The 111,827-nt window shown below is 67.7% G+C and carries 105 protein-coding genes (2 of these 105 only partly in view); 57 read left to right on the top strand and 48 right to left on the bottom strand.

Features of this window, described 5'->3' with window-relative positions:
• Positions 1-378 carry the 3' portion of a TerC family protein gene (locus J0J10_RS02785; RefSeq protein WP_291639208.1) on the top strand. Its footprint begins 366 nt before the window's first position, so the window shows 378 of its 744 coding nt (coding positions 367-744); the start codon falls outside the window, past its left edge; the stop codon is at positions 376-378.
• Positions 379-385: 7 nt separating this feature from the next.
• On the opposite strand, the gene J0J10_RS02790 is transcribed toward J0J10_RS02785, so the two are convergent.
• Entirely contained in the window at positions 386-994 is a 609-nt protein-coding gene (locus J0J10_RS02790) for a 4'-phosphopantetheinyl transferase family protein (protein ID WP_291645080.1), read from the bottom strand.
• Between the two features lie 131 nt (positions 995-1,125).
• Between J0J10_RS02790 and J0J10_RS02795 the strand changes: the two genes are divergently transcribed.
• The 4 genes from J0J10_RS02795 to J0J10_RS02810 all read left to right on the top strand — a co-directional run bounded on the left by J0J10_RS02795 (position 1,126) and on the right by J0J10_RS02810 (position 4,204).
• A complete protein-coding gene (locus J0J10_RS02795; RefSeq protein ID WP_291645082.1) occupies positions 1,126-1,857 on the top strand; it encodes an AzlC family ABC transporter permease in 732 nt (243 codons plus the stop codon).
• Positions 1,844-2,161 carry an AzlD family protein gene (locus J0J10_RS02800; RefSeq protein ID WP_291639214.1) on the top strand — a complete coding sequence of 106 codons (318 nt, stop codon included), beginning with the start codon at positions 1,844-1,846 and terminating at the stop codon, positions 2,159-2,161. The genes J0J10_RS02795 and J0J10_RS02800 overlap by 14 nt, the downstream gene beginning before the upstream one ends.
• Before the next feature lie 184 nt (positions 2,162-2,345).
• Positions 2,346-3,206, top strand: a complete 861-nt coding sequence (locus tag J0J10_RS02805) for a branched-chain amino acid aminotransferase (protein WP_291645084.1) — start codon at positions 2,346-2,348, stop codon at positions 3,204-3,206.
• A gap of 14 nt (positions 3,207-3,220) precedes the next feature.
• Entirely contained in the window at positions 3,221-4,204 is a 984-nt protein-coding gene (locus J0J10_RS02810; RefSeq protein WP_291645086.1) for an NAD(P)H-dependent flavin oxidoreductase, read from the top strand.
• 6 nt (positions 4,205-4,210) lie between these two features.
• Here J0J10_RS02810 and murJ read toward each other — a convergent pair whose 3' ends face one another.
• On the bottom strand, positions 4,211-5,737 hold the full coding sequence (gene murJ / locus J0J10_RS02815; RefSeq protein WP_291645088.1) for a murein biosynthesis integral membrane protein MurJ: 1,527 nt from the start codon (positions 5,735-5,737) through the stop codon (positions 4,211-4,213).
• A gap of 111 nt (positions 5,738-5,848) precedes the next feature.
• Entirely contained in the window at positions 5,849-6,883 is a 1,035-nt protein-coding gene (locus J0J10_RS02820) for a glycosyltransferase family 2 protein (protein ID WP_291645090.1), read from the bottom strand.
• Between the two features lie 122 nt (positions 6,884-7,005).
• Between J0J10_RS02820 and J0J10_RS02825 the strand changes: the two genes are divergently transcribed.
• Both J0J10_RS02825 and J0J10_RS02830 read left to right on the top strand, forming a co-directional pair.
• Positions 7,006-7,836 (top strand): ChbG/HpnK family deacetylase, encoded by an 831-nt coding sequence (locus J0J10_RS02825; RefSeq protein WP_291645092.1) that lies wholly within the window; start codon positions 7,006-7,008, stop codon positions 7,834-7,836.
• 146 nt (positions 7,837-7,982) lie between these two features.
• Positions 7,983-9,695 (top strand): methyl-accepting chemotaxis protein, encoded by a 1,713-nt coding sequence (locus tag J0J10_RS02830; protein ID WP_291645094.1) that lies wholly within the window; start codon positions 7,983-7,985, stop codon positions 9,693-9,695.
• Positions 9,696-9,758: 63 nt separating this feature from the next.
• On the opposite strand, the gene J0J10_RS02835 is transcribed toward J0J10_RS02830, so the two are convergent.
• The gene (locus J0J10_RS02835) at positions 9,759-10,358 is read right to left on the bottom strand and encodes a superoxide dismutase (RefSeq protein WP_291639227.1); all 600 of its coding nucleotides are present in this window, start codon (positions 10,356-10,358) and stop codon (positions 9,759-9,761) included.
• Between the two features lie 290 nt (positions 10,359-10,648).
• On the opposite strand from J0J10_RS02835, the gene J0J10_RS02840 reads away from it, so the two are divergent.
• A complete protein-coding gene (locus J0J10_RS02840) occupies positions 10,649-12,145 on the top strand; it encodes a hypothetical protein (RefSeq protein WP_291645096.1) in 1,497 nt (498 codons plus the stop codon).
• 39 nt (positions 12,146-12,184) lie between these two features.
• Here J0J10_RS02840 and J0J10_RS02845 read toward each other — a convergent pair whose 3' ends face one another.
• Positions 12,185-14,308 (bottom strand): S9 family peptidase, encoded by a 2,124-nt coding sequence (locus tag J0J10_RS02845; protein WP_291645098.1) that lies wholly within the window; start codon positions 14,306-14,308, stop codon positions 12,185-12,187.
• 397 nt (positions 14,309-14,705) lie between these two features.
• Between J0J10_RS02845 and J0J10_RS02850 the strand changes: the two genes are divergently transcribed.
• From J0J10_RS02850 to J0J10_RS02860, 3 genes are all read left to right on the top strand, one after another.
• A complete protein-coding gene (locus J0J10_RS02850) occupies positions 14,706-15,122 on the top strand; it encodes a Ros/MucR family transcriptional regulator (protein ID WP_291639233.1) in 417 nt (138 codons plus the stop codon).
• 226 nt (positions 15,123-15,348) lie between these two features.
• Positions 15,349-15,708, top strand: a complete 360-nt coding sequence (locus J0J10_RS02855) for a helix-turn-helix domain-containing protein (RefSeq protein WP_291645100.1) — start codon at positions 15,349-15,351, stop codon at positions 15,706-15,708.
• Positions 15,705-16,490, top strand: a complete 786-nt coding sequence (locus tag J0J10_RS02860) for a DUF6456 domain-containing protein (RefSeq protein ID WP_291645101.1) — start codon at positions 15,705-15,707, stop codon at positions 16,488-16,490. Before J0J10_RS02855 ends, J0J10_RS02860 begins: the two co-directional genes overlap by 4 nt.
• Before the next feature lie 6 nt (positions 16,491-16,496).
• On the opposite strand, the gene J0J10_RS02865 is transcribed toward J0J10_RS02860, so the two are convergent.
• Entirely contained in the window at positions 16,497-16,922 is a 426-nt protein-coding gene (locus tag J0J10_RS02865; protein ID WP_291639238.1) for a SufE family protein, read from the bottom strand.
• A gap of 84 nt (positions 16,923-17,006) precedes the next feature.
• Positions 17,007-17,291, bottom strand: coding sequence for a hypothetical protein (locus J0J10_RS02870; RefSeq protein WP_291639241.1), 285 nt, complete (start codon positions 17,289-17,291; stop codon positions 17,007-17,009).
• A gap of 332 nt (positions 17,292-17,623) precedes the next feature.
• On the opposite strand from J0J10_RS02870, the gene J0J10_RS02875 reads away from it, so the two are divergent.
• From J0J10_RS02875 to J0J10_RS02885, 3 genes are read left to right on the top strand one after another with little or no spacing between them, the layout of a single operon-like run.
• Positions 17,624-19,432, top strand: coding sequence for a sensor histidine kinase (locus J0J10_RS02875; RefSeq protein WP_291639243.1), 1,809 nt, complete (start codon positions 17,624-17,626; stop codon positions 19,430-19,432).
• 15 nt (positions 19,433-19,447) lie between these two features.
• The gene (locus J0J10_RS02880; protein WP_291645103.1) at positions 19,448-20,011 is read left to right on the top strand and encodes a hypothetical protein; all 564 of its coding nucleotides are present in this window, start codon (positions 19,448-19,450) and stop codon (positions 20,009-20,011) included.
• A gap of 39 nt (positions 20,012-20,050) precedes the next feature.
• A complete protein-coding gene (locus tag J0J10_RS02885) occupies positions 20,051-20,383 on the top strand; it encodes a DUF1491 family protein (protein ID WP_291645105.1) in 333 nt (110 codons plus the stop codon).
• Positions 20,384-20,563: 180 nt separating this feature from the next.
• Here the strand turns inward: J0J10_RS02885 and J0J10_RS02890 are convergent, their stop codons facing one another.
• Positions 20,564-21,688, bottom strand: coding sequence for a DUF2336 domain-containing protein (locus J0J10_RS02890; protein ID WP_291645106.1), 1,125 nt, complete (start codon positions 21,686-21,688; stop codon positions 20,564-20,566).
• A gap of 251 nt (positions 21,689-21,939) precedes the next feature.
• Here J0J10_RS02890 and J0J10_RS02895 point away from each other — a divergent pair, with 251 nt between their 5' ends.
• Together J0J10_RS02895 and J0J10_RS02900 are read left to right on the top strand one after the other, a co-directional pair.
• Positions 21,940-22,140 carry a hypothetical protein gene (locus J0J10_RS02895; protein ID WP_291639252.1) on the top strand — a complete coding sequence of 67 codons (201 nt, stop codon included), beginning with the start codon at positions 21,940-21,942 and terminating at the stop codon, positions 22,138-22,140.
• Complete coding sequence (locus J0J10_RS02900) at positions 22,137-22,898, top strand: hypothetical protein (RefSeq protein WP_291645108.1); 762 nt, start codon at positions 22,137-22,139, stop codon at positions 22,896-22,898. The genes J0J10_RS02895 and J0J10_RS02900 overlap by 4 nt, the downstream gene beginning before the upstream one ends.
• 99 nt (positions 22,899-22,997) lie before the next feature.
• Here the strand turns inward: J0J10_RS02900 and J0J10_RS02905 are convergent, their stop codons facing one another.
• The 7 genes from J0J10_RS02905 to J0J10_RS02935 all read right to left on the bottom strand — a co-directional run bounded on the left by J0J10_RS02905 (position 22,998) and on the right by J0J10_RS02935 (position 30,588).
• Positions 22,998-23,639, bottom strand: a complete 642-nt coding sequence (locus J0J10_RS02905) for a DUF1254 domain-containing protein (protein ID WP_291645110.1) — start codon at positions 23,637-23,639, stop codon at positions 22,998-23,000.
• Positions 23,636-24,211 carry a DUF1214 domain-containing protein gene (locus J0J10_RS02910; RefSeq protein WP_291645112.1) on the bottom strand — a complete coding sequence of 192 codons (576 nt, stop codon included), beginning with the start codon at positions 24,209-24,211 and terminating at the stop codon, positions 23,636-23,638. Before J0J10_RS02910 ends, J0J10_RS02905 begins: the two co-directional genes overlap by 4 nt.
• Positions 24,212-24,315: 104 nt before the next feature.
• The gene (locus J0J10_RS02915) at positions 24,316-26,538 is read right to left on the bottom strand and encodes a transglycosylase domain-containing protein (RefSeq protein ID WP_291645114.1); all 2,223 of its coding nucleotides are present in this window, start codon (positions 26,536-26,538) and stop codon (positions 24,316-24,318) included.
• 208 nt (positions 26,539-26,746) lie between these two features.
• Positions 26,747-27,529 (bottom strand): class I SAM-dependent methyltransferase, encoded by a 783-nt coding sequence (locus tag J0J10_RS02920; RefSeq protein WP_291645116.1) that lies wholly within the window; start codon positions 27,527-27,529, stop codon positions 26,747-26,749.
• A gap of 46 nt (positions 27,530-27,575) precedes the next feature.
• Positions 27,576-28,364, bottom strand: coding sequence for an ABC transporter ATP-binding protein (locus J0J10_RS02925; protein WP_465247151.1), 789 nt, complete (start codon positions 28,362-28,364; stop codon positions 27,576-27,578).
• The gene (locus tag J0J10_RS02930; protein WP_465247152.1) at positions 28,361-29,431 is read right to left on the bottom strand and encodes a FecCD family ABC transporter permease; all 1,071 of its coding nucleotides are present in this window, start codon (positions 29,429-29,431) and stop codon (positions 28,361-28,363) included. Before J0J10_RS02930 ends, J0J10_RS02925 begins: the two co-directional genes overlap by 4 nt.
• A 14-nt stretch (positions 29,432-29,445) precedes the next feature.
• The gene (locus J0J10_RS02935; protein WP_291645120.1) at positions 29,446-30,588 is read right to left on the bottom strand and encodes an ABC transporter substrate-binding protein; all 1,143 of its coding nucleotides are present in this window, start codon (positions 30,586-30,588) and stop codon (positions 29,446-29,448) included.
• Between the two features lie 195 nt (positions 30,589-30,783).
• Between J0J10_RS02935 and J0J10_RS02940 the strand changes: the two genes are divergently transcribed.
• The 7 genes from J0J10_RS02940 (at position 30,784) to J0J10_RS02970 (ending at position 37,794) form a co-directional block, all read left to right on the top strand.
• Complete coding sequence (locus J0J10_RS02940) at positions 30,784-31,278, top strand: YcgN family cysteine cluster protein (protein ID WP_291645122.1); 495 nt, start codon at positions 30,784-30,786, stop codon at positions 31,276-31,278.
• A 202-nt stretch (positions 31,279-31,480) separates the two neighbouring features.
• The gene (gene ppdK, locus J0J10_RS02945) at positions 31,481-34,165 is read left to right on the top strand and encodes a pyruvate, phosphate dikinase (RefSeq protein ID WP_291645124.1); all 2,685 of its coding nucleotides are present in this window, start codon (positions 31,481-31,483) and stop codon (positions 34,163-34,165) included.
• A gap of 101 nt (positions 34,166-34,266) precedes the next feature.
• Positions 34,267-34,968: an HAD family hydrolase gene (locus tag J0J10_RS02950; protein WP_291639273.1), complete on the top strand. Its 702-nt coding sequence runs from the start codon at positions 34,267-34,269 to the stop codon at positions 34,966-34,968.
• 297 nt (positions 34,969-35,265) lie between these two features.
• Complete coding sequence (locus J0J10_RS02955; RefSeq protein WP_110488019.1) at positions 35,266-35,475, top strand: cold-shock protein; 210 nt, start codon at positions 35,266-35,268, stop codon at positions 35,473-35,475.
• 200 nt (positions 35,476-35,675) lie between these two features.
• The gene (locus tag J0J10_RS02960) at positions 35,676-37,166 is read left to right on the top strand and encodes a DEAD/DEAH box helicase (protein ID WP_291645128.1); all 1,491 of its coding nucleotides are present in this window, start codon (positions 35,676-35,678) and stop codon (positions 37,164-37,166) included.
• An 81-nt stretch (positions 37,167-37,247) separates the two neighbouring features.
• A complete protein-coding gene (gene infA / locus J0J10_RS02965; RefSeq protein ID WP_291639077.1) occupies positions 37,248-37,517 on the top strand; it encodes a translation initiation factor IF-1 in 270 nt (89 codons plus the stop codon).
• Positions 37,518-37,524: 7 nt separating this feature from the next.
• On the top strand, positions 37,525-37,794 hold the full coding sequence (locus J0J10_RS02970) for a hypothetical protein (RefSeq protein WP_291639078.1): 270 nt from the start codon (positions 37,525-37,527) through the stop codon (positions 37,792-37,794).
• A gap of 252 nt (positions 37,795-38,046) precedes the next feature.
• Here J0J10_RS02970 and J0J10_RS02975 read toward each other — a convergent pair whose 3' ends face one another.
• Positions 38,047-38,640, bottom strand: a complete 594-nt coding sequence (locus J0J10_RS02975) for a hypothetical protein (RefSeq protein ID WP_291645130.1) — start codon at positions 38,638-38,640, stop codon at positions 38,047-38,049.
• A gap of 515 nt (positions 38,641-39,155) precedes the next feature.
• On the opposite strand from J0J10_RS02975, the gene J0J10_RS02980 reads away from it, so the two are divergent.
• The gene (locus tag J0J10_RS02980) at positions 39,156-39,635 is read left to right on the top strand and encodes a DNA adenine methylase (protein ID WP_291645132.1); all 480 of its coding nucleotides are present in this window, start codon (positions 39,156-39,158) and stop codon (positions 39,633-39,635) included.
• Positions 39,632-40,273: a hypothetical protein gene (locus tag J0J10_RS02985; RefSeq protein ID WP_291645134.1), complete on the top strand. Its 642-nt coding sequence runs from the start codon at positions 39,632-39,634 to the stop codon at positions 40,271-40,273. Before J0J10_RS02980 ends, J0J10_RS02985 begins: the two co-directional genes overlap by 4 nt.
• A 113-nt stretch (positions 40,274-40,386) precedes the next feature.
• Here J0J10_RS02985 and J0J10_RS02990 read toward each other — a convergent pair whose 3' ends face one another.
• Positions 40,387-41,688, bottom strand: a complete 1,302-nt coding sequence (locus tag J0J10_RS02990; protein ID WP_291645136.1) for a cell wall hydrolase — start codon at positions 41,686-41,688, stop codon at positions 40,387-40,389.
• A gap of 311 nt (positions 41,689-41,999) precedes the next feature.
• Between J0J10_RS02990 and J0J10_RS02995 the strand changes: the two genes are divergently transcribed.
• Positions 42,000-43,235, top strand: coding sequence for an MFS transporter (locus J0J10_RS02995; RefSeq protein ID WP_291638918.1), 1,236 nt, complete (start codon positions 42,000-42,002; stop codon positions 43,233-43,235).
• 210 nt (positions 43,236-43,445) lie between these two features.
• Complete coding sequence (acuI, locus tag J0J10_RS03000; RefSeq protein ID WP_291638917.1) at positions 43,446-44,432, top strand: acrylyl-CoA reductase (NADPH); 987 nt, start codon at positions 43,446-43,448, stop codon at positions 44,430-44,432.
• A gap of 45 nt (positions 44,433-44,477) precedes the next feature.
• Here the strand turns inward: acuI and J0J10_RS03005 are convergent, their stop codons facing one another.
• From J0J10_RS03005 to J0J10_RS03015, 3 genes are read right to left on the bottom strand one after another with little or no spacing between them, the layout of a single operon-like run.
• Positions 44,478-45,452, bottom strand: a complete 975-nt coding sequence (locus tag J0J10_RS03005; protein WP_291645138.1) for a Bug family tripartite tricarboxylate transporter substrate binding protein — start codon at positions 45,450-45,452, stop codon at positions 44,478-44,480.
• Between the two features lie 48 nt (positions 45,453-45,500).
• A complete protein-coding gene (locus tag J0J10_RS03010) occupies positions 45,501-46,856 on the bottom strand; it encodes a hypothetical protein (RefSeq protein WP_291645140.1) in 1,356 nt (451 codons plus the stop codon).
• Positions 46,857-46,888: 32 nt separating this feature from the next.
• Positions 46,889-47,608 (bottom strand): GntR family transcriptional regulator, encoded by a 720-nt coding sequence (locus tag J0J10_RS03015; protein ID WP_291645142.1) that lies wholly within the window; start codon positions 47,606-47,608, stop codon positions 46,889-46,891.
• Between the two features lie 288 nt (positions 47,609-47,896).
• On the opposite strand from J0J10_RS03015, the gene J0J10_RS03020 reads away from it, so the two are divergent.
• Positions 47,897-49,039, top strand: coding sequence for a glycoside hydrolase family 19 protein (locus J0J10_RS03020; RefSeq protein WP_291645144.1), 1,143 nt, complete (start codon positions 47,897-47,899; stop codon positions 49,037-49,039).
• Between the two features lie 17 nt (positions 49,040-49,056).
• Here the strand turns inward: J0J10_RS03020 and J0J10_RS03025 are convergent, their stop codons facing one another.
• Both J0J10_RS03025 and J0J10_RS03030 read right to left on the bottom strand, forming a co-directional pair.
• The gene (locus J0J10_RS03025; protein ID WP_291638912.1) at positions 49,057-49,956 is read right to left on the bottom strand and encodes a LysR family transcriptional regulator; all 900 of its coding nucleotides are present in this window, start codon (positions 49,954-49,956) and stop codon (positions 49,057-49,059) included.
• Between the two features lie 102 nt (positions 49,957-50,058).
• Positions 50,059-51,039, bottom strand: coding sequence for an L-threonylcarbamoyladenylate synthase (locus tag J0J10_RS03030; RefSeq protein WP_291645146.1), 981 nt, complete (start codon positions 51,037-51,039; stop codon positions 50,059-50,061).
• Between the two features lie 168 nt (positions 51,040-51,207).
• Between J0J10_RS03030 and J0J10_RS03035 the strand changes: the two genes are divergently transcribed.
• The gene (locus J0J10_RS03035; RefSeq protein WP_291645148.1) at positions 51,208-52,983 is read left to right on the top strand and encodes an acyl-CoA dehydrogenase; all 1,776 of its coding nucleotides are present in this window, start codon (positions 51,208-51,210) and stop codon (positions 52,981-52,983) included.
• A 17-nt stretch (positions 52,984-53,000) separates the two neighbouring features.
• Here the strand turns inward: J0J10_RS03035 and J0J10_RS03040 are convergent, their stop codons facing one another.
• Entirely contained in the window at positions 53,001-53,798 is a 798-nt protein-coding gene (locus J0J10_RS03040) for a class I SAM-dependent methyltransferase (protein ID WP_291645150.1), read from the bottom strand.
• Positions 53,799-54,052: 254 nt separating this feature from the next.
• Between J0J10_RS03040 and J0J10_RS03045 the strand changes: the two genes are divergently transcribed.
• From J0J10_RS03045 to J0J10_RS03065, 5 genes are all read left to right on the top strand, one after another.
• Positions 54,053-54,898 (top strand): SDR family NAD(P)-dependent oxidoreductase, encoded by an 846-nt coding sequence (locus tag J0J10_RS03045; RefSeq protein ID WP_291645152.1) that lies wholly within the window; start codon positions 54,053-54,055, stop codon positions 54,896-54,898.
• A gap of 17 nt (positions 54,899-54,915) precedes the next feature.
• Positions 54,916-55,776 carry an SDR family oxidoreductase gene (locus tag J0J10_RS03050; RefSeq protein ID WP_291645154.1) on the top strand — a complete coding sequence of 287 codons (861 nt, stop codon included), beginning with the start codon at positions 54,916-54,918 and terminating at the stop codon, positions 55,774-55,776.
• A gap of 92 nt (positions 55,777-55,868) precedes the next feature.
• Positions 55,869-56,858: a magnesium transporter CorA family protein gene (locus tag J0J10_RS03055; protein ID WP_291645155.1), complete on the top strand. Its 990-nt coding sequence runs from the start codon at positions 55,869-55,871 to the stop codon at positions 56,856-56,858.
• 72 nt (positions 56,859-56,930) lie between these two features.
• Complete coding sequence (locus J0J10_RS03060) at positions 56,931-58,709, top strand: SLC13 family permease (RefSeq protein WP_291645156.1); 1,779 nt, start codon at positions 56,931-56,933, stop codon at positions 58,707-58,709.
• Positions 58,710-58,907: 198 nt separating this feature from the next.
• A complete protein-coding gene (locus J0J10_RS03065; protein ID WP_465247153.1) occupies positions 58,908-60,266 on the top strand; it encodes a dicarboxylate/amino acid:cation symporter in 1,359 nt (452 codons plus the stop codon).
• A 27-nt stretch (positions 60,267-60,293) separates the two neighbouring features.
• Here the strand turns inward: J0J10_RS03065 and J0J10_RS03070 are convergent, their stop codons facing one another.
• Both J0J10_RS03070 and J0J10_RS03075 read right to left on the bottom strand, forming a co-directional pair.
• Complete coding sequence (locus J0J10_RS03070; protein WP_291645160.1) at positions 60,294-60,866, bottom strand: hypothetical protein; 573 nt, start codon at positions 60,864-60,866, stop codon at positions 60,294-60,296.
• 4 nt (positions 60,867-60,870) lie between these two features.
• Complete coding sequence (locus J0J10_RS03075; RefSeq protein WP_291645163.1) at positions 60,871-61,914, bottom strand: cysteine synthase A; 1,044 nt, start codon at positions 61,912-61,914, stop codon at positions 60,871-60,873.
• 185 nt (positions 61,915-62,099) lie between these two features.
• Here J0J10_RS03075 and J0J10_RS03080 point away from each other — a divergent pair, with 185 nt between their 5' ends.
• Together J0J10_RS03080 and J0J10_RS03085 are read left to right on the top strand one after the other, a co-directional pair.
• On the top strand, positions 62,100-63,356 hold the full coding sequence (locus J0J10_RS03080) for a class I SAM-dependent RNA methyltransferase (protein WP_291645164.1): 1,257 nt from the start codon (positions 62,100-62,102) through the stop codon (positions 63,354-63,356).
• Positions 63,357-63,375: 19 nt separating this feature from the next.
• Positions 63,376-64,782: an FAD-binding oxidoreductase gene (locus J0J10_RS03085; RefSeq protein WP_291645166.1), complete on the top strand. Its 1,407-nt coding sequence runs from the start codon at positions 63,376-63,378 to the stop codon at positions 64,780-64,782.
• 154 nt (positions 64,783-64,936) lie between these two features.
• On the opposite strand, the gene J0J10_RS03090 is transcribed toward J0J10_RS03085, so the two are convergent.
• The 3 genes from J0J10_RS03090 to J0J10_RS03100 form a co-directional block, all read right to left on the bottom strand.
• A complete protein-coding gene (locus J0J10_RS03090) occupies positions 64,937-66,082 on the bottom strand; it encodes an AGE family epimerase/isomerase (RefSeq protein WP_291645168.1) in 1,146 nt (381 codons plus the stop codon).
• Positions 66,083-66,223: 141 nt separating this feature from the next.
• Positions 66,224-67,831, bottom strand: coding sequence for a gamma-glutamyltransferase family protein (locus J0J10_RS03095; RefSeq protein ID WP_291645170.1), 1,608 nt, complete (start codon positions 67,829-67,831; stop codon positions 66,224-66,226).
• 63 nt (positions 67,832-67,894) lie between these two features.
• On the bottom strand, positions 67,895-68,656 hold the full coding sequence (locus J0J10_RS03100) for an SOS response-associated peptidase (RefSeq protein WP_291645172.1): 762 nt from the start codon (positions 68,654-68,656) through the stop codon (positions 67,895-67,897).
• 155 nt (positions 68,657-68,811) lie between these two features.
• On the opposite strand from J0J10_RS03100, the gene J0J10_RS03105 reads away from it, so the two are divergent.
• Complete coding sequence (locus J0J10_RS03105) at positions 68,812-69,246, top strand: hypothetical protein (protein WP_291645174.1); 435 nt, start codon at positions 68,812-68,814, stop codon at positions 69,244-69,246.
• A gap of 3 nt (positions 69,247-69,249) precedes the next feature.
• Here J0J10_RS03105 and J0J10_RS03110 read toward each other — a convergent pair whose 3' ends face one another.
• A complete protein-coding gene (locus J0J10_RS03110) occupies positions 69,250-69,990 on the bottom strand; it encodes a TlyA family RNA methyltransferase (protein WP_291645176.1) in 741 nt (246 codons plus the stop codon).
• Positions 69,991-69,994: 4 nt separating this feature from the next.
• Positions 69,995-71,905: a 1-deoxy-D-xylulose-5-phosphate synthase gene (dxs, locus tag J0J10_RS03115; protein WP_291645178.1), complete on the bottom strand. Its 1,911-nt coding sequence runs from the start codon at positions 71,903-71,905 to the stop codon at positions 69,995-69,997.
• Positions 71,906-72,062: 157 nt separating this feature from the next.
• On the opposite strand from dxs, the gene J0J10_RS03120 reads away from it, so the two are divergent.
• Entirely contained in the window at positions 72,063-73,289 is a 1,227-nt protein-coding gene (locus tag J0J10_RS03120; RefSeq protein WP_291645180.1) for an MFS transporter, read from the top strand.
• Here J0J10_RS03120 and J0J10_RS03125 read toward each other — a convergent pair.
• From J0J10_RS03125 to J0J10_RS03140, 4 genes are read right to left on the bottom strand one after another with little or no spacing between them, the layout of a single operon-like run.
• Entirely contained in the window at positions 73,276-73,755 is a 480-nt protein-coding gene (locus J0J10_RS03125; protein ID WP_291645182.1) for a DUF2269 family protein, read from the bottom strand. The genes J0J10_RS03120 and J0J10_RS03125 overlap by 14 nt on opposite strands.
• On the bottom strand, positions 73,755-75,050 hold the full coding sequence (locus tag J0J10_RS03130) for an SDR family oxidoreductase (RefSeq protein ID WP_291645184.1): 1,296 nt from the start codon (positions 75,048-75,050) through the stop codon (positions 73,755-73,757). The genes J0J10_RS03125 and J0J10_RS03130 overlap by 1 nt, the downstream gene beginning before the upstream one ends.
• A gap of 13 nt (positions 75,051-75,063) precedes the next feature.
• Complete coding sequence (locus J0J10_RS03135) at positions 75,064-75,984, bottom strand: DMT family transporter (RefSeq protein ID WP_291645186.1); 921 nt, start codon at positions 75,982-75,984, stop codon at positions 75,064-75,066.
• A 46-nt stretch (positions 75,985-76,030) separates the two neighbouring features.
• On the bottom strand, positions 76,031-76,951 hold the full coding sequence (locus tag J0J10_RS03140; protein ID WP_291645188.1) for a pirin family protein: 921 nt from the start codon (positions 76,949-76,951) through the stop codon (positions 76,031-76,033).
• 127 nt (positions 76,952-77,078) lie between these two features.
• Here J0J10_RS03140 and J0J10_RS03145 point away from each other — a divergent pair, with 127 nt between their 5' ends.
• Positions 77,079-77,747, top strand: coding sequence for a GntR family transcriptional regulator (locus tag J0J10_RS03145; RefSeq protein WP_291645190.1), 669 nt, complete (start codon positions 77,079-77,081; stop codon positions 77,745-77,747).
• 93 nt (positions 77,748-77,840) lie between these two features.
• Positions 77,841-78,428, top strand: a complete 588-nt coding sequence (locus J0J10_RS03150; RefSeq protein WP_291645192.1) for a biotin transporter BioY — start codon at positions 77,841-77,843, stop codon at positions 78,426-78,428.
• A gap of 280 nt (positions 78,429-78,708) precedes the next feature.
• Here J0J10_RS03150 and J0J10_RS03155 read toward each other — a convergent pair whose 3' ends face one another.
• The 3 genes from J0J10_RS03155 to J0J10_RS03165 form a co-directional block, all read right to left on the bottom strand.
• The gene (locus tag J0J10_RS03155) at positions 78,709-78,966 is read right to left on the bottom strand and encodes an exodeoxyribonuclease VII small subunit (RefSeq protein WP_291638889.1); all 258 of its coding nucleotides are present in this window, start codon (positions 78,964-78,966) and stop codon (positions 78,709-78,711) included.
• A gap of 65 nt (positions 78,967-79,031) precedes the next feature.
• Positions 79,032-79,496: an Lrp/AsnC family transcriptional regulator gene (locus J0J10_RS03160; protein WP_291638888.1), complete on the bottom strand. Its 465-nt coding sequence runs from the start codon at positions 79,494-79,496 to the stop codon at positions 79,032-79,034.
• Between the two features lie 173 nt (positions 79,497-79,669).
• Positions 79,670-80,182: a tyrosine phosphatase family protein gene (locus J0J10_RS03165; protein ID WP_291645194.1), complete on the bottom strand. Its 513-nt coding sequence runs from the start codon at positions 80,180-80,182 to the stop codon at positions 79,670-79,672.
• A 121-nt stretch (positions 80,183-80,303) separates the two neighbouring features.
• On the opposite strand from J0J10_RS03165, the gene J0J10_RS03170 reads away from it, so the two are divergent.
• Entirely contained in the window at positions 80,304-80,888 is a 585-nt protein-coding gene (locus tag J0J10_RS03170) for a thioesterase family protein (RefSeq protein WP_291645195.1), read from the top strand.
• A gap of 100 nt (positions 80,889-80,988) precedes the next feature.
• On the opposite strand, the gene J0J10_RS03175 is transcribed toward J0J10_RS03170, so the two are convergent.
• Positions 80,989-84,561, bottom strand: a complete 3,573-nt coding sequence (locus J0J10_RS03175) for a PAS domain-containing hybrid sensor histidine kinase/response regulator (RefSeq protein WP_291645197.1) — start codon at positions 84,559-84,561, stop codon at positions 80,989-80,991.
• Between the two features lie 324 nt (positions 84,562-84,885).
• Here J0J10_RS03175 and mscL point away from each other — a divergent pair, with 324 nt between their 5' ends.
• From mscL to J0J10_RS03190, 3 genes are all read left to right on the top strand, one after another.
• Positions 84,886-85,305, top strand: a complete 420-nt coding sequence (mscL, locus tag J0J10_RS03180; protein ID WP_291645199.1) for a large conductance mechanosensitive channel protein MscL — start codon at positions 84,886-84,888, stop codon at positions 85,303-85,305.
• 141 nt (positions 85,306-85,446) lie between these two features.
• On the top strand, positions 85,447-86,637 hold the full coding sequence (locus tag J0J10_RS03185; RefSeq protein WP_291645201.1) for a pyridoxal phosphate-dependent aminotransferase: 1,191 nt from the start codon (positions 85,447-85,449) through the stop codon (positions 86,635-86,637).
• 99 nt (positions 86,638-86,736) lie between these two features.
• Positions 86,737-87,816 carry an AbrB family transcriptional regulator gene (locus tag J0J10_RS03190; protein ID WP_291645202.1) on the top strand — a complete coding sequence of 360 codons (1,080 nt, stop codon included), beginning with the start codon at positions 86,737-86,739 and terminating at the stop codon, positions 87,814-87,816.
• A gap of 159 nt (positions 87,817-87,975) precedes the next feature.
• Here the strand turns inward: J0J10_RS03190 and J0J10_RS03195 are convergent, their stop codons facing one another.
• The 3 genes from J0J10_RS03195 to J0J10_RS03205 form a co-directional block, all read right to left on the bottom strand.
• The gene (locus J0J10_RS03195; protein WP_291645204.1) at positions 87,976-88,902 is read right to left on the bottom strand and encodes an SMP-30/gluconolactonase/LRE family protein; all 927 of its coding nucleotides are present in this window, start codon (positions 88,900-88,902) and stop codon (positions 87,976-87,978) included.
• A 65-nt stretch (positions 88,903-88,967) separates the two neighbouring features.
• Positions 88,968-90,050, bottom strand: coding sequence for a hypothetical protein (locus J0J10_RS03200; RefSeq protein ID WP_291645207.1), 1,083 nt, complete (start codon positions 90,048-90,050; stop codon positions 88,968-88,970).
• A 99-nt stretch (positions 90,051-90,149) separates the two neighbouring features.
• Positions 90,150-91,055, bottom strand: coding sequence for a LysR family transcriptional regulator (locus tag J0J10_RS03205; RefSeq protein ID WP_291645208.1), 906 nt, complete (start codon positions 91,053-91,055; stop codon positions 90,150-90,152).
• Between the two features lie 164 nt (positions 91,056-91,219).
• On the opposite strand from J0J10_RS03205, the gene J0J10_RS03210 reads away from it, so the two are divergent.
• From J0J10_RS03210 to J0J10_RS03245, 8 genes are all read left to right on the top strand, one after another.
• The gene (locus J0J10_RS03210; protein WP_291645210.1) at positions 91,220-92,656 is read left to right on the top strand and encodes an FAD-linked oxidase C-terminal domain-containing protein; all 1,437 of its coding nucleotides are present in this window, start codon (positions 91,220-91,222) and stop codon (positions 92,654-92,656) included.
• Between the two features lie 58 nt (positions 92,657-92,714).
• Positions 92,715-92,999 (top strand): GIY-YIG nuclease family protein, encoded by a 285-nt coding sequence (locus J0J10_RS03215; protein ID WP_291645212.1) that lies wholly within the window; start codon positions 92,715-92,717, stop codon positions 92,997-92,999.
• 69 nt (positions 93,000-93,068) lie between these two features.
• A complete protein-coding gene (locus tag J0J10_RS03220; RefSeq protein WP_291645214.1) occupies positions 93,069-94,256 on the top strand; it encodes an FAD-binding protein in 1,188 nt (395 codons plus the stop codon).
• Positions 94,257-94,379: 123 nt separating this feature from the next.
• Positions 94,380-95,750: a glycolate oxidase subunit GlcF gene (glcF, locus tag J0J10_RS03225; RefSeq protein WP_291645284.1), complete on the top strand. Its 1,371-nt coding sequence runs from the start codon at positions 94,380-94,382 to the stop codon at positions 95,748-95,750.
• Between the two features lie 247 nt (positions 95,751-95,997).
• Positions 95,998-97,632, top strand: coding sequence for a histidine--tRNA ligase (gene hisS, locus J0J10_RS03230; protein WP_291645216.1), 1,635 nt, complete (start codon positions 95,998-96,000; stop codon positions 97,630-97,632).
• Positions 97,633-97,847: 215 nt separating this feature from the next.
• On the top strand, positions 97,848-98,960 hold the full coding sequence (locus tag J0J10_RS03235) for an ATP phosphoribosyltransferase regulatory subunit (protein WP_291645218.1): 1,113 nt from the start codon (positions 97,848-97,850) through the stop codon (positions 98,958-98,960).
• Positions 98,961-99,001: 41 nt separating this feature from the next.
• On the top strand, positions 99,002-99,976 hold the full coding sequence (gene hisG / locus J0J10_RS03240) for an ATP phosphoribosyltransferase (protein WP_291645220.1): 975 nt from the start codon (positions 99,002-99,004) through the stop codon (positions 99,974-99,976).
• Positions 99,977-100,270: 294 nt separating this feature from the next.
• The gene (locus J0J10_RS03245; protein WP_291642477.1) at positions 100,271-100,744 is read left to right on the top strand and encodes an META domain-containing protein; all 474 of its coding nucleotides are present in this window, start codon (positions 100,271-100,273) and stop codon (positions 100,742-100,744) included.
• Positions 100,745-101,108: 364 nt separating this feature from the next.
• Here J0J10_RS03245 and J0J10_RS03250 read toward each other — a convergent pair whose 3' ends face one another.
• The 4 genes from J0J10_RS03250 to groES all read right to left on the bottom strand — a co-directional run bounded on the left by J0J10_RS03250 (position 101,109) and on the right by groES (position 106,103).
• Positions 101,109-103,208 (bottom strand): ABC transporter ATP-binding protein/permease, encoded by a 2,100-nt coding sequence (locus J0J10_RS03250; RefSeq protein ID WP_291634000.1) that lies wholly within the window; start codon positions 103,206-103,208, stop codon positions 101,109-101,111.
• 334 nt (positions 103,209-103,542) lie between these two features.
• Positions 103,543-103,812 carry a DoxX family protein gene (locus J0J10_RS03255; RefSeq protein ID WP_291645222.1) on the bottom strand — a complete coding sequence of 90 codons (270 nt, stop codon included), beginning with the start codon at positions 103,810-103,812 and terminating at the stop codon, positions 103,543-103,545.
• A 318-nt stretch (positions 103,813-104,130) separates the two neighbouring features.
• A complete protein-coding gene (gene groL, locus J0J10_RS03260) occupies positions 104,131-105,768 on the bottom strand; it encodes a chaperonin GroEL (protein WP_291634005.1) in 1,638 nt (545 codons plus the stop codon).
• 47 nt (positions 105,769-105,815) lie between these two features.
• Positions 105,816-106,103 carry a co-chaperone GroES gene (gene groES / locus J0J10_RS03265; RefSeq protein WP_291634008.1) on the bottom strand — a complete coding sequence of 96 codons (288 nt, stop codon included), beginning with the start codon at positions 106,101-106,103 and terminating at the stop codon, positions 105,816-105,818.
• 310 nt (positions 106,104-106,413) lie between these two features.
• On the opposite strand from groES, the gene J0J10_RS03270 reads away from it, so the two are divergent.
• Both J0J10_RS03270 and J0J10_RS03275 read left to right on the top strand, forming a co-directional pair.
• Complete coding sequence (locus J0J10_RS03270) at positions 106,414-106,869, top strand: MarR family winged helix-turn-helix transcriptional regulator (RefSeq protein ID WP_291645224.1); 456 nt, start codon at positions 106,414-106,416, stop codon at positions 106,867-106,869.
• 97 nt (positions 106,870-106,966) lie between these two features.
• The gene (locus J0J10_RS03275) at positions 106,967-107,452 is read left to right on the top strand and encodes a PaaI family thioesterase (protein ID WP_291645226.1); all 486 of its coding nucleotides are present in this window, start codon (positions 106,967-106,969) and stop codon (positions 107,450-107,452) included.
• 36 nt (positions 107,453-107,488) lie between these two features.
• On the opposite strand, the gene J0J10_RS03280 is transcribed toward J0J10_RS03275, so the two are convergent.
• From J0J10_RS03280 to J0J10_RS03290, 3 genes are all read right to left on the bottom strand, one after another.
• Entirely contained in the window at positions 107,489-108,331 is an 843-nt protein-coding gene (locus tag J0J10_RS03280; RefSeq protein ID WP_291645228.1) for a DMT family transporter, read from the bottom strand.
• Entirely contained in the window at positions 108,328-108,825 is a 498-nt protein-coding gene (locus J0J10_RS03285; RefSeq protein ID WP_291645230.1) for a GNAT family N-acetyltransferase, read from the bottom strand. Before J0J10_RS03285 ends, J0J10_RS03280 begins: the two co-directional genes overlap by 4 nt.
• 66 nt (positions 108,826-108,891) lie before the next feature.
• Positions 108,892-109,656: a sulfite exporter TauE/SafE family protein gene (locus J0J10_RS03290; protein WP_291645232.1), complete on the bottom strand. Its 765-nt coding sequence runs from the start codon at positions 109,654-109,656 to the stop codon at positions 108,892-108,894.
• Positions 109,657-109,850: 194 nt separating this feature from the next.
• Here J0J10_RS03290 and J0J10_RS03295 point away from each other — a divergent pair, with 194 nt between their 5' ends.
• On the top strand, positions 109,851-111,305 hold the full coding sequence (locus J0J10_RS03295; RefSeq protein WP_291645234.1) for a lipopolysaccharide biosynthesis protein: 1,455 nt from the start codon (positions 109,851-109,853) through the stop codon (positions 111,303-111,305).
• Positions 111,306-111,395: 90 nt separating this feature from the next.
• Positions 111,396-111,827: a T6SS effector amidase Tae4 family protein gene (locus J0J10_RS03300; RefSeq protein ID WP_291634022.1), complete on the top strand. Its 432-nt coding sequence runs from the start codon at positions 111,396-111,398 to the stop codon at positions 111,825-111,827.
• Positions 111,824-111,827, top strand: the start of a protein-coding gene (locus tag J0J10_RS03305) for a hypothetical protein (RefSeq protein ID WP_291645236.1). 416 nt of this gene lie beyond the right edge of the window; the window shows 4 of its 420 coding nt (coding positions 1-4); its start codon is at positions 111,824-111,826; its stop codon lies beyond the right edge, outside the window. The genes J0J10_RS03300 and J0J10_RS03305 overlap by 4 nt, the downstream gene beginning before the upstream one ends.

Consider the following 111,827-nt stretch of genomic DNA (forward strand, 5'->3'; position numbering starts at 1 on the left):
AACGTGCTCGCGATCGCCGCGGCGGCGCGCGGCCATTTCGAGCTCTTCATCTTCGGCCTGCTGCTCACCATTCCGCTGATCATCTTCGGCGCGCGGATGCTGTCGACGATCCTCGAGCGCTATCCGATCCTGATCTGGCTCGGTGCGGCCCTGCTCGGCTGGATCGCCGGCGAGATGCTGCTCTCCGACATCGCCGTGCTGCAGTGGCTGCAGACCAGCATTCCGAGCTGGGTGGTGAGCGTGCCGGTCTCCGAGACCAATCCGGCCGGCCTCGCCCCCGCCAAGCTGCCCTTCTATTCGGCGGCGGTCGTCGGTGCGGCCTTCGTCGTCGCGGTCGGCTATCTCCTGAAGAAGAAGCCGGTCGATCAGCCCGGCTGAAACAGGCTCAAATGAGCTGAATGAAGGCGGCGGCCATGGTTTCATGGCCGCCGTTTCTTATGGTTCGGCTGAAGCCGCAGGCGCTCCCCGGCCGCTGCGGATCCTCGACCAGGAAGCGGTCCTGATCTGCGAACCTCACCAGGAAACTCTCGGGGGGCCGCAGGAAGCCTGTGCCGAGGGCTTTCACATAGGCTTCCTTGGCGCTCCACAATCGCGCGAAGGCGAGCGGCCGGTCCGGTGGCGGCAGGGCCCGAAGCATGGCCTGCTCGCAGGGATGCAGCGCCGCGAAGGGTGGTTGCCGATCAGGCTCGACCTGCTCGACATCGACGCCGACCCGGGCGTGGGCGAGGGCCAGTGCCACCAGGCCGGCACGCGTCGCCAGCGAGATATGCAAGCCGTCGCCGTCGGGCGCCGCGATCAGCGGCCGTCCGCCGGGCTCGTGGTCGATCCTGACGCTCTCGGGCTCCAGGCCGAGCTGCTTGGCGAGGATAGTGCGCGCTAGGCCGCGCCGCAGCGCCGAGCGTTCCGTCAGCGTAGCGGGGCGGTGATCGGTCGCGACCAGCCAGACGGCCGGCAGGGCCGTGGCGCATTGGTCGGGGGAGGAGAGCCAGAACATGCGCCGTTCTAGACGCGATCCGCCGCGCTGTCGTGGCGGCGGCGCCGTTTGCGGCCCGCCTTGCGCTGCATTCATGCGCCGGCCGCGTCGCCACCATTGACGGCGGCCCGCCGACCCGCTTCGAAAAGCCCATGTCCCATCCGGAAACCTCCTCCACTTCCGCCGGCCCGGCACAGCTGACGCTCGCCGGCCTGGCGCTCGGCCTGCGCCGGGTTTCCGTGCTGCTGCCCGGCATCGTCGTCTTCGCGGTGGCCTTCGGCGCAGCAGCCGCGGCCAAGGGGCTGAGCCTGTTCGAGGCGATCCTGATGAGCGCGCTGGTCTATGCCGGCGTCGCTCAGCTTGTGGCCATGGAGATCTGGCGCCCCGAATGGAGCTGGGGCGCGATCGCCGGACTCGCCTTCGTCACGGCGACGGTCAATGCCCGCTCGATCCTGCAGGGGGCGTCGCTGCAACCCTGGTTCGCCCGCTATCCGCGCCGGGTCAACGCCTTCCAGCTCTTCGTCTTCACCGATGCGAACTGGCTGATCGGCACGCGCTACCGCGCCGAGGGTGGGACCGATCTTGGCGTGGTGCTTGGCGCCGGCCTCTGCCTGTGGACCGTCTGGGTTCTCGCCACCATTCCGGGCTATCTGCTCGGCTCGCTCGTCGCCGATCCCCGCCAATACGGCATCGACCTCGTCATGCCGATCTTCTTCGCGGCGATGATCGTGCCGCTCTGGCGTGGCCGCCGGGCGGCCTTGCCCTGGGTGATCGCCGGCGTGGTTGCGCTCGTCGCTTCCAAGCTGATCGACGGCTACGCCTTCATCATCATCGGTGCGCTTTCGGGCGCCCTTGCCGGGGCCTTCCTCGATGACGCTGCCTGATCCCGGCGCCTGGGGGCCCTATCTCGCCATCCTGGCGATGGCACTGGCGACCTATCTTTGCCGCATCTCCGGCGTGGTGCTGATGGGCTTCGTGCCGCTGACGCCGCGCGTCCGGCGCGGGCTCGCGGCACTTCCAGGATCGATCGTCTTCGCCACCGTGCTGCCGCTGGTCGAGCGCCTTGGCCTGGCCGCGGGGCTCGCCCTGGTCGCCGCGATCCTCAGCATGGTGCTGCGGCGTAGCGAGCTGCTGGCGCTCCTCGTCGGCATGGCCACGGTCTCGCTGGCGCGCGCTTTCGGGCTCTGAATGGCGGCCCGTCGGAGATCGTGCCGAGCGGGCTGCGCGGATTTTCACCTCACATCGCGACCCATCACCGGTTACGATCGGAGCCATCACATCATTCGTTTGCCGCTCCCCGGGCCGCGTGTTGACGGGGCGGGGGCAGGGGCAGACGGTGCGGGTCGACAAGACTGACAGATCGGAGCGCCTTATGGCCTGGTATTCGCAAACCTGGAGCTGGTTCGAAGGAGAGTGGCACGAAGGCAACCCCGGCATCATGGGGCCGCGCTCCCATGCGAGCTGGCTGTCTTCGACCGTCTTCGACGGCGCCCGCCATTTCGACGGCGTCACCCCCGACATGGACAAGCATGCCGCGCGCGTGAACCGCTCCGCCGAGACGCTCGGCCTGAAGGCGACGGTCTCGCCCGAGGAGATCATCGCGCGCACCGCCGAGGGCGTGAAGAGGTTCGCCCCGGGCACCGCGATCTACGTCAAGCCGATGTACTGGGCCGAGGCCGACGGCCTCTCGACCATCATGGGCGACCCGGATTCGACCAGGTTCTGCCTCTGCCTGTTCGAGGCGGCGATGGGCGATCCGGGCAAGGGCTTCTCGGTGACCAAGGGCGCCTATCGCCGCCCGACCATGGAAACCATGCCGACCGATTCCAAGGCCGGCTGCCTCTATCCCAACAATGCCCGCATCCTGCGCGAGGCCAAGGGCCGCGGCTTCGACAATGCGCTGGTGCTCGACATGCTCGGCAATGTCGCCGAGACCGGCACCTCCAACATCTTCCTCGCCAAGGACGGCGTGGTGAAGACGCCGGCCCCGAACGGTACCTTCCTCAACGGCATTACCCGCCAGCGCGTGATCTCGCTGCTGCGCGGCGCCGGCGTGCCGGTCGAGGAGACCAGCTTGAGCTATGCCGATTTCGAGCAGGCCGACGAGATCTTCTCCTCCGGCAACTACTCCAAGGTGATGCCGATCTACCGGATCGACGACCGGCAGGTTCAGCCCGGCCCGATGTTCCGCAAGGCGCGCGAGCTCTACATGGACTTCGCCCACTCGAAGTAACCGGAGTTCCTCGCATGGCCCGTCTCGCCACCCGCCTGACCGAGCGCTTCGGTATCGAGCACCCGATCCTCTCCGCACCGATGGCACTCGCCGCCGGCGGGGCACTGGCGGCGGCGGTGACGCGGGCCGGCGGGCTCGGCCTGATCGGCGGCGGCTATGGCGATGGCGACTGGCTGAGGACGCAATACGCCGCGGCCGGCAATATCCGCACCGGCTGCGGCTTCATCACCTGGTCTCTGGCAAAGCAGCCGGATCTGCTCGGCGAGGTGCTGGCCCATCGCCCGGCAGCGCTGATGCTCTCCTTCGGCGACCCCGCGCCCTTCGCCGCCGAGATCGCGTCAGCAGGCGTGCCGCTGATCTGCCAGTGCCAGAGTATCGCCCATGTCAGGGCGGCGCTGGCCGCCGGTGCCTCCGTCATCGTCGCGCAAGGCACCGAGGCCGGCGGCCATGGTCATGCCCGCGCGACACTGCCCTTCGTTCCCGAGGTCGCCGACCTCCTCGCCCGCGAGAGCCCGGACACTTTGCTGCTGGCGGCCGGCGGCATCGCCGATGGCCGTGGGCTTGCCGCGGCGCTGATGCTCGGCGCCGATGGCGTGCTCGTCGGCACCCGCTTCTGGGCGAGCCGCGAGGCGCTGGTCCACCAGAACCACCAGGCCGCCGCCATCGCCGCGACCGGCGATCAGACCGTGCGCTCTTCGCTCCCAGACATCGCGCGCCGGCTCGACTGGCCAAAACCCTTTGACATCCGCGTCGGCGACAATGCGTTCATGACCAAATGGCGTGGCCGCGATGCCGAATTGCTGGCGGCCGCCGAGAGCGAGGGGCCGGCCTATCGCGAGGCCTTCATGGCCGGCGATCCCGACAAGGCGGCCGCGATCTATGGCGAGGCGGCCGGGCTGATTGCGGATGTGCCGCCGGCCGGCGAGATCGTCGTGCGCATGGTGGCCGAAGCGGCCGAGCAGTTGCGCCGCGGCGCCGGCATCGCCGTCCACGGCTGAGCAGCATCAGCGCAGCAGCCGCAGCAAACCCGCCAGTTTCAGCCCGCCGAGGGCGAGCACGGCATAGAGTGCCGCCGCGAGCAGGCTGAGGGCGCCGAGCGCCAGCAGCTTCGGCTCGAAGGCGAAACCGGCGAGCGCCGTCTGAAGGGGCAGCGCCAGCAGGCGCGCGGCGATGCCGGCGCAGGCGGCGGCGGCCGCGACGATCAGGATCAGGCCCGGCAGCTTGCGCTCCGGCCGGGTCCAGCCGCGGCGCAGGGCTAGCACGAACAGCGCCCCGACATTGATCCAGGCGCCGGCCGCGGTCGCGAGTGCGAGGCCGGGTGCACCGAGATCGCGCCAGAGCAAGAGTTTCAGCCCGACATTGGCGACGATGGCGGAAAGCGAGACGATCATCGGCGTCGTCGTGTCGCCACGCGCCTGGAAGCTCGAGACCTGCGAGCGGATCAGCACGATCGCCGGCAGGCCGACCGCATAGGCGAAGAGCACGGCGCCTGCCGCCTGGCTCGCGGCGGCGTCGAAGCGGCCGCGCTCGAACAGGGCTGCGACGATCAACTCGGGGACGGCGATGAAGGCGGCGGCGAAAGGGGCGGCGGCGAAGATCGTCAGCGCCACCGCCCGGTTCTGGGCCTTGTCGGCCCGGGCCTCGTCGCCGGCGGCAATGGCACGACTCATCGTCGGCAGCAGCACCGTGCCGACGCCGATGGCGATCACGCCGATCGGCAGCTGGTAGAGCCGTTCGGCATAGTAGAGCGCCGCATAGGCGCCGGCGGGCAGCAGCGAGGCGATGATCGTGTCGGCGAAGATCGCGATCTGCACGCCGGCCGAGCCGATCACCGCCGGTCCGAGTGCCTTGAGGAAGCGCTTGACCTCGGCGTCGAGCCGCGGCCGCGTCAGCGCAGCCGAAACGCCTTCCCGTCGGGCGGCGACCCAGAGCAGCAGCCATTCCAGCACGCCGGCGGCGGCGACGCCCCAGGCGGCGGCATGAGCCGCGCTCGGGAACAGGAAGGCGACGGCGAGCGCGCCGATCAGGCTGATATTGAGCAGGATCGGCGCAGCGGCGGCCGCGGCGAAACGGTCGACCGCGTTGAGGTTGGCCGAGAGCAGCGTCACCAGGGTGATGAAGAGGAGATAGGGGAAGGTGATCCGGGTCAGCGCCACCGCGAGGTCGAAGCGCTGGGGATCGCCGACGAAACCGGGGGCGAGCAGGCGCACCAGCTCCGGCATGAACGGCAAGGCGAGCGCGAGGATCACCAGCTGGACGACGAGGTTCAGCGTGAACACCCTGTCCGAGAATTGCTGGGACGCCGCTGCGCCCGATTTCTCCCGGATGCGGGCGAAGGCCGGGATATAGGCCTGGTTGAAGGCGCCTTCGCCGAAGATGGCGCGGAAATGGTTGGGCAGGCGCAGCGCCACCGAGAACGCATCCATCAGCGGCCCGGCACCGAGCACGGCGGCGAGAACGATGTCGCGGGCGAAGCCGCTGACACGCGAGAGCAGCGTGAAGCCGCTGACGGACAGGATTTTTCTCAGCATCGAATGGCGGCTCGTCTCTCCCGCCTCGTCACCCCGGCGCGCCCGCTGAAATGACGTCGACGATCATGCGGCAAGCGATGCCGTCGCCGGCGGCGATTGTCCAGTCCGGGACTAGCGGATCAGCGGTGGCAGGGCGTCGCCGCGCGGGTGGACGCTATCGAGCTTCTCGAAGCCGATGCGCTCGCCGACGAGGTAGAGCGGCCGGCGCTTCACCTCGGCGAAGATGCGCCCGACATATTCGCCGATCAGGCCGAGCGAAATCAGCTGGATGCCCGAGAAGAACATGATCGAGACGATCAGCGAGGGGAAGCCGGGCAGGTCGGTGCCGAAGAGCAGGGTGCGCACCGCGAAGAACAATGCTGACCCGGCGGCGATAATGGCGATGAGGACGCCGAGCCAGGTCGCGATCTTGAGCGGCACGGTCGAGAACGAGGACAGCCCGTCGAAGGCGAAGCTGAACAGCTTGCGGAAGCGGAACTTGGTCTGGCCATGGGCGCGCTCGGCGACTTCGAAGGGCACGCCGGTGGCGGGGAAACCGACCCAGGCATAGAGCCCCTTGGAGAAGCGGGCCCGCTCGGGCAGGGCCCGCAGCGCCTCGACCACCCTGCGGTCGAGCAGGCGGAAATCACCGGCGCCCTCGGGCAGCTCGGTCTCGCCGAAGCTGGCGAAGAGCTTGTAGAAGGCCTTGGCGAAGCCGCGCTTCAGTCGGCCTTCGCCCTCGCGGTCGGTGCGCTGGCCATAGACATTGAGGAAGCCCTCGCGCCATTTCGCCAGGAAGACGGGAATGGTCTCCGGCGGATGCTGCAGATCGGCGTCCATGATCACCACGGCATCGCCGCTGGCATGGTCGAGCCCGGCGGCGATTGCGATCTCCTTGCCGAAATTCCGGCTGAAGGAGATGGCATTGATGCGCGGGTCGGCTTCGTGCAGCAGGCGCAGCACCGAAAGCGTGCCATCCCGGCTGCCATCGTCGACGCAGACGATCTCCCAGGAGGCGACGCAGCCATCGAGCACGCCCTTCAGCCGCTCGACCAGGAGCGGCAGGTTGTCGGCCTCGTCATGGACGGGAACGACGACGGAAAGCTCGGGCCGCCTTGGCTGGGCGGCGGGGTTGGCCGGGGCGGCGAGGGGCGGCGTGGCAGACAAGGCTTTGACGACCTCAGCGCGTGGGATAGGGGTGGATTCGTGATGGCGCGGGCCGGGACGCGCACCGGCTTCGCCGGCGGCTACTTACAGCACGCTCGATGAACGAGGGACAACAGACCGTAATGACCCGCGGTTTCGTGCTCTGCGCCGATGATTTCGCCATGACCCGGGGCGTCAGCCGTTCGATTCTCGAACTGCTCGCGCATGGCAAGCTCTCCGCCACCGGCGCGATGACGAACCGGCCGCATTGGCGCGGATTGGCCGGCGAGCTCGCCGCCTTCTCCGGCAAGGCCGATCTCGGCCTGCATTTCAATCTGACCAGCGGCGCGCCGCTCGCGACGATGCCGAGCCTCGCTCCTGGCGGGCGCCTGCCGAAACTGGGTGGTCTTTCACGGCTGGCGCTGGGGTCGGCCGCGGCGCGTCGCGAGATCGCCGCCGAGCTCGACCGGCAGCTCGATGCCTTCGAGGAGGCGCTCGGGCGCGCGCCCGATTTCGTCGACGGCCATCAGCATGTCCATGTCCTTCCAGGCGTCCGTCGCGCGGTTCTCGACGCGGTGGCGCGGCGCTATCCGCTGGGCTCGGTCTATCTGCGCGACCCAGCCGATTCTGTGTCCGCGATCCGGGCGCGTGGCGTGGCAGTCGGCAAGGCGCTGGTCATTGCCGGTCTCGCCGCGGGCCTGCGCCCGGCCGCGGCACGGCGCGGCATCCCGCTCAATCACGGCTTCTCCGGCGTGTCGCCCTTCGATCCGACACGGGACTTCGCCGCCGATCTGCCGCGCTTCCTGAAACGGCCGGGGCGGGCTCATCTGGTGATGTGCCATCCCGGCTTCATCGACGACGAATTGCGCGCGCTCGACCCGGTCATCGGATCTCGGCCGGTCGAGCATGCCGCGCTCCTGGCCTTCGTGCCGCCGCCTGGTCTGCGCCTCGCCCGGTTTTGCGAGCTCGGTTGAGGCACGGGCTCCTGCACGCGTTGAGTGCATAGCCCCGCGCAAACGTCGCAAGCGAAAATTTACCCTGCCCCGTCATGCTGGCCGCGGGTGTTGCAGGCATCCTCAGGCCGGTCGCGCCATCCATGCCTTTGAAGGATTTTTGCGCGATGACCCGGTTCCAGATTCGGGCAAAGAAATCCCCGGATGCACCTTCCGGAAAGGCACAACTCACGGCAGGCCAGCCCGAGGAGCGCGCGGGCTCGCTCAGCACCCAGATCGCCGGTGCTGCTGTCGCTATCGTCGCGCTCGCCATTGTTTTCGTCGTCCTTGCGGTCGCCCGCTACAATGATGGCAAGACGCGTGCCGATCTCGACCAGAAGATGAACTCGCTGACGACGATGGTGGTCAACGCCGCGCCGGCGCTGATCCTGTCGCGTGACACGACGACGTTGAGCTACATTCTGGAATCGTTGAAGCGGGATCCCGATTTTTCCGCCGGTATCGTCGCCGACGAGGTTGTCGCCCTCGCCACCGCCGGGCGCGACGAGGAGGCGCGTCTACTGCTGACGCCGAACAACCTCGCCTTGGCGCTCGGGCGCGAGCCCTGGGATGCGCTCGCCAGCGAAAGCCCGCTCCAGCTCGAGGACGGTGCCTACATCACCAAGCTCTTGGTGGTGCGCGTCGGCGGCCACCAGAAGCAGATCGGCTATGTCGCGCTGCGTTTCGACAAGCGGCGCCTCGTCGCCCGGGCGGCGCGCGAACATTTCGTGACCATCGCGCTGGGCTTCGGCTTGCTGCTCGTGCTCGGGCCATTGCTCTGGATTTCGCTGTCGCGGACGATGAAGCCGCTGAAGGGCATGACCCAGGCGATCGTCAGCATCTCCGACGGCAAGCTCGACACCCCGATCGACGCGACCGAACGCCGCGACGAGATCGGCGCCATCGCTCGCGCCCTCGGCGTCCTCAAGCTGCGTCTCGGCGAGCGTGCGAGCTTGCAGGAGCAGCAATTCGCGAGCGAGACGGAGCGTCGCGACCGCCAGCAGCGCATCGACGAGGCGATCGCCATGTTCCGCGGCGAGGTCGGCGTCGCGCTCGAAGCCTTCAAGAGCAATGCCGATCGGATGGGCGATGCTTCGAGCGGCCTTGCCCAGGTCGCCGCCGAGTCCTCCGAGCGTGCCGCGCGCGCCGCCCATAATTCCCATGGCGCCTCCGCCAATGTCGAGAGCGCTGCCCAGGCCGCCGAGGAAATGGGCGCGGCGATCCGTGAGGTCGAGTTCCAGGTGCGGCGCGTCCGCACCGAGATCGTCGAGGCCGCGTCCGCCTCGCGCGACACGGCCGAATCCGTCGACGCCCTCGACGCGACGGCCCGCGCCATCGGCGAGGTGGTCAATCTCATTCGCGACATCGCTGCTCAGACCAATCTGCTCGCCCTCAATGCCACGATCGAGGCGGCGCGTGCAGGGGAGGCGGGCCGCGGCTTCGCCGTCGTCGCGGCGGAGGTCAAGAATCTCGCTTCGCAGACGGCCGATGCGACCGACCGTATCGTGGCGCAGGTCAATGCCATTCAGGGCGCGACCGGTGAAGTCGTCGGCGCCATCCAGAACATCGCCAATCGCATGGGTGCGATCGAGAATTTCGCAAACTCGGTCGCCGTCTCGATCGAGCAGCAGGCGATCGCCACCGGCGAGATCGCCAGCGGCGTCGCGATGGCGAGCTCGTCGGCGCTCTCGGTGTCGAGCGATCTGAGCGTGCTCGCCGACAGCGTCGAGGAGACGGGGCGTTCGGCCGAGCAGGTGCGCCAGGCGGCAGGAGAGGTCTCGACCCAGGCGCTGCGTCTCGATTCGACCGTCGACCAGTTTCTCAAGCGCGTCGCCGTCTGAGCGCGGGCACGAAAAAAAACGGGGCCGCATGGGCCCCGTTCCTGTCAGTCCGTGCCGGCCGGCTCAGGCCTTGGCGCCGTCATAGAGCTCGGCGACATAGTCCCAGTTCACCAGGCTCTCGAGGAAAGCCTTGAGATAGTCGGGGCGGCGGTTGCGGTAGTCGATGTAGTAGGAGTGCTCCCAGACGTCGACGCCGAGGATCGGGGTCGCGCCATGGACCAGCGGGCTCTCGCCGTTCGGCGTCTTGCTGACCGCGAGCTTGCCACCCTTGACCTCAAGCCAGGCCCAGCCCGAGCCGAACTGGCCGACGCCGGCGGCGATGAAATCTTCCTTGAATTTGTCGACCGAACCGAAGGAGTCGACGATCGCCTTCTCGAGCGCGCCCGGCAGCTTACCGCCGCCATTCGGCTTCATCCACTTCCAGAAGTGGAGGTGGTTATAGTGCTGGCCGGCATTGTTGAACACGGCCGGGTTCTTGCCATAGGAGGCCTTGACGATCTCCTCGAGCGACTTGCCCTCGAACTCGGTGCCCTTGATGGCGTTGTTGCCGTTGTTCACATAGGCCAGATGATGCTTGTCATGATGGTATTCGAGCGTCTCCTTCGACATGAAGGGCTGCAGAGCATCATGGGCGTAGGGCAGATCGGGCAGGGTAAAGGACATAGGGCCTCTCCTTGGGGCTGTCGAAATCGCGACGTGAGAATGGCTGCAATGATGAAACGCATGGGCCGGCGGCCCGGCGGAACGTCCCGCCATTCCCCCGTTAGTTAAGCCGCGAATGCGGCAGCGGCAACCGCCAAGCGGAGGGAGCCCTGTGCGTCCTGAGAACTCGCCGTCCCGAGTTTCCCCCGCCTTGTCATGAGCGTTCTGTTGGCAAGATGCGGGCGTATCGATAGTTTAACCATGGGGCGGCAAGCTGTCGCAGGACTCTGCCGTCTCGAAGGAGCGAGCGTTTGGTCAAGTTATTCCTGGTTCTTGGGCTCGCCCTGCTGGCCGGCGGTGCCTATGCCATCGTCGATGGCTGGCCCTATCGCGTGCTCGAGAGGGGCTTTACCGAGGTGATCCTCGGCGCGCTCTCTTTCGCTGCGGGCTTGCTGATGTTCGCCTCCGCGGCGATTCTGAGCGAGATCCAGCGCCTGAAGACGCTGGTCGCCGGCGCCATGGCTACGGCGACGCTGGCGTCCGTTCGCCATGACGAGCCGGTAGCGCAGCCGCTGCCGCGGCGCGAGGAAGCCACATTGCCGGAGCCGCAGGCTCCGATGCAGGAGCGGCTCTCCGGGCAGGCTCCCGGCAGTGCCGCAGCGCTCGCGGGTGTCGGAGCGCTCGCGCTCGGTGGGGCATTGGCGGCTTCGTCGCGGACCGAGGAACCTGGCGCGGACAGCGCAGAGACAATGGAGGTTGCCGAGGCCGCGGTTTCCGCCGAAGAGCCTGCCGGGCTTGTCGCCGAGCCGGATATCCCGGAGCTTCCTGCGCGCATTCACGATGACTGGCTGCGCCCGCCCGGACTGTCGACGGAAACGGCGCAGACCGGGCTGGATCCGGTAGCGAAGACCGAGCTCGATTTCTTCGAGGCCGCTCTGCTGCCGACCCGAGCGCCGCAGGTCGCGGTGGAAACTCCGAAAAGTCCGGCGGAAGGCCTCGACGAGCCCGCGCCGGCGATGGAAGACGCTGGCGAGAAGCCGATCGAGGTCGCTCCCCAGCCCGATCTCGACATTGCCGTCATCGAGCCCGAGCCTGAAGCCGAGTCCGAGGCGAAGCGCGAGCCGGAGCAGTTCTGGTGGCCGCAGCTCGACCTCGGCGCCGAGGGCAAGAGCCAGCCCGCCAAGGCCGAGGCCGATTACGATGATTTCAGCGCGCTGCGCGAGCAGTTGAACGACGCGCTGGCGATGCCGGCCGACGTTCCCGAGGTCGAGCCGCCGCAGCGCTCGCTCGAAGCGGTCAGCGACTGGATGGCGCCGCGCCCCTGGCCGCCGGTGACCCAGCCGCGCAGCGGCGATGCGCTGGCGGCGCTCGAAGAGCCGATCACTGCCGAAGAGGTCCCTCCGCTCCCCGAGGACCAAGCCGTCACGCCGCCCGAGCCGGTCCCGGACGAGGCGGAGACGCCGCCGGTCGCGGCCTCGCCGCTGAGCGCGGCGGAGCCGGAAACAGCAGAGCCGATCGCAACGGACATCCTGCCCGAGATCGCGCCGGCTGCGCCCGAAGCGCCGGCCGCATCCGAGACGGCGGCAGCGCCTGTCGCCGAGGCGGTCGTGCCCGAGCCTGCCGCGCCTCCGGCTTCCGACGAAGGCATCGTCGGTGCCTATCAGGTCGGCGAGACGCATTTCACCATCTATGCCGATGGCTCGATCCAGGCGCGCACGCCCGATGGCGATTACGTCTTCGCCTCGATGGACGAGCTCAAGGCCTATCTCGCCAGCGAGAAGAGTCGGCTCGAGGCCGGACCGGGCTGAGCCGGTCCGGGAACGGGGAGGGCAGGGCTGCGATGCGCTTCAGACCTGCCGGCCCCAGCCGCCATGCGCCGCGGTGATCGCAAAGGCGTAGGCCAGGGCCGTTTCCTTCAGCGAGTCGAAGCGGCCGGCCGAGCCGGCATGCCCGGCCTCCATATTGGTGTGCAGCAGCACCGGGCCGCCGCCGGTCATGGTCGCGCGCAGGCGCGCCACCCATTTCGCCGGTTCCCAATAGGTGACGCGCGGGTCGGTCAGCCCGCCCATGGCGAGGATCGGCGGATAGGCCTGGGCCCGGACATTGTCATAGGGCGAATAGGCTCGGATCCAGTGGAAGGCCGCCTCATCGCGGATCGGATCGCCCCATTCCGGCCATTCCATCGGCGTCAGCGGCAGGCTTTCGTCCAGAATGGTGTTGAGCACGTCGACGAAGGGCACCTCGGCGATGATCCCCGCGAACAGTTCCGGCGCGAGGTTGGCGACCGCGCCCATCAGCATGCCGCCGGCGCTGCCGCCCTGGGCCACGATTCTGCCGCGCGAGGTATAGCCCTCGGCTGCGAGCATCTCGCCGGCGGCGATGAAGTCGGTGAAGCTGTTCGGCTTCTTTTCGCGCTTGCCGTCGAGATACCAGCGCCAGCCCTTGTCGGTGCCGCCGCGAATATGGGCGATGGCATAGACGAAGCCGCGGTCGACCAGGCTGAGCGGACGGGTGCGGAACGAGGCTGACATCGCCGAACCATAGGAGCCGTAGCCATAGAGCAGGCAGGGGGCCGAGCCGTCGAGCACGAGGCCGCGCTTGTGCAGCAGCGAGACCGGCACCTTGGCGCCGTCCTTGGCGGTCGCGAAGATCCGGCGCACGACATAGGCCTCCGGATCATGGCCGGACGGCACCTCCTGCCGCTTCAGCAAGGTGCGCTCGCCAGTGCGCATGTCGTAGTCGAAGGTCTCGGTCGGGCGCGCCATCGAGGCGTAGAGAAAGCGGATATGGTCGGTATCGAATTCATAGCCGCCATCCATGCCGAGCCCATAGGCCTCCTCCGCGAAGGCGATCGTGCTTTCCGCCCCGCTGGCGAGTTCGCGGATCACCAGCCGCGGCAGGCCGTCCTCCCGCTCCAGGCGCAGCAGCCGCCCGCGCAGGCAAAGATGGCTGAGGATCAGGCGGCCCGGCCTGTGCGGTACGAGATCGGTCCAGCGCGCCGGTGAAGGATCGTCGAGCGGTGCGCGGACGATCTTGAAGTCCTCGGCGCCGTCGGCATTGGTGAGGATCAGCAGTTCGTCGCCATGATGCTCGATCGAGTATTGCCGCCCGCTCTGGCGCGCGGCGACGAGGCGCGGCTGGCCGTCGGCCGCCGACAGGTCGACGATGCGCACCTCCGAGGTCTCGTGGTCGCCGCTGGCGATCAGCAGGAAACGATGCGATTGCGTCTCGTCGATGTCGACGAACAGGCCGGGATCGCTTTCCTCATAGAGCAGCGCGTCCTCGCTCTGCGCCGTGCCGAGACGGTGGCGCAGCACGCGCGAAGGGCGGTGCTCGGCATCGAGCCCGACATAGACGAAGGCGCTGGCATCCTGCGTCCAGATCATCTCGCCGCTGGTGTCGCGGATCTCGTCGGGCAGATCCTTGCCGGTCGCAAGGTCACGCACGCGGATCAGATAGAGTTCCGAGCCGGCTTCGTCGGCACTCCAGGCCAGCAAGCGATGATCGGGGCTGTGCGCGGCATCGCCGAGGTCGAAGAACTCCTTGCCTTCGGCGAGCGCGTCGGCGTCGAGCATGATCTGCTCGCGGCCGGGCTTGCCGGCGCTCTTACCCTGGCGTGGCTTGCGGCAGATCAGCGGATGTTCGCCGCCGCGCCGGTAGCGCTGATAATAGAGGAAAGGGCCGTCGGGCTGCGGCAATTCGCTGTCGTCTTCCTTGATGCGGCCGCGCATCTCCTTGACGAGCTCGCGCTGCAACGCCCTGGTCGGCTTCATCAGGCGTTCGCACCAGGCGTTCTCCGCCTCGATATAGCTACGAATATCGGCCGGCAGTGCCGCTGGGTCCCGCAGTACATCGCGCCAGTTCTCCGCCTTCAGCCAGGCATAGTCGTCGTTGAGTGCGACGCCGTGCACGGTGCGGTGCTGCGCGCGCGCTTCGGCGCGAGGCGGCGCGAAAGGGGCTTTCTCAGGCATGGCGTGTCTCGAGGCGCGAAGTTGCGGTCATTCGCCGCGGCATTGCGGGTTGTCGTGGCATTGCTGCAGGTTTGCGACTCGTAGAGGCGTGGAAAAAGGCTGGCAAGACAACCATTGCGCGTAGCCATCCGAGCCGCTGCACATTCTGGTTACCATGCCGATCGCAAGATGCACCAATACTGGACACCGATAAACGTATTCGGAGCGATAACTGCCGCTTGCGAAGTCATCTTTCATGGATTAGACGATTGTACGACTGATCCGTTTTGTACGATTCTATATCCGGCAGAATTCGACCTGATGCCGGTGCAGCTTCTGACAGGCCTTCGCGCCACGTAAACAGAGCGGGCACAGTCGCCGAACGCCCGGTCCAAAAAAACAACGGAGCAACGCCGCCATGGCTGATCACGACGGTTCGGACTTTATCGAGCTTACAGCAGATATCGTCTCCGCCTACGTCTCGAACAATTCGGTTCCAGCCTCGGAATTGCCGGCGCTGATCAACGATGTCCATGCCGCGCTGAGCCGCGTCGTCGGTGGTGCCGCGCCGGTGGTTCCGATGGAAGCGCCCAAGCCCGCCATCGCGGTCAAGAAGTCGATCACCGCCGATTTCCTGATCTGCCTGGAAGACGGCAAGAAGTTCAAGTCGCTGAAGCGCCATCTGCGGACGCAGTACAATATGTCCCCGGAGCAGTATCGCGAGAAGTGGGGCCTGCCGCCCGATTATCCGATGGTCGCGCCGAACTATGCGGAGGCGCGCTCGCAGCTCGCCAAGAAGATGGGCCTCGGCCAGCAGCGCCGCAAGCGCCGCTGAGAGAGCCCGACGCGAAACATCGCGCTGAAGCGAATTCCTTCGAGGGATTCGTTTCGAGCCGCCGGCTCCGCCGGCGGCTTCGTCGTTTCGAGTGGTACTGCCAGGGCGTGGCAGGAGGATATCCCCGCCTGTGCTCGCGCTCTTGAAACACTCGAAATAGGAATATAATCATATGTTCGCTATCCCCAATCGCGCCGTGCGATCGGAGTGTAGGAGTGAACATATCATGAACGATGATATCGCCAAGGGCGCCGACCCCTTGTCCCGCAGCGCGAGGGCGCGGCTGGCCGAGGCGGCCGTCTGCGCGGCGCTACGCCTGCCGCCGGCCAGATTGCGGCAAGGCCGGCGCGGCGTGAGTCCCGTCGCCTTCGGCCGCCAGGTCGCGATGTATCTCACCCATGTCGGCTTCGGGCTGAACCTCAGCCAGGTTGGGCTCGCCTTCGGGCGCGACCGGACGACGGTGCGCCATGCCTGCGCGCTGGTCGAGGACAGGCGCAGCGAGCCCGGTTTTGAACTGGCGCTCGCCGCGCTGGAGGCGGCGCTGACGCTGAGGCTGCGGGCGTTCGCGCCGGAGGCAGGGCGATGAGCGCGCCCGGGACGGCCGGCGCTGTCGCCGGGCGCCTGCTGCGGCATTTGCGGCAGGCCGGCGCGTTTGCGGCCGAATCCCCCTTCGGCTGCGGCCGCATCGCGCTCTATCGGACCGTGGACGGGGCGAGCCTCGGGGCAGGCTATGCACCAGCCGAGGAGGCGTTGGCATTGGTCGAGTCTGGTCTCGCGATCTGGCTCGGTAGCGGCAAGGCACGTCGCCTGCAGCTCACCGAGACCCGTCTTGTCGCCGTGACGTCTATGGCGGTCGAGGGGGAGGTGCGGAAAGTCGCCCTGAACGAGCGTGAAAGTCCGCTGCTCTGGCTGCATCGCCGGCCGGGCAAGGATGGCAGACCGCAGATCCCGGCGGCGGAATTCGCGGCCGGTGAGCGTTTCCGGGCGGAGCTGACGCTGGCGCAGATGCTGCCGCGCGTGACCGTGAACTGGGATGCCGGGCTTGCAGCCGGCACGCATGCCGCGTCGCATGGTTCAGCCAGCGCCTCCGATTCCAGCCTGGCGGCCCGCCAGCGGGTCAGACAGGCCTGCAAGCGCCTCGGTCCTGAGCTCTCGGGGCTCGCCATCGATGTCTGCGGCTTCCTGAAGGGGCTCGATGAGGTCGAGCGCGAGCGTGGCTGGCCGGCGCGTTCGGCCAAGGTCGTGCTGCGGCTGGCGCTGGCGGCATTGGCCGAGCATTACGGGCTGGCGGCCCGGGCCACGCCCGACAGGACGCCGCGCGTCTGGCAGGCGGTGGATGCCCGCCCGGCGATCGCGCCGCCGAGCTGAGCCGGTTCAGGCGATGGCGGCGCGCGCGTCGTTCTTGATACGCTCGATCATCGAGCGCACGCCGTTCGAGCGCTGCGGCGTGAGATGGGCGGCGAGGCCGAGCCGCTCATAGATGGCGAAGGCGTCGGTCGCCAGAATCTCGGCGGCACTGTGGCCGGAATGGATCGCCAGCGCCAGTGCGACCAGCCCGCGCACGATATGCGCGTCGCTGTCGCCGCGGAAATGCAGTCGCGTCGTTTGCCCGGGGCCGCCTTCCTGCTTTGTCTCGAGCCAGACCTGGCTGGCGCAGCCGCGGACCTTGTTGGCGTCGCTATAGGCTTCCTGCGGCAGCGGCGCGAGCGTGCGCCCGAGCTCGATCAGGTAGCGATAGCGGTCGTCCCATTCATCCAGGACCTCGAAATTGGCAATGATGTCGTCGAGGGTTTCGCTCATCGGCCGTCGCTCATCTTGCAGGCCGCCGGCGGGGGAGGCGGTCTGGCAGGCTGTCTTCGGCGCGCGGCCCGGCGAGGTCAAGCGTCAGCGCTGCGACGTTTGTGCTTCGCCGGAGCGGCTCGTCGCGGCAGCTGCCGCCAGCGCCAGGACGCGAGCCCGGGTCTCGGGCTCCAGCCCGGCCAGAACCTCGGCTGCTTCGCGCAGGCTGGTAGCGCCCTGCATCACCGCTTTGGGATCGATCTGTCCGAGAACCGCTATGGCGGCCTTGGCGTCGAAGACGGGTGCTTCCGGCGCGGACTTGCCGCCATGGACCGGCGAGTTCAGGGCGATCACCCCAATCAGGGCCATGCTGCGCAATAGATAGGCCATTCTTGTCCCCGTCGCTAGCGCGGGGCGTCCCGTCCCCGGCTTCTGAACCCTAGCGCGGAGGCTGAAACATCGCGTGTCCCCGATAGTCGCAATTTGAATCAAAGCCCGGTTTTGTTCTTCAGTTTCCATTCACCTTGCTGGCAACAAGCGCAATCGCGGGAATTTCTGGCGCTGTCAGGTTAAGTATCTGAAAGTAATAGAATTTCATGGTCTCGAAAGAGGCTGCGGGAGCATCGGTGCGAGGTCGCCTTAAGTCCCGCTTAAATGGCCCGCGCCAGGATCGGCCTCAACAAGGCGAGGCTTTTCGCCGAAGGCCGACAGAGGTTGTGCGTTTGCGTTTCTCCAGCATGATGACGGCGGTCAGGGCGCAGGTTGCGGCGATGGTCCATCCATCGGCGCTGCCGGACTCGCTCGAACGCATGCGGCATGAGCGCTTCATGCTGGCCCGGCTCGCGATCGGCGCGGGCGGGCTCAGCCTGGTGCCGGCCTATATCGCCTGGCGCGGCCGGCTCGATCTGTTCGAGACGCTGGTTCTGATCGCGCTCGGCCTGCCGCTGCTGGCCGTGGTTCTGCTCTCGCGCACCGGTCGTCTTGACCTCGCGCACTGCGTCTCCGGCGCCGCGCTCACGCTCTTCATCATTGCGCTCGCCTGCATGACCGGCGGCACCGGCTCGCCGCTGCTGCTTTGGCTCGCGGCGGTGCCGGCCGAAGCGATGTTCTTCGGCTCGCGAGCCTATGTGGCGCGCGGCAGCGCGCTTGCCGTGGTCGGCCTCGGCGCGGTCGTGGCCTTGCAGAGTGCCGGCGCCGTGGGCGAGCCCGCGGCCTGGGCCGTCGCGGCGATGCCGGTTCTCGTCGCCAGTGCGATTCTTTGCGCCATGCTGCTCGCCGTCTCCTTCCTGCGCCGGCACGAGGACGAATTGCGTGAGCACCGGGCCTCGGATGCCCGCGCCCGCCTGATGCTCGAGCATGTCGGCGATCTCGTGACCTGGCACGATCCCTCCGGCGCCGTCGTCTTCGCCAACGAGGCAGCCTGCCTGCTGACCGGTGCGCAGTCCGCGCAGCTGCATGGCAAGGGCCTCTTCGAGCGCGTCCATATCGCCGACCGCCCGCTTTTTCTGAAAGCGCTCAGCGATGCCGCCCATGGCGCCGGTCATGCCAGCGCCTGCTTCCGCGTACTGTTCCTGGCCGATTCGGCCGGCGTTCCGACCGTGCGCTGGCTCGAGCTCAACGCCCGGAGGATCGATCAGGCCGGCGCGCGCAATGGCGCGGCCGTGGTCTGCGTGGCCCGCGACGTCACCGATCGCCATGCCCGTGACGAGGAGCGCGAGCGCAACCATGCCGCGGCGGTCAAGGCGAGCGATCTCAAGGGCCATTTCCTGGCGACCGTCAGCCATGAGCTGCGCACGCCGCTGAACGCCATCATCGGCTTCTCGGAGATGCTCAGCGGCGACCTCGCAGCCGGCCTCGATGCCGATCGCCGCAAGGAATACGCCGCGATCATCCACGATTCCGGGCATCATCTGCTCGATGTCGTCAACACGCTGCTCGACGTCTCGAAGATCGAGAGCGGTGCGATGACAATCGAGCAGGCGCCGCTCGACATCGCCCGGCTGGCCGAGGATTGCTGTGCCGTCGTCGCCCTCAAGGCGCAGTCCGGCAAGGTCGCGCTCGAGCGCGTCGTCGGGCAGGATCTGCCGCAGCTGGTCGGCGATCGGCGGGCCCTGAAGCAGGTCATGCTCAACCTGCTTTCCAACGCGATCAAGTTCACGCCGCCCGGCGGCCGCGTCACCCTCGCTCTGGTGCGCGATGGCGGCATGATCGACCTTTCGATCTCCGACACCGGCATCGGCATCGCCGCCGCCGACCTGCCGCGGCTGGGCGACCCCTTCTTCCAGGCCAAATCCTCCTATGACCGTGCCCATGACGGCACCGGGCTCGGGCTTTCGGTGGTACGCGGGCTGGTCGGGCTGCATGGCGGCACCCTCAGCATCGAGAGCGCGCCCGGGATCGGCACGCGCGTCGCGGTGCGGCTGCCGGTGGCCGGTATCGCCGCCACCTGCGAACCGGTGCGCATCGCCACCCATGCCCGCGCCCCGCGCCGTGGCTTCGAGACCAAGCAACCTTATCGTCTGACAGCCTGACCGAGAGTCGAGAATATGTCCGCAACGCTCGCCGCCCGCGCCCGCTCCGATGGGACGCTGTCCATGCCGCCGCGCCGCGCCAGCCCCGGCCGGCGCCAGCCTTCGGCCTCGGGCCGGCTGATGCGCTGGCTTGGCCGTCGTCCCGGCAGAGCCCTCGTCATCCTGCTGTTCACTGCGGTCGCGGCGGCGATCACGCTCAACGCATTGCTGTTCCAGAAGGTCCGCCATCCCGCGCCGATGCTGTCGGCGCCCTCGGCCAGCCCGGCGCCAGCGCGGGCGGTCGAGCGCCGTGCCGATCTTCCGCCGGTCCAGTCCGAGGCTCAGCCCACGCCGCAGCCGGTGCCGACCCAGCAGGAGATCCTGCCTCCGGCCCGTCCCGGCAGTCTCTCTCAGGCACAGCGCGAGGCGGCCCCGCGTCCGCCCGCCGCCGTCGCGCCGGCACCCCGCACCGCTCCCCAGCCGGCGACCGCGGCTCGTCCGGCGTCCGTGCGCGACCCGATCGCCGACCTGATCAATGGCGGCGATCTGCGCCCGCCGGCCGAGGTTCGGGCGCCGGCGCCGCGCCGTGTCGTGAACTGAGGCGGTGGCGACCGGAACAGGTCAAAGCGGAGCGAACCCTTGGCGCGGCTGACCAGCGATTTCTGGGTTTCGGCCTATCTCCGGCAGGCGGCGCATGATGGGCTCTTTGCGGTGCTGCGCCGGCGCGGTGCCGGCGAGGCCGGGGCCATCTTCGTCAAGCTCGACCGGCTCGACGGCACCGCCGTGCTCTATGGCCCGGCGCCGCAGGCATTGGTCGAAGACGATGGCGGGCGTCGTTTCCAGCGCCTGCTCGACGCCGATCCGCTGGCGGTGGAGGACCGCGTCGCGCGTGAGATTCGCTTCGATGGCGATCTCTGGCTCGTCGAGATCGAGAACCGCGCCGGCGATCCGCGGCTGCTGCTGGTCGAGTAGGCTGTCTCCGGACGAGGCGGCCACCGCTTAGCCTGAAAAAATACACGCGATCGCCGCGCGTCCGTTCGGACGCGGTCACGGTGATCTATCTCAGTTTATCGCATCGGAGTTTTCCGAAAAGTGGAGTCCACTTTTCGGTCCGATGCCATAGCCCGCTTCACCGCTCCTCGCTTTCGATGTTCAGCCGGTCTTGCCGCCGAGCCTGCGCAGCATGTCCTGCATGCCGCCGCGGCTGGACGGTCGTTCCAGCCCGGGGCGGGCAGGGGTGCCGCTCGGATCCATCGCCGGCTGCAGGGCCGGGCGGGCACCGCCCTGTTCGGAAAGCCCCCCGATCTGCAGGACCAGCCGGCGTGCCGTCGCCGGCGTGAGCAGGCGCATCAGATCGGCCAAAGCGAAGATGCGCTGGACCGAGAAGGCCGTGTCGTCGCCGAGCCCGATCAGGAAGCGGGTGGCCTCCTCGGGGCTGGCGCCGCAGCCGACCAGCGTGAGTGCGGCAAGCTGGCGTGAATGATCGGCGGCAAGGGCCGCGGCGAACTCGGCATCGGCGCCGAACAGGTCGGCCAGCGCCGCAAAGGCGCCTTCGCGGTCGACGAGCGCCGTCGCGACCAGCCCGGAGAACTGCTCGCCGCTGATCGATGGACGGCGCGGCGAGGGCGCGAGCGCCTCATGCGCCGAGACGGCTTCGATCATGGCGAGCCGCTTGTCGAGGCTGGCCTGGAGGAACAGCGGCGCGAGTTCGGCGACCGGCAGATCGTCGCGTGCGAGCAGGCATTGGGCGAGCGCCGGCGTGGCGGTGGCCCGCGCGACGAGCAGGACCAGCGCCGCACGCGGCAGTGTCGCCATGGGATTGGCTGCGAGGGCGAGGTCGATGGCGGGGTCTGCCCGCCCGGCCAGCAGGCTGCTGGCGGCGGCCGTGAGGTCTCGGCGGGCCGCCAGGGCGAGCGTGACGGCGGGGTCGGTCCCCGCCGCGATGTCCTCGATCTCGGCCGGGGTCAGCGGGGTTCCCTTGCGGACCAGCGCCGCCAGGACCTCGCCGCCGCGCGCCCGCAGTGCTGCCAGAACCTCCGGCGGGGTATGGCGCCAGCCGGCGAGCTTGCGCGCCAGGATCAGCGCGGTCGGCTCGTCGATGACCGGGATCAGGGCCGCCGCCATGTCGCGGAAGGCCTCCATATCCTCCGCCGGCGGGTTGGCGGTCGACAGCAGGAGGTCGGCCTTCACGCGCAAGGCGACCTGCCGCAAATCCAGCCCGCCATCGCTGGCAAGGCGCGCGAGCTGCGCGAGATCGGCGGCAATTCGGGAGGGCATTGGCGGGCTCGTGACGAAAATAGTTCGATTCCCGGAAATTTATCCCCGATGCGTTAGCACTGCGTTAACCATGAACAGGCCTGATGTCGGTGACGATGGCGTGCCGATCTCGCGCAGACCGCGCGGCGCGCCTGGGAACGGGCAGCGGGCCGGCAGGTGCCGGCCCTGACATGAATACCGCTTCGAGCTTTCTGGTGAGAGACCGACTGGGTTCGCGATTTCCACGCAGGCGCCAACAAGGGAGGCGCATCATGGCCGACGTCATTCCTTTCGCGCCGCGCAGGCGCTTCGTCAGGTCCGCGGTTGCCGCCGATGCGGCGCCGGCGCAGATCCTGTTCTTCACCGGTGTCCGCTATGAGCGTCAGCCGGAACCTCCCGCTACCAAGCCGCGGCGCAGCGCGCGGACGGCGGAGGCGCGGGAACGCGAAGCCCGGCGCAGGCGGCCGGGGTGAAGCGCCTTGCTGTCCCGGCGATCCTGACCTGCCTCGTCCTCGCCGCTTGTACGACCGGCGATCTCGGCCGGCCCCGCCCGAGCCTCTTCAACGATCAGATCGTTCCGGCGATGGGCGAATGGGCGGCGCGGTTGCGCGGCGAGGCGGCCTCGCATTTCCACCTGACTGATGACGAGCAGCAGTTGCGGGCCCGTGCCTGGCGGCTCGTCATGCCCGCCCATGAGCGCAGCGCCTTCGAAACCCAGCTCGCGAGCCTGGTTCCGGCCCGGATGCTGCCGACCGCTGTCCAATCGGGCTCCGTCTCCGATTACCAGCGCGCGCTGACTTCCGGCTCCTTCGCCTCGCAGGCCTCGCGCTATAATCGCCTCGCCGAGGACGCCAATGCCGACCGGGCCCTGCTCGCCCCGTTCCGCGCCAATGCGATCCGTGTCGTCAATGCCGACCGCGCCCGGCTGCGCACGCTCGAGGCCTCGCCCCGCGTGCCGGCCGAGAGCCAGGAGCCGGCTCAGGCGCGCGTCATCGAGAACGAGGCTCTGGTCCTCTGGGTCTGCGAGCGGCTGCGTTTCCGGCTGGCGAGCTATCGCTACGCCCTCGACAATCTCGTGGTCGAGATGCCCTCGCGCGAGGCGGTCAGGGCAGAGCGCGCGATCATGGGATTGGAGGCGGAAACCGATCTGGTCTGCAAGTTGCCGCTGATCGGCGTGTTCGGTGGCGAGGGCGCGGCACCATCCGATCGCCCGGTCGTCTACAAGGGCTGAACCGTCCTGTCGAATGGCCCGCCCGGAGCCTGCCGGGTTCACCTGGAGGCGCCGGGGCGTCCCGGATGATGCGGTGGTTTTGCGAAAGATCAGTATGCCTCAGTCGGCGCTGCCGCAGGCGACGCTCGTCGCGAGAGCCTCCGCATCGGCGCGGTCGGCCGGGCGGCGCAGCATGACGCGTGCCAGGATCAGCCCCTGCGGCGATGGCGAGACGACACGCAGCTCGCGCGCCGTCTCGCCGTCCTCGTCCTGCGCCAGGCGCTCGTCGAGCTGTTCCTGCGTCATCACCACGAATTCGAGCACGCCGCGGATCGCCGCCCGGTCGGTGATCGCGTAGGCGACGCCGCCGCCATGGCGGTGCAAGGTCAGCCCGAGCGGCAGTGCGCCGGTCTGGGCGACGACGCGTACCGGGCCGCCGGTCAGATCGAAGCCGCAGACGGCGCCGACGCTGTTCGGATCGGGCTCGGCCAGTGCCGGCAGGCCGTCCGGGGCAGGCGTGATCAGTTCGGCGTGTCCGCCGCTGCCGAGTGCGGCATAGACCGAGCTGGCGTCGCGCTCGGCCATGATCGGGATCAGCAACACCGTGAGGATGTGCACGATGCCCGCGAGGACGAGCCCCATCAGAGTGAGCAGGATGATGCGCCGCAGGCTGCGGCCGAGCCGGTCCCGCCAGCCGAAGGCTGGGATCCGGGTCCGCTCCGCCGCGGGGGCGAGCAGGGGAGCCTGATCGAGCATGCTCATCGGCAATCCACCCGGCTGATCCGCGGCAGCGCTTCCGGCCGCAATTCGCCGGCATGGCTGGAGATCGGCGTATCGTAGAGCCGCAGGAGGAACAGGAAGCGACCTGAAGGCGGCAGCGGCAGCCAGTTGCCGGCTTCGGGCGTCGCGGCTGCGATGATCCGCAGGCCGCCGCGCTCGTCGCGAACGATCTCGGCGTGGCTGAAACTCTCCCGTGCGACCGTGAGCTGGAGCGGGCGACGTGCCGGGTCGGCGACGGTCAAAGACCAGCCTCGAGCCGGCGGAACGACCCCGCTGACGCCATAGCGGCAGCGGCCGTCGAGCGGCTGTCCGGCATCGTCGCGCTCGGCGATCAGCAGGAGCCCTTCGCCGGCGCCGAGCGGCAGATGGACGCCGCGCGCCAGATAGGCCCGCATATAGGGATCGCTGTCGCGCGCGCCGCTTTTCGGCCAGGTCGTCCAGGCACCGATCTGCGCCCGGCCGACGACCGGCCGCTCGGCCACGGCGTAATGTGCCGAGGCCAGCCCCAGCCCGGCGCCGAGCGCGATCACATAGGCGAGTTCGAGGACGCGCATGATGCGGGGGGCTGGCTCCCTTCGACGACCCGGGGCGACGCGGAGAGTCTAGAGCGCCGGCCGGCGCGGAAGAAGCGCAATCTGCCGAGGCCCGCCGACACGGCTCAGCGGAAGCGCGTCAGGCTCGGCCCGGCCGGTAATTCGCCGATGCCGGCCTGGATCGAGGTCCGGGCCGCACGCGGCGCCTCGACCGCCTTGAACATCGCCCCGACCGATGACAGCACTTCGAAGGATCTGCGCGGCATATGCCCGGCATTGGCACCGGTGCCGGGCTGGGTCGGGCCGGCATTCTTCGCCACGGTGGCCTTGTCGGCGCCCTGCGGCGCGACGCCCGGGATCGGCTTGATCTCGATGCCCTGATGGGCGAAGGCCATGATCTCCTTCCAGACCATCGCCGGCAGCGAGCCGCCGGTCATGTTGTTGGTTTCGGAGGAATCGTCGTTACCGAACCAGACCGCACCGACGAGATTGCCGGTGTAGCCGACATACCAGGCGTCCTTGTAGCCATTGGTCGTGCCGGTCTTGCCGGCGCTGATCACGCCGTCCAGTGCCGCGCGCCGGCCCGTCCCCGCCGTCGGCACGGTCGAGAGCATCTGGTTCATCTCCTGCGCCACCTGCGCGCTCAGCACCTGGGCCGGCGCCGGCTCGTCGCGATCATGGCGGTAGATTTCCTCGCCGAGCGAATTGCGGATCTCGAAGGCGGCATAGGGCTTGGCCCGCTTGCCGCCATTGGCGAAGACCGAGAAGGCGGCGGCCTGGTCGATCACGGTGACCTCGGCGGCGCCGATCGGCAGCGAGACCGTGTCGGTCAGCGGCGTCGTCAGCCCCATGGCGCGGGCCGTCTCGACGATCTTGTTGCGGCCGATGCGTGCCGCGCGCGCCTCATGCGTCTCGCCGGTCGCCCGGCCGATCGCGATCGACATCTGCACCGGGATCGTGTTGATCGACTTGGCGAGCGCCACCGTCAGCGGCATCGAGCCGGAATAGGAGCGCCCGTAATTGTTCGGGCACCAGTTGCCGATGCAGACCGGCCGGTCGGTGACGATAGTAGTCGGCTTGTAGAGCCCGGCGCTCATCGCCGCCGCATAGACATAGGGTTTGAACGAGGAGCCGGGCTGGCGCAGGCTCGAGGTCGCGCGGTTGAACTGGCTTGCGCCATAGTCGCGCCCGCCGACGATCGCCCGCACGGCGCCGTCAGGGTCCATGATCACCGTCGCGGCCTGCCGGGCCCGGTAGGCCTGGCCGTGCTGGCGCAGGATGCTCTCGACCGCCTCGTCGGCCCGCTTCTGGATCGCCGGGTCGTGCGGGGTCTTCACGGTGAGCACGCGCTCGGGGCCGATCTTGCCGTCTTCGGCGAGCTTGCGGACCTCGTCGAAGGCCCAGTCGAGATAGTAGTCCGGGCTGGCGTCGCGGCGCCGGTCGATCGGCTTGGCCGGGTTGCGCCGGGCGGAATCGATCTGCCCGGCCGTCATGAAGCCGGCATCGACCATCGCGCCGAGCACGTCGTTGGCGCGGGCGCGCGCCGCCGGCAGGTTGACATGCGGGGCGAATTTGGTCGGCGCCTTGAACAGGCCGGCGAGCATGGCGGCCTCGGCGACCGTGACGTCCTTGGCGGATTTGCCGAAATAATATTCCGCAGCCGCCGCGACGCCGAAGGTGCCGCCGCCCATATAGGCGCGGTCGAGATAGAGCTTCAGGATCTCGTTCTTGGTCAGGCGGTATTCGAGCCAGATCGAGAGGAAGGCTTCCTTGATCTTGCGGTCGAGCGAGCGCTCATTGCTGAGGAAGAGGTTCTTGGCGAGCTGCTGGGTGATCGACGAGCCGCCCTGCACGACGCCGGAGGCGCGGGCATTGACGGTGAGTGCCCGGAAGGTGCCGAAGATGTCGATGCCGAAATGGTCGTAGAAGCGCCGGTCCTCGGTGGCGAGCACCGCCTTGATCAGATGGTCCGGCAGCTCCTCGAGCTTCAGCGAATCGTCGTGCCTTGCGCCGCGATGGCCGATCTCGGAGCCATAGCGGTCGAGGAAGGTGACGGCGAAGACCTGGTTCTTCAGCGCGTCCTCGCGGCCCTCGCGGAAGGCCGGGATCGCCAGCAGCAGCATGACGATCGAGCCGGCGATGCCGACATTGAGGCCCTCGCTGACGAGCTCGGTGGCGAGGCGCTTCGGGCCGGAGACGGTGAGCCGGTCGGTCCAGCTGCGGATGCGCTCATAGGCCTCGCCGGCCCTCCGGCCGGCCGCGTAGAGCGAATCGTCGAGCCATGAGTCGGCGGCGAGCGCGGAGCGCTTCAGGCGGGTCGTCCAGCGCGCCTTCCTGAACTCGATCACGGACCGGGCCACCTTCAGAATGCCGCGGGTCAGGCCCGCCGCGTCCCTGGATCGAGGGCGGACGCCCGATCCAGTCTAACGAGATAAGCCTTGCAAGCTCCTGGCGGAAGGGCCTTGCGCGGCCCGCGGCCCCCAGCAGGTTTCAGGCCAGCGCGATCGTCTCGTTTCGGCACAGGATTGGCCCGCGCGTCGTGCGATTACCGGCGTTTCAGGCTTTCGTCGCCACGAGGGCGAAGCGGGTCGAGGAGACCAGCCGCAGCGCGTCGTGCAGGGCGGCGCTGCGCTGTTGCGCCCGCACCACCTGCCGGTAGTCTGCCGGCTCGATCCGGGCGAAGCCGGCCTCGTGCAGCATGGCGCCGAGGCGCTCATAGCTCAGCCCGCCGCGGAAGAAGAAGCGCCGGGTGATCGAGTCGAAGGCCTCCTTGTCGGTCGTATGCACGGTGCCGCCGCTGCGCTCGCGCAGCCAGGTAGCGCCGCGGTTGATCAGGTTCTGGATCCAGGAGCGGTTGATCCAGTCGCCGTCGATCACCAGGAGCCTGCCGCCGGGCTTCAGCACGCGGAACCATTCGGCGAAGGCGGCTTCGGGATCGGTCAGGGTCCAGACCAGATGCCGCGTCACCAGCGCGTCATAGCTCTCGTCGTCGTCGAGCAGGCGCTCGGCGTCGCCGGACAGGATCCTCGCCTTGTCGCCATGCTTGGCGCGGGCGCGGGCGAGCATGTCGTCGGAAAAGTCGATCGCCGTGACCTTGTGGCCGAGCGAGAGCAAAGCGCGGGTGATCTCGCCGGTGCCGCAGGCGAGGTCGAGCACGTCGCGCGACTCTGTACCGAAGGCCTGGCGCAGCAGGCTCTGGAAGGCGGCGAGCTCGGCCTCGGACTTGATCGCATGGCCGACCTGCTGGTCGAAGCTCGCGGCGCGGCTCGACCAGTAGGCGCGGATCTCCTCCTTCAGCGAGTAGTTGGCGCCGGGGCTGGAAGCGTTGGTGTCTTGCATCGGCTTACGTCGCTTGGAAGGATTGGCGGAGATGTGAGCAGCGGCCTCAGAGGGTGGCGAGTTCCGGCATGGCCCGCTGGCTTGCCTTGCGCGCCGAGCCCTGGACCACGACGAAGGGCGCTTCGCCATCGCCGGTCTCGACCCGGGCGACGACACCATAGACCTCTTCCAGCAGCGCCGGGGTGATGATCTCGCGCGGCGGGCCGAGCGCGACGAGGCGCCCCTTCGCCAGCACCATCACCTTGTCGGCGATGCGCAGCGCCTGGTTGAGGTCGTGGATCGCGATCAGTACGCAGATCTTCTTCTCGCGGGCGAGGCGGGCGACGAGACTCAGCACCTCGAACTGGCGGTGCAGGTCGAGCGCGCTGGTCGGCTCGTCGAGCAGCATGATCTCGGGCTGGCGTACCAGCGTCTGGGCGATCGAGACGAGCTGGCGCTGGCCGCCGGAGAGCTCGCCGAGGCCGCGAAAGGCGAGCTCGGCGATGTCGAGATCGTGAAGCGCCTGGTCGATCGCGGCGAGCTCGTCATCTCCGACGCCCCAGGAGCCGCCCTGCTTGCGGGCGAGCAGGATCGACTCGTAGACGGTCAGCACCGCGTTCACCGCGGTGTCCTGCGGCAGATAGCACGGCGCCTTGCCGCTGGGGCTGGCGATTTCGACCGTGCCGGTGCCTGAAGCCATCCCGGCGATGCGTCGGAACAGGCTCGACTTGCCGGCGGCGTTCGGGCCGATCACCGCCACGACCTCGCCGCCGAGCAGATCGGGCGTGGTCACATCGGTGAGGATCTGGCGCCTGCCATAGGCGACACCGACTTCGCTGAGGGCGAGGCGCTTCACCATGAACGCCTCCGGCTGGTCAGGATCAGGCTGAAGAAGAACGGCACGCCGACCAGGGCGGTGACGACGCTGATCGGGAAGATCAGCCCGGGGATCAGCGATTTGCTGACAACCGAGGAGGCCGAGAGCAGGGCGGCCCCCGCCAGCGCCGAGGCCGGCAGGAAGAAGCGCTGATCCTCGCCGATCAGCATTCGCGCGATATGCGGGCCGACCAGGCCGATGAAGCCGATCGTGCCGACGAAGGCGACCGGCACCGAGGCGAGCAGGGCGACCAGCAGCATCGTCTCCAGCCGCAGCCGCTTGACGTCGATGCCGAAGCTCGCGGCCTTCTCGTCGCCGAGGCGCAAAGTCGTCAGCGCCCAGGCGCGGCGGGCGAAGAACGGCAGGCAGAACAGCAGAACGGCGGAGGTGATGGCGAGCTTGTGCCAGCTCGCCTTGGTCAGCGAGCCCATCATCCAGAACACCACCGCGCCCAGCGCCTGCTCGGAGGCAAAAAACTGCAGCAGCGCCAGCAGGGCGTTGAAGGTGAAGACCAGCGCGATCCCGAGCAGCACCACCGTCTCGGTGGTGACGTCGCGGCGCTGGCTCAGCATATGGATCAGCAGCGAGGCGCCCATCGCCATGATGAAGGCATTGAGCGGAACGACATAATCGATGGCGAAGGGCACGATCGCGACGCCGAAGACCAGCGCCAGCGCCGCTCCGAAGCTCGCCGCCCCGGAGATGCCGAGCGTGAACGGGCTCGCCAGCGGGTTGTTGAGTACGGTCTGCATCTGTGCGCCGGCGATGGCGAGCGCCGCGCCCGTGACCACGGCCATCAGCGCGACCGGCAGCCGGATGTCCCAGATCACCACCCTGACCGCGGCCGGCGCGGTCGACGGCGAGAGCAGCGCATCGACGACCTCGCCCATGCTGTAGCGAGCCGGGCCCAGCATCAGGTCGACGAGGAAGCAGAGCAGCAGGGCGGCGGCAAAGCCGGCCAGCAGCAGTTTGCGGCGGAAGGCCAGGGCCCGATAGGCCTCGCGCCCTTCCGCCACCGGCAATTCGGTCGCCGTCTTCTCGGCCAGGATGGGCGCCAGGCTCATTTGACCGCCTCGAGCGAGACCCATAGGCCGGGCTCGTAGGGCAGGGGCAGGAAGCGCTCGTGCAGCGCCTTCATGGTCGCGTCCGGGTCGATGTCCTTGAACAGCTCCGGATGCAGCCATTTCGCGATCTGCTGGATCGCCACGAACTGATAGGGGCTGTTGTAGAACTGGTGCCAGATGCCGTGGACCCGGCCGTTCTTCACCGCCGCCGACTGGACGAAGGCCGGGCGCTTCATCAGATTGGCGAGCTTGCGGCGGGCTTCGGTCATGTCGGCGCCGGCGCCGAGGCCGACCCAGTTGCCCCCGGGGACGTAGCCGTCCCAGCTGCTGCCGGTCACGATCACGATGTCGGGATTGTCGGCGACGATGCGCTCCGGGTTGATCGTGCCGAAGGTGCCGGGGATCAGCGGTGTCGCGAGGTTACGGCCGCCGGCGAACTCGACCATCTTGCCGAAATTCTCGTTGCCGAAGGACATGCAGCAATCGTCGGAATAGCCGCCGGCGCGCTCGACCATGACGAGCGGGCGCTTGAGCTCGCCCGCCTTGGCGAGCCGGTCGGTGACCAGCGCGATCTGCTCGGCGCGGTATTTGATGAAGTCCTCGGCGACCTGCTCCTTACCGAACAGCTTGCCGATCAGCCGCATCGACGGCTCGGTGTGCTCGAACGGCTTTTCGCGGAAGTCGACATAGACGACGGGGATGCCGACGGAAGCCAGCTTCTCGACCAGCTTGGCCTCGTCGCTGGCGACCTTGGCCTCGATGTTGAGGAAGAGCACGTCAGGCTTCAGCGCGATCGCCTGCTCGACGTCGAAGGCGCCTTCCTTCATGCCACCGAAGGTCGGCAGCTTGGCGATCTGCGGATAGCGCGCGAGATAGGCCTTGTAGTTCTCGGGGTCGGCCTTGCCGAGATCGTCGCGCCAGCCGACGACGCGCTTGAACGGCTCGTCCTTGTCGAGCGCGGCGACGAAATACATCTGCCGGCCTTCGCCGAGGATGATCTTGCGCACCGGCGCCTCGACCTCGACCTTGCGCCCGATGATGTCGGTCACGACGATCTTTTCGGCGGCAGCCGGCAGGGCGGCGACCAGAAGCATGCCGGCAGCGGCGAAAGCGCGCAGGACAGTCCGTTTCGTCAGCATCGGGGATCTCTGGTGCGAGGAATTCTTCGGGTCAAATAGAAGGGCATTAGTATTCGGTCAATAACTGTAGATTTTAATCATTCTAAATATAGATTAGAATATATCGAATATAGATCTCGCTGTTGCCGTGTCTGGCGGGCCTTGCGCGCCTCCTGCGCCGCTTTCCTCGGCGTCCGCGAAGGGGCATAAGCGGCCATGGCTGCAGATCCGAACGCGAGCCCGCCTTTCTGGCGGACCAAGACCCTCGAGGAGATGAGCGAAGCGGAGTGGGAATCGCTCTGCGACGGCTGCGGACGCTGCTGCCTGGTCAAGCTCGAGGACGAGGATACCGGCCGCATCCTGGCGACCGATATCGGCTGCCGTCTGTTCGATGCCGGAACCTGCCGCTGCCGCGACTACGAGAATCGCTCGCAGACCGTGCCGGATTGCGTGACGCTGACGCCGGATGAGGTGCACACCCTCTCCTGGCTGCCGCCGACCTGCGCCTATCGTCTGGTCGGGGAGGGCAAGGATCTGCCCTGGTGGCACCCGCTCGTCTCGGGCGATCCGCAGACGGTGGTCGAGGCCGGCGTCTCGGTTCGGGGCAAGGTCTTCGCGAACGAGGACGAAATCGCCGAGGAGGAACTGGTCGAGCGGCTGGTGAACTGGCCGCTGCGCTGGCCGAAGGGCGCGCGCGGGCGCCGGGCCTGATGGCCGCAGGGGCGGCTGCGCGCCGGCGCGCGATCTGCGATGATGGACGAGGCGGGTTGCCGGTCGCGCTCATTGATTGTTCATCCGCTTTTGGGCATGACCACGCCGCGCGGGTGCGCTGCACAAGCAGACCTCGCGATCGCGAAACCATGCGGACGCGTCGGCGTTGATGGCGGCGGCGAATTTGGAAGAGGCGGGGCTTATGGCAGGGCAGAAGTGGGTCTACACTTTCGGCGACGGCAAGGCCGAGGGTGAGGCAGGAATGAAGAACCTGCTCGGCGGCAAGGGCGCGAACCTTGCCGAGATGAGCAATCTGGCCCTGCCGGTCCCACCCGGCTTCACCATCACCACCGAAGTCTGCACCTGGTATTACGACAATGGCAGGAGCTTTCCGGCCGAGCTCGACGGCCAGGTCAAGGCGGCGCTCGCCGGCATGGCCGGGCTGACCGGCAAGACCTTCGGCGATCCGGCCAATCCGCTGCTCGTCTCGGTCCGTTCGGGCGCGCGCGCCTCGATGCCGGGCATGATGGACACGGTGCTCAATCTCGGCCTGAACGACGTCACCGTCGAGGCGGTGGCGCAGGCCTCGGGCGATGCCCGCTTCGCCTGGGACAGCTATCGCCGCTTCATCACCATGTATTCGAACGTGGTGCTCGACGTCGATCACGGCCATTTCGAGGAGGCGCTCGAAGATTACAAGGAACGCAAGGGCTACCAGCTCGACACCGAGCTCTCGGCCGATGACTGGAAGGTACTGGTCGGCAAGTACAAGGAAATCGTCAGGAAGGAACTCGGCGCCGAATTCCCGCAGGAGCCCGAAAAACAGCTCTGGGGCGCGGTCGGTGCGGTCTTTTCGTCCTGGATGAACAACCGCGCCATCAAGTATCGCGAGCTCAACGACATTCCCGCCGCCTGGGGGACTGCGGTCAACGTCCAGTCCATGGTCTTCGGCAATATGGGCGAGACCTCGGCCACCGGCGTCGCCTTCACCCGCAACCCCTCGACCGGCGAAAACGAACTCTATGGCGAGTTCCTGATCAACGCCCAGGGCGAGGACGTCGTCGCCGGCATTCGCACGCCGCAGGACATCACCGAGGCCGCCAGGATCGCTGCCGGCTCCGATAAGCCTTCGATGGAGAAGGCGATGCCGGAAGCCTATGCCGAGCTCTGCCGGATCTACGGCATCCTCGAAAAGCACTATCGCGACATGCAGGACATGGAGTTCACCATCCAGGAGGGCAAGCTCTGGATGCTGCAGACCCGTTCCGGCAAGCGCACCGCGAAGGCGGCGCTGCGCATCGCGGTCGACCTCGCCCGCGAGGGGTTGATCTCCGAGGATCAGGCGGTCGGTCGTGTCGAGCCCGGCGCGCTCGACCAGCTTCTGCACCCAACCATCGACAGCAAGGCCGAGCGCCGCGTCCTGACGACGGGCCTGCCGGCATCGCCCGGCGCTGCCGCCGGTGAGATCGTCTTCACCTCCGAAGCCGCCGAGGCGGCGAAGAAGGCGGGGCATAAATGTATTCTGGTGCGCGTCGAGACCTCGCCTGAGGACATTCACGGCATGCATGCCGCCGAGGGTATCCTGACCACGCGCGGCGGCATGACCTCGCATGCGGCGGTGGTCGCGCGCGGCATGGGCAAGCCCTGCGTCTCCGGCGCCGGCCAGATCCGCGTCGACTATGCCAAGGCGACGATGAGCGTCGGCCCGACCACGCTGAAGGCGGGCGATTTCGTCACCATTGACGGCTCGACCGGGCAGGTCCTGCTCGGCGAGGTCAAGATGCAGCAGCCCGAGTTCTCGGAGGAGTTCAAGACACTGATGGGCTGGGCCGACCGGCTCCGCCGCCTGAAGGTCCGCGCCAATGCCGAGACCCCGCGCGACGCCAGGACGGCCCGCGAATTCGGTGCCGAGGGCATCGGCCTCTGCCGCACCGAGCACATGTTCTTCGATGCCGACCGCATCCTCGCCATGCGTGAGATGATCCTGTCCGAGGATGAGGCGGGGCGGCGTGCCGCGCTGGCCAAGCTGCTGCCGATGCAGCGCCAGGACTTCGTCGAGCTGTTCTCGATCATGCACGGGCTGCCGGTGACGATCCGCCTGCTCGACCCGCCGCTGCACGAGTTCCTGCCGCAGACCGAGGAGGAGATCGCCGAGGTCGCGGCGGCGATGGGGACCAGCGTCGACAGGTTGCGGCGCCGCGCCGCTGAACTGCACGAGTTCAACCCGATGCTCGGCTTCCGGGGCGTGCGCCTCGCCGTCGCCTATCCCGAGATCGCCGAGATGCAGGCGCGCGCCATCTTCGAGGCGGCGGTGCTGGCGGCGAAGGAGACCGGCAAGCCGGTGATGCCGGAGGTGATGGTGCCGCTGGTCATGGGCTCGCCCGAGCTCGATCTGGTCAAGGCCCGCATCGACGCCATGGCGGCGGCGGTGCGCAGCGAAACCGGGGCGAGCCTGGCCTACCAGGTCGGCACCATGATCGAGCTGCCGCGCGCTGCGCTACGCGCCGAGGAGATCGCAAGGACCGCCGAGTTCTTCTCCTTCGGCACCAACGACCTGACTCAGACCACGCTCGGCATCAGCCGCGACGACGCCTCGACCTTCCTCGGCGCCTACACCGCCAGGGGCCTGCTGCCGAACGATCCCTTCGTGACGCTGGACCAGGATGGCGTCGGCGAGCTGGTCCGTCTCGCCGTCGAGCGCGGACGCAAGACTCGGCCGGACATCAAGCTTGGCATCTGCGGCGAGCATGGCGGCGATCCCGCCTCGATCGGTTTCTGCGAAAGCGCCGGGCTCGACTATGTCTCCTGCTCGCCCTTCCGCGTGCCGATCGCCCGGCTCGCCGCCGCGCAGGCGGCTCTGGGCGCGATCAAGGCGAAGGACGCCTGACGCGCTCCTCGTCATTGCGAGGAGCGTGGCGACGAAGCAATCTAGGGGCCGTCGAGCGCGCCGCTGGATTGCTTCGCCTTGCTCGCAATGACGGAAACGCCATGCCCGCGAAACTCACCACCATCGGCTTCGATGCCGATGATACGCTCTGGCAGAACGAGCAGTTCTACCGGCTGACCGAGGAGCGCTTCGTCAGCTTGCTCGGAGCGCATGGCGAGGCGGCCGAGATTTCCGGCCGGCTGCTCGAGGCCGAGAAGCGCAATCTCGGCTTCTACGGCTTCGGCATCAAGGGCTTCACCCTCTCGATGATCGAGACCGCGATCGAGGTCACGCGCGGCGAGGTCTCTCCGGCGGTGATCGCCGAGATCCTCGCCGCCGGGCGCGAAATGGCGGCGCATCCGGTCGAGACCCTGCCGCATGCCGCCGAGACGCTCGCGGCGCTGGCGGGCGCTTACCGCCTGGTGCTGATCACCAAGGGCGATCTCTTCGATCAGGAGCGCAAGCTCGCCCAGTCCGGCCTCGGCGACTATTTCGATGCGGTCGAGATCGTCAGCGACAAGACGGTCGCGACCTATCGCCGTCTGTTCGCGCGCCATGGCGAAGGGCCCGAGCGGGCGATGATGGTCGGCAATTCGCTGAAATCCGACATCGTACCGGCGCTCGTCGCCGGCGGCTGGGCGACCTTCGTCCCGCATGAACTGACCTGGGCATTCGAGCATGCCGAGGAGCCGGTCGGCGAGGCGCGCTTTCGAAAGCTCGTCGATCTCGGCGGCTTGGTCGGGCTCGTCCGCGAGATCGGCTGATCCGGCTTCGAGCCCCTGGCGCAGCCTGTTCCAGCCGGCCGCCCAGGGGCGGATTGGCCCCGAATCCGGCCGGGCCGGCGCAAACCGGGCATCTCTGGACCCGACTTGCAAATTCTGCTAGACGCTCCGATGTAAGACGAGATGCGGCCGGGTTCTGGCCAATCCTCCGCGCGGGTCAACCGGTCGGCGGGCACGATTCAGATCCACCACACATCGCTACAAGACCATGATGAGGCGTCCGCGCGCCGAGCCATGGGTCGCAACGATACGCGGATCTGAAACGTAAGGATTAATGCCATGAACAAGGGCACCGTGAAGTGGTTCAACGCCACCAAGGGCTACGGCTTCATCACTCCTGAGAACGGCGGTCAGGACATCTTCGTCCACATCTCCGCCGTCGAGCGGGCCGGCCTGCGCGAGCTGCGCGAAGGCCAGGTCGTCTCCTACGAGCTGATCGCCGATCGCAAGACCGGCAAGTCCTCGGCCGGCAACCTCGCCGTCGCCTGAGTGACCGATATCGCGGGCGGGTCCTTGGGGCCCGCCTGCTCCCATAGGCGGGCCCGGCCCGCATGACACGATATCCTCCGGCGCAGTGGCTAGCGGTTCGCCGGGCGGAAAGAACTTCATACGTAGACCGAGTATCGCAGGACGCGGCGCTTCCGTTCTCCACGTGCGCCCCTTGCTTGCCGGTCCAGGAAAGACCTGTTTTGACAAAATTCACCGACCTCGGCCTGGCCGAGCCCCTTCTCAAGGCGCTCGCGGCCGAAGGTTATGAGACGCCTACGCCGATCCAGGCGCAGGCGATCCCTGCGATTCGCGACGGCCGTGACCTGCTTGGCGCCGCCCAGACCGGAACCGGCAAGACGGCGGCCTTCTCGCTGCCGATGCTGCACCGGCTGCTCGGCCAGCCGCGGCGCGTGCAGCCGCGCTCGGTGCGCGCGTTGATCCTCTCGCCGACGCGCGAGCTCGCGGCCCAGATCGAGGCCAATATCCGCGGCTACGCCCAGTTCACCAGCATCAAGTCGACCGTGATCTTCGGCGGCGTCCCCGTCGGCAAGCAGATTCGGGCGCTCGCCCAGCAGGTCGACATCCTCGTCGCCACGCCCGGTCGCCTGCTCGACCTGGTCGACCAGCGCGCCGTCTCGCTGCGCGAGATCGAGTTCCTCGTCCTCGACGAGGCCGATCAGATGCTCGATCTCGGCTTCATCCATGCGCTCCGCCGCATCGCGACGCTGATCCCGCAGAAGCGCCAGACGCTGCTGTTCTCGGCCACCATGCCGAAGGCGATCCGCGAGATCGCTTCCGCCTATCTCACCGATCCGGTCGAGGTCGCGGTCACGCCGGTCGCGACCACCGCCGAGAAGATCGACCAGCGCGTCATCTTCACGGAAGCTGGCCAGAAGCCGGCTCTGCTGGCGAAGACCTTGAGCGTTCCCGAGATGGAGCGCGCCATCGTCTTCACCCGCACCAAGCACGGCGCCGACAAGGTCGTGCGCCAGCTCGAGCAGTCCAACATCAAGGCGGCTGCGATCCATGGCAACAAGAGCCAGGGCCAGCGCGAGCGGGCTCTCGGCGCCTTCCGCGACGGCGAGCTGCGCATCCTGGTCGCAACCGACATCGCGGCGCGCGGCATCGATGTCGACGGCATCAGCCATGTCGTCAATTTCGACCTGCCGAACGTGCCGGAGACCTATGTCCACCGCATCGGCCGCACCGCGCGCGCCGGCGCCTCGGGCGTCGCCATCGCCTTCTGCACGCCGGAAGAGCGCGGTGATCTCGCCGGGATCGAGAAGCTGACCAAGGTCGCGCTCACCCCGATCGGCGAGGTGCCGTACTGGGATGGCCGCACGCCGAAGAAGCCGCCGCAGAACCAGGGCCGTGGCAGCCGTGGCCAGCAGGGCGGCGGAGGCCGTGACAATGGCCGGGGCGAGGGACAGCGCCAGCATCAGGGCCAGCGCCAGGGTGCCAAGCCCGGCAATGGCGGCAGCCATAACGGCTCCGGCCGCAATGGTGGCGGCCAGCGCAGCGATGCGCCGCGCCCGAACCAGGCGCGTAACGAGCGCCCGGCACAGCGCAATGATGCGCCGGCAGTGCGAAAAGAAGCGGCTTCGGCCAATGAAGGGCTTGGCGGCGTCGCGTTCTTGCAGCAAAGAACGGAGCAACGACGCACCAATGGCGCAAGGCGGCGCGCGAACTAACGCGCTGAGCGCCCGACGGATCGGATCGCGGCACAAGGCCGCGCCGGTCCCTGCGCCGAAGAGAAGACGAAGGATCAGGGAATGGCGAAGGAAGAACTTCTCGAATTCGACGGCACCGTGGTCGAGGTGCTCCCGGACGGGAACTACCGGGTCAAGCTCGACAACGACCACATCATCCTGGCCTATGCGGCCGGCAAGATGAAGAAGAACCGCATCCGCACCATCGCCGGCGACCGCGTGGTGGTCGAGATGTCGCCCTACGATCTCGATCGGGGCCGCATCAACTTCCGCCAGAAGACCGCGAGCCCCGGCCCGATGCCGCCGCGGCCGCAGAATTTCCGCCGGCGCTGAGCCGCCGATGCGCTTCACCAAGCCCGAGCAGTTCTTCATCGCTGCAGGCGTCGGGCTTGGCGCTGCGGCCTCGCTCGCCGCCAATACCGGCTGGATCGCGAAGGGGGGAACCTTCCCGCCCTTCGTCTATGTGCTGCTCGCCCTCGGCCTGGTCGAGGTCGTGGTCAGCCTGGTGCTGCGCCAGCCACCGGGCTCGCTCTTCACCTTCCCGGCCCGCGTCCTCGCCTTCGCGCTCGGCGTTGGCGTGCTGATGCTGCTGACCGGCGGACTCGCCTGAGCGGCGACGGCCTCGGACACATCCTATCCGTCATTCCGGACAAGCGGCGAAGCCGCGCGGCTCCGTAATCCATCGCAGAGCGCAGGAGCCCTATGATGGATTCCGGCGCTCCGCTGCGCCGCGGCCGGAATGACGCGGGGAGTGGTGGTCCCACCCATCCGTCCCAGGCCACAAAAAAAAGCCCCGGCCGAAGCCGGGGCGTAAGTGGCATTTTCCGTGATGAACAGGACTACGTAGAAAGTTCGGTGAAACTCAGTAGCGGGCCGGGGCCCAGCGCTGCGAGCCGGGGCTGACCAGGACCTGGCGCTGGCGGGTGGCGTATTCGGCCGGCACCGTCTCGTGCACCACCTGCGTGGCGCGGACCATGACGCGGCGGCTGCGCTGGCCGTAGACCGCCGGCACGACATCATAGGCGACCGAGGCCGGAGAGACCTCGACGGTGCGCTGCTGGTAGCCGTATTGCGCGGGGACATCGACCCAGCAGCCGGTGGTCTGGCCATAGGCGTCGCGGCTGACCTCCCAGCGGCGCGTCGCCGGCGCGATCAGCACCTTCTCGGAGACGGTCTGATACTGGGCCGGGATCCGCCTTGCGATGCGGCGCTCCGGCTGGACCATCACCTTCTCGACGACCGTCTCGTATTCGGCCGGAATGATCCGGGAGAAGGTGCGGGCAGGGCGGGTGACAAAGCTCTCCTCGACCGTGCCGTAGACCGGTGGCGTCGTCACCAGCTTGTAGCAGGAGGAGCCGTAGCAGCCGCTACCGGCGGCGGCCGGCGCGGTGAAGCCGAGCGCCCCGACGAGGGCGGTGGCGGCGATGCCGCCAAGCGAGAGAACCCTGGATGCCATGTCTGACCTCTGCCCCGTTGCGCGGCACTGCGGCCGTGTTGTTGGGGAGAGAAAAGCCGGACCGAACTGATGAACGCAAGGTAAACGCTAAAACAAGGTAAAATTAACCATGGTCGGCGCTGGCCGGAAGGTTCAGCTCCGTTGTAATCTTCTTGCCGGAATTGCAGGCATTCGACCGGTCCGGGAAACCGATCATCAGGACTGGCGAACGGGGCGGTGCCGTAGACCTCCCCGCGACAGTCGCTGCGAAAACTGCGCTCTTCAGCGGGCCTAAGGCGCGTTCCGTCGGTTTGGACCGTCATTCCGAATGGAGCGAAGCGGAACGCCGCAACCCATCGCAAGACTCCGGTGCTCTGCGATGGATTCCGGCTCTGCACGCCTTCGGCGCTTGTCCGGAATGCCGACGGCCTTGGCACGAAATCCGCCCTGGCAGAGATGGAGAGGGAGCGGCGCTCCCTCCCACAGGACCGCCCCCTCTCCGCAGGCATCTGGCCTGCGCTCGCCCCGGCTCCCGAGTGCCGTGTGCCGCCCGGCCCATTCCGAAAGGCCGAAAGGCGAACAGCAAGTTCGTACAGGGGGCAGGGCGTCGGGCGCGTTACGTCCGGATTAAGTCGGCGTTACCTTGGGGGAGGGAGGTACCGCTGCTCGAAGCGGCCCACGAGCGCTTCGCCGGCGTCTCGGTCGACTGCCGACCCTGGCAGGAATTCATCCGCCGCTGGCACCGGCCGGGCACGCTATTCTATCTCGACCCGCCCTATTGGGGCACGGAACACTATTATGGCCGTGGACTTTTCGGTCGGGAGCAGTTCGCCGAGCTCAGTGCCGCTTTACAGGGCTTTCAAGGGCGCTTCATCCTATCCCTGAACGATGTGCCCGAGGTGCGCGAGCTGTTCGCCTGGGCGCAGATCGAGACGGTCGAGCTGAGCTATCAGGCGGGCGGGGCGGAGAACACCAAGCGGGTGCGGGATCTCGTAATCACTCGGAGGGGGACTTGAGGGCGTTCAAGCATTGGGATGATGGTCGTTGGGCCAATGAGCTCACACGCGAAGGGAAAATTCGGCTGATGCCGATTTCCTATTATTGGGAAGTCGAGAACGTGGCGCCCGGGGTGCAGGACGAGCTAGAGGGCAGCACTCGCGGCACGCACGGCCCTATGAGTTGGACTAGCGGACCCTCCTTGAGCCAACTCGCGATACTGAAGCGCGCGGGGGTTGTGGAGGTGGACCAAGCGGAAAATATCTCTCTGGGCGAGGTTACCTTGGTACGCCGCGGGCCGCAGTTCTACATATTTTGCATGAGCGCTGCTGCGGACATGGGCATTTTTGATAACACGGTGGACGTCACCACCATCCCCGACGTCAAGGCACTTGGTATGGCGATCGGCCAGGCTTCCGGCGGCCGCTTTGATGCGTTCGATTGCGACGTTGTGACCTACCGGGATGTCGAGTTTCAATTTGAGACAGCCGATCTATTCCCGGATCCGTTCGTTAAGCGGCAGACCTTCGCCCACCAGCGTGAGATTCGACTTGTGTTCAAGCCCGCTGTCGAACTCCAAGGGCCGCAATATATTCAGTCGCCGACGATCGTCGCGGCGCTGCGACCCATTCTGGTACCCTGTGGCATACTTACTTGAGACGCGCCCGGAAGCCGAAGCCCGCGCCAGCTCGTTTCGCACCTGAGACGGCGATCCCGATCACCGCAAAAAAGCACTCTGTTGCCATTTGATTGTTCGCGCTACAGCACGCCTCAAGTCTGCCCCGGCCTGAGCTTGTAGAAGACGTGCCGGCCGATCGTGTCCATCTTCTTCAGCTTGCGCGCCCAATAGGGCCGGACATAGTCGGCGTGGTAATGGGTCGAGGCACCGACATCGGCGAGATAGGTCGTGCCCTCATAGACCTCGCGGGCGATGCGGGTCGCGTCGCGCCAGGGGCCGGGCTCGGTGATGCGCAAGGCCTTGCCTTCGCAGGCGAAGGTGAACTGGCAGGCGAGATGGCGGTTGCGGTTCTGGTAGACCGTGCCGCAGACGCTGTCGGGATAGAGCCCGCTCTTGACCCGGTTGAGCACGACCTGGGCCACCGCGGCGCGGCCTTGCTCGCTTTCCGAGCGCGCCTCGAAATAGATCGCCTCGGCGAGGCAGCGCTGTTCCTTCGCCATGTTCTCGGCTGCGATCAGGCCGGTATAGATCTGCCTGCCCTCGTTCGCGCCTTCGCCGGCCTGAGGCCCGCGGCCGGGCGTCGCCTTGGCGATGCGGCTCTGGGCCGCCGATGCGCCGGCTGGCGGGGAGACGGGTGGCGGCGTCGCCGAGGCGAGCCTCGCATCCGGCGTCGTCACCGGGGTCGAGGAGGACTGCGCCAGGTTGCCGGCGACCGAAGGCGTCGAGCCGTCGATGCTATCCAGATGCAGCTCGGCATGGCGTGGTGAGGTGATGACCTTGGGGATCGCGACCGGCGAGGCATCCGACAGGGCGGGATCGGTGACGCCCTCGTCATGGGCCGGGGGTTCGAAGCCGATCTGCGGCCCGTCATAACCGTCGAGCGCCTCGATCGAGAAGCCGCCGGAGATCAGGCCGGGAGTCTCGCCGAAGACGATCTGCTCGAGCTCTCCAGGCTGGCCGCTGCGCGTCAGCGTCGGCCGCAGGGGGACCAGAAGATCCCCCTTGGCGCTGCGGTCGACCTGCGGGAAGGCGGCCGCTGCGCGTTTCATCTCCTCGCGCGGCAGGCGCGGATCGGAGACGAAGACGTTTTCCGGCATGTCGAAGGAAAGCCGCGCGGTCTGGACCACGCGCTCGAAGGCGCGTTCCGGCATGCGGAAGGCGCTCAGCGCCACCAGCATCGACGGTCCTTCGGAGAGGCTTGAATTCGGGTTCGGTGCGGCGCGCGCGATCAGCGAGGAGGGCGAGGCGTAGGAATCGTGGTTCTGGCCGGCCGAGGCGGTGAAGGAGACAAGCAGTCCCGCGGACAGCGCCCAGGGCGCGACCGTCGCCAGCGCCCATCTCAGGCGGGCACTGCGGTTTCGCTTCGATCGCCGGCGCGGACGCAACTGACTCAAGGCGCTCAACCCGAGAGGAATGGAACGGCATGCGCGAGCTGCGATGATGCAAATCCGCGACATCGCGATAATCAGGCGTCAGGGTTGAGGGTCGGTTAATGGACCGACCCGGAAGGGGGCGAACGACGCATGGCCAGGCCCGGCGCTGGCCGTCGAACCGGGCGCGAATACCGTCTGAATCCGCCCGGTCGCAGCGAACGCGTCGATTTTCTATGCATCGCCGTGATGTGCGATGTAACGGAAACGCGTTGGAAAAATCCTGGCGCCGCCGCTATCGTGCAGACACACGATCCCATTCCCCGGAGCCTTCCATGAATTCCGCCGCCAAGCGCAGCCATGCGCCGGAGATCATTGTCGTCGCCGGCTGCCTGATCGCGCTGATCAGCTTCGGGCCGCGCGCCAGCGCCGGCCTCTTCCAGATTCCGATGACGCTGCAATTCGGCTGGGGCCGCGACACCTTCGGCCTGGCGCTTGCGATCCAGAACCTGCTCTGGGGGCTGGGTGCGCCCTTCGCAGGCGCCATCGCCGACCGTTTCGGCCTCGTCCGGGTGCTCTGCGTCGGCGCGCTGCTCTATGCCGCCGGCCTCGTGATGATGGCCTATGCCTCGACGCCGCTCGAGCTGCATTTCGGCGCTGGCGTGCTGATCGGCTTCGGCCTCTCGGCCTGTTCCTTCAACCTGATCCTCGCCGCCTTCGGCAAGCTCCTGCCCGAGAGCTGGCGCCCGCTCGCCTTCGGCGCCGGCACCGCCGCCGGCTCCTTCGGCCAGTTCCTCTTCCCGCCGATCGGCAACATCCTGATCGAGACGCTGGGCTGGCAGCAGGCGCTGGTCGTCTTCGCCTTCACCCTGCTTCCGGTCATTCCGCTGGCGACCATGCTCGCCATGCGCAAGACCGGGGCGGCCGTCGGACAGGCTGCTGCCGCCAATCTGCCGAACCAGACCATCCGCCAGGCGCTGGGCGAGGCCTTCAAGCATCGCTCCTATGTGCTGCTGGTCCTCGGCTTCTTCACCTGCGGCTTCCAGCTCGCCTTCATCACCGTGCACATGCCGGCCTATCTCAAGGATGCGGGCCTGCCGGCCTGGGTCGGCGGCTGGACGCTCGCCGCCATCGGCCTCGCCAATGCCGCAGGCTCGCTCGGCTCGGGCTGGCTCTCCTCGCGCATGCCCAAGCGCCATCTGCTGGCCTGGATCTATTTCGGCCGGGCGGTGGCGATCGCCGCCTTCATCCTGATCCCGGCGAGCCCCGCGACGGCGATCATCTTCGGCATCACCATCGGGCTGTTCTGGCTCTCGACCGTGCCGCCGACCTCGTCGCTGGTGATGCTGATGTTCGGCACGAAGTACATGGCGATGCTCTACGGCTTCGCCTTCTTCTCGCATCAGGTCGGCGGTTTCCTCGGCGTGCTGCTCGGCGGCATCCTCTATGAGCGCTTCGGTTCCTACGACATCGTCTGGTGGCTCTCGGTGGCGCTCGGCGTCGCCTCTGCCCTGATCAATCTGCCGATCGTCGAGAAGCCGGTGGCGCGCCCGCAAGCGCAGCCGGCCTGATCAAACACGCACGGGCGCGCCGCTTGCAGGCGGCGGCCCGGCGCGGTCAACTCATCCCGCTGATCTGCATCATGCTCAGCCCTCATCCTGAGGAGCGGACGTTAGTCCGCGTCTCGAAGGATGCTCCAGAGCGTGCTGGAACATCCTTCGAGACGCCGCTACGCGGCTCCTCAGGATGAGGGCTGAACCAGAAGCTTCCGGAGTGTTTCCATGACCACCTTCAAGGCCCTGATCGCCAGCAAGGGCGAAGCCGGCACCAGTCTTTCCTTCGGCGATTTCGCCGAGGCCGACCTGATGGAAGGCGACGTGACCGTCCGCGTCACCCATTCGACCGTCAACTACAAGGACGGGCTCGCGCTCACCGGCCGTGCTCCGGTGGTGCGGCGCTGGCCGATGATCCCCGGCATCGACTTCGCCGGCCGGGTCGAGGCCTCCGACAATCCCGCTTTCAAGCCCGGCGATCTCGTCATCCTCAATGGCTGGGGCACGGGCGAGACGCATCTTGGCGCCTATGCCCAGAAGAGCCGGGTCAAGGCCGACTGGCTGGTGCCGTTGCCGGAAGGCATGAATCCGGGCGAGGCCATGGCGATCGGCACTGCCGGCTACACCGCCATGCTCTGCGTGCTGGCGCTGGAGAAGCACGGGCTGAAGCCGGCGGACGGGCCGGTCGTCGTCACCGGTGCCGCCGGCGGCGTCGGCTCGGTCGCGATCGCGCTCCTGGCCAAGGCCGGCTGGCACGTCATCGCCTCGACCGGCCGGGCCGAGGAAGCCGATTATCTCAAGGGTCTCGGCGCCGCCGAGATCATCGATCGCAACGAGCTCTCAGGGCCGGGCCGGCCGCTCGGCAAGGAACGCTGGATCGCCGGCGTCGACGCCGTCGGATCGCACACCCTCGCCAATTTGCTCTCGATGACGAAATATGGCGGCGCGATCGCCGCCTGCGGCCTCGCCCAGGGCATGGACCTGCCGGCCTCGGTCGCGCCCTTCATCCTGCGTGGCGTCGCCCTGCTCGGCGTCGATTCCGTGATGTGCCCGAAGCCGCGCCGGCTCGAGGCGTGGGCCCGCCTCGCGAGCGATCTCGACCGCGACAGGCTCGCGGCGATGACGACGACGATCCCGCTCGAGGATGTCGTCGAGACCGGCCGCGCCATCCTCGACGGCAAGGTGCGCGGCCGCGTCGTGGTCGAGGTGGGCTGAGTCCTGGGCTTGCGGCGGCGGAGTGTCCCGCCGCCAGCTGCGCTCTCAATCCAGCTTGATATTCGCCTTCTCGATCACCGGCGCCCATTTCTTCAGTTCGCCGTCGAGGAAGGCCTTGAAGTCCTGCGGCGTCATGCCGAGCGCGATGATCTTCGCGGCGGCGAGCTTCTCACGCACCTCCGGCGTCGCCAGGATCTCGCGGACGTCGCGCGAGATCTTCTCGACGATCGCCGGCGGCGTCTTGGCCGGGGCGGCGAGGCCGTGCCAGGCGGTGACGTCGAAGCCCGGCAGGAATTCGCTCAGCGCCGGCAGGTCGGGCGCGAAATCGGCGCGCTTCGGGATCGAGATGGCGAGCGCCCTGAGCTTGCCGGCCTCGACATAGGGCCAGGCCACGGCGGCGCCGTCGAGCGCGACCTCGATCTGGCCCGAAAGCAGGTCGACCATCATCGGCCCGGAGCCGCGATAGGGGACATGGGCGAGCTTCGTTCCGGTCTCCTGCTGGAACAGCTCCATGCCGACATGCAGAGAGGTGCCGATGCCCGAGGAGCCGAAATTGAACTTGTTCGGATTCTGCTTCAGCAGCGCGATGAACTCCGGCACCGTCTTGGCCGGGACCTTCTCCGGGTTGACGACGAGCACGTTCGGCGTGATCGCAAGCTGCGAGATCGGCGCGAAATCGCGTTCGGGATCGAAGGGCAGCCGTTCCTTGTAGAGGGCCTTGTTGAGCCCATGGCTGCTCGCATTGATCAGACCGATCGTGTAGCCGTCCGGCGTCGCGCGGGCGAGTGCCGCGACGCCGATATTGCTGCCGCCGCCGCCCATGTTCTCGATGACGACGCCCTGGCCCCAGCGCGCCTGCAGCCGTTCCGCGACGAGCCTTGCGATCATGTCCGAGGCGCCGCCGGCGGCGAAGGGTACGATCACCCGCACCGGCCGTGTCGGATAGGGCTCCTGCGCGGTGGCTGCTAGCGTCGAGACGAGGACGAGCGCGGCGGCCAGTCCCGATTTGAATGACCACATGGTTCTCTCCCTGCTTGGCGCTGCCCCTCGTCGGGGATGCGGGTTGGATCAGCGATGTGCGCGCCAGAGGGCCGAAAGCCGGGCGATCTTCTCGTCCGACAGATAGCCGTAGCGGTTCAGTTGCAGATGGCGGCACGGGCTTTCGAGCACGGCGCGGAAGCGGCGCTCGACATCCTCGGTCGGCCCATAGCCATGCACGATCGTCGAGAAACGTGACTGGCGCAGCTCTCCCGCCGCGATCTCGATCGCGCGCCGCAGGCCGGCATCGTCGGCCGGATGCGCCTCCTCGGGTTCGGGATAGCGCAGCGCCGCGCGCGTCGGCGCATTGCCGTTGAGGCCGAGCCAGCGATGCACCAGCGCGAAGACCTTGTCGGGATCGGCGCCCGTGGCCTGCGCCAGCCGCTCGACATAGCCCCGCTCGATCATTGGCCAGTGCATCGTGTAGTGCTTGACCGAGACCTCGTCGACGGCGCCGTCGATTCCGGCGAAATCGAAGCCGGAAAGCCGGTTCAACGGCGGCGGGAAGGCCTGCATCACGACGCCGATGCGCCCGTCCGATACCTCCCGGACGATGGCCGCGAGGTCCCTGACATAGTCGCCGACGAGCGCGGCGCGATAGGCCAGCAGCGCTGCGCCCCAGCTGCCGGCAGCCGCCAGCCGCTCCGGATCGATCGTCTCCGCTGCCGTCGCGAGGCGCGGGCCGAGCTCGCGCAGTCCCTCCAGCGCCCGTGCCCGGACCGCCTCGACATCATGGCCGAGCTCCTGGCCGCGCTTCACCGCGGGGGGGCTGAAGTCGAACAGCAGGCTCTCGAGTGCATAGGGCGGGTATTCCGGCCAGTCGAAGCGCAGCGCATCGATCTCCGGATAATTCCCCAGCAGGTCGGCGACGAGCGCGCGCATATAGCGGCGCAGCCCCTGGCTCGCGAGGCTGAGATTGGCGTCGACGCGGCCGGGAACCGGTCGGCCATGAATGGTCAGCGGCTGCTCGTCGGCGGCGTTGTCACGGCACTGGACGCGCAGGCCGGGGGGCGCGGCGGCCATGACCTGGAGCTGCACCTGCATGCCGGCGCGCTTCGCCCCGGCGAGCAGTGCGGCTACGGTGCCGCCTTCGCGGTCGGTCAGATCATCCGGCAGCGGCGGCGGGTAGGGGCTGTCGCGATAGAGCGCCGGGTCCGGCCGGAAACTGGTCGCGGTCTGCATCCACAGCGCCCTGTCGCCCCAGAGCGGGCGGTCGAGCGTGCGTCCGAGGCCGGCGCCGGCGTCGGAAGGCGGCTCGCGCACGCCCGTGCCTTCCGGGCAGCGCTGCGCCACCGAGGGCGTGGTGCAGAGCACGGCGCAGCCGAGGCGCTGGGTAATGTTCTCCAGAACGGCGTCGACACCCTCGGACTGGGCGTACTCGGGCATGATGGTGATGCCCAGGGATGGGTGTTCGTTTGTCATGTGGCGCGGATGTAGGGGTGCTTGAGGCCGGCTGCGCGGCTGAGAAAGCGGCCATGGGCCTCGATATGGGCGGCCATGGCTGCCCTGGCCGCCTCCGGCGAGCCCGACTCGATGGCGGCGAGGACGAGGCGGTGCTGCTCCAGCGCGTCGCCGAGCGCCCCGCGTTCCGAGATCCGGAGATGGTGGACGCGCTGCAGATGCGTCCGCGCCCGGCTGACGCTCTGCCACATCTGGCTGAGCTTCTGCGTGGCGAAGAGGGCGTGGTGGAAAGCTTCGTCACAGGCATAGGCGCCGGCCGCATCGCCGCGGGAGACGGCCTGCTCATGCCGAGCGACAGTCTCCGACATCTCGCGCAGCAGCGCCGGTTCGGCATTGGCCGCGGCGCTCGCCGCAGCCTCGCCCTCGAGCAGGCGGCGGATGGTGACCGCCTCCGCGACCGCCTGCGGATCGATCAGCGAAACGAAGGTGCCGAGATTGGGGAAGACATCGAGCAATTGCTCTTCGCTGAGCCGGGCGAAGGCCTCGCGCACCGGTGTGCGGCTGATCGAGCAGGCTTCCGCCACATCGCCCTCGGAGAGGGCGGTGCCGGGTGCGATGGCGAGCGTGACGATGGCCTCGCGCAAGCCGCGATAGACCTGCTCCGGCGCCCGCAGCGTGCGGTCGATCGTGAGCACCGGAAGCTGAGGCGGGCGGGCCGCGCGCGACGGTCGGGGCATTTCGCGTTCCTGAAAACTGGAGTACCGGTATACCGGTTATTGATCGATGGCAAGACGGTTGGCTTGCGGGGCCACTGACGGCTTTGGAGCGTGCCTTCTCCTCGCTTCCCGGGGGGCGCTTGACGAGCCGCACCTGCCGGATTTTCGAGCCGTGGGGCCGAGCCGGTTAGGTCGCTACGAAATCCGCGAGGTTCGGCTCAAGGGCTTTGTTATGCTTGAGCGTGTTCTTGCTTATAGATACAATCTATGGTTGTATATCCTGGGGAAGCAAGATATCCGGGGCATGCCATGTCTGCCACAGAACTGCTGGTCACGATTTTTCTCTCGGGAATGATGGCGTTGGTCGGCCAGGGGGCAAGGACCGTCATCGGGCTCAAGAAGCTTAATGATGCCAATGCAGGAAAGGATCCGGGTCAGGCTGACCTGTTCCTGGCGAGTCGCCTCCTGATCAGCCTCATGATCGGTTTCATTGCCGGTGTTCTTGCAGCTTTTGCGCTCAGTTTGGAGAAGCTGATCGGAGCGGGCAAGATAACTCCAGAAATTCTGCTCGGCATCGCTGCCGCCGGTTATGTCGGGTCCGATTTCATCGAAGGCTTTATTGCCAAGACGCCCGCTGTCACCGCAGGAGCGGGGCCGGGCGTATCGGCCTCCGGCAGTGGCGCAGGAACGGCGAGCGGCTCAGCCAGTGATGGTCTCGCTGCAGGTTCGGGGACGCAATCCATCCTGGCGAGTCAGATCAATGCCGAGGCTGCCGGGCTGCGCGCCGAAGTTGCGTCGATCAGGTCGCTCTTGGCGGGCAATATGACCGAGGCCGGCTGGTCGCTGCTGTCAGGCGCGAGCGGGGCGACGCCGCTGACGCCCGAACTCGTGGCCCGACTCTTCGTGCCCGAGACGCCGCTCGGCAACATCAGGAGGCATCTGCCGAATGTGCGGGCGGGTCTGCGCGCCTATGGCCTGATCGACCGCGACATGCTGCTCATGGCGCTCGCGACGATCCGTGCGGAAACCGAAGGCTTCGTGCCGATCGACGAGTTCCAGAGCCAGTACAACACCGAGAAGGTGCCGTTTGATCTCTATGAGCCGGACACGCCGATAGGCAAGAAGCTCGGCAATACGGAAGCGGGGGACGGTGCTCGCTTCAAGGGGCGCGGCTTCGTGCAATTGACCGGCCGTTGGAATTACGCGGAGCTCGGAAAACAGATCAACGTCGATCTCGTCGCTCAACCGGAACTCGCAAACGATCCGAAAATCGCCGGCCAGTTGCTCGCTTGTTTCCTGGCGAACAAGGAAGACGCGATCCGAACCGCCCTCGCTGCCGGGGATCTCAAGACTGCCCGGAAATTGGTGAACGGGGGCAGTCACGGCTTCGACCGCTTCAAGGATGCCTATGACAAGGGCATCAAGTTCATTCCGGATGGTGTCGAGGTCTGAGGGGGCGTCCTCGTCCTTCACGCACCTTCGAGCAGCGCTTTGCGCCGCGCGAGTTCGCCGCCACAAAAATCCATGAAGGCGCGCACGCGTGGTGCATGGCGGATATCGGGATGGGTCAGAATCCACAGCCCGGTCGAGAACTCGGGCCGCGGCGGCAGCAGCCGCACCAGCCCCGGCCGCTGGTCGGCGATGAAGCAGGGCAGAGGCCCGATGCCGATGCCCTGTTCGACCGCTTCCGTCAGGCCGAGCACGGCGGAGGAGCGTAGCGCGATCCGCTCGGGGTCGACATGGTCGCGGACATAGCGGGCGGCCTTCACATAGCCGAGATGGTCGCCGAGCGTGACCCAGGTCCGCTTGTACAGCGCGCTGGGGTCGGCTCTTTCCTCGGCGGTCGCCGGCGCATCGGCGCGCGCATAGACGGCCCAGTTGAGATCGGCGAGCCGGCGCCCGATCAGGGTCTCGCCCGGTGAGTCGCTGGCGCGGATCGCGACGTCGGCATCGCGGCGCGACAGGTTGAGGGTCTGGCTGGCGATGACGACGTCGAGCCGGATCAGCGGATGCGCGAGCCGAAAGGCCGCGAAGATCGGCAAAAGCATGTGCAGATAGAGCGTGTCGGTCGTCGTCACCCGGACTTCGCCGGAGGGGGTGAGGTCGCGCCCGGCCAGCCGCCGGCCGAAAGCGGTGACGTCCTCGTCGATCCGCGAGGCCAGCGCCGCCATCTCCTCACCGGCCGAGGTCGGTACATAGCCGGTCTTGCGGCGCTCGAAGAGCGCGTGGCCGAGCTGGTCCTCGATCTGGCCCAGCCGTCGGAACACCGTCGAATGGTTGACTTCGAGGGAGGCTGCGGCCCCGGTCAGGCCGCCGGCATCGGCGATCGCCTTGATCAGGCGGAAATCGTCCCAGGCTAGCTTCGGCATCGCAATCGGCTGGGCTCCGGGAAGGCTCAAGGCAGCATCGCGAAATCTTGCGCGATTGCAAGCTGCTCCCCGCGAGGGCGACAGATCGCCCGGTGCCCGGTGTCAGCGCGGCGCGGCGGCCCGGCCGAGACGGTTGTTGATCGCCTCGCCCAGCCCCTGCATCGGCACGGGAGCGACGGCGATGGTGGTCGCGCCGGCTTCGTCGAGCTGGCGCAGGGCGGCGAAGAGATTGGCCGCGGCTTCGGCGAGGTCGCCCTTCGTGCTGAGATTGAGCGAGAGCGGTGGCAGGGCGTGCCCCTCCGGCTCCGGCCCGAAGCCGAGCCAGGCCTCGCCGGGCAGCGGCGCCGCCGCCTCGAGCCTGACGGCCGCCTCCGGCGCGTAATGCGAGGCGAGCAGCCCCGGCGAGATCGGCGCGGCCCCCTGCGCCGCATCGGCGATGACGAGTTCGCGCCCGATCGCCGCCTCCAGCGCCGCGCGCGGCACGCCGCCGGGGCGCAGCAGTTTCGGCGCCCCGCCGAGACAGGCAACGATGCTCGATTCGAGCCCGATCTCGGTCGGGCCGGCTTCGAGCACGGCGTCGATGCGCCCGTCGAGATCGACCAGGACATGTTCTGGCAGGGTCGGGCTGACCCGTCCCGAGCGATTGGCCGAAGGGGCGGCGATCGGCCGGCCGGCGGCGGCGAGCACGGCATGTGCGACCGGGTGCGAGGGCACCCTGAGCGCCACGCTGGCGAGCCCGGCCCGGGCGAGGTCGCTGACCGTGCAGCCCGGCGAGACCGGTACGATCAGCGTCAGCGGTCCCGGCCAGAACGCTTTTGCCAGCGCGAGCGCCGCAGCGTCGAACAGGCCCTCGCGCCGCGCGGCCGCGGTGTCGGGCAGATGCGAGATCAGTGGGTTGAAGCTCGGCCGTTCCTTGGCTGCATAGATCGAGGCGACGGCGCGGCCGTCGGTCGCATCGGCGGCGAGGCCGTAGACCGTCTCGGTCGGCAGGGCGACCAGTTTTCCGGCGCGAAGCAGCCTTGCCGCTTCGGCGATGCCGGCCTCGTCGGCCCGAAGGCGCTGCGTCTGGCGGGGTTCGGTCACGATCGCTCTTGAATGTTTATATGTGAACTATAACAATGCCGGGCGGTCTGCGCAGGCGCGCACCGGCTTGCGCGTTGGCGGAGGGCATAGTTCGCCGCTAATATCGCCGTCAAACGCAACGCTGCAAAATGACCCGCCGCGGATTCGGCGGCGTCCAGGGAGAGGCTCATGTCGTATCGTGCTCCGGTCGAGGATATCCTGGCCACCATGCGCCATGTCGCCGGGCTCGATGCCCTGCAGGCGGACGGCCTCGTGCCCGAGCTGGAGGACGGCCTCACCGAGGCGGTGCTCGAGGAAGCCGCGAAATTCGCCGGCGATGTCCTGGCCCCGCTGAACACCGTCGGTGACCGGCACGGCTCGACCCTGAAGGACGGTGTCGTCACCACCCCGCCGGGCTGGAAGGAAGCCTATCATGCCTGGGCTGAAGGAGGCTGGAACGCTTTGCCTGGGCCGGAGGCCTATGGCGGCCAGGGCCTGCCGACCCTGGTGCAATCGGCCTGTACCGAAATGTGGAATTCGGCCGCCTTCGCCTTCGCGCTCGGCCCGTTGCTGACGGTCGGTGCGATCGAGGCAGTGCATGCCCATGGCTCCGAGCATCTCAAGGAAACCTATCTCGCCAAGCTCGTCTCCGGCGAGTGGATGGGCACGATGAACCTGACCGAGCCGCAGGCCGGCTCCGATCTCAACGCCCTGCGCTGCAAGGCCGAGCGCGTCGGCGACGGCACCTATCGCATCACCGGCCAGAAGATCTTCATCACCTATGGCGAGCACGAGATGACGGACAATATCGTCCATCTCGTGCTCGCCCGCCTGCCCGACGCGCCGGCCGGGACGCGCGGCATCTCGCTCTTCCTCGTGCCGAAATATCTGGTCAATGCCGATGGCTCGCTCGGCGCGCGCAACGATGTCCGCTGCACCGGCGTCGAGCACAAGCTCGGCATCCACGCCTCGCCGACCTGCGCGATGAGCTATGGCGACAATGGCGGCGCGATCGGCTGGCTGATCGGCGAGGAGAACCGCGGCCTCGCCTGCATGTTCACGATGATGAACAATGCCCGCCTCAACGTTGCCGTGCAGGGCGTCGCCATCGCCGAGCGGGCCTATCAGCAGGCGCTCGCCTTTGCCCATGAGCGCAAGCAGGGCACAGCGCTCGACGCCCCCAAGGGCGCGCCGATGAGCCCGATCATCGTCCACCCCGACATCCGCCGCATGCTGATGGAAATGCGCGCCAAGACGCAGGCGGCGCGTACGCTCTCGCTGCTGCTGGCCGCGACGCTCGATCGCTCGCACCGCGAGCCCGACGAGGCCAAGCGCAAGGCCGCGGCCGAGCGTGCCGCGATCATCACGCCCGTCGCCAAGGCCTATGCCACCGATATCGGCGTCGAGGTCGCCTCAACCGGCGTGCAGATCCATGGCGGCATGGGCTATGTCGAAGAGACCGGCGCCGCCCAGCATCTGCGCGATGCCCGCATCGCCACGATCTACGAGGGCACCAACGGCATCCAGGCGATCGACCTCGTGCTGCGCAAGCTGCCGCTCTCCAATGGCGAGGCGGTCAAGGCGATGATCGGGGAGATGCGCGGCGTCGTCGAGCAGGTGCGCGAGGCCAATACGCCGGGCTTCGGCCACACGGCGGCGCGGCTCGGCGCTGCCGTCGACTCGCTCGAGCGCGCGACGCAGTGGATGCTCCAGACGATGGGCAACGACCAGGCGAGCGCGCTCGCCGGCGCGACGCCCTATCTAAAGCTCTTCGCGCTGGCGCAGGGCGGCACCGGCCTGGCCAGGAAGGCGCTGGGGCTGCGCGGTGAGGATGCCGGGGCGGCTGCGCTGGCGACGGCCCGCTTCTTCGCCGAGCACAACGCCGCCGAGGCGCCGGGGCTGGAGCTCGCGGTGACCGAGGGCGCCGGGGCCGTGGCGGATTCGGCGGCGGTCTTCGCGGCGTGACGCAGGCGCGCGCCCCGCTAGATGGCCGGGGCCGCCTTGCGGACGCGCATGTGCAGGAACAGTGGTGCGACGAGCGTGTCGTCGAGATAGGGCAGGGCACGGGCCGTCTCGGGATCGATCGAGGGCTCGTGCATCATCTCGATGGCAAAGCCCGTCGCGACGATCAGGTTCACCCAGTCGCTCAGCGTGCGGTGAAAGCGCGGCACCCTGAACGGCGCGACACTGGCCTTCTCGTGCTCCGGCGCGGCGCCGAAGCGCCAGCTCTCGATCTCGCCATCGGTGCTGCGGAAATAATCGCGGACCTCGATGGCGAGGACCTTGCGGTTCTCGTCGCGCACCACTTTGCGGTGCGGGGTCGCGAAGCAGGGATGCAGGATCGAGAATTGCAGGAAGCCGCCGGGCTTCAGCACGCGCAGCACCTCGGCCAGCACCCTGTCCTGATGCGGCATGTCCATCAGCGACATGAAGGCGGTGGCGAAGTCGAAGCTGCCATCGGCGAAGGGCAGGGCCATGCCGTCCGCGATGCGATAGGCGATGCCGAGCGGGGCCTCGGCCTCCGCTTCCGTTGCGTGCCGGATGAAGGTCGGGGCGATGTCGATCCCGGTCATCCGTGCGCCGGCCTCGGCCAGCTTGCGCGTGTTCGAGCCTTCGCCGCAGCCGATGTCGAGCCCGTCGAGGCCGGCGATAGCGGGCAGGTTGGCGAGGAAGGCCGGGGTGTTCTGGGCGTCCCGGTAGAGGTCGTAGCCGGCCCGCGCATGGCGGGTCCAGGTTTCGGCATTGGCTTCCCAGCAGGCGGCGACTTCGCTCGCATCCATGGCTCGCCTCCTCGTTCGCGGGAGGAGGCTTCTAGGGTATTTCCGTTCGGCGCGAAACAACGCCGTCATTTCGGCGCGCTGCGCAGCGGCGCCCGTCATGCTCGCCCTTGTGGCGAGCATCCACGTCTTGAATACCGCATGCGACAAGCGAAGGCGTGGATGGTCGGGACAAGCCCGACCATGACGGGTTGGGCGGTGCTCATGGCTTCCGGGCCCGCGCCTGCTGCCTGCCCCGGAATGATGGAGCGGGCTCGATGACCGCGGCTCCCCTCGCAAGCAAGATCTGCCTCGTCGCCGGCGCCTCGCGCGGGCTCGGGCGCGGCATTGCAAAAGCGCTCGGCCAGGCTGGCGCGACGGTGATCTGCACCGGGCGCTCGAGCGAGGCCGGGCCGCGGACCGATCAGCGGCTAGAGACCTTCGAGGACACGGCCCGCGAGGTCGAGGCCGCCGGCGGCAAGGGGCAGCCCTATCGCTGCGACCACACCAATGAGCGCGAGGTCGACCAGCTCGTCGCCTGGTGCCTACGCCGCTTCGGCCGGCTCGACTGCGTCGTCGATGCGGTCTGGGGCGGCAATGAAGGCTATGACGGCGAGCGCTATCCCGACGGCTCGGCCTTCGGCGCTCCGTTCTGGCGTCGCCCCGTCGCGAGGCTGGGCGAAAGCTTCGAGAGCGGCGTCTATGCGCAATTGCTGCTGGCCCGCGCCGTCGCGCCGGCGATGGTGCAGATGCACCAGGGGCTGATCGTCACGGTGAGCTTCGACACCGCCGACGGCTATCTCGGCGACGTCTTCTACGACCTTGCCAAGACAGCGATGAACCGGCTGAGCTTCGCCATGGCGCAGGAGCTCAAGCCCTTCGGCGTCACCGCGCTCGCCCTGTCGCCAGGCCATGTCCTGACCGAGCGGGTGCGCGACGCCGGCATGGCGGAGGAGACGACCGAGACGCCGCTCTATGCCGGCCGGGCGGTCGCGGCGCTGGCCGCCGATCCCGAGGTCGCGCGCCATGCCGGCAAGGTGCTGCATGTCGCCGATCTCGCACGGACCTACGGCTTCACCGACGCGGACGGCAGCCAGCCGGAACGCTTCACTCTGCAATTATAAGGCTGGAGGAAACCACCATGTCGCTCAAGGGCAAGACGCTTTTCATCACCGGCGGATCACGCGGCATCGGCCTCGCCATCGCCTTGCGGGCGGCGCGCGACGGCGCCAACGTCACCATCGCCGCCAAGACGGCCGAGCCGCATCCCAAGCTCGAAGGCACGATCTATACGGCGGCGGCCGAGATCGAGGCGGCCGGTGGGAAATGCCTGCCGCTGATGGTCGATATCCGCGAGGAGGAGGCGGTGGTCGCGGCGATCGCCAAGACGGCCGAGACCTTCGGTGGCATCGATATCCTCGTGAACAATGCCAGCGCGATCTCGCTGACCAATACGCAGATGACCGAGATGAAGCGCTTCGATCTGATGCACCAGATCAATACGCGCGGCACCTTCATTGTCTCGAAATACGCGATTCCCTTTCTGGAGAAGGCGGAGAACCCGCATATCCTGATGCTGTCGCCGCCGCTCGACATGAGCATGCGCTGGTTCGCCCCGCATCTCGCCTACAGCATGGCGAAATACGGGATGAGCCTGTGCGTGCTCGGGCTCGCCGGCGAACTCGCGCCCAAGGGCATCGCCGTCAACGCGCTCTGGCCGCGCAGCACGGTCGCGACCGCGGCGGTCAAAAACCTGCTCGGCGGCGACAAGATGGTGCAGGCGAGCCGCACCCCCGACATGCTCGGCGAGGCCGCCTGGATGGTCTTCAACAAGCCCTCGCGCGAATTTTCCGGCAATTTCCTGATAGACGACAGCTTCATGGCCGGCGAGGGCGTTACCGATTTCACGCCCTATCGCGTCGACCCGTCCGTGCCGCTGATGCCCGACTTTTTCGTGCCGGCCGACAGCAAGCCGCCGCAGGGCGTCAAAGGCGGCATGTGACACGCCCGTCATCGGTTTGACACCGTCGGAGGTTTGGAGTTGGTGCCGCCCAGATCGGCGCTCCGGCGCCCATGCTTCCGGAAAGACCGCCGATGCTCCTGATCCATGGAATCTGCCCGGTGCGGGGCGATCGTCTCGTTCATCAGGAACTCGGACCGGAGGAGCCGATCCCCGCCGGGACGATCTGGATCGACCTGCTCAACCCGTCGACGCCGGAGGACGGCAAGGTCGAGCAGCATCTCGGCATCTCGATCCCGACACGGGAGGAGATGCATGATCTCGAGCCTTCCGAGATCATCTACGCCGAGAACGGCGCGCATTACATGACCATGCGGGTGATCTGCCAGTCGGACACCAATGTCCCACGGCTCGCCGATGTCACCTTCATCCTGACCGAGCAGGCGCTCGTCACGGTGCGCTACGACCAGCCGGGCGCCTTCAATATCTTCCTCAACCGCGTCGGCAAGCCGGGCGGCTGCAGTCTCGAGCCCGCCGGGGTCATCGAGGGGCTGATCGACGCGATCACCGATCGCGCCGCGGAGGTGCTGCGCGGCGTCGGCGACCGGATCGACATGCGCTCGCGCCAGATCTTCGACGGCAACAGCGCCAATGTCGAGCAGGGCCGCGCCTATCAGGCCGTGGTGCGCCGCATCGGCCAGTACGAGCACATCATCTCGAATGTCCGCGAAAGCATGGTCTCGGTCGAGCGCGTGCTGCTCTACCTCTCGGCCAATTTCAAGCGCGCCAAGAAGGCGACCAGCGGCTTCGCGCCGGAATGGCGCTCCTCGATCCGCGATGTCCAGGCCATCGAAGAGCACGCGACCTTCCTTTCCAGCAAGCTGCAATTCATGCTGGGGGCGACGCTCGGTCTCGTCAGCATCGAGCAGAACAAGATCATCAAGCTGTTCTCGGTCGTCTCGGTGGTGCTGATGCCGCCGACCCTCGTCGCCTCGATCTACGGCATGAACTTCAAGCTCATGCCGGAACTCGACTGGCAGCTCGGCTATCCGATGGCGCTGGTGATGATGGTGGTCTTCGCCGTGCTGCCCTATCTGTTCTTCCGCTGGAAGAAATGGCTCTGACCCGCTGACGGCGGCGCGCGCTTCGCTTTTTCGGCTTCGCATCGGCCGCCCGCGCCCGGTAAGAAGGCGCGGATGACCCTGCCGCAGATTCTCTCCTGCTCGCTCGTCGCCGCGATGATGGCCGCCTTCGTCTGGGGGCGGCTGCGCTATGACGTGGTCGCGCTGCTGGCGCTGCTCGCAGGTGTCGCGCTCGGCGTCGTCCAGCCCAAGGACGCCTTCAAGGGCTTCTCCGACGACATCGTCATCATCGTCGCCAGCGCCCTGATCGTCAGCGCCGCTGTGGCGCGCTCGGGGCTGGTCGAGAGTGCGCTGTCGCGTATCGCGCCTGCCTTGCGCACCACCCAGACCCAGGTCATGGCGCTGGTCTGCACGGTCGCCGTGATGTCCGCGATCATCAAGAACATCGGCGCGCTCGCGATGATGCTGCCGATCGCCTATCAACTCGCACGCAAGGACGGCAAATCCCCTTCCGTCTTCCTGATGCCGATGGCCTTTGCCTCGCTGCTCGGCGGCATCGTCACCCTGGTCGGTACCTCGCCCAACGTCATCGTCTCGCGGGTCCGCGAGGAGCTCGGCGGCGAGCCCTTCGCCATGTTCGACTTCACGCCGGTCGGTCTCGGCGTCGCCTTCTTCGGCTGTCTCTTCCTCGGCTTCGGCTACCGATTGCTGCCGAAGAACCGGCAGGGCTCGGCCTCGCTCGACCAGGCGCTCGACATCAAGGACTACGTCACCGAAGCCAGGATCCCGGCCAATGCGCCGCTGAGCGGCCGGACGATCGCCGATCTGCGCAAGCCCGCCAATGGCGAGGTCGAGGTCGTCGCCATCCTGCGCGCCGGCAAGCGCCGGCAGGCGCCACTGCCTGATGCCAGCCTGAAGGCCGGCGACATCGTGCTGTTGCGTGGCGAAGCCAAGGCGCTGGAGCGCGTCGTCGCCGAAGGCAAGCTCGAGCTCGTCGGCCAGAACCGTCCGACCGAGACCGAAGGCTCGCTCGATCCCGCCCGCACCGGCGAAGCCGTGGTGACGCAAGGCTCTCTGCTGGCGGGTGCGACCGCAGCCGAACTCGACCTCCACGCCCGCTTCCAGGTCAACCTGCTCGGCATCAGCCGCGCCGGCGAGCGCTTCACCGAGCGGCTGCGCGATATCCGGCTCGCCGATGGCGACGTGGTGCTGCTGCAGGGCGATGAAAAACTCCTGCCGGAGCGGCTGCGCGAACTCGGCCTGCTGCCGCTGGCGGCGCGCAGCCTGTCGCTGGGCAGCGCCCGCAGGCGCCTGATCACCGGCGCGATCGTCGCCGGCACGGTCGCTGTGGTGGCGCTTGGCCTGGTGCCCGTCGCGATCGCCTTCTTCTCGGCCGCGGTCCTGCTGCTGGCGCTGCGGGCGCTCTCGCTGCGCGATGCCTATGCCTCGGTCGAGGCGCCGATCCTCGTCATGCTCGCGGCGCTGATCCCGGTCAGCGACAGCCTGCGCACCACCGGTACCACGGATCTCTTCGCCGGCTGGCTGGCGCAGGCAGGCGCAGGGTTGCCGGGCTGGGGCGCGGTCGGGCTGATCCTGGTCGCGGCCATGGCGGTGACGCCGTTCCTCAACAATGCCGCGACGGTTCTGGTCATGGCGCCGATCGGCGCCGGCTTCGCCAAGACGCTCGGCTACAATCCCGATGCCTTCCTGATGGCGGTGGCGATCGGCGCGGCCTGCGATTTCCTCACCCCGATCGGCCATCAGTGCAACACGCTGGTGATGGGGCCGGGCGGCTATCGTTTCAGCGACTATGCCAGGCTCGGCGCACCGCTCTCGCTGCTGGTCATCCTTTTGACCGTGCCGCTGATCCTCTGGGTCTGGCCGCTGCGCTGAATTCGGTTCGCCTTCCGGCAGCGATCCTGATGCAAGAGAAGATTTTCACCCAGAAGTAGCCTGTGCGGAGAATGTTCCATCTGCCGGGACGGCGAAAAATGGAAGCCTGCGCCTTCGCTTAATTTGCTCAAATCGCTATATATGCAGGCATAAATTCAGCCGCATGACGGCGATCGACGAGTTTCTGACATGACAACCATGAAGTCCCAAGCCGGCGTGAAGAGCGCCGGCACAAAGCCGTTCTATTCCAGCTTCGGATTCCAGGTCCTGCTCGCCATGCTGGTCGGGCTCCTGCTCGGCTGGATCGCGCGCAATATCGGCCCGGATGCGGCCGGGCAGCCGAACGGGCTGACCGTCGCGCTCCAGACCACCGGCTCGATCTTCGTGCAATTGCTGCAGGCGTTGGTGCCGCCGCTGATCTTCACGGCGATCGTCGCTTCGATCAGCAATCTCCGGCAGCTCTCCAACGCGGCTGCCCTGGTCTGGCAGACGCTGCTCTGGTTCGCCGTCACCGCCTTCATCGCGGTGCTGATCGGCATCGCGCTCGGTTTGATCATCCAGCCCGGCCTCAATTCCGGCGTCGCTGCGGCCAGCGCCAAGGCTCCCGCGACGGTCGGCTCCTGGCTCGATTTCCTGAAGGGCCTCGTGCCCGCCAACATGCTAGGCCTGCAGGCGACGACCCGTGTCGACGGCGGCGCGGCGACCACCCGCCTCGGCTTCAACGTGCTGCAATTGCTGGTGATCTCGATCGTCGTCGGCGTCGCCGCACTGAAGGTCGGCGAGCGCGCCAACAGCTTCCTGTCTTTCAACGAGTCGCTGCTCGCCATCGTCCGCAAAATCCTGTGGTGGGTGATCCGGTTGACCCCGATCGGCACCATCGGCCTCCTTGGCAATGCCGTGGCGCAATATGGCTGGCAGACCCTGCAGCAGCTCTCCTGGTACGCGTTCGCGATCTATCTCGGCCTCGCCATCGTGCTGCTGATCGTCTACCCGGCGCTGCTTCTGCTGCACGGCCTCTCGCCAATGCGCTTCTTCGCGGGCGCCTGGCCGGCGATCCAGCTCGCCTTCGTCTCGCGCTCCTCGGTCGGCACCTTGCCGGTGACCGAGACCGTGACCGAGAAGAGCCTCGGCGTGCCCCGTGAATACGCAGCCTTCGCCGTGCCGCTCGGCGCGACCACCAAGATGGATGGCTGCGCCGCGATCTATCCGGCGATCTCGGCGATCTTCGTCGCGCAGTTCTACGGCCTGCCGCTCGGCCTGCAGGAATATGTGCTGATCGTCTTCGTCTCGGTGATCGGCTCGGCGGCGACCGCAGGGCTCACCGGCGCGACGGTGATGCTGACGCTGACGCTCTCGACGCTCGGCCTACCGCTTGCCGGTGTCGGTCTGCTGCTCGCGATCGACCCGATCCTCGACATGGGCCGCACGGCCGTGAACGTCGCCGGCCAGGCTCTGGTGCCGACCATCGTCGCCAAGCGCCAGGGCATGCTCGATCAGGCGCAATACGACCGCGCCGGCGACATCGACGCGCTCGAGGCCGAGGCGCAGACGGCCTGAGGAGCCACTGCACCGGCTGTCCTTTTCTCAGCGCGGCGGGAGCTTCGAAAGCAGCGCCTCGCCGCGCGGCGACAGTCGGTAGCCCACCTCAAGGCTCTCGGTCAGGCCGAACGCCTTGAGCTTGCGCACATCCTGTTTGAAAGCGAGCGTCTCGCGGCCGAGCAGGGCGGCGAGTTCCGGCGCCCTGCGGCCGGGATGGGCGACGATCAGGGCGAGCGTCGCCGCGGTCCAGGGGCGGCGGGTATCGAGCCGAGAAAGGCGCTCGGCGAGCGCCTCGACCTCGTCCGCATCGAGCTCGGCCGCCTCGCGCAGCGCAAGTCGCGGATCGGGGCCGGCAAGGTGGAGGCGGATGCGATAGAGATCGCCTTCCCGGCCGGAGAGGCTCGCCAGCGCTGCCGCGCGCGAGGCGAAGCCGGCCGCTTTCGCCTCTGCGTCGTCGATCTCGGCTTCGCCGATCGGCTCGACCGCCTCGATCGCCAGGACGCCCGCGGCCGTCATCAGGCTGCCGCCGCTGCGGACGCTCGGTCGGCGCCAGCGCCGCAGCACTCGGGTGATGCTGCCCTCGGCGATGCCTGCGAGCGTCCGCCGGTCAAGCAGCATGGGCTCAGGCCATCACCCGGGCCATCACGTCCTTCAGCCCGCCATTGCGTTCGAGCCAGCCGGGCACCGGCAGGTTCTTCGAGCGCAGGAATTCCGGATTGAACAGCTTCGACTGATAGCGCGTGCCGTAGTCGCAGAGGATGGTCACGATGGTGTGGCCGGGGCCGAGCTCTTTCGCCAGCCGGATCGCGCCGGCGACGTTGATGCCCGAGGAGCCACCGAGGCACAGACCTTCTTCCTCCAGCAGTTGGAAGCAGAGCGGGATCGCCTCCTCGTCGGGAATCTGGAAGGCGGTGTCGATCGGAGCGCCCTCGATGTTCTTGGTGATCCGGCCCTGGCCGATGCCTTCGGTGATCGAGGACCCGTCGGCCTTCAACTCACCGGTCTTGAACCAGGAATAAAGCGCCGCGCCCATCGGGTCGGCGAGGCCGATCCTGACCTTCGGGTTGAAGCCCTTCAGCGCGATCGCGGTGCCGGCGAGTGTGCCGCCGGTTCCGACGGCGCAGATGAAGCCGTCGACCTTGCCGTCGGTCTGTTGCCAGATCTCCGGGCCGGTCGTCTCGATATGGCCCTGGCGGTTCGCGACATTGTCGAACTGGTTGGCCCAGATCGCGCCATTGGGTTCGGTCTTGGCCAGTTCTTCGGCGAGGCGGCCGGAGACCTTCACATAGTTGTTCGGATTGACGTAGCCGACGGCCGGGACCTCGAGCAGCGTGGCGCCGGCGAGCCGCAGCATGTCCTTCTTTTCCTGGCTCTGCGTCTCCGGAATGACGATCACCGAGCGGTAGCCGAGCGGATTGCCGACCAGAGCGAGCCCGATGCCGGTATTGCCGGCCGTGCCCTCGACGATGACGCCGCCGGGGCGGAGCGCGCCGCGCTTTTCTGCGTCACGGATGATGGCGAGCGCCGCGCGATCCTTGACCGACTGGCCGGGATTCATGAACTCGGCCTTGCCGAGGATTTCGCAGCCGGTTTCCCGCGAGGCGCGCTTCAGCCGGATCAGGGGCGTGTTGCCGATCGCCTCGACGACGCCGTTGCGGATAGTCATGACCACTTCCTCTCTGGCTGGCGCCGGCCCGATAACGGCCGGGCGCAGCAGGTCGCCACCATAATCGGTTCGCCCGTTACTTCACGGGATAGTTCTTCCAAATCTCCGCGAAAAAAGATGATGATTTCCCTCGCGACGCGGGAACTGATAGGCCACGCCTCTTCCTCAACCCTGCCCGGATCCGCATGTCTGCCCTTGCCATGAACGAAACCCTGATGATCGCGCGGCTCGGCCAGCGCGGCGACGGCGTGGCCGAGACGGCGGACGGCCCGGTCTTCGTACCCTTCGCATTGCCTGGCGAAAGCGTCCGCGCCGTGCGGGATGGCGAACGGGCGCAGGTTGTCGAAATCTTGGCACCATCCGCCTCGCGCATCGCCGCGATCTGTCCGCTCTTCACCCGCTGTGGCGGCTGCGTCGCCCAGCATATGGGGGAGGGGCTCTATGCCGAATGGAAGCGCCAGCAGGTCGTGACGGCGCTCGGGCGCGTCGCCGCCGGGGTCGCGGTCGAGCCGCCGCTCGACGCCCATGGTACAGGGCGCCGGCGCGTCACCTTCCATGCCCGGCGCGAGGAGGACGGCATGCGCATCGGCTTCATGGCGGCGCGCAGCCATGATCTCGTGGCGGTTGACGCCTGCCCGGTGCTGGCGCCCGGCCTGGCACGGGCGCCAGCCGTTGCGCAACTCCTAGCCAATCGGCTCGGCGGCTCGAACAAGCCACTCGATCTGCAGATCACCGCCTCCGAGGCCGGGCTCGACGTCGATATCCGCGGCCATGGCCCGGCCGGCAACGCGCTGCGCCGCACGCTGACCGAGGCGGCCGAGCGGCTCGATCTGGCGCGGCTTGCCATGCATGGCGACGTCATCGTCGAAAGGCGCACTCCCTTCCATCTCATGGGCAAGGCCACGGTCACGCCGGGGCCGGGCGGCTTCCTTCAGGCGACGGCGCGTGGCGAGGAGGTCTTGGCCGAACTCGTGCTCGCGGCCCTGCCCAAGGCGAAGCGCGTCGCCGATCTCTTCGCCGGGTGTGGGCCGTTCAGCTTCCGCCTGGCCGAGCGCTGCCACGTCACCGGCTTCGAGAGCGACAAGACGGCGGTGCAGGCGCTGCAGCGCGGCGCCAGCAAGGCGCAGGGGCTGAAGCCGATCGTGGCCGAGGCCCGCGATCTCTTCCGCCGGCCGCTGCTCGAACACGAGCTCGCGGCTTTCGACGCCGTCGTGCTCGATCCGCCGCGCGCCGGAGCGGAGGCGCAGGTCAGACGGCTTGCAGAGTCCAAGGTCGCCAGCATCGCCTATGTCTCCTGCGATGTCGGCAGCTTCGCGCGCGACGCGGCGCTTTTGGTCGCAGGCGGCTATGCGCTGGAACGCGTGACGCCGGTCGATCAGTTCCGTTATTCCGCTCACATCGAACTCGTCGGCGTCTTCCGCAAGGCTGCCGGCCGCAAGTGATCATGTCTCCGGAGGCAGGATGAGCGCGTCCGTTACCGAAGCTCTGGCCGGCATCGTCGGCGCGAAACACGTCATCACCGACGCCGATGCGATGGTGCCCTATCTCAAGGAGCCGCGCGGCCTGTTCAAGGGCAAGGCGCAGGCGGTGGTGCGGCCGGGCTCGGTCGCTGAGGTCTCGGCCCTGATGAAATGGGCAAGCGAGACGGGTGCGACGATCGTCCCGCAAGGCGGCAACACCGGCATGGTCGGTGGCCAAGTCCCGGTCGCCGAAGGCCGGGAGATCGTCCTGTCGCTGCAGCGGCTCGACAAGGTCCGCGCGGTCGATGCTGCCGGCGACACCATGACCGTCGAGGCCGGCGTCATCCTGCAGAAGGCGCAGGAGGCGGCCGAGGCTGCCGGGCGGCTCTTCCCGCTCTCGCTCGCTTCGGAAGGGTCCTGCACGGTCGGCGGCAATCTCTCGGCCAATGCCGGCGGCACGGCGGTGATCGCCTATGGCAATGCCCGCGAGCTCTGTCTCGGTCTCGAGGTCGTGCTGCCTGATGGCCGCGTCTGGAACGGCCTGCGCCAGCTCCGCAAGGACAATACCGGCTACGACCTGAAGAACCTCTTCATCGGCTCGGAAGGCACGCTCGGCATCATCACCGCCGCGGTGCTGAAGCTCTTCCCGCTGCCGGCGGCACGCGCTACCGCCTTCCTCGCCGTGCCCGATCCGGACGCTGCACTGGCGCTGCTGAACAAGGCCAAGGCCAGCGCCGGCGGCACGCTCACCACTTTCGAGCTGATGCCGCGCATCGGGCTCGATTTCGTCGTGCGCCATGCCGATGGCGCCCGCGATCCGCTCTCGGAGCCCTCGCCCTGGTATGTGCTGATGGAGGTCTGCGCCCAGGCCGAGACCGGCCTCTCCGAGGCAGTCGAGAATTTTCTCGGCGAGGCGATGGAGGCAGGGCTCGTCACCGATGCGGTGCTCGCCGGCTCGCTCGGCCAGCGCGCCGATCTCTGGAAGTTGCGCGAGATGCTCTCGGAGGTGCAGACCCATGAGGGCGGCTCGATCAAGCACGACGTCTCGGTGCCGCTGCACGCGGCCCCGGAATTCCTGAGGCGCGCCATCGCCAAGGTCGAGGAGCTGGTGCCGGGCTGCCGGCCGGTGCCTTTCGGTCATCTCGGCGACGGCAACATCCATTTCAACGTCAGCCAGCCGGTCGGTGCCGACAAGGCCGCCTATCTCGCCGGCTGGGACGCGATGAACGCGGCTGTCCATGCCATCGTTACCGAACTCAAGGGCTCGATCTCGGCCGAGCACGGCATCGGCCGCCTGAAGCGCGCGCTGCTGCCCGGCGTCAAGGACCCGGTCGAGCTCGATCTGATGCGCACGGTCAAGGCGGCGATTGATCCCAAGGGTGTGCTCAACCCTGGCGCGGTGCTGTAGGGAGCCAGGCGAGGGCTTTCAGTTCCAGCGCCGTCATCCCGGCTGGAGCGAAGCGGAATGCCGGGATCCATCGTAAGGCGCAGCGTCCTTCGATGGGTTCCGGGTCTGCGCCGCTTCGCGGCTTGCCCGGAATGACGGTTTCGGCCTCCGACAGTTACGCAGCCGCGCCGCCCTCGCGCACTCGGCAGATCTCGGCCAGCGCCAGCACCAGATGATAGAGCACCCGGACCGGGACCCGGTCGGTGATCGGCTTCCCGTTTTTGTCGAGCTGGTTGACCCAGAGCCCGCTCTCGCGGTCGACGAAGTGCTGGAACATCAGCGCGACATGGCGGTCGAGGCGGGCTGCGGCATCCGAATCGCCTTCGAACTCGACCCGCGCAACGAGGGCTTTCAGATATTCGGTCTGCGGCCAGAGCAGAGCGGCGCCGTTGAGCACATCGCCCGCGGGATCGACCTCGTTCACCACAAGCCACGAGGTGTTGGCCGGCGCATCGACCTGACGCTGTCCGAAGACGTGGAGGCTGCGTGCCGTCGCGCGGGCCTCGGCCGAACCGGTCAGGCGTTCATGGTGATAGAGCAGCCAGGTCCATTCGAAATGATGGCCCGGCTCCCGGATCAGCCCACGTGGACCGGGAAAGGCCGCCCAGTCCTGCGTAAAGAACTCGCCGAGCGTGCCGTTGCCGTCGAGCATGCGCTCGCGCATCAGCAAAACCAGCCTGTCTGCGGTCGCCAGCCAGCGCGGATCGGGCGAAACCGCCGCGAGCGCGTGGCAGGCTTCGAGCAGGTGCATATGCGGGTTCTGGCGCCGAGGCTGCGTGCCGAGCGTATCCTCTTGAAAGCCGCCGGCCGGGTGCGCCAGCTCCCGCTCCAGAAAATCCATGGCCTCCCCGGCCAGCGCCAGTGCGCTCTGGTCGCCGCTCGCCTTTGCGTACCAGCCGAGGGCGAACAGCGCGAAGGCGAGATCGTAGAAATCGGACCTGCCGTCGACGGGCTCGCCCTGCGTGGTGCAGGAATGGCTGTAGCGCCCGTCAGGACGGCGGCAGGCGCCGGTCAGGAAGACGATGCCGTGCCGCGCCGCAGCCAGCGCGCCGGGAACGCCGAGTAGGTGGGCATGGCTGAAGACATAGGTCAGGCGCGCCGTGACCAACGTCGTGCGGATCTCGCCGAGCTCGGGCTTTCCGTCCGGTGTGAGATATTCGACGAAACCCGGCCGTGTCGGATCGTAGGCGCGCGCGATCCAGCCCGGCAGCAGGCTGTCCGTTAGCCAGGAGCGAAGATCGTTCCGCGCAGGCGCCGACATGCTTTCACTCCTCGAAGACACCGCCGTCATGGCATGCGGTCATGGCCGCTGCTCTGCCACCTCGGCGTCGGCGAAGCCAGAGGGCAGACGCATGGAGCGCCGCCATTCAGTCGAGCACGGATTTTTCCTACTCGCGCCCGCTCAGGGCGTCGCGACATAGCCGTCGCGGCGCGGATCGCAGGCGCCTGTCAGTCTGCCAGTCGCAGGATCGCGCGCGACCGCCTGCATGCCGCCGACCCGCATCGTCCATCCGGTATCGAAGGGCGTGATCTCGTGGCCGCGCTGCCGCAGGGCGGCGATGGTCTGCGCCGCGATGCGATCCTCGACCTCGATGGCACGGCCATCCCAGAGCCGGGCGCGCGGCGCCTCGATCGCCTCCTGCAGCGGCAGGCCGAAATCGACATGCTGGACCATGGCCTGGGCCTGCGTCTGCAGGATGCCGTAGCTGCCGGGTGTACCCAGCGCCAGCATCGGCTCGCCATTGCGGGTCGACAGGCTCGGCGACATGCACATCGGCAGTTCCGAGCCGGGTTGCGAGCGGTTCGGGCTGCCGGGCTGGACATCGGCCCAGTACAGGAAATTGTTGAGGCAGAGCCCGGTGCCCGGCACGACCACACCGCTGCCGAACGGGCTGCCGATGCTCTGCGTCACGCAGATCAGGTTGCCTTCGCGGTCGGCGATCGAGAAGGAGGTGGTGTGCGCCGGGTCCTCGCCGGCAGGTGCTTCCGCCATCCATTGCTCGGTCGGGCCGGTGATCGGCTCACCGTCGCGCAGGCGGGCACGCAGTTTTTCGACTGCGGCGTCGGACAGCAGCTCTGCGAGCTTTTCCGGCTTCGGATTGTTGTGGGCGATGCGCTGGCCGGCGGCGAGGCGGATGGCGCGGTAGACGATGTCGAGATGCTCGACGCCGTTGCGCTCCAGCCCGGCGAGCTCGAAACCGTCGAGAATGCGCAGCGTCAGGAGGAACTGGAAGCCTTCGCAGGCCGGCGGCGGCACATGCACGAGCCGGTCGCGATAGGCGGCGGCGATCGGCTCGCGCCAGCGCGGTGCGACCTTGGCGAGATCGGCCATGGTCAGCGTGCCGCCCTTGGCCTTGAGATGCGCGATCACGGTTTCGCCGAGCGCACCGCGGTAGAGGTGCTCCGGGCCCTTGGCCGCGATCTCGGAGAGCGTCCGGGCGAGATCGGGCTGGCGCAGGATCTGGCCGAGTTCGACCGTATCGCCGCCATCCGGCAGGTAGTTCCTCGCCCAGTCGGCATGCAGTTCCGGGCGCTCGCGCAGCAGCGGAGCCTGTTCGTTGAACTCGGCGACGCCGAACTCGGCGAGCGGAAACCCGTCGGCGGCGAGCGCGATCGCCGGGGCGAAGATCTGCGGCAGCGGCAGGCGGCCATAGGTGCGGTTGAGTTCGCACCAGCCGGCGAGATTGCCGGGCGGGGCGACGGCGAGCGCGCCGCGTTCCAGATCCGAGCGCTGGCTGAAGCGCTCCAGGGGAAAACTCTCGGGCACGGGCGGCACGAAGTCGAGCACGCGTACCCGCTTCTCGGCAGCGACCCACATCGTCGCCGAGCCCATGCCGGCGAGGCTCGACATGAACGGCTCGACCACGTTGAGCGCCGCGGCGACAGCGCCGACCGCATCGAAGGCATTCCCGCCCTGGCTGAGGATGCGGGCACCGGCCTGGGCCGCCAGCGGGTGGGCGGCGGCGACCATGCCGTGCAGGGAGCTCATCGTCGGGCGGCGGCCATGCATGTCGGGCGTTCCTCAAATCGCTTTTGTCGTTGCCCGAGAGTAAGCGCGCGCTCGCCTCCCGCGCTAGAACAGGCTGCCCTGCGCATCGTCCTTGCCGCCCCGCCGCGAACGCATGGCGGGCTTCGGCTCGGACGGCTTCGGCGCCGATGCGGGATCGAAGGGCAGCTGCAGTTCCGGCCCGTCATTGGCGACCTTGTTCACGGCGTCGCCGAGCCGGATCATCTCCAGGAGATCGTCGGGGGGAGGGCGCAGCAGCCCCCGCAGCGTCGCCGGCTCGGCCGCCGGATCGAGCCAGGCGTCGAAAGCCTCGGGCGGCACGATGACGGGCGAGCGATGATGGATCGCCGCCATCTGCCCGTTGGCGGGGCCGGTCACCATCGCAACCGTGTCGATCTCCGAGCCGTCCGGGCTATGCCAGGTCTCCCACAGCGCCGCGAAGGCGAAGAGGCCGCGATCTGGCCGGCGGAAGAGATAGGGCCGATTTTCCTGCCGGCGCCCCTCGCCGAGGCGGTGCCATTCATAGAAGCCGTCGGCCGGCATCAGGCAGCGCCTTCGGGCGAGGGCGGCGCGGAAGGACGGCTTCTCGGCGGCGCTCTCGCTGCGGATGTTGATGACCAGCGGAAAGTCCTTGGGGTCCTTGACCCAGCCGGGGATGAAGCCCCAGCGCATCAGCATGAACTGGCGCGTGCCCTGTTCGAGCCTGACCACCGGCACTGGCTGCGTCGGCGCGATGTTGTAGCGCGGCGGAAAGTTCGGCTGCTCGCGATAGGCGAAGGCCTGGCGCATCGCTTCCGGCGGCAAGGTTACGGCGTAGCGGCCACACATGTCCTGTTCAGTCGACGTTCCGTTATGTCCGATCAATACTTTATTTGGGTTTGGGCACGCATATTCCCAGCGATTTCGAGGCCGCCCGGATGCCTGCTCCCGCAAGATCAGATGCGCCGAACGCGGCGGCCGGCTCTGGAGCTGCGCCCTCGCCGATGCGCCTGTCGACGGACTATCTGAACCGCCACAGCGAGGCGCTGATGCTGCTCGAGATGGTGCCGATGGACCGCACCGTCCTGGTCGAGCTGCAGGCCTGGCGGGCGGTCAGCTATTCCGAGCATTTTTTGGCCTCGTCGCTGCGCTGCGCCGCGGAAGCGCACGAGGCTTACCGGCGGCTCGGGTCACGCGAGGTCGCAGGCTTCGACGCGCTCTGCGCCGCCATGGACCGTCTCGTCCTCACCGCGACGGCGCTGCTCGACGAGATGCCTGACAGCGAAGACCCGGCCTTGATCGTCGATGTCGCCTGCCTGTCCCTGCGCCGCCTGATCGCGCGGGCCGCAGCCTTCATCAATGCCAATGGCCAGGGTGATGCCGCTCATATCGATCCCGGTGCGATACAGGCTGAGGTCGATGGGTTGATCTCCGGTTGAGGTTCAGCGCGCCCCGCCGATCAGGAATTCGCGGTTGCCGTCGCCGCCCTCGATCGGGGAGGGGATCGGACCCGAGACCCGGAAGCCGAGTGCGGCGGTGAGCTCGGCGATCTCGGCGCAGATCTCTGCCTGCAGGGCCTCGTCGCGCAGCACGCCCTTCTTCAGCGCCGAGCGCTTCGTCTCGAATTGCGGCTTCACCAGTGCGACGAGCTGCGCCCGGGGGGGCAGCAGCCTCGTCACGGCCGGCAGCACCAGCTTCAGCGAGATGAAGCTGACATCGATGACGGCAAGCCCCGGCGGCTCCCCCAGCAGGGCGGGATCGAGCGTGCGGATATCCTGGCTCTCCAGGCTGGTCAGCCTGGCATGGCCGTGCAGGCTCTCATGCAATTGCGACCGGCCGACATCGACGGCATGGACATGGGCCGCGCCGCGCCGGAGCAGGACGTCGCTGAAGCCGCCGGTCGAAGCGCCGACATCGAGGCAGGCGAGCCCGGCCGGATCGAAGCCGAAGGCGTCGAGCGCCGCCGCGAGCTTCACCCCGCCGCGCGAGACATAAGGATGGGGCGCCTGCGCCTCGATCGTCGCCGTGACCGCGACCGTCTCCGACGCCTTGCGCAGGACGATGCCATCGGCGCTGACCAGCCCGGCGGCGATCGCCGCCTGGGCGCGGGCTCGGCTCTCGAACAGACCGCGCTCGACCAGCCAGAGATCAGCGCGAACGCGGCGCGGCAGGCCGGCGGTCATGGGTTCAGGCGCGCTTGATGGCGCTGGCCGGGCCGAGCGCCGCCTCGACCGCACGCACGATGCCGGCGGCGTCGAGCCCGGCATCGGCATACATCTTCTCGGGCTTGTCATGGTCCTGGAAGCTGTCGGGCAAGGTCAGGCTGCGGATCTTCAACCCGCTGTCGAGCAGGCCCTTCTGCGCCAGCAATTGCAGGACATGGCTGCCGAAGCCGCCGACCGAGCCTTCCTCTACCGTGATCAGCACCTCGTGCTCGCGGGCGAGGCGCGCGATCAGCGCCTCGTCGAGCGGCTTGGCGAAACGGGCATCGGCGACCGTCGTCGAGAGACCGCGCTGGCCGAGCAGTTCGGCGGCCGAAAGGCATTCGGCGAGGCGTGTGCCGAGCGAGAGCAGGGCGATCTGCGTGCCTTCCCTGACGATCCGGCCCTTGCCGATCTCGAGCGGCACGCCGTGCTGCGGCAGCTCGACGCCGACGCCTTCGCCACGCGGATAGCGGAAGGCGATGGGGCCGGCATCATGGGCGGCCGCCGTCGCGACCATATGGGTCAGCTCGGCCTCGTCGGCCGCCGCCATCACCACCATGCCGGGCAGACAGGCGAGATAGGCGATGTCGAAGGAGCCGGCATGGGTCGCGCCATCGGCGCCGACCAGCCCGGCCCGGTCGAGCGCGAAGCGCACCGGCAGGTTCTGGAGCGCGACGTCGTGGACGATCTGGTCGTAGGCGCGCTGCATGAAGGTCGAATAGATCGCGCAGAACGGCTTAAAGCCCTCGCTGGCGAGACCGGCGGCGAAGGTCACCGCATGCTGCTCGGCAATGCCGACATCGAAGGTCCGGCCCGGGAATTCCTTGCCGAAGGCGTCGAGCCCGGTGCCGGACGGCATGGCGGCAGTCACGGCGACGATCTTCTCGTCCTCGCGCGCCGCCTTGATCAGGGCATTGGCGAAGACATTGGTGTAGCTCGGCGCATTGGCCGGCGCCTTGGCCTGCTGGCCGGTGACGGGGTCGAATTTGACGACGCCGTGATATTTGTCGGCGCTGGCCTCGGCCGGGGCGTAGCCCTTGCCTTTCTGCGTGACGACATGGACCAGGATCGGCCCGCTCTCGGCGTCGCGGACATTGCGCAGCACCGGCAGCAGATGGTCGAGATTATGCCCGTCGATGGGCCCGACATAGTAGAAGCCGAGTTCCTCGAAGAGAGTGCCGCCGGTCCAGAAGCCGCGGGCATATTCCTCGGTGCGCTTCGCCTTCTCGTGGAAGAAGCGCGGCAGCTTCTCGGCGAGGTATTTCGCGATCTCGCGCAGCGAGCGATAGGTCCGGCCGGAGACCAGCCGCGCCAGATAGGCCGACATCGCGCCGACCGGCGGCGCGATCGACATGTCGTTGTCGTTGAGGATGACGATCAGCCGCGAGCCGAGCGCGCCGGCATTGTTCATCGCCTCATAGGCCATGCCGGCCGACATCGCGCCGTCGCCGATGACCGCGATGACATTGTTGGCGCCGCCGGCAAGATCGCGGCCGACCGCCATGCCGAGCCCGGCCGAGATCGAGGTCGAGGAATGTGCCGCGCCGAACGGGTCGTATTCGCTCTCCGAGCGCTTGGTGAAGCCGGAAAGGCCGCCGGGCTGGCGCAGGGTGCGGATGCCGGCGCGGCGGCCAGTCAGGATCTTGTGCGGATAGGCTTGGTGGCCGACATCCCAGATCACCCGGTCGCGCGGCGTGTCGAAGACATGGTGCAGCGCGACTGTGAGCTCGACCACGCCGAGCCCGGCGCCGAGATGGCCACCGGTCACCGAGACCGCGTCGATCGTCTCGGCCCGGAGCTCGTCGGCGAGCTGGCGCAGCTGCGCATCGTCGAGCCGGCGCAAGGCCTGCGGATCGGGAACCTGGTCGAGAAGGGGTGTCTTGGGACGGGTCAAGGGCTGGCCGCTGCTGGCTTGATCGTCATTCCCGAATAGTCGCTCGGGGCGGCGCTGGCAAACCTCTGATGGTCGCAGCCCGGGCAGGAAACGGGTGGGAGCGGGCATCGGTGCGTGGGACATCCGCGTGCCCCGTCCGCGAAATCGGAAACTTGCCATGCGCTCGGCCTTGAGCTCGCCGCTCTTTCTCGTCCTGCTCCTGACCGGCGTCGCGGCGCAGTTCGCCGACAAGCTGGCGCTCGACACGATCACGCTGGCGGCGACCGAAGCGGGAGCGAGCGCGCGCTTCGTCGGCCTGCTTGTCGCCGCCCAGTCCGCCGCCTGGCTGCTGATCTCCTTGCCGGCGGGCGTACTGGCCGACCGGGTCGCCCCGCGCAGCCTGATCCTGCTCGGCGGCCTGCTGATGGCTGTCGGCTCGGGCTTCGGTGCGGCCCTGCTTGCGGCGGAAATGATCGGCCCGGCGCTGGCGCTCTCGACCTTCGTCGCGGCGGCCGGGCCGGTCGTGATCGCGCTCTCGGTCTTCGTGCTGATGCCGCGCGCGGTCACGCTCGCCTTGCTGCCGCGAGCCAACAGCCGCCTCGAACTCGGCCGGGCGAGCTTCAACCTGATCGCGCCGCTGATCGCCGGCTGGACGGTGGCGCGCGGCAGCGGCTGGCTCGGACTGGCGCTCTGCGCTGTGGCGGGCCTCGTCGTCATCGCCACGGCCATGCGCCTGCCGGCTGAGGCCGCGCCGGCCCAGCCGCGGCAGAAGCTGCATCGCGCCATCGCCGAGGGCGGCGCCTTCGTCGCCCGTCACCCTTATCTGCGGCCGATCGCGCTCTGCGCCATCGGCTGGAATCTCGCCTTCTTCGCCTTCATGGCGCTGGTCGCGCCCTATGCGCTGCGGGTGCTGGCGCTCGATCCGAAGGCTGTCGGCCTGGCTTCCTCCGTCTACGGCGCCGGGGCGGTCGCAGCGGCCCTCTCCGGCGCCTGGCTGATCGCGCGCCTGCCGACCGGGATGCTGCTGGTCTTCGGACCGGCGGTCTCTTTGCTCGGGGCAGCCTTGCTCGCATCGGCCCCACCCGCCTTGGGCTGGCCGGCGCTGGCGCTCGCCTTCTTCCTGTTCGGCTTCGGCCCGATCCTCTGGTTCATCACCCAGACGACCTTGCGCCAGGCCGTGACGCCGCAGCCCCTGCTCGGGCGTGTCAGCGCCACCATCACCACTGCGATGTACGGCATGCGCCCGCTCGGCGCGCTCGCCGGCGGGCTGGCCGGGGAGCGCTTCGGGCTGGAGGCCGCGATCTGGCTGCCGGTCGTCCTGTTCGGCTTGTCGACGCTGGCGATCCTCGCCTCGCAGATGCCGCGGCTCAAGGTGATGCCGGCGGGGGAGCTTACCACAGCATGAGCGAGGGACGAGCCAGCATCAGCCAGATGATCGCCAGGACGGAGAGGAAGGCGGGGAAGCCGCACGCAAACCAGACGCGGTAGAGCTGGAAATACCGCTTCGGCAGCGGGGCGGCGCTTGCCGCAGCCTCGGATGCGAGCCGACGAAGCCGATGCTGGATCCACACGACCGGCAGCCAGAAGCAGCCGGTCAGGATGTAGAGCGCCAGCGAAAGCATGATCCAGCCTTCGGACAGCGACCAGCCGATCTCTCGTGCCAGCAGGTAGCCGGTGACCGGCTGCAGCAGCACGGCGGAGGCCGTGAATAGCCAATCAGCGACCACAACAGTGCCGGCGACATGGGCGATCAAGGCCGGATCGCGTGTCCGATGCGCCATGACCATGAAGAATGCGATGCCGGCGCCGGTGCCGAGCAATACCGTCGCGCCGAGGACGTGGAGCCAGCGCAGAAGTAGCAACCACTCCATCAGCGCTCTTCTGCTATCGCCATCACCGCGACCGCGAGGGCCGTGGCCGGAAGAATCTTGACGAGCGGCCCAAGCGGGTCTCCCCAAAGCGAGGGCGCGAGCACGGTGCCGGCTGCGAGATAGACCAGCGATACCGCAATCGCGGCGAGTGCCGCGCGGATCAGCCAGCGCCGGAACAGAAAACCGATTCCGATGGCGATGTCCGCCAGCGAACCCAGGATCACGAAGCTTGCTGCAAGCCCATGCGATATCGACGGCGGCAAGATCGCAACCGCTTCGCGCCATTGCCACAGGCCGATCAGGCCCGACAGCAGCCAGAACGAGGCCAGGGTCAGCACGAGACCAGGTAGGACAAGTTGGCTCCTGGCGAAAATCCGCTCCTGGCGGGTCGAGGGCAGTCGAGACAAAAGGACGTCGAGCTCCACCAGATCGCGCCCCGTCGCCTCGCGCCAAGGTGTCGGATCGCCGACGATCCCCCTGGACAGGATGTCGAGCGCGGAACTGCGGAGCGGCGAGCGCCAGCCGAACCAACCGGCGAGGTCGGCCAGTCGCGCGAGGCCGCTTGCCATGGGGGCAGGCAGATCGAACGTTGCCGTCGGGGTCGGCAATCCGAGCCAGCGCCGCAGTTTCAGGATGAGGTCGCGGAGCGTGTGAGGTTCGGCCGCGAGGAGGTCGAATGTCGCACGCTTCGGAACCTCGCCGGCAAGGCAGGCGTCTACCGCGTCCGCTAGATCATCCACTGCAACGGTCTGCACCCTGCTTTTGCCGAAGGCGAGCACTTGCACCAGCGGGAAGGCCGCGATCATCCGAAGCAGGGCCGTGCCGCCATAGGCGTTAGCGCCGATCACCAGCCCGGGCTTCAGGATGATCCAGTCAAGCGCGCTGCGTTGCAATGCGCTATCGGCTTCGCCCTTGGTGCGCAGGAAGGCGATCTTCGCGGCGGGATCGGCCCCCGGTACTGAAATCTGGATGAAGGTCCGAATTCCTCGTGCCTCGCAGGCCGCGATCAATGCCGAGATAGCGCGCTGCTGGCTCGCGGCGAGTTGGTCGCGCGCACCGTCCTGCAGGGCGCCGGCAGCGTTCACGACCGCATCTATGCCGTCGAGATAGGGCTGCCAGCTGGCTTCGGAAGAAAGCCTGCTCAAATCCGTTCCCGTCCAGGTGAGGTCGGGAGCAAGGCGTTGGCCTAGATCGAGGTCGCGGCCGAAGCCGACAATGTCATGCCCCGCCTGTTGAAGGCGGCGCGCGACCGCAAGGCCGATGAAGCCATAGGCGCCGAGAAGCAGGATACGCATGAGGCGGTTTCTATCACCCTTGTTGCGGTATTCGCGATTGCTCCGGCCTCGCGGCGAGCAGGACGCCGCCGACGATCAGCGCGATCGAGACCCCCTCCGCCATGTCGGGGATCTCGCCGAGGAAGACGATGGCGAGCAGCGAGGCGGCGACCGGCACGAGCGCGATCATCGCCGCGCCGGCCGAGGCACCGAGCAGCGTCACGCCGCGATTGAAGCTGATCAGCGCGACGGTGCTCATCAGCACGCCCTGATAGAAGCTCTGGATCGCGATCTCGGCCGCCGGCGCCTGTCGGAGATGGCTGAGGCCGAGCCCGATATAAGCAGGCACGAAGATCACCGCCGACCAGAAGCAGATCAGTGCGGCCGACTGGATCGGCGTCAGGCCGCTGCGCCTCAGGATCAGCGTGTAGCTCGCCCACATGACGGCAGCGAGGACGAGCAGGCCCAGGCCGAGCAGGCTCGGCGCTCCCTGCGCACCGCCGGCGGTCAGCACGAGGCCGCAAAGCCCGGCGGCGATGGCGCCATAGCCGGCGAGCCTGATCCGGCCCGGCCGCTCGCGCAGCAGGAGCCAGCCGAGCAGGCCGGCGAAGACCGGCATCAGCGTCGGCGTTACCGAGGCGGCGCGGCCGGCCGAGGTCATCTGCACGCCGAAGGCGACGAGGATGGCGAAGGGCGCGCCCCAGAGCGCCGCGAAGACGAAGCCGTTGCGCCAGGCCCTGGGCGGCAGCCGGCGCAGCAGCACCGGCGCGAGCAGGATCGCGCCGATGCCGTAGCGCAGCGCGGTCAGGTCCCAGACATTGAGGGTGCGGGTGACGCTGAAGCGCGTGACCACGAACCAGCCGGCGAAGATCGAGACGGCGAGCCCGGCCCAGAGAAATCCGCGTAGCCGCGTCGAGCCCGATTCGGGCGCAGGCAATTCCCGTTGCGATGGCATGGCGGCTTTCGAGAGGCGTTTCGTGCTGGCGGCAACCCGGGCCGCTCTATCCTTCCGGCAGCGGGATGAATTCCTCGGAATCGCCGGGCACGGTGTCGAAGCGGCCAGTCTTCCATTCCGCCTTGGCCTGGTCGATGCGCTCCTTCGAGGAGGAAACGAAATTCCACCAGATATGGCGCGGCCCGTCCATCGGCTCGCCGCCGATCAGCATCAACCGGCTCTGGTCGACGGCGAGGATCGAGATCCGGTCGCCCGGCTTGAAGATCAGGAGCTGGCCGGCGCCGAATTCGTCGCCTGCGATTTCGATCTTGCCGGAGACGATGTAGACGGCGCGCTCGTCATAATCGGGGTCGAGCGGCAGGATCGCGCCCGGCGCCATCACCGCCTCGGCATAGAGCGTGTCCCAGGGGAATTTCACCGGCGACGTCCGGCCATAGGCCGAGCCCATGATCAGGCTGATGCGCTTGCCTTCGCCGACGATGCGCGGCAGCTCGGGCGCGGCGTGGTGGATGAAGCCCGGCGCGATCTCCTCATGCGTCTTCGGCAGAGCGAGCCATGTCTGGATGCCGTAGAGCTTCGGTGCCTTCAGTCGTTCCTCCGGGGCGGTGCGCTCGGAATGGACGATGCCGCGCCCGGCCGTCATCAGGTTCACCGCGCCTGGGCGGATCGGCAGCGCCGTCCCCAGCGAATCGCGATGCATGATCTCGCCGTCGAACAGATAGGTCACGGTCGAGAGCCCGATATGCGGGTGCGGGCGGACATCGATGCCCTCGCCGAGCAGGAACTCGGCCGGGCCCATCTGGTCGAAGAAAATGAAGGGGCCGACCATCTTGCGGCCAATCGAGGGCAGGGCCCGCCGGACCGAGAAGCCGCCGAGATCATGCGCGCGCGGCACGATCACCTGCTCGAGCGCTTCGCAGGAGCGTGTATCGCCGGGGACCGGGTCGTTGTCTGGAAGCTGGGACATGGCGGCTTCTCCCATGAGCGCTGAACCGGCGTCGAGTCTGCGCGTGCGAGCTCGCTTGGGCAAGGTGCCGGGTGAGAAGGTTGCAATTCGGCTCGACGCCGACCTCCGGAAAAATTATCGATAATCCATGCCTAAGGAAAAGACAGAGACGCTTTCGGTCCGGATCAGCCGCACTTTGGCCGAGCGGATCATTTCCGGCCAGCTCGAACCCGGCAGCCGCCTGCGGCAGGACCATGTCGCGGCCGAATTCGGCGCCAGCCATGTGCCGGTGCGCGAGGCTTTCCAGCGCCTCGAGGCGCAGGGATTGGCGGTCAGCGAGCCACGCCGCGGCGTACGCGTCGCCGCCTTCGACCTGCGTGAAGTGCGTGAGGTCGCACAGATACGCGCCGCGCTCGAGGTGCTGGCGCTGCGCCATGCCGCGCCGCATCTGACGCGCGCCATCCTCGACGAGGCCGAGGAGGCCACCAGAGCCGGCGACCGCTCCCGCGACGTCCGCTCCTGGGAGGCGGCGAATCGCCGGTTCCATCGGCTGATCCTGACGCCCTGCGCCATGCCGCGGCTGCTGGCCGCCATCGACGACCTGCATGCCGCCAGCGCGCGTTTCCTGTTTTCCGCCTGGCGCTCGGAATGGGATGGTCGTACCGACCATGATCACGGCGTGATCCTGGCGGCGCTGCGGGCCGGGCGACTGGACGAGGCCGAGGCGGTGCTTGCTCGGCATGTCCAGTGGGTCGGCAGCAAGCCCGTGCGCATGGCCTCGGGGGCGACACGCGATGCCTTCGCCATTGTCGGCTGACGGGCGAGGCTTGCAAATCGGCGCCGGCTGTGGCGTCAGTAATAGATCGCGAATGTAAATTATCTATAATTCTACACCAGCAAGGAGATGCCGATGAATCCTCTGTCCCAGGCCGCGCCCCGGCCCGGTCTCGCCCCGCTCGCCCTCGGCGCGCGGCCCCTGACCGTCCAGATCGCAGCCGTCCTGCTCGGGACCCTCATCCTCGCGATCTCCTCGCAGATCAGCGTGCCGATGATTCCGGTGCCGGTGACCATGCAGACCCTGGCGGTGACGCTGATCGGCGCGCTCTATGGCTGGCGCCTCGGCGCGATCACCATCACCGCCTGGCTGTTCGAGGCGGCGCTCGGCTTGCCGGTCCTCGCCAACGGCAATGGCAGCCTGCTGTCCTTCGTCGGTCCGACGGCCGGCTATCTCTTCGCCTTCCCGATCGTCGGCGCGCTGGTCGGCTGGCTGGTCGAGCGCGGCTGGAACGGCAGCCGCCCGAGCCTCGCTCTTGTCGCCATGATCATCGGCAACGCACTCTGCCTGGTGTTCGGCGCGCTCTGGCTCTCGACTCTGATCGGCGTCGAGAAGGCGATCATCGCCGGCGTCCTGCCCTTCCTGATCGGTGGCGTGCTGAAATCGGCGCTCGGCGCGGCGATCCTCGTCGCCTTCGAGCGGGGCCGGAAGCGCGCGGCCTGACGCGCAGGGGTAAAGCCCGTTGCCTCAGGCGGCGGCTTTACCCACCTTTTTGCGGTTCGCCAGCCGGGCGAGCCGCATCGCATCATCCGAGGCCTAGATCACCGCGCGTCCGTTCAGACGCGGTCACGGTGATCTATCTCATTGTTGTCACATCAGAGTTTTCCGAAAAGTGGAGTCCACTTTTCGGTCCGATGCCATGGCGCCTGAAGCGCTTTCGGCGAGTACGGTGGTCACGAATTCGGCGTAGAGCGCGCCTGGAGCGCCCTGCTTGAGTGCCCGCCTATTTCTCGACATCGAGCGGGGCGGTTCCCGTCGGCTTGCCGTCGGCGCCGAGGGTGATCTTCTCGATGCGCGCCTCGGCCTGCTTCAGCAGCGCGTCGCAGCGCGCCTTCAGCGCCTCGCCGCGGGTGTAGATGTCGATCGATTCCTCCAGCGCGACGTCGCCGCGCTCCAGCCGGGCGACGATCGCCTCGAGCTGCTTCAGCGCCTCCTCGAAGGGCAGGGTGGCGATATCGGCGTTGGGCTTGGCTTCGGTCACTGAGGCGAATCCTGTTGGGCGCCCGTTATCGGCCTTGAGGCCGGACCCCGCAACCCCGCCCAGGCTCAGACCGGCAGCGCCGAGCTCTTCTTGATGGTGCGCAGCGTCAGCGTCGACTGCACCCGCGTCACGCCGGGAAGCTGGGTGATGATGTCGGTGTGGATGCGCTCGAAATCGGCGGAATCGCGATAGATCACCCGCATCAGATAGTCGTGCGCACCGGCGAGCAGGTGGCATTCGAGGATTTCGGGCAGCCCCTGCACGGCTTGCTCGAAGCCTTCGAGCGAGGCGCGGCCCTGCTGATCGAGCGTGACGAAGACGAAGGCGGTGCCGGGGAAACCGGCGATCTTCTCGTCGAGCAGCATGGCGTAGCTGCGGATCAGCCCGCTCTCCTCGAGCTGCCGGACCCGGCGCAGGCAGGCCGAGGGCGAGAGATGCACCTTCTCGGCGAGGTCAGAATTGGTGATGCGCCCGTCATTCTGCAGGATGCGCAGGATCGTCCTGTCACGGGAATCGAGTTCGATCGACATTATTGCGCAGCATCCTCGGGCGGCGGCGCTTATCTGTGCGCCTGCTTTCGAGGCGGGATGTTTCTGCGAAAAAATGGCCACTGGCAAGCAGGTCCTTGCGTGCACTGCGCCATTTTCTGCGCAGTGCGGCGAACCGACCCGGCCCGCCGCATGATTCTGCGCGAAGGCCGAAGTCAGTCGAGGTCGAAACGGAAGGGCTTGCCCTCGAAGGCATCGGCGCCGCGGCCGATCCGTTCGATCGCCGCGCGCATCCGCCCGCCGCGGCCGAGGATCTCGTCGGCGAGCGCGACCAGCCGGGCATTGGGCGTCGCCGAGGGGGAGAGGGCGCGCAGGCGCTCGGCGATCTCGCTCTCGTCCCGCTCCGGCCGAAGCGCGCAGACCGCGATATAGGCGCCGGCCGTCGAACGGCTGATCCCGGCCCAGCAATGCACGACGATCGGGTTCTGCCGGTCCCAGTCGTGCACGAAGCCGAGCAGGCGCTCGACATGCTCGCTGGCTGGAATGACGTGCCCGGCCATTTCGGCGGTGATGTCCGACATGGCGAGCATCAGATGCCGTTCCGCGGCGATCCCGGGCGGGGTCTCGACCACCGTCGCGGCGTTGATCAGGGTGACGACATGGCTGGCGCCGACGGCGGCGACGGTCTCGTTCAGCTTCGACAGGGAGGAGACGTGGAGTGTCGGCATGAGCGGGCTTTCGGGAGCTGACGGCGGCGAATCTCTGAAGCCTGTCGATGACGAGCTTATGGCGTGGCGCCGGTTTCCGGCTACAAGCGCGGCAACGCCATCCACGCCGAAGGTTGCCGGCATGAATCTCTGGTTGCGCCTGCTCTGGCTGCTGCTCTCCCGGCCCTTCCAGCCGCGGCTGAGGCCGCCCTTCGAGGCGTCGATCCTGCCCTTCCGGGTCTGGTTCCACGATCTCGACACCAGCCTGCATATGAACAATGCGCGCTACTGGGGGCTGATGGATCTCGGCCGGACCGACCTGATGCTGCGCAGCGGCCTCTGGCGCGCCATTTTGCGCCATGGCTGGGTGCCGGTGGTGAATTGCGGCACGATCCGCTTTCGCCGCGAACTCAGGCTGTTCCGCGCTATCCGCCTCGAAACCCGCATGCTGTGCTGGGCCGAGGGCTGGGTGGTGATGCAGCATCGCATTCTCGCCGACGCTCGCGACGGCAGCGAGATCGTCGCGGCGGTGGCGCTGGTGCGTGCCGCGCTCTACGATCGGAAGGGCAAGGCCTTCGTTCCGGTCGCCCGTTTGCTCGCCGAGCTCGGCGTCGAAGCAGAGAGCCCGCCGCCGAGCCCCGAGGTCGAGGCCTTCCTGCGCGCCGAGGAGGCGATGCGCCAGGCCGGCGCGACGGGGCGGGGGCTGACGGAGGCTTTGCCGGAATAGACGGCCTGGACGAGGTCCCTCACGGCGCGTTGAATCGTCATCTCGGCGTTCCGCTGCGCTCCAGCCGGAATCACGGGGGTAGGGCGGGAGCGCTGTCCGCTCACTCCGCCGCGAGGCGCGTCGCCCGCCATTGCGCGAGCAGCGCGCGCAGGGCGCCGGGTTTCAGCGGCTTGTTGAGGACGTGCACGTCGAGCGCGGCGGCGGCTTCGCGCATCTCCGGCGAGCGATCGGCCGTCAGCAGGATTGCCGGCAGGCCGGCACCAGCGCGCTTGCGCAGGCTGGCGATCGAGGCGAGGCCGTCGCCCTCGTCGAGATGGTAATCGGCGATGACCACGTCAGGACTCAGGCCGGCATCCATCAGCGACAGGGCCTCGTCGAGGCCGCTCGCGGTGGCGACGGTGCAGCCCCAGCCGCCGAGCAGCAGCCGCATGCCGTCGAGGATCGAGGGCTCGTTGTCGATCGCCAGGATCTTCAGTCCCGAGAGCTGTCCCCCGGAAGGCAGGCGCCGGGGAGCGGAGGCCGTGGCCGCGGGCATCTGCGCCGCCGTCGGCACCAGCAGCGAGAAGCGGGTGCCGCGGCCCGGCGTCGAGGACAGGGTCAGCGTGTGGCCGAGCGTGCGCGCGATGCGCTCGACGATCGAGAGCCCGAGGCCGAGGCCGCGCGCCACCTTGGCGCCGGGGTCGAGGCGCAGGAACTCGCGGAAGACGATCTTCTGCTTGCTGGCATGGATGCCGAGGCCCGTGTCGAGCACCTGGATGGCGACCTGTTCGCCGCGGCGACGGCAGCCGACCAGAACCTTGCCGTTCGGCGTGTATTTGATCGCGTTCGAGACCAGGTTCTGCAGCAGGCGCCGCAGCAGCCGCCGGTCGGAGCGGATCGTCGCCGAAGTCGGCGAGAATACCAGCGTCAGGCTTTTCTCCTGCGCGCTCGGCTCGAATTCGCGCTGCAGCTGCCGCATCAGCTCGTCGAGCCGGAAGGTCGAGATCTCCGGCTTGAGCGCCCCGCCATCGAGCCGCGAGATTTCGAGCAGCGCGGTCAGGATCTCCTCGACGGCGTCGAGCGAGGCGTCGATGTTCTCGGCGAGCTCGGGTCGGTTCGCCGCCCGGTCGCGCTCGACCAGAGCCGAGGCATAGAGCCGGGCGGCGTTCAAGGGCTGCAAAATATCGTGGCTGGCGGCTGCGAGGAAGCGGGTCTTCGAGGCGTTGGCGTCTTCCGCCTCGGCCTTGGCCCGCTGCAGCTCGGTGTTGACGCGCTGCAGTTCTTCGGTGCGCTCGGCGACGCGCCCCTCCAGCGTCTCGTTGGTGCGCTCCAGCTCCTCCTCCGCGACCACGGAATCGGTGATGTCGGTATAGGTCGTGACGAGGCCGCCATCCGGCAGCGGGTTGGAGCGGATCTCGATCACCTTCTTCGAGGGGTAGAGCTTCAGCCGGACCGGCTCGCGGTCGTTCACCAGGCTTTCCAGCCTGGCTGCCATCAGCTCGTCCTGCGCTCCCTCGCCATAGGCGCCGCGCGCCGCATTGTAGCGCACGACCTCGTCGATCCCGGTGCCGAAGCGCACCAGCGAGGGCGGCAAGCCATAGAGCTGGATGAAGGCCTTGTTCCAGGCGAGCAGGCGCAGGTCGCGGTCGAGCACAGTGATGCCTTGCCCGGCATGGTCGAGGCCGTTCTGAAGAATATCGCGATTGTATTGCAGCGCCGCCGAGGCGTCGTCGAGCAGCTTGAATGCGGCTTCGGTCGAGAGGTTGCGCCGGCGCAGCAGCAGCGAGAGCACGAGCCGCGAGGAGGCGGCGCCGATCGCCGAGGAGAGCAGATGCTCGCCGAAGCGCAGCATGTGGATGTCGGCCTCGCGCGCGCCGTTGAGTTCCTCGCCGCGCGATTGCGCGAAGCCCTCGAAGGCACGCTGCGTGCGCTCCAGCCCGAGATAGCGGCCGATGGTCGATTGCAACTCGGCCGCGGTGACGCTGGAGCGCCAGAGCGAGAAGGACTGGGCCATGGTGGCGCGGTCGGAATCGATGAAGGCATTGGCCTGGAGCCGCTCCATCGCGCTCGCCGGACGCATGAGCGAGAAGCCGACATAGCAGGCGAAATTGACCGAAAGGCTCCACAGCACGCCATGCGGCAGGCTGGGCAGGGTGACGCCGAACAGCGCTTCCGGCCGTAGCAGGCCGATGCCGAGCGGGCCGTTCTGGACGATATCGCTCCAGAAGCCGCCGGGCTGGGCAATGCTCGGCATCAGCAGCGTGTAGAGCCAGGTCAGCAGTCCGGCACCCAGCCCGACCACGGCGCCCAGAGCGGTGCCGCGCCGCCAGATCAGGCCGCCGAAGAAGGCCGGCGCGATCTGCGCCGTGGCGGCGAAGGAGAGCAGGCCGATCGAGACCAGAGCCGCTTCGCCGGATGCCCGATAATAGGCGTAGCCGAGCAGGATCACGGCGATGATCGCGCCGCGCCGGATATGGACGACCTGCGAGCCGAGATCGCCGCCGGTCGAGCCGTTCGCGCTCCTTCCGCGCGCCCAGGCCGCGGTGGCGCGATCTGGGTCCGGCGCGACGCCGCGCCCGCGCAGCAGCAGCGGCATGACGATGTGGTTCGAGATCATGATCGCGAGCGCGACCGAGACGACGATCACCATGGCGGTCGCGGCCGAAAGCCCGCCGATGAAGACGAGCAGGGCGACGAGGCTCGCCCGCTCCTGCAACGGCAGCAGGAGCACCGTCATGTCGCGATCGATGTTCGATCCGGTCAGCATCACCTCGCCCGCCGCTGCGAGCGGCAGGACGAAGAGATTGATCAGGATCAGATAGAGCGGGAACATCCAGGCCGCGCGGCGCACGTCCTGCACGTCGCGGTTCTCGACGATCGCCATGTGGAACTGCCGCGCCAGCAAGAGCGCTGCGAAGGACGACAGCACAGTCAGCGTCAGGAAGGTCGGCCAGTTCGAGGTCCGCTGCCAGATCGGCGGCGCATCCACGGCCGCGCGGGTCGCTTGTGCCAAGAGGTCGGCGCCGCCGTCGAACAGCCCGTAGACCACGAACAGGCCGAGCGCGAGGAAGGCGATCAGCTTGATCAGGGATTCGACCGCGATCGCCAGGACGAGCCCGTCCTGGTGTTCGGTGGCGTCGATATGGCGAGTGCCGAAGGCGCAGGCGAAGCCGGCGAGGACGAGCGCGACGAGGAAGGCGAGGTCGCCCAGAACCGGGAGATCGGCGAGCGGCGCCGGGCCGCCGGTCGCGGCGAGGAAGACCGAGAGCGAGTTCGCCACCGCCTTCAGCTGCAGCGAGATATAGGGCAGCGCGCCGATCACCGCGACGAGGCAGACCATGGCGGCGACGCGCTCGCTCTTGCCGTAGCGCGCGCCGACGAAGTCGGCGATCGAGGTGATGTTCTGCGATTTCGCGATCGTCACGATGCGCGCGACGAAGCGGTGGCCGAGGCCGATGACGAGGATCGGCCCGACATAGATGCCGAGGAAGTCGAAGCCGTTGCGATGCGCGAATCCGACCGAGCCGTAGAAGGTCCAGGAGGTGCAGTAGACCCCGAGCGCCAGCGCATAGATCGTCGTGCGCGCCCGCCCGCTCATCAGGCGCCGGCCCGAGGTGTCGGCGAGATGGGCGATCGCGAACAGCGCGCAGAGATAGGCGAGCGCCGTCAGCACGACAGACCAGGCCGGAATCATCGGGCTCCCTCGCAGCCACTGTTCTTGAAGTCAGCCTACCGCCGCGGGACGCCGACCGCCATCAGCCATTAGACCGGCGTGGGCGGTTCGTCAGCGTTTGCCAGGCCGCTTATGGTCCGCATGGGCCTTTCGCAGTGTTCTTCGTCGCCTGATCTTCGCAAACTGGCCAATCGAGGCCTGGAAGCTGCTTTTCTCATGAGGAAGGCCGAGGAAAACGGCCGGAAGACTGTTTCCTCGGCCGGCGCGGCTGGTTTAGCGTGCTGGCGGGGGCGGCATTGCGCAGCGCGGTGCCGAAAACTGGCCAAGCATTCGGAAAGGCGCTCCATGTTAAATGAATTCAAGGAATTCGCGCTGAAGGGCAATGTCGTCGATCTCGCCATCGGCGTGATCATCGGCGCGGCCTTCGGCAGGATCGTCGAATCGCTCGTCGGCGACATCATCATGCCGTTGATCGGCGCGATCGGCAGCGTCGACTTCTCCAACTACTTCTTCGGGCTGAACAGCGGCGTCACGTCGCCGGTCCTCGCCGATGCCAAGAAGCAGGGCGCCGTCCTCGCTTATGGCAATTTCCTCACCGTCGCGGTCAACTTCGTGATCATCGCCTTCGTGCTGTTTCTCGTCGTCAAGGGCATCAACACGCTCCGGCGCAAGCAGGCGGCCAAGCCGGCCGAGCCGGTGGCTCCGCCGCAGGACATCGCCCTGCTCAGCGAGATCCGCGATCTGCTGAAGCAGAAGCAGGCCTGACTGCCTTCGCGGGGCGAGCCGGGTCTTCGGACGCGCCCCGCGAACCATCACTGCGAGCGATCGGGTCGATCTCGCGATTTCATGCCGCCGCGCCCGGCGATGGGCTAGATTGGCCGGCATGTCTCCCGCGAAGGATCGACCATGAACATGCATGCCCCGGCCGGCACCAGCCTGATCGCCGACCTGCGACCCGAGGCCCGCAGCGCGCCCGAAAGCGGGATCGTCGAGGTCGTTAACCACGGCCGGCTGAAGCCCGGCCTGATCCCGCTCTGGGTCGGCGAGGGCGATCTGCCGACGCCGGAATTCATCATCCGCGCCGCCAACAAATCGCTGGCCGATGGCGAGACCTTCTACACCTGGCAGCGCGGTATCCCCGAACTGCGCGAGGCTCTGGCCCGCTACCATGCCGCGCTCTATGGCCGGCCCTTCTCGGCCGATAGTTTCTTCGTCACCGGCTCGGGCATGCAGTCGGTCCAGATCGCGGTGCGGATGATCGCCGGGGCCGGCGACGAGATCGTCATCCCGACCCCGGCCTGGCCCAATGTCGCCGCCGCCCTCGGCGTCGCGGGAGCCGCGACCGTCTCCGTGGCGATGGATTTCCACCAGGGACGCTTCACCCTCGATCTCGCCAAGCTCGAAGCGGCGATCACGCCGCGCACGCGTGCCCTCGTCATCAATTCTCCGGCGAACCCGACCGGCTGGACCGCGACCCGCGACGAGCTCGCCGCGATCCTGGCGCTTGCCCGCAGGCACGGCATCTGGATCATCGCCGACGAGATCTATGCGCGCTTCGTCTATGACGGCTCGGCCCGCGCCGCCTCCTTCCATGACGTGATGGAGCAGGAGGACCGGATTCTCTTCGTCCAGACCTTCTCGAAGAACTGGGCGATGACCGGCTGGCGCATCGGCTGGATCGAGGCCCCGCCGGCCCTGGGCCAGATCATCGAGAACCTGATCCAGTACTCGACCTCGGGCTCGCCGGTCTTCGTCCAGCGCGCGGCCGTCGCGGCGCTCGACGAGGGCGAACCCTTTGTCGCCGAGCAGATCGCCCGGGCACGGGAAGGCCGCCGTATCATCGCCGAGGGCTTGAAGGCGACCAATCGCGTTTCGCTGCAGGCGCCCGACGGCGCCTTCTACCAGTTCTTCGCCGTCGACGGCCGCACAGATTCGCGGGCGCTGGCGATCGAACTGGTCGACAAGGCCAATGTCGGGCTGGCGCCCGGCGCCGCCTTCGGAGCGGGCGGTGAGACCGGCTTGCGCCTATGCTTCGCCCGCAAGGCCTCTGACCTGACCGAGGCCGTGGCGCGGCTGCAGCAGGCGCTCGCCGGGTGATGCGCCGCGCATGGCCGCTGCGCCCCCAGGGTGTTTGACCGGGGCGGCCCGGCGCTTCATTGATGCCGCCATGCGCGCTTTCGGCGCATGGCCTGAGCGATGTTCCCACCGACTCTGATTCCCTACCGCTTCCGAGTTCTTTCGCGCGAAGCCGCGCTGGTCGCCTGGGCCGCGATCGGCGGCGCCCTGTTCGCCCTGCTCGAGATTCCGGCCGCCTGGCTGTCTGGCTCGATGCTTCTGGTCTCGGTGATCGGGGTCGCACGCCCCCTGCCGGACCTGCGCAAACCCTGGTTCGACTCGACCATGGTGATGTCGGGTGCGCTGATCGGTTCTGCCGCCACGCCCGAAGCGCTGGCGGCGACGGCACGCTATCCCGGCTCGCTCTTCATCCTCGTCGTCGGGCTCGTGGCGATCATGCTGACGACCGGCGCCTATCTGCGCTTCGTCGCGCGCTGGTCCTGGATCGATTCGCTGCTGGCTGCGGCGCCGGGCGCGCTCTCGACGGTGATCGCGGTGGCCGAGTCGAAAGGCGCCAATCTCGGCCGCATCGCGGCGATCCAGCTCTTCCGCATCCTGGTCCTGATCGCCGTGCTGCCCAGCATCATGAAGCTGACCGGAGCCGGGGATGCCGGGGCGGGGGGCGCGCCGCCGGTGGCGCAGATCATCGGCCTCGGCGACATGGTGCTGCTCCTGGGCTGCGCGCTGGCGACCGGCATCGTCTTCGAGCGCTTGCGCGTCACGGCGCCCTATATCCTCGGCGCAACGCTGGCGAGCACCGTGCTGTATGGATCGGGCACGGTGCATGGCACCTTTCCGCCGGAGATCGCTATGGCGGTGATGGTCATGCTCGGCGCGGCGATGGGAGGACGCGTCTCCAAGCTGCAGCGCAACGAGATCGCCGCGCTGTTCCCGCTCGCCATCGGCGGCTTTCTGGTCTCGATGCTCGTCGCCTTCGCCTTCGCCTGGCCGGCCGCCTGGCTCGCCGGCGTGCCCTATGCCAGCGCCATGGCCGCCTTCGCGCCCGGCGGACTCGAGGCGATGGCGATGCTCGCCTTCGCCATGGGGCTCGATCCGCTCTATGTCGGGGCGCACCATCTGGTGCGTTTCATGCTGGTCGGTCTCTCCATGCCTTTCGTGATCGGCTGGCTGAAGCCGGAGAAGCCGCCGCCGGAGAGCTGAGCGTCAGCCGCGCCCCGTTGGTGGCAGAGTTTCCACAGCCCTCATCCAGAGGAGCCGCAAGGCGGCGTCTCGAAGGATGCTCCAGAAGCCTCCGGAAGCCGCTGAATCATGCTTCGAGACGCCGGCTCCTCAGGATGAGGCCGCGGGAGGCTGCCGGTTTTACGCGGCGCCGTTGGTGTGGGTCATCAGCGCGTAGAGCGAGGTCGTACCGCAGATGAACAGCCGGTTCCGCTTCGGTCCGCCGAAGCAGAGGTTGGCGACGATTTCCGGCACCAGAACCTTGCCGATCAGCGTGCCGTCGGGGTGGTAGACGTGGACCCCGTCGGCGGCGCTGGTCCAGAGCCGTCCGCTTGCGTCGAAGCGGAAGCCGTCGAACAGCCCGGCCGTGCTTTCGGCGAAGACGGAGGAGGCGCCGAGGGTCGTGCCGTCGCCGGTGACCGCGAATTTGCGGATATGGCGCGGGCCGTTCTGCGGGTCGTGGCTGGCGCCGGTATCGGAAATGTAGAGCTCGCTTTCGTCGGGCGAGAAGGCGAGCCCGTTCGGCTTGACGAAATCGTCGGCGACGACGGTCAGCGCGCCCGAATGCGGGTCGATGCGGTAGACATGGCAACGGCCGATCTCGCTCTCGGCCTTGTCGCCCTCATAATCGCTGAGGATGCCGTAATCGGGATCTGTGAACCAGATCGAGCCGTCCGACTTGACCACGACGTCGTTCGGCGAGTTCAGCCGCTTGCCCTGATGATGGCTGGCGAGCACGGTGATCGAGCCGTCATGCTCGGTGCGCGTCACCTGGCGTCCGCCATGCTCGCAGGTGACGAGCCGTCCCTGGCGGTCGACCGTGTTGCCGTTCGAATTGCGCGCCGGCTGTCGGAAGATACCGACATGACCCGAGAGCGCGTCGTAGCGCATCATCCTGTCGTTCGGGATGTCGGACCAGACCACCGTGTTATGCGCCGGGAACCAGGCCGGCCCCTCCGTCCAGCGCGCGCCGGTCCAGAGTCGCTCCATCCGGGCCGAGGCGGGCACGATCCGGTTGAAGCGCAGATCGTAGACCTCGAGGCTGAAGCCTTCGATGAAGCCGAACATGTCTTGTCTCCGGTGGTCCTGATGGATCGACTTGATCAACCCGCCTTGCGGGATGTGTTTTCTCGTCAGCGACGCCTGCTACAGGCTGCGAGAAATTTCGGGATTGCAATGTTGGCGCCGCGGATGTCGACGGGCTGGCTGCCGCCGGGCGTCCTGATGACGAAACGGCTTTGGCGCGCGATCTCCGACAATACGTCCCGCAGCGGCTCCAGTTCGATGGTCGCCTCGATTTGCATCGCTGCGTCCATTTCGGAGTAGATCGCCTTGCCGGTGATCGCGACCATGTCCTCGCCGGCGGTGATCCTGAAGGTCTGCCGCGAGCCGCGTCGATACTTGCCTTGCGGGTCATCGGCCAGCACTGTCGTGCGGCCGGAGCCCTGTACGCAGTCGAGCATCAGCGTCGCGAAATGATTGCCGTCGGCGATGCCGAGCTTGGCCTTGCGGCCATAGGTCGAGAAATCCCACAGGGCTTCGTCCTCGCCAGCCTGCTTCGTTTGGGCTTGCTGTTGCGGAGCCGGCTGCGGTGTCGGTACCGGTCGTTGTGGGGTTGGTCGTGGCGGGGTGGCGGAGGCCGATTCCTCGACGCGGGGCCCATCCGGCGCCCGCAGCACGCTGTCGTCGCCGTCATCGCTCTTCACGCCGCCGTCGCCGCCCGCTGCCTCCGCGGACCGAGGTTCCGGCGAGGGCGCCGGCGCGGCGGCAGGCGCTGCGCTGCGCGGCGGCATGTCGTCAAGCAGCGTCGCCGACGTCAGCTTGACGATCCTGCCCGCCGCCCCGCATGCTACCGAGGTGATCTTGAGCCGTGCGCCCTTGCGGAAAAGATCGTCGAATGCGGCCTGAAGGCGGCGATAGGCGGCGCGGTCCTTGATGTCGTAGGCCGCCGGCAGATTGATGTAGCCGTCGTCATAGGGCGGTTCGTTGAAGGTGAAGCCCTGCAACTCGCCTTTCTCCACGACGCGATCGACGACCCGGCCGATGGAGGTTCCCCGAACGCAGCCGGATGAGCCCGGCAGGCCGACGATCGCGACGGTTCGCCCGGTCTGGTCCCTGTCGATCCTGATCTGGGCGGCCGCCGGTGTTGTCGTTGCTGCGAGCAGTAGAGATCCCAGTGCGGCGGCAGCGAGGCGCTGGCAAGCAAGATCAGTCATCGACAGAAGTCCGACGCAGTAGGAGGAGTGTAGCGGCGGGTCTGCCGCCGATCTTCGCGGCGATCATGCAGGGCGGTCGCGGTTCGGCGCAAGCGGCTTCTACAGTTCGAGGCCCTCGTCCCAATACGGCGTCGCGCCGTAGAGTTCAGCCAGGAAATCGACGAAGGCCCTGACCTTCTGCTCCATGTGGCGGCGGCTCGGATAGACCGCGTAGACGGCGACGCGCTTGCCGACCGAATAGGCCGGCAGAACCCTGGTCAACGAGCCTGATTTCAGCTCCGGCCCGACATCCCAGGTCGAGCGCAGGGCGATGCCGACGCCGGCGAGCAGCGCCTCGCGCACGACCTCGCTGGAATTGGTGCGCAACTGCCCGGTGACGCGCACCGTGACCGGCCCTTCCGGCCCGTCGAGCCGCCATTGATCGGCATTATGGGCGATCAGCGTATGGCTCTGGAGGTCCTCGATCGTCGCCGGACGGCCATGGGCGGAGAGATAGGCCGGCGTCGCGCAGAGGATGCGGTGGTTCGGCGCCAGCCGCTTCGCGACCAGGCTGGAATCGCCGAGATCGGCGATCCGCACCGCGAGGTCGAAGCCCTCGCCGATGATGTCGACGAAGGCATCGGTCAGGATCAGGTCGACATTGACCATCGGATTGGCGTCGAGGAAGGGCTTGAGATGCGGCGCGACATGCAGCCGCCCGAACGAGGTCGGCGCCGAGACGCGCAATGTGCCGCGCGCCTGGCCGACACCGCTCGCCACCCAGGCTTCCGCCTCCTCGATCGAGCCGAGGATCGCGACGACCCGCTCATAGAAGCCCTGGCCGGCCTCGGTCAGCGAGAGTTGCCGCGTGGTCCGCTGCAGCAGGCGCACGCCGAGCCGCTCCTCGAGCCGGCGGATCCGCTTCGAGATCACCGCCGGCGACAGGCTGAGCTCGCGCCCGGCCGCCGACATGCTCTTGGCGGTGACGACGTGGGCGAAAACGTCGAGGTCGCCGAACCGATCCACACAGCCTCCATTTTTTCCATTTCGGAAATAATCATGCACGTTACTCTCGCTGCAACAACCCGAGAATTGTTCTAGAGTCGCAAGGTCGGCTCAGCCCGCACCCTTCGAGGCGCCGATCTGCGGCGCCTCGAGATGGGGTTGGAGAGGACGAAGAAGGATCGACCATGAGTGCCATCGCTTTTCCGGCGCCGGATGCCGATATCCTCGCTCGCCGCGAGCAGATTCTCGCCGGTCTCGCCCGGCTCGTCGCGCCCGAGGCCCTGATCACCACCGAGGATGAGCGCCGGCCCTATGAAACCGACGCGCTGACCGCCTATCGCCGCATGCCGCTCGCCGTTGTGCTGCCCTCGACCACTCAGGAGGTTGCCGCCGTGCTGCGCTATTGCGGCGAGCAGGGCGTGCCGGTCGTGCCGCGCGGCGCCGGAACCTCGCTCGCCGGCGGCGCCATCCCGCAGGAGGACGCGGTGGTGATCGGCGTCTCCAAGATGAACCGCATTCTCGAGATCGACTACGCCAACCGCGTCGCCAAGGTGCAGGCCGGCGTCACTAATCTCGCCGTCACCGGCGCGGTCTCGGCCGATGGCTTCTTCTACGCGCCCGACCCGTCCTCGCAGCTCGCCTGCTCGATCGGTGGCAATATCGGCATGAATTCCGGCGGGGCGCATTGCCTGAAATACGGCGTCACCACCAACAATGTGCTCGGCGTCACGTTAGTGATGCTGGACGGCAGTATCGTCGAAATCGGCGGCGCCCATCTCGATGCGCCGGGGCTCGACCTGCTCGGCCTGATCATCGGCTCCGAGGGGCAGCTCGGCATCGTCACCGAGGCGACGGTGCGCATCCTGCGCTCGGCCGAGGGCGCCCGCCCGGTGCTCTTCGGCTTCCCGAGCAGCGAGGAGGCGGGCGCGGCGGTTGCCGCCATCATCGGCGCCGGCATCATCCCGGTCGCGATGGAATTCATGGACAAGCCGGCGATCGAGATCTGCGAGGCCTTCGCCAAGGCCGGCTATCCGATGGATGTCGAGGCGCTGCTGATCATCGAGGTCGAGGGCTCGGAGGCCGAGATGGACGCCCAGCTCGCCCGTATCGTCGCCATCGCCAGGGAGCACGGCGTCAAGACGGTCAAGGAGAGCAAGTCGGCGATGGAGACGGCGGCGATCTGGAAGGGCCGCAAATCGGCCTTCGGCGCCACCGGGCGGATCGCCGACTATATCTGCATGGACGGCACCATCCCGACTGGGCAATTGCCCTTCGTGTTGCGCCGCATGGACGAGATCATCAAGGGTTACGGCCTGCGCGTCGCCAACGTCTTCCATGCCGGCGACGGCAATCTCCACCCGCTGATCCTCTACAACTGCAACGACCCGGTCGAGGCGCAGAAGGCCGAGGATGCCGGCAACGACATCCTCAAGCTCTGCGTCGAGGTCGGCGGCTGCCTGACCGGCGAGCATGGCGTCGGCATCGAGAAGCGCGACCTGATGACCGTCCAGTTCAACGAGGTGGACCTGCATCAGCAGCAGCGGGTAAGGGCGGTGTTCGACCCGCGCTGGCTGCTCAACCCGGCCAAGGTTTTTCCGCTCGAAGGTCGGATCGCCGCGTGAGCTTTGTCATTCCGGGGCTCGCATAGCGAGAACCCGGAACCCACGACCGGGTGAGCGGATGGCGTATTTCGTCTACCTCATGGCTAGCAAACGAAGCGGTACGCTCTACCTGGGCATCACCAACGATCTGGCGAGACGTGCCTATGAGCACAAATCGAAACGGAACATCGGATTCACGAGCCGCTACGGGGTCGATGGGCTGGTCTGGTACGAGCAGTTCGAGGATGTCAGGGATGCGATCGACCGGGAGAAGGTCCTGAAGAAATGGCGCAGAGCCTGGAAGGTCAAGCTCATCGAAGACATGAATCCGGAATGGAAGGATTTCTATGAAGGGCTGTCCTGACCGACGATACCCAGTCGTGGGTTCCGGGTGCTTCGCGAAGCGAAGCCCCGGAATGACAGCGGTGGGCGCGTGATGCTCCACACTCCCACCACCGAGGCACAGGCCTGCGCCGTCGTCGCCTCGATCGTCGAGGCGCGCATCCCACTCGCCATCCGCGGTGGCGGCACGCGCTCCGGCCTGGGGCGGCCGGACAACGCCGTCAGCACGCTTTCCAGCGCCGGGCTCTCCGGCATCACCCTCTATGAACCCGCCGAAATGGTGATCGGGGCCAAATCCGGCACGCCGCTGAAGCTGATCGAGCAGACTCTGGCAGAGCGCGGCCAGATGCTGCCTTTCGAGCCGATGGACCATCGCGCCTTGCTGGGCAGCGAGGGAGAGCCGACGATCGGCGCGATCGCGGCCGGCAACATCTCCGGCTCGCGCCGGATCAATGCCGGCGCCGCTCGTGACTCGCTGATCGGCATCAGGCTGATCAATGGCCGCGGCGAGCTGGTGAAGTCCGGTGGGCGGGTGATGAAGAACGTCACCGGTCTCGATCTGGTGAAGCTCGTCGCCGGCAGCTTCGGCACGCTCGGTTTCCTGACCGAGGTGACTTTCCGCGTCCTGCCGCGGCCGGAGCGCGTCGTCACGCTGATCTGGGAGGGCCTTTCCGACGAGGCGGCGGTTGCGCTGCTCTCCGCGGCGCTCGGCTCGCCCTTCGAGCCGATGGCCGCGGCGCATCTGCCGGCCGGGATCGGCGCCGAGGATGCGCGCACCCTGATCAGGCTGGAGAATTTCTCCGCCTCGATCGGCTATCGCGCCGCCGAGCTCGCGCGCCTGCTCAAGTCCCATGGCCGGCCCGAGCTGATCGAAGGGCGCGGCTCGGACGCGCTCTGGCGCGAGGTCCGCGACGCCGCTTTCTTCGCTGGCAGCGACGAGGCCGTCTGGCGGCTGTCACTGGCTCCGAGCAATGGCCCAAGGGCGACCGCCGCCATCGCCCGCGCCATTCCACAGGCGCGCTGGTTCTACGATTGGGGCGGCGGGTTGGTCTGGCTTGCGGTTCCGGCGGCGGGCGATGCCGGCGCCGCCGCGATCCGCGCCGCGACGAAGCCGCTCGGCGGCCATGCCACGCTGGTGCGGGCGCCCGATGCGGTGCGCGCCGTCGTGCCGGTCTTCGAACCGCTCGCCGAACCGCTGATGCGGGTGACGGCGGGCATCAAGAAGAGCTTCGATCCGGAGGGCGTGTTCGAGCCCGGCCGGATGTATGCGGGGATTTGACCGTCGTTTCCGTCATGCTCGGCCTTGTGCCGAGCATCCACGTCTTGCGGCGCGGATCGAAGGAAAGACGTGGATGGTCGGGACAGGCTCGACCATGACGTACAGGGCGACACGGACGAGATCATGCAGACCAAATTTACCCCCGAGCATCTCGCCTCCGATCCGCGCCTGCAGGCCTCGGAGAAGATCCTGCGCAGCTGCGTGCATTGCGGTTTCTGCACCGCGACCTGCCCGACCTACCTCTTGCTCGGCGACGAGCTCGATTCGCCGCGCGGGCGCATCTACCAGATCAAGGACATGCTCGAGAACGAGCGGCCGGCGACGGCGGAGGTGGTCAAGCATATCGACCGCTGCCTTTCCTGCCTGTCCTGCATGACGACCTGCCCCTCGGGCGTGCACTACATGCACCTCGTCGACCATGCCCGTGCCCATATCGAGGAAACCTATCAGCGCCCCTGGCATGACCGGGCGCTCAGGCGCCTGCTGGCGGCGATCCTGCCCTATCCCGGCCGCTTCCGCCTCGCCATGCTCGCCGCCCGGCTCGGCAAGCCCTTTGCCGGGGCGCTCGGCGCGCTGCCGCATCTCGGCGCCTCGCTGAAGGCGATGCTGGCGCTGGCGCCCTGGAGCCTGCCGAGCCGCTCGGCGATGGAAGGCCCGCAAAGCTTCCCGGCCAATGGCGAGCGCAAGCGGCGCGTCGCCATCCTCTCCGGCTGTGCCCAGCCGGTGCTCGACCCCGGCATCAACGAGGCGACGATCCGCCTGCTGACCCGCCATGGCGTCGAGGTCGTGCTGCCGAAGGGAGAGGGCTGCTGCGGAGCGCTTGTCCACCATATGGGCCGCGAGCATGACGCGCTCGCCTTCGCCCGCGCCAATATCGACGCCTGGACGGCCGAGATCGACGGCGAGGGGCTCGACGCCATCCTGATCACCGCCTCGGGCTGCGGCACGACGATCAAGGACTACGGCTTCATGTTCCGGAACGAACCAGCCTATGCCGAGAAGGCGGCCAAGGTTTCGGCCCTGGCCAAGGACGTCACCGAATTCGTCGAGACGCTGGAGATCGCGCCGGTGCGCGGCTTCGACCTCACGGTCGCCTATCACTCCGCCTGCTCGATGCAGCACGGCCAGCAGCTCAAGGACGGGCCGAAGCGCCTGCTTTCGCGCGCCGGCTTCAGGGTCAAGGAAGTGCCGGAGGGCCATATCTGCTGCGGCTCGGCCGGCGTCTACAACATCCTCCAGCCGGAGATCGCCGGACAATTGCGCGAGCGCAAGATCGGCAATATCGGCCGCACCCGGCCCGATCTCGTCGCCACCGGCAATATCGGCTGCATGACCCAGCTGGCCAAGGGCTTCGCCGACAAGGGCGCGACGACGCCGGTCGTGCACACCGCCGAGCTGCTCGACTGGGCGACCGGCGGACCGGTGCCAGCTAAGCTGGCGCAGGCCGGGATCGGAGAGGCGCCGGCGGCGGAGGCCCTGGTCGCGGCGGAGTGAGTTCGCCGTCTCCCCGTCATTCCGGAGCCTGCCGCAGGCAGGAATCCGGAACCCACGACCGGGTGAGACGTTTCGAGCCCGGCTTGACGAAAGGTGTGCCCAATCGTGGGTTCCGGGTTCGCTGCTTTGCTGCGCCCCGGAATGACAACCTTCGCGTGGTGGCCGCGAAGGCTTGCCCCCGGCGCCCTCACGGTCTAACCCGCCAGTCAACCATCAGTTGATTGCGCCATTTTCGAGTTCCGCAGCCATGTCCGCTGACAAGACCGCCTCCAGCAAGCTGAAAGCCCGCCAGCCGCGTGGTTTCGTCGACCGTGGCCCGGCCGATGTCGCCGCCACCGAGCGCATGCTGTCCGTCATCCGCGAGAGCTTCTCGCTCTATGGCTTCGATCCTGTCGAAACGCCCTTCGTCGAATATACCGATGCGCTCGGCAAGTTCCTGCCGGATCAGGACCGGCCGAACGAGGGCGTCTTCTCCTTCCAGGACGATGACGAGCAGTGGCTCTCGCTGCGCTATGATCTGACGGCGCCGCTCGCCCGCTATGTCGCCGAGAATTTCGACGCGCTGCCAAAACCTTATCGCAGCTATCGCGCCGGCTATGTCTTCCGCAACGAGAAGCCGGGGCCGGGACGCTTCCGCCAGTTCATGCAGTTCGACGCCGACATCGTCGGCTCCGGCACGGTCGCGGCCGATGCCGAGATCTGCATGCTCGCCGCCGACACGATGGAGCGGCTCGGCATTAAGCGCGGCGACTATGTCGTCAAGGTCAACAACCGCAAGGTGTTGGACGGGGTGATGGAGGCGATCGGCCTTGGCGGCGAGGAGAATGCCGGCCGCCGGCTTACCGTGCTGCGCGCCATCGACAAGCTCGACAAGTTTGGGCCGGAAGGCGTGCGCCTGCTACTCGGCGAGGGCCGCAAGGACGAGAGCGGTGATTTTACCAAGGGCGCAGGGCTGAACGATGAACAGGCCAGCCGTATCCTTCTTTTGAGTGGGCAGATCGGCTTTCGCGAGAGCACACCGGATTTGGTTGAGGCGTCCAAGCGTAGAGGGGAACCGGCACCGGCGGGCGATTTCCCAGGCGAGGAGACCTGGCCGTCGGATGAGATGACTCTTTCGTTCGCGCGCGACGCTGTCGCCGGTTCAGCGAGAGGGTTGGAAGGTGTCGAAGAACTGGAGCAGATCGCGAAGCTACTTCGCGCTTCGGATTATGGCCCTGGTCGTGTCCGCATCGACCCCTCGGTCGTGCGCGGCCTCGAATACTATACCGGCCCGGTCTACGAGGTGGAGCTGACCTTCCCGGTGACCAATGAGGACGGTCAGGTCGTGCGCTTCGGCTCGGTCGCGGGTGGTGGGCGCTATGACGGTCTCGTCGGTCGCTTCCGGCCCGAGCCTGTGCCGGCGACCGGCTTCTCGATCGGCGTCTCCCGGCTCTATTCGGCGCTGAAGGCGGTGAAGTCGCCGATCGTCGACCAGAAGAACGAGCTGCCGCTGGTCGTCGTCACCGCCATGGACAACAAGTCGCCGGAGTTCATGCCGGCCTATCAGGCTTTTGTCTCGCAGCTCCGGCAGGCGAAGGATGCGGACGGCAAGCCGCTGCTGCGGGCCGATCTCTATCTCGGTGCTTCCGGCTTCAACGCCCAGATGAAATATGCCGACCGGCGCGGCGCCGTCTGCGCGGTGATCCAGGGTTCTTCGGAGCGCGAGGCCGGCACGGTCGTCATCAAGGACCTGATCCTCGGTGCCGAGCTCGCCGCCGCCGGCCGTGAGGTCAAGGATTCCGCCGAGCACAAGGCCAGGCAGGCGGAAGCGCAGTTTTCCGTGCCGGCGGCCGAGCTGGTCGAAGGGGTGAGGAAGGTGCTCCTCCGTCATGCACGGGCTTGACCTGAGAGCGCGCCATTTCGTCATGGTCGGGCTTGTCCCGACCATCCACGTCTTCCTTGATCGAGGACGGTATTCAGGACGTGGATGCTCGCCACAAGGGCGAGCATGACGGAGACGGATAGCAGGCGAAGCGATTCCCGCTAACCCAATTCCCTAAAAACCGTCGAAAATCCGGTTCGTCCCTGCTAGGACGGCGCCGCAACAGGACCAATGCCGTGACCGCGACCCGTGCCAGCATCGACACCGTGATCGCGCTGTTCGAGCGCGAGGGCTATGCCCGCGCCGAACCCGCGATCCTGCAGCCTGCCGAGCCCTTCCTCGACCTGTCCGGCGAGGATATCCGCCGCCGCATCTTCCTGACGCAGGATCTCGACGGTCGCGAATGGTGCCTGCGGCCGGAATATACGATCCCCGTCGCGCTCGCCCATATCGCCGCCCGATCCACCGAGCCGGCCTCCTACGCCTATGCCGGCCCGGTCTTCCGGATGCGCTCCAACGAGCCTGGCGAGTTCGCCCAGGCCGGGATCGAATCCTTCGGCCGCGGGGACGTCGCCGCCGCCGATGCCGAGATCATGGCGCTCGCCGTTGAAGCCGTCGCGGCGCTCGGGCTCGCCCAGCCACGCCTGCTGATGGGGGATGTCGCTTTGCTCGCCGCTTTGCTCGACGGGCTTGGCGTGCCGCAGGCGGCTCGCCGCCGCCTGATGCGCGCCGTCGCCCAGGGCAAGGGCGCCGATGCCGTCTCGGCGCTCGACGCGCCGGCAGCCGCGACCGAAGCGACCCATGCCGGGCTGCTCAAGGCGCTGGAAGGGCAGGACCCCAAGGCTGCCCGGGCATTCGTCGAGGACGTGCTCTCGATCGCCGGCATCTCGACCGTCGGCGGCCGCTCGGCGGGTGACATCGCCGAGCGTTTTCTGGCCCGTGCCGCCGAGCGCGACAACCCGGTCAGCGACGAGGCGAGGGCGCTGCTCGGCCGCGCGCTGGCGATCAGCGGGGATCCCGACAGCGCCTCGGCCGCCTGGCGCAAGCTGGCGAGCGAGGCGGGGCTCGATCTCGCCGCGGCGCTCGACGTCTTCGACGAACGCACCGGTTTCCTGGCGGCGCGCGGCGTCGATGTCGGCAATATCGGCTTCTCGGCCGCCTTTGCCCGCAATCTCGACTATTATACCGGCTTCATCTTCGAGCTGCACGATCCGGCAAGGCCCGAGCTGAAGCCGATCGCCGGCGGCGGCCGCTATGACGGCGTGCTGCAGCGCCTCGGCGCGCCGGAGCCTGTCGCGGCGGTCGGCGCCTCGATCTGGCTCGACCGGCTGGCGGGAGCGACGGCATGAGCGGAGCGGGAAACCCCGACATGAGCGCGGCGGAAAACAACATGAATGATGCCCCGCTCGTCCTGGCCGTGCCGTCCAAGGGCCGGTTGCAGGAGAACGCCACGGCCTTCTTCGGCCGGGCCGGACTGTCCTTCGTGCAGGCGCGCGGCTCGCGCGAATATCGCGGCGCCATCGCCGGGCTGGAAGGGGCCGAGGTCGCCTTCCTCTCGGCTTCCGAGATCGTATCGCAGCTCGCCTCGGGCGCCGTCCATCTCGGAATCACCGGCGAGGACCTGATCCGAGAGCAGGTCTCCGATGCCGATGCGGCGATCGAACTGCTGACCCCGCTCGGCTTCGGCAATGCCAATGTCGTCGTCGCCGTGCCGCAGGCCTGGATCGATGTCCGCACCATGGCCGATCTCGACGATGTCGCCGCGACCATGCGGGCCCGCACCGGCAATAAGCTCCGCGTCGCTACAAAATACGTCAACCTGACGCGACGCTTCTTCGCCAGCCACGGCCTCGCCGATTACCGCATCGTCGAGAGCCTCGGCGCGACAGAGGGCGCGCCGGCCGCCGGTACGGCCGAGATCGTCGTCGACATCACCACGACCGGCTCGACACTCGTCGCCAACGCGCTGAAGGTGCTCGACGACGGCGTCATGCTGGCGTCGGAGGCCAATCTCGTCGCCTCGGTCCGGGCGTCCTGGGGCGAGCGGGCTCGCAATGCCGCGGCCGCCATTCTCGGCCGGATCGCCGCCGAGGAGGAAGCGCGCTCGCTGCGCGAGGTCCGCGCCGTGCTGCATGCGGTCTCGCCGCAGCGCCTCGGCGAGATCGCCCAGCGCCTCGGCGCCCGCCTGCCTTTCGGCGCCGGCGGCGAAGACGGCGTCGTGACCCTGCATTGTCCGAAGAAGGCTGTGTTTCCGCTGGTCGAGGAACTGACCCGCGCCGGTGCCGACGACATTACCGTGCGCGCGCTCGACTACGTTTTCCGCCGCACCAATCCGCTGATCGAGCGGCTTCAGGCGCGGATCTGACCGGAAGAAACGGCCGCTTTTCGCCGTGAGGTGGCCTCGGCATATGTCGCTGTTTTGGCTGGAGCTCCGCGCGGGTGCCGGAATCCCGTCGCATTCTCGGGCTACGCGGCTGTGGCGCCAGCGGATGTATCGATGGCGCCGAAGTTGCCGTGGCGCCGGTTTTTTGCTGCGGCTGACTTTGTTCAGGGAGCGATCGAGGCTTGCCTTCGCCCGCTTTCTCGGTGCAGTGGTGACAATTGGAATGAACCTTTGCCCGTCGCGCTATTTCCAATCCGGGGTTTGGACCAGTTGAGCATGCAGTCGCGCCTCGGCCTTGCGGCCGCCATCGCCTTTTCCCTGTTGCCGGCTCTGGCCGGTGACGCCCTCGCGCAGGGCCGTCAGCGCCCCTCGCAGATTCCGGACCAAGGACAGCCGGCGCCGCCGCCCAAGCAGGAGAAGAACTTCCCGCTCGATGCGTCCTGGACGGCGGTCCAGTTCAACGGCAAGCCGCTCAACGACCGGCGGATCACGCTGAAGGTCGACGCCAATCTGCGCGGCACCGGCTTCTCCGGCTGCAACACCTATTCGGCCTCGGCCTATCCGTTGCGCCAGCAGGGCTTTGCCGTCGGGCCGGTCGCGGTGACCAAGCGCGCCTGCGACAAGGCGGTGATGGATTTCGAGCGCAGCTTCCTGCTGGCGCTGCGCGGCGCCCGGCAATGGGACCTGGTCGAGGGGCGGCTCGTCCTGAAGACCGCCTCCGGCGAAATCCGCTTCGATCGCGGTATCTGAGGCGCGCTGGTCTTTCGGCGGCTGGAGCGCCGCGCGTCGGCTCGGACGCGGTCACGGTGATCTATCTCATTGTTATCGCATCGGAGTTTTCCGAAAATCGGAGTCCACTTTTCGGTCCGATGCTATAGGTCGTTCGGCCTGCTCGCGGAAAGCCGCTTCGCTTCCGCCTGAAATCGACAGTTTCCGGATCGCCGCGCTTCCGATCGGAGGCGCGGCGATTTTGTTCGGAAGTATCGGGCTGGTTGGACGGACGGATTCGACGTCCTGGCCAGGAGTACGCGGAGCAGTCTCGCGCCGATCGAAACATCGTTCCGGCCGGAGCCCTCGGGTCCGGCCGGAATGACGGTGAAAGCGGGAATATCGGTTAGGCAGCCGGCTCCATCGCTCTGACGCGCGGGCTGTGCGTGCCGTCGGGGTTGCGCTCCATCGCGATCAGCTCCTCGTGCATCTCGCGCAAGGTCGAGCGATGGCCGATCGAGACCACGCTGGTCTGCGGCAGTTCGCGCCGGATCATCGCGTAGATCTCGCCTTCGAGCTTCTCGTCGAGCGAGGCGGTGGCCTCGTCGAGGAAAAGCCAGTCCGGCTTGGCGAGCAGCGCGCGCGCCACCGCCAGGCGCTGCTGCTCGCCGCCCGAGAGGCGTTGGCTCCAGAGGTCGACCTCGTCGAGGCGCTCGGTGAGATGGCCGAGCTTCACCTTCTCCATCGCGGCGCGCAGTTCGGCATCGCTGAAGGCATCCGGCTCGGCCGGATAGGCGATCACGGCGCGCAGCGTGCCCTGCGGCAGATAGGGCCGCTGCGGCAGGAGCAGCATGCGGGTGTTGGCGGGAGTCTCGACCTGGCCCTTGCCGAACGGCCAGATGCCCGAGAGCGCCCGGAACAGCGTCGACTTGCCGGAGCCGGAGGGGCCGATCACCAGCGTCGAGCGGCCGGAAGGCAGCGTGAGCTCGGGGACCGTCACGATCGGCGAGCCGTTCGGCAGGTTCAGGGTCAGGTCCCTGACCCGGGCATCGGGGCCCGGCTGCTCGTCGATCTCGATATTGGCGCCGGCGGCGCCGGCCGCCTGGGCCTCGGCCTGCGCGATCGCGGTCTCGAAGGTGGTGAGGCGGTTGATCGAGGCGAGATAGGAGGCGATCGACTGATAGCTGTTGATGAAGAAGGACATCGCCGTCTCGACCCGGCCGAAGGCCGACGAGACCTGGGTCAGCACGCCGAAAGCGATCGCGCCGGCGAAGTAATACGGCGCCAGCAGCAGGAAAGGGATGACGACGTTCGCCTGGTTGTAGGACAGGGTGAAGGTCGTCAGCTTCAGCCTGCGCCAGAGCAGGTTGTAGAAATTGGTGACGATGCCGCCGAAGGTCTCGCCGAGATGGCGGCGCTCGGCGGTCTCGCCGCGCATCAGCGCGATCTGCTCGGAATACTCGCGCAGGCGGGCGAGAGAGAAGCGGAAATTCGCCTCGCGCCGCTCCTGCTCGAATTCGAGCCCGATCAGCGGCTTGCCGATCAGATGGGTGATCCAGGTCGCGACCGCCGCATAGATCAGCGTCGCCCAGAAGATGAAGCCGGGGATGACGATGTCCGTGCCCGGCACCGTTATCGCGACCGGGATCGACCACAGGATGATCGAGAACGAGACCAGCGTGGAGACCTGGGTGATCAGGGTCAGCGAGAAGGCGTAGGTCTGGTTGAGGAAGGAGCGGGTGTCTTCCGAGATGCGCTGGTCCGGGTTGTCGGCGGTACCGGCGAGCGAGATACGGTAGTGATTGCCGTTCTGCAGCCAGCGCCGGTTGTATTCGGCCGCCATCCATTCGCGCCAGCGGATCAGCAGCACCGAATTGGCCACGGTCTCGATCAGCACGCTGATCACCGAAATCGCGGCCCAGACGCCGAAGACGTTGATGAGCTGGTCCCAGAAGACCGGCGCGTTCTTCTCCTGCAGCGCGTTGTAGAAGTCGCGATAGAAGAAGTTGATCCGCAGCGAGATGCCGACCTGCGCCTGGTTGAGCACGATCAGGAAGACGACCGCAGCCACGGCGAAATGGCCGAGCTTCATCGGATAGCGGCCGAGCGGCCCCAAATTCATGCTGCTCGGGTCCTGCGCCAGGAAATAGGGCGAGGCGAGGTTGGCGATGCGCCGCACCACCGGCACGAAGGAGATCGCGTAGATCAGGATGCCGAACACCGCGACGGTGGTGCCCAGGCTCGTCGGCGGGGCCGCGGCGGCCCAGGCCTGCGGCCACCAGCCGATCTGGGCGAGCACCGCGCCGGCGCCGAAGATCACGTATTCGGTGCCGAAGATGCCGGAGAAGATCTTGAGGAAATAGCTGATTCCGGCCGAGCGCCAGGTCGCTGCGGTCAGCAATACGCCGACCACGCCCATTCCGAGCATGCCGGGGCTGCCGCTTTGCTGTCCGACGATCAGCGCGATCAGGGCGAGGCCGGCGACAGCGAAACTCAACAAGCGCATGAATGGGTCCTTGTCGGGAATCGGCGCGACGACGCGCCAGTCTGAATGGCTGTTGTAGAGCAGCCGTGCCGACAAAAAAGGCCGGACTCAAGGCCGAGCCCGGATTTTTCCGGGATCGTGATCCGGCTCCGTGCCTTCGGGCCGGCGGTGGTGATGCGGGTGCAAGCAGCGTCGCGGGCGCGAGGGCCTCGCGCGCCCGGCTCAGCCGGGCGGCCTCCGGCTCAGTCCCTGTCGACCGAATAGGAGCCGGCGCCGGCCGCGACGAGCAGGAGGAAGCCGCCGGCGATGCCGAGATTCTTCATGAACAGCAATTGTTGCATCGGCGCGGCCCAGTTCATGTGGGCACCGAAGCGGCGATGGTGAAGCCGAAAAGCGCGAGCGCCACCAGCCGCGTCTTGAACCCGATGACGATCATCAACCCGCCGATCAGCTCGACGATGATCACCAGCGGCAGCAGTAGGCCGGGGACACCCGCCGAAGCCATGTATGTTTGTGTCCCGGCGTAGCCGGAGATCTTGGACCAGCCGCCCAGGACGAACATCAGGGCGAGCAGGATGCGGCCGACGAGCTTGGCGGCGTCTGAAAGTGCTGGGTTGTTCAGCATGGCTTGGCCTCGGCAGGGATCGGGGCGCGGCAGGATGCCGCACCTATGCCGACTAAGACCTACAACCAAAGTCTACGCAAGTCCGGTCGATCTTGCGCTGGTGCAAGGCGGAGGGTGCTGACCGAGCGCCGTCATTCCGGCCGCAGCACAGCAGAGCGCCGGAATGACGGGGAGCCGAAGACGAAAAAGGCCCGGCTTGCGCCGGGCCTTCCGTCATTATTGAGCTTGAGGGCTCGGACTTCCTCAGAAGTCCATGCCGCCACCGAAACCGGGCTTGCCCGGTTTCGGCACTCAAGGCCTTCGGGCGTATGGACTTCCTCAGAAGTCCATGCCGCCCATGCCGCCGCCGCCCATCGGGGGCATCGGGGCTTCCTTCTTCGGAAGCTCGGCGATCATCGCCTCGGTGGTGATCAGCAGGCCGGCGATCGAAGCCGCGTCCTGGATCGCCGTGCGCACGACCTTGGTCGGGTCGATGATGCCGGCCTTGACCATGTCGCCGAACTCGCCGGTCTGGGCATTGTAGCCGTAGGCGTAGTCCTTCGACTCCAGCAGCTTGCCGACCACGACCGCGCCGTCATCGCCAGCGTTGTCGACGATCTGCTTGGCCGGAGCGGTGATCGCCTTGCGGACGATCTCGACGCCGGTCTTCTGGTCGTCGTTCTGGGTCTTGAGCGACTTGACCGAAGCGAGCGCACGCAGCAGGGCGACGCCGCCGCCCGGCAGGATGCCCTCTTCCACGGCCGCGCGGGTCGCGTTCAGGGCGTCGTCGACGCGGTCCTTCTTCTCCTTGACCTCGACCTCGGTCGCGCCGCCGACGCGGATCACCGCGACGCCGCCGGCGAGCTTGGCCAGACGCTCCTGGAGCTTCTCGCGGTCGTAGTCCGAGGAGGTCTCCTCGATCTGGGCCTTGATCTGCGAGACGCGGGCCTCGATGTCCTTCTTCTTGCCGGCGCCGTCGATGATCGTGGTGTTCTCCTTCTCGATGCGCACCTTCTTGGCGCGGCCGAGCATGTTGAGCGTCACGGTCTCGAGCTTGATGCCGAGGTCTTCCGAGATCATCTGGCCGGCGGTCAGGATCGAGATGTCCTCGAGCATGGCCTTGCGGCGGTCGCCGAAGCCCGGAGCCTTGACGGCCGCGACCTTCAGGCCGCCACGGAGCTTGTTGACGACGAGGGTGGCGAGAGCCTCACCTTCCACGTCCTCGGCGATGATCAGGAGCGGCTTGCCGGTCTGCACGACGGCCTCGAGGATCGGCAGCATCGCCTGGAGCGACGACAGCTTCTTCTCGAACACGAGGATGTAGGGGTCCTCGAGCTCGGCGACCATCTTCTCGGCATTGGTGATGAAGTAGGGCGAGAGATAGCCACGGTCGAACTGCATGCCCTCGACGACGTCGAGCTCGGTCTCGGCGGTCTTGGCTTCCTCGACGGTGATGACACCCTCGTTGCCGACCTTCTGCATGGCGGTCGAGATCATCTTGCCGACCGACTCGTCGCCGTTCGCCGAGATCGTGCCGACCTGCGCGACTTCCGCGTTCGAGGTGACCTTCTTCGAGTTCTTCTTCAGGTCCGAGACGATGGCGTCGACGGCGAGGTCGATGCCGCGCTTCAGGTCCATCGGGTTCATGCCGGCGGCAACCGCCTTGGTGCCCTCGCGGACGATGGCGGCGGCCAGAACGGTCGCGGTGGTGGTGCCGTCACCGGCGGCGTCGTTCTGCTTCGAGGCCACTTCGCGCACCATCTGGGCGCCCATGTTCTCGAACTTGTCGGCGAGCTCGACTTCCTTGGCGACGGTGACGCCGTCCTTGGTGATGCGCGGAGCGCCGAACGACTTGTCGATCACGACGTTGCGGCCCTTCGGGCCGAGCGTCACCTTGACGGCGTTGGCGAGGATTTCAACGCCGCGCAGCATGCGGTCGCGGGCATCCGTGGAGAATTTGACTTCCTTGGCAGCCATGAGACTACTCCTGATTGAACTTTACGGAAGGGCGGTCTTCAGGCTGATCAGCCGACGATACCCATGATGTCGGATTCCTTCATGATCAGAAGGTCCTGGCCGTCGATCTTGACCTCGGTGCCGCTCCACTTGCCGAAAAGGACGCGATCGCCCTTCTTGACATCGAGGGCAACGAGCTTGCCGGCCTCGTCACGAGCGCCCGGGCCGACGGCGACGATCTCGCCCTCCTGGGGCTTTTCCTTGGCGGTGTCGGGGATGATGATGCCGCCCTTGGTCTTCTCTTCGCTATCAAGGCGACGGACCACAACGCGGTCATGCAGCGGACGGAACTTCATGGTTCTGTCTTCCTCTCGATCAAAATCTGGGCGGGCGCACGCTGGGCTGGCCCGTGGGGGTGCCTGTTAGCAGTCTCCTAACGTGAGTGCTAACGGGCAGGGCGGAGATAGGCGCGCCCCTTTCCCGAGTCAAGGAAGCCTCCGCGCAAAAGGTGAATGCGTCGCTCATGCCTGCCGGTTCGCGCGTTCGTGCCGCATGCCGGAGCGGCAGGCCGGGCGCGGAAAACGTGATCGTTTCTATAAGTTTAGAGTTGCCGCGCCTGCCAAAATCCGGTTCCCACTTTTCCGCGCAATGAACTATCCTGCCGCGATGATTACGCCCGTTCCCGACCCGCGCCTCGACGAGATCGCACGCTCCTGCGTCGTGCTGCATATCCGCATGACGGCTCGCGCGGTCACGCGTGCCTATGATGAGGCGATGCGGCCGAGCGGGTTGAAGATCACTCAGTTCGTCCTGCTCTCGGCGCTCTCGACCGGTGCCTGGCGTTCGGTGACCGAGCTTGCCGACCGCTTTGCGCTGGAGCGGACCTCGCTCACCCGCAATCTGCAATTGCTGGCGGCCGAGCAGCTGATCGAGCCTGTCGACCGCAAGGGGCGGGCGCTGGTCTATGCGGTCACCGACAAGGGGCGTGCGGCGATCGAGGCGGCGATTCCTTATTGGCGCGCGGCGCAGGACCGCATCGAGGGCGGGCTCGGGCACGAGCGCTGGGTCGAGACCCGCGATGCGCTGAAGGCCGTCCGCCGCGCCGCCCGTCAGGCGACCTGAGCCGGAGGGAAGGCCACGCGCGCTAGCGGCAGCGCTTGACCGGGCCGCGCCTTCCTTCATAACGTGTATCTACACGAAATCGATCGAGGCCTTGCCCATGTCCCGCACTGTCGGTGTCGTCAGTCGTGATGTCCTGCTCGCGGAGGATGGCGCCTGTTTCCTGCGCGGCATGATGGAGGGCAGGCATCCGGGGGCGCCGTTCGCCGACGCCATGGATTTCGAGCTCGCCGAGGTCGATGAGGGCAGGGTGGTCTTCGTCGGAAAGCCCTCGCCCCGCTTCTTCAACCCGCTTGGGACGATCCATGGCGGCTGGACCGCGACGATCCTCGATTCCGCCATGGCCTGCGCCGCCCATTCGACGCTGAAGGTCGGCGAGGGCTACACCACGCTCGAGATGAAGCTCAACTATGTCCGCCCGGTGATGCCGGAGAGTGGCGAGGTCCGCTGTGAGGGCCGGCTGATCCATCGCGGCGGCACGATCGCGACCACCGAGGGACGGCTGCTCGACGCGCGCGGAAAACTGCTGGCCCATGGCACCGAGACCTGCCTGATTTTCGCTGCGCAGGGCGCCGCTGGCGGCTGAGGCGTCGCCTGAGCGTCCGGTCGGGCGTGCGGCGATCTAGCGCCTGCTGATAGCGAAGGCGCCGGCGACGATGAGCAGCGCACCGGCATAGGTCGTGAGCGGCGGCACCTCCGCGAAAACGACCCAGCCGAGCAGGCTCGCCCAGACCAGTGCCGTGTACTCGATCGGCGCCAGCCGCGATGCCGGTGCCCGGGCGAAGGCCGAAGTGAGCAGGAGATGGCCGCCGACGCCGAGCGCCCCGGCGAGGAGATAGGCCGCCAGATCCCCACCGCTCATCGGCACGAAATGGAACGCGGCCGGGATGACGAGGCAGAGCGCCGGCCCGGCATTCTGGAACAGCACGATGATCGCCGGATGCTCCTTCAGCGCGATCCGGCGCAGCAGGATCAGGTTGAAGGCGTAGGACACGGCCGAGAACAGTGCTGCGGCGACGCCGAGCTCCGCGCCGGTGATGCCACCCTGCAGGCGCGGCCAGACCATCACCAGCATGCCGGCGAGGCCGAAGCCCAGCGCCTGCAGGATGCGCGCATCCAGCCGCTCCTTGAGGATCAGCGCGCCGAGCAGCGCGACGAAGACCGGCGCCAGGAAGGACAGCGTCAGCGCTTCCGCCAGGGGCAGCGTCGCAATCGAGTAGAAGAAGCTCCCGGCGGTCAGGACCACGACCGGGACGCGCAGGCTGTTGCCGATCACGCTCGCCCGCGTCGGAGCGGGCGGACGCAGCGACGCGACGACGGTGAGCGCGCAGATTCCGCCCATGGCGAAACGCATGAACAGCGCCACGATGAACGGGTGCTGCTGCATCTGCGCCTTGATCACCACATCCATCAGCGTCAGCAGGGCAATGCCGAGGATGGCGCGCAGCGCAGTGCCGGGGGTCATGGCTGGATGTCGGCCAGCGGCTTGCGGAAATGGTATTCCCAGGTCGCCGAGATGTCGGCGAGGTAGCGCTCGCCGGGCCAGCGCACGAAGCCGAGCTTCTCGTAGAAGCGGTGGCCGCGGGCGAAGCGGGTATCGGACCAGAGCATCATCTCGGCGCAGCCCCTGTCCCTGGCGAAGGCGAGCGCGCGGGCGAACAGCGCCTGCGCGAGGCCGGCGCCGCGATAATCCGGATCGACATAGACCTTGGTCAGCTCGGCCGCGTTTTGCTCCGGCACGGGGGCGACGCCGATCGAGCCGACGATGCGGCCGTCACTCCCCTCGGCGACCCAGAGCCGCCCGCCCTTGCCGGCGAAATGGCGGGCGGGATGGCGCAGCTCCGGAAATTCCGGCCAGTGGAACAGGCAGCCGGGATATTCGGCGAAGCTCGCGGCGACCAGCGCGGCGAGGCGTTCGGAATCGGCGTCGATGGCGTCGCGAAGCGGCGGAAGGCTCATGCTCCAAGCGCTTAGGGCCAATCGGCTCGGCTGCAAAGATGGTGCTCTCGCTCGCCTGCCATGCTCCTATCGCAGCAGCGCCAGGGCGGCGTCTGCCGTCAGCTTCAGCGCCGCGGCGGCGAGCAGCAGATAGCAGGCGAAGAACAGCCTTTTCTGGTCGAGCCGATCATGCAGCCAGCGCCCGAGCCAGACGCCGAGAGGTGCCGCCGGTGCGAGGGCGAGCGCCGCCCAGAGCAGCCCGGGCTGCTTCAGCGCCAGCGAAAGGTAGGGCGGTAGCTTGAGCAGGTTGCCGAGCATGAAGAGCGCGATGGTGGTGCCGACGAAGCTGGTCTTCGAGAGGCCGCGCGCCAGCAGGTACATTGCCACCGGCGGCCCGCCGGCATGGGCGACGAAGGTGGTGAAGCCGGAGGTGGTGCTGGCGGCCAGGGCCAGCACCGGGGAGACCGGCAGGCTTCCGGGAGGCGCGAGGCGTCCGCGCAAAAACCAGTGCGCGGTGAAGCTCAGCGTGGTCAGGCCGATGACCAGGGTGACGATCCGGGCGTCGACCATCAGGAAGACGGCGTAGCCGATGCCGATTCCGAGGGCGAGCCCGGGCAGGAGCCAGGCGAGATCGGGCTTGGACCAGGTCGCGACGCCGAAGGCGCGGAACGCGAACAAATCCATCCCGGCGACCAGCAAGGCTACGATGATCGCGCCCTGCAGCGGCTCGACGACGAGGGCGAGCAGCGGCACGCCGAGAATGGCGAGCCCGCCGCCGAAGGCCCCCTTGCCGATCGCGATCAGTAGCGTCGTCACCCAGCCGACGAGGTAGAACAGCGGGTCGCTCGGCATCGGGCTTCGTCGTCCTCATTGCGGCCGGCGTGGCCCGCGGATTCAATTTCGCGTCGGAAAGCACGTCAAATCAATGTCTTGAGCCTGTGCCGGCCGCAAAAGGGGTTTCCACTTTGGCGGAACATGCTCTAGGCGGGAAGAGCGCGCCGCTGCGCACCCGATGTTGAGTCGACTCAGCCCTTCGCAATGGCGCCATGACCGTCCTTCTGCCCTTCGTGATCAATTCCGGGCTGAACTTCGCTCTCGGCCTGCTGATCGCCTATTTCCTCGGGCCGGCCGAGTTCGGACGCTACGCCATCGGCGCAGCGCTGATCGTGCTGCTCAACACGGCGCTGCTCGACTGGATCCGGCTTTCGGCCGTCCGCTTCTATTCCCTGAAGACCCGCGAGACGCAGCCTGAGATCCGCGCGACGCTCGACGTTCTCGCCGCCGGAATGACGATCGCGCTGGCCGGCCTGCTGATCGCGGCCTTTGTCGTCGGCATCGATTTCAAGCTCCCGGCGATGCTGGTCGCGGCCTCGGTCGCTGGCGGCATCTGCGCCGGACTGTTCGACTATCACGGTGCGATCGCGCGCGCCCGCTTCCTCGACGCCGCCTATGCCCGGTTGATCATCGTCAAGAACGTGCTGGCGCTGCTGCTGATGGTCGGCGGTGCCTGGTGGATGCGCGACGCCACCGTCGTGATGTTCGGTGGCGTGATCAGCGTCATGGCGGCGCTGCTGGCGGTGCGCCGGCAGCTCGCCGACCGGCCACTCGCCTGGTCGGCGGCGCGGCGTGACCTCGCCTGGAACTTCGCCGTCTATGCGCTGCCGCTGGTCGGGGCGAACGCGATCTACTCGCTGATCCCGCTGATCAATCGCACGCTGCTCGCCGACGCCCATGGCTTTGCCGAAGCCGGCTATTTCTCGCTCGCCGCCGATATGGGCTTGCGCCTGTTCGGCACGCTGGGTGCGACGCTGGAGATCGTCCTGCTGCGCGAGGTCCTGCGCCTCGACGAGACCAAGGGCCGGCGCGCCGCGCAGAAGCGTATCGCCGCCAATCTGGTCATCGTGCTGATGGTGGCGCTGCCGGTCGCGCTCGGGCTGTTCCTGGTGCTGCCGGCCTTCGAGAAGCTGCTCGTCCCCGCGAATTTCCACGGCCATTTCTCGGCCTATATGGTGCAGCTGCTGCCGGGTTTCCTGGCGTTGACGATCTTCGTCGCCGGGCTCTATCCGGTCTTCCTGCTCGGCAAGCGCACCGGCATGGCGACGCTCGCGGCCGGCTTCGGGCTGGCGGTCAATCTCGTCCTCGTCTTGGGGGCAGGGGAGCTGCTCGGACCGGAGCGTTTCGCGCTCGGCCAGACGGCCGGCTTCGTCGTGGTGCTCGCCATTACCGGCTGGGCGGCATTGCGGGCGCTGCCGGTCTGGCCTTCAGGACGCGATATCGGGCTGATCCTCGTCGCGCTTGCCGCGATGGCGGCCTGTGTCGCGCCGCTGTCCGGCCGGTTCCCTCCGGTATTCGAGCTTCTCCTGCAAGGGACGATCGGCGCACTGGTCTATTGCGGGCTGGTGCTGGCCTTCGACATCGCCCGCTGCCGCACATTGCTGAAGCTCTGGTTCCTCACGCGCAAGATGCGCCGCGGCGCGGCGGTCGGGACCGACGGGCCGTGACGAGTTTTCCCCGGACTCCGGTGTCCGAACGCACGAGTTGACGAACACGGCCGTCCCCGCGATCCTGCCGCGGTTTGGGGGAGGCTGCCGATGGCCAAGCCAAGCTTTCTCAACCTCTGGGCGAGCTATCCGGATCCCGAGGTCAGGCATTGTTCTGACGGGCTCGCCAACGAATGCGCCATCAGAATGAGCCTGACGCTGAACGCGGAGAAGACGCTCACCGTGAGCAAGGGCTCCTATTCCGAGCCGAAATGCTCGCACGGGCATGCACGGGGCGCCGAGTCGCTGGCGAACTGGCTGTACCGGAAGATCGGTCCGCCGAAGGTCTACAATGACCCGGCAAAGGCCAAACTGCTCCTGGCGGAGAAGAAGGGGATCATTTTCTTCAAGGATTGCTTCGTGCGGGCCGGAGAGACGCGGCAGGTCGGCGACCATATCGATCTCTGGCATACCGGCTTCACCAAATCCTACAGCGATCCGCAGAACAAGGCGAAGCAGATCTGGTTCTGGGAACTGAAATGA

Source organism: Allobosea sp. (assembly GCF_017308075.1).
Classification (GTDB): Bacteria; Pseudomonadota; Alphaproteobacteria; order Rhizobiales; family Beijerinckiaceae; genus Allobosea.

Coding starts and splice junctions, on each gene's coding strand:
- J0J10_RS02790 (WP_291645080.1), bottom strand. CDS start 994: ATGTTCTGGCTCTCCTCCCCCGACCAATGCGCCACGGCCCTGCCGGCC.
- J0J10_RS02795 (WP_291645082.1), top strand. CDS start 1,126: ATGTCCCATCCGGAAACCTCCTCCACTTCCGCCGGCCCGGCACAGCTG.
- J0J10_RS02800 (WP_291639214.1), top strand. CDS start 1,844: ATGACGCTGCCTGATCCCGGCGCCTGGGGGCCCTATCTCGCCATCCTG.
- J0J10_RS02805 (WP_291645084.1), top strand. CDS start 2,346: ATGGCCTGGTATTCGCAAACCTGGAGCTGGTTCGAAGGAGAGTGGCAC.
- J0J10_RS02810 (WP_291645086.1), top strand. CDS start 3,221: ATGGCCCGTCTCGCCACCCGCCTGACCGAGCGCTTCGGTATCGAGCAC.
- murJ (WP_291645088.1), bottom strand. CDS start 5,737: ATGCTGAGAAAAATCCTGTCCGTCAGCGGCTTCACGCTGCTCTCGCGT.
- J0J10_RS02825 (WP_291645092.1), top strand. CDS start 7,006: ATGACCCGCGGTTTCGTGCTCTGCGCCGATGATTTCGCCATGACCCGG.
- J0J10_RS02830 (WP_291645094.1), top strand. CDS start 7,983: ATGACCCGGTTCCAGATTCGGGCAAAGAAATCCCCGGATGCACCTTCC.
- J0J10_RS02835 (WP_291639227.1), bottom strand. CDS start 10,358: ATGTCCTTTACCCTGCCCGATCTGCCCTACGCCCATGATGCTCTGCAG.
- J0J10_RS02845 (WP_291645098.1), bottom strand. CDS start 14,308: ATGCCTGAGAAAGCCCCTTTCGCGCCGCCTCGCGCCGAAGCGCGCGCG.
- J0J10_RS02850 (WP_291639233.1), top strand. CDS start 14,706: ATGGCTGATCACGACGGTTCGGACTTTATCGAGCTTACAGCAGATATC.
- J0J10_RS02855 (WP_291645100.1), top strand. CDS start 15,349: ATGAACGATGATATCGCCAAGGGCGCCGACCCCTTGTCCCGCAGCGCG.
- J0J10_RS02860 (WP_291645101.1), top strand. CDS start 15,705: ATGAGCGCGCCCGGGACGGCCGGCGCTGTCGCCGGGCGCCTGCTGCGG.
- J0J10_RS02865 (WP_291639238.1), bottom strand. CDS start 16,922: ATGAGCGAAACCCTCGACGACATCATTGCCAATTTCGAGGTCCTGGAT.
- J0J10_RS02870 (WP_291639241.1), bottom strand. CDS start 17,291: ATGGCCTATCTATTGCGCAGCATGGCCCTGATTGGGGTGATCGCCCTG.
- J0J10_RS02880 (WP_291645103.1), top strand. CDS start 19,448: ATGTCCGCAACGCTCGCCGCCCGCGCCCGCTCCGATGGGACGCTGTCC.
- J0J10_RS02890 (WP_291645106.1), bottom strand. CDS start 21,688: ATGCCCTCCCGAATTGCCGCCGATCTCGCGCAGCTCGCGCGCCTTGCC.
- J0J10_RS02895 (WP_291639252.1), top strand. CDS start 21,940: ATGGCCGACGTCATTCCTTTCGCGCCGCGCAGGCGCTTCGTCAGGTCC.
- J0J10_RS02905 (WP_291645110.1), bottom strand. CDS start 23,639: ATGAGCATGCTCGATCAGGCTCCCCTGCTCGCCCCCGCGGCGGAGCGG.
- J0J10_RS02910 (WP_291645112.1), bottom strand. CDS start 24,211: ATGCGCGTCCTCGAACTCGCCTATGTGATCGCGCTCGGCGCCGGGCTG.
- J0J10_RS02920 (WP_291645116.1), bottom strand. CDS start 27,529: ATGCAAGACACCAACGCTTCCAGCCCCGGCGCCAACTACTCGCTGAAG.
- J0J10_RS02935 (WP_291645120.1), bottom strand. CDS start 30,588: ATGCTGACGAAACGGACTGTCCTGCGCGCTTTCGCCGCTGCCGGCATG.
- J0J10_RS02940 (WP_291645122.1), top strand. CDS start 30,784: ATGGCTGCAGATCCGAACGCGAGCCCGCCTTTCTGGCGGACCAAGACC.
- ppdK (WP_291645124.1), top strand. CDS start 31,481: ATGGCAGGGCAGAAGTGGGTCTACACTTTCGGCGACGGCAAGGCCGAG.
- J0J10_RS02950 (WP_291639273.1), top strand. CDS start 34,267: ATGCCCGCGAAACTCACCACCATCGGCTTCGATGCCGATGATACGCTC.
- J0J10_RS02955 (WP_110488019.1), top strand. CDS start 35,266: ATGAACAAGGGCACCGTGAAGTGGTTCAACGCCACCAAGGGCTACGGC.
- infA (WP_291639077.1), top strand. CDS start 37,248: ATGGCGAAGGAAGAACTTCTCGAATTCGACGGCACCGTGGTCGAGGTG.
- J0J10_RS02970 (WP_291639078.1), top strand. CDS start 37,525: ATGCGCTTCACCAAGCCCGAGCAGTTCTTCATCGCTGCAGGCGTCGGG.
- J0J10_RS02975 (WP_291645130.1), bottom strand. CDS start 38,640: ATGGCATCCAGGGTTCTCTCGCTTGGCGGCATCGCCGCCACCGCCCTC.
- J0J10_RS02995 (WP_291638918.1), top strand. CDS start 42,000: ATGAATTCCGCCGCCAAGCGCAGCCATGCGCCGGAGATCATTGTCGTC.
- acuI (WP_291638917.1), top strand. CDS start 43,446: ATGACCACCTTCAAGGCCCTGATCGCCAGCAAGGGCGAAGCCGGCACC.
- J0J10_RS03005 (WP_291645138.1), bottom strand. CDS start 45,452: ATGTGGTCATTCAAATCGGGACTGGCCGCCGCGCTCGTCCTCGTCTCG.
- J0J10_RS03010 (WP_291645140.1), bottom strand. CDS start 46,856: ATGCCCGAGTACGCCCAGTCCGAGGGTGTCGACGCCGTTCTGGAGAAC.
- J0J10_RS03015 (WP_291645142.1), bottom strand. CDS start 47,608: ATGCCCCGACCGTCGCGCGCGGCCCGCCCGCCTCAGCTTCCGGTGCTC.
- J0J10_RS03020 (WP_291645144.1), top strand. CDS start 47,897: ATGTCTGCCACAGAACTGCTGGTCACGATTTTTCTCTCGGGAATGATG.
- J0J10_RS03025 (WP_291638912.1), bottom strand. CDS start 49,956: ATGCCGAAGCTAGCCTGGGACGATTTCCGCCTGATCAAGGCGATCGCC.
- J0J10_RS03035 (WP_291645148.1), top strand. CDS start 51,208: ATGTCGTATCGTGCTCCGGTCGAGGATATCCTGGCCACCATGCGCCAT.
- J0J10_RS03040 (WP_291645150.1), bottom strand. CDS start 53,798: ATGGATGCGAGCGAAGTCGCCGCCTGCTGGGAAGCCAATGCCGAAACC.
- J0J10_RS03045 (WP_291645152.1), top strand. CDS start 54,053: ATGACCGCGGCTCCCCTCGCAAGCAAGATCTGCCTCGTCGCCGGCGCC.
- J0J10_RS03050 (WP_291645154.1), top strand. CDS start 54,916: ATGTCGCTCAAGGGCAAGACGCTTTTCATCACCGGCGGATCACGCGGC.
- J0J10_RS03055 (WP_291645155.1), top strand. CDS start 55,869: ATGCTCCTGATCCATGGAATCTGCCCGGTGCGGGGCGATCGTCTCGTT.
- J0J10_RS03060 (WP_291645156.1), top strand. CDS start 56,931: ATGACCCTGCCGCAGATTCTCTCCTGCTCGCTCGTCGCCGCGATGATG.
- J0J10_RS03065 (WP_465247153.1), top strand. CDS start 58,908: ATGAAGTCCCAAGCCGGCGTGAAGAGCGCCGGCACAAAGCCGTTCTAT.
- J0J10_RS03070 (WP_291645160.1), bottom strand. CDS start 60,866: ATGCTGCTTGACCGGCGGACGCTCGCAGGCATCGCCGAGGGCAGCATC.
- J0J10_RS03075 (WP_291645163.1), bottom strand. CDS start 61,914: ATGACTATCCGCAACGGCGTCGTCGAGGCGATCGGCAACACGCCCCTG.
- J0J10_RS03080 (WP_291645164.1), top strand. CDS start 62,100: ATGTCTGCCCTTGCCATGAACGAAACCCTGATGATCGCGCGGCTCGGC.
- J0J10_RS03085 (WP_291645166.1), top strand. CDS start 63,376: ATGAGCGCGTCCGTTACCGAAGCTCTGGCCGGCATCGTCGGCGCGAAA.
- J0J10_RS03090 (WP_291645168.1), bottom strand. CDS start 66,082: ATGTCGGCGCCTGCGCGGAACGATCTTCGCTCCTGGCTAACGGACAGC.
- J0J10_RS03095 (WP_291645170.1), bottom strand. CDS start 67,831: ATGCATGGCCGCCGCCCGACGATGAGCTCCCTGCACGGCATGGTCGCC.
- J0J10_RS03100 (WP_291645172.1), bottom strand. CDS start 68,656: ATGTGTGGCCGCTACGCCGTAACCTTGCCGCCGGAAGCGATGCGCCAG.
- J0J10_RS03105 (WP_291645174.1), top strand. CDS start 68,812: ATGCGCCTGTCGACGGACTATCTGAACCGCCACAGCGAGGCGCTGATG.
- J0J10_RS03110 (WP_291645176.1), bottom strand. CDS start 69,990: ATGACCGCCGGCCTGCCGCGCCGCGTTCGCGCTGATCTCTGGCTGGTC.
- J0J10_RS03120 (WP_291645180.1), top strand. CDS start 72,063: ATGCGCTCGGCCTTGAGCTCGCCGCTCTTTCTCGTCCTGCTCCTGACC.
- J0J10_RS03125 (WP_291645182.1), bottom strand. CDS start 73,755: ATGGAGTGGTTGCTACTTCTGCGCTGGCTCCACGTCCTCGGCGCGACG.
- J0J10_RS03130 (WP_291645184.1), bottom strand. CDS start 75,050: ATGCGTATCCTGCTTCTCGGCGCCTATGGCTTCATCGGCCTTGCGGTC.
- J0J10_RS03135 (WP_291645186.1), bottom strand. CDS start 75,984: ATGCCATCGCAACGGGAATTGCCTGCGCCCGAATCGGGCTCGACGCGG.
- J0J10_RS03140 (WP_291645188.1), bottom strand. CDS start 76,951: ATGTCCCAGCTTCCAGACAACGACCCGGTCCCCGGCGATACACGCTCC.
- J0J10_RS03145 (WP_291645190.1), top strand. CDS start 77,079: ATGCCTAAGGAAAAGACAGAGACGCTTTCGGTCCGGATCAGCCGCACT.
- J0J10_RS03150 (WP_291645192.1), top strand. CDS start 77,841: ATGAATCCTCTGTCCCAGGCCGCGCCCCGGCCCGGTCTCGCCCCGCTC.
- J0J10_RS03160 (WP_291638888.1), bottom strand. CDS start 79,496: ATGTCGATCGAACTCGATTCCCGTGACAGGACGATCCTGCGCATCCTG.
- J0J10_RS03165 (WP_291645194.1), bottom strand. CDS start 80,182: ATGCCGACACTCCACGTCTCCTCCCTGTCGAAGCTGAACGAGACCGTC.
- J0J10_RS03170 (WP_291645195.1), top strand. CDS start 80,304: ATGAATCTCTGGTTGCGCCTGCTCTGGCTGCTGCTCTCCCGGCCCTTC.
- J0J10_RS03175 (WP_291645197.1), bottom strand. CDS start 84,561: ATGATTCCGGCCTGGTCTGTCGTGCTGACGGCGCTCGCCTATCTCTGC.
- mscL (WP_291645199.1), top strand. CDS start 84,886: ATGTTAAATGAATTCAAGGAATTCGCGCTGAAGGGCAATGTCGTCGAT.
- J0J10_RS03185 (WP_291645201.1), top strand. CDS start 85,447: ATGAACATGCATGCCCCGGCCGGCACCAGCCTGATCGCCGACCTGCGA.
- J0J10_RS03190 (WP_291645202.1), top strand. CDS start 86,737: ATGTTCCCACCGACTCTGATTCCCTACCGCTTCCGAGTTCTTTCGCGC.
- J0J10_RS03195 (WP_291645204.1), bottom strand. CDS start 88,902: ATGTTCGGCTTCATCGAAGGCTTCAGCCTCGAGGTCTACGATCTGCGC.
- J0J10_RS03200 (WP_291645207.1), bottom strand. CDS start 90,050: ATGACTGATCTTGCTTGCCAGCGCCTCGCTGCCGCCGCACTGGGATCT.
- J0J10_RS03210 (WP_291645210.1), top strand. CDS start 91,220: ATGAGTGCCATCGCTTTTCCGGCGCCGGATGCCGATATCCTCGCTCGC.
- J0J10_RS03215 (WP_291645212.1), top strand. CDS start 92,715: ATGGCGTATTTCGTCTACCTCATGGCTAGCAAACGAAGCGGTACGCTC.
- glcF (WP_291645284.1), top strand. CDS start 94,380: ATGCAGACCAAATTTACCCCCGAGCATCTCGCCTCCGATCCGCGCCTG.
- hisS (WP_291645216.1), top strand. CDS start 95,998: ATGTCCGCTGACAAGACCGCCTCCAGCAAGCTGAAAGCCCGCCAGCCG.
- hisG (WP_291645220.1), top strand. CDS start 99,002: ATGAATGATGCCCCGCTCGTCCTGGCCGTGCCGTCCAAGGGCCGGTTG.
- J0J10_RS03245 (WP_291642477.1), top strand. CDS start 100,271: ATGCAGTCGCGCCTCGGCCTTGCGGCCGCCATCGCCTTTTCCCTGTTG.
- J0J10_RS03250 (WP_291634000.1), bottom strand. CDS start 103,208: ATGCGCTTGTTGAGTTTCGCTGTCGCCGGCCTCGCCCTGATCGCGCTG.
- J0J10_RS03255 (WP_291645222.1), bottom strand. CDS start 103,812: ATGCTGAACAACCCAGCACTTTCAGACGCCGCCAAGCTCGTCGGCCGC.
- groL (WP_291634005.1), bottom strand. CDS start 105,768: ATGGCTGCCAAGGAAGTCAAATTCTCCACGGATGCCCGCGACCGCATG.
- groES (WP_291634008.1), bottom strand. CDS start 106,103: ATGAAGTTCCGTCCGCTGCATGACCGCGTTGTGGTCCGTCGCCTTGAT.
- J0J10_RS03270 (WP_291645224.1), top strand. CDS start 106,414: ATGATTACGCCCGTTCCCGACCCGCGCCTCGACGAGATCGCACGCTCC.
- J0J10_RS03275 (WP_291645226.1), top strand. CDS start 106,967: ATGTCCCGCACTGTCGGTGTCGTCAGTCGTGATGTCCTGCTCGCGGAG.
- J0J10_RS03280 (WP_291645228.1), bottom strand. CDS start 108,331: ATGACCCCCGGCACTGCGCTGCGCGCCATCCTCGGCATTGCCCTGCTG.
- J0J10_RS03285 (WP_291645230.1), bottom strand. CDS start 108,825: ATGAGCCTTCCGCCGCTTCGCGACGCCATCGACGCCGATTCCGAACGC.
- J0J10_RS03290 (WP_291645232.1), bottom strand. CDS start 109,656: ATGCCGAGCGACCCGCTGTTCTACCTCGTCGGCTGGGTGACGACGCTA.
- J0J10_RS03295 (WP_291645234.1), top strand. CDS start 109,851: ATGACCGTCCTTCTGCCCTTCGTGATCAATTCCGGGCTGAACTTCGCT.
- J0J10_RS03300 (WP_291634022.1), top strand. CDS start 111,396: ATGGCCAAGCCAAGCTTTCTCAACCTCTGGGCGAGCTATCCGGATCCC.